Source organism: Streptomyces sp. NPDC097129 (assembly GCF_055668065.1).
Window position 1 is genome coordinate 394,889 of sequence record NZ_JBVOQE010000001.1, and the last position, 114,038, is coordinate 508,926.

The 114,038-nt window shown below is 72.6% G+C and carries 94 protein-coding genes (2 of these 94 running past the window's edge); 47 read left to right on the forward strand and 47 right to left on the reverse strand.

Features of this window, described 5'->3' with window-relative positions; translation table 11 throughout:
- Positions 1–1,324: the 3' portion of a DUF1996 domain-containing protein gene (locus tag AC0B9F_RS01795; RefSeq protein ID WP_471998231.1), read on the forward strand. It extends 248 nt beyond the left edge of the window; 1,324 of the gene's 1,572 nt are visible here — the last part of the coding sequence; its start codon lies off the left edge, out of view; its stop codon occupies positions 1,322–1,324.
- 75 nt (positions 1,325–1,399) lie between these two features.
- On the opposite strand, the gene AC0B9F_RS01800 is transcribed toward AC0B9F_RS01795, so the two are convergent.
- Complete coding sequence (locus AC0B9F_RS01800) at positions 1,400–1,807, reverse strand: hypothetical protein (protein WP_471998232.1); 408 nt, start codon at positions 1,805–1,807, stop codon at positions 1,400–1,402.
- 90 nt (positions 1,808–1,897) lie between these two features.
- Between AC0B9F_RS01800 and AC0B9F_RS01805 the strand changes: the two genes are divergently transcribed.
- From AC0B9F_RS01805 to AC0B9F_RS01825, 5 genes are all read left to right on the forward strand, one after another.
- The gene (locus AC0B9F_RS01805) at positions 1,898–2,416 is read left to right on the forward strand and encodes a tetratricopeptide repeat protein (protein WP_471998982.1); all 519 of its coding nucleotides are present in this window, start codon (positions 1,898–1,900) and stop codon (positions 2,414–2,416) included.
- Between the two features lie 50 nt (positions 2,417–2,466).
- Entirely contained in the window at positions 2,467–4,386 is a 1,920-nt protein-coding gene (locus AC0B9F_RS01810; RefSeq protein WP_471998233.1) for a hypothetical protein, read from the forward strand.
- A gap of 116 nt (positions 4,387–4,502) precedes the next feature.
- Positions 4,503–5,411 carry a metal-dependent hydrolase gene (locus tag AC0B9F_RS01815; protein WP_471998234.1) on the forward strand — a complete coding sequence of 303 codons (909 nt, stop codon included), beginning with the start codon at positions 4,503–4,505 and terminating at the stop codon, positions 5,409–5,411.
- Positions 5,411–6,448: a PDR/VanB family oxidoreductase gene (locus AC0B9F_RS01820; protein WP_471998235.1), complete on the forward strand. Its 1,038-nt coding sequence runs from the start codon at positions 5,411–5,413 to the stop codon at positions 6,446–6,448. Before AC0B9F_RS01815 ends, AC0B9F_RS01820 begins: the two co-directional genes overlap by 1 nt.
- A 56-nt stretch (positions 6,449–6,504) precedes the next feature.
- Positions 6,505–7,194, forward strand: a complete 690-nt coding sequence (locus AC0B9F_RS01825; protein WP_471998236.1) for a TetR/AcrR family transcriptional regulator — start codon at positions 6,505–6,507, stop codon at positions 7,192–7,194.
- Here the strand turns inward: AC0B9F_RS01825 and AC0B9F_RS01830 are convergent.
- A complete protein-coding gene (locus AC0B9F_RS01830; RefSeq protein ID WP_471998237.1) occupies positions 7,191–7,547 on the reverse strand; it encodes a 5-carboxymethyl-2-hydroxymuconate Delta-isomerase in 357 nt (118 codons plus the stop codon). The genes AC0B9F_RS01825 and AC0B9F_RS01830 overlap by 4 nt on opposite strands.
- 62 nt (positions 7,548–7,609) lie before the next feature.
- Entirely contained in the window at positions 7,610–13,012 is a 5,403-nt protein-coding gene (gene pulA / locus AC0B9F_RS01835; RefSeq protein WP_471998238.1) for a pullulanase-type alpha-1,6-glucosidase, read from the reverse strand.
- Positions 13,013–13,304: 292 nt separating this feature from the next.
- Here pulA and AC0B9F_RS01840 point away from each other — a divergent pair, with 292 nt between their 5' ends.
- Complete coding sequence (locus tag AC0B9F_RS01840; protein WP_471998239.1) at positions 13,305–14,699, forward strand: hypothetical protein; 1,395 nt, start codon at positions 13,305–13,307, stop codon at positions 14,697–14,699.
- Here AC0B9F_RS01840 and AC0B9F_RS01845 read toward each other — a convergent pair.
- From AC0B9F_RS01845 to AC0B9F_RS01870, 6 genes are all read right to left on the reverse strand, one after another.
- On the reverse strand, positions 14,677–16,122 hold the full coding sequence (locus tag AC0B9F_RS01845) for a hypothetical protein (RefSeq protein ID WP_471998240.1): 1,446 nt from the start codon (positions 16,120–16,122) through the stop codon (positions 14,677–14,679). The two genes, AC0B9F_RS01840 and AC0B9F_RS01845, sit on opposite strands and share 23 nt — an antisense overlap.
- 189 nt (positions 16,123–16,311) lie before the next feature.
- The gene (locus AC0B9F_RS01850; protein WP_471998241.1) at positions 16,312–17,682 is read right to left on the reverse strand and encodes an alpha-amylase; all 1,371 of its coding nucleotides are present in this window, start codon (positions 17,680–17,682) and stop codon (positions 16,312–16,314) included.
- A gap of 152 nt (positions 17,683–17,834) precedes the next feature.
- Entirely contained in the window at positions 17,835–19,535 is a 1,701-nt protein-coding gene (locus AC0B9F_RS01855; RefSeq protein WP_471998242.1) for a glycoside hydrolase family 13 protein, read from the reverse strand.
- Positions 19,536–19,688: 153 nt separating this feature from the next.
- Positions 19,689–20,597 (reverse strand): sugar ABC transporter permease, encoded by a 909-nt coding sequence (locus AC0B9F_RS01860; protein WP_471998243.1) that lies wholly within the window; start codon positions 20,595–20,597, stop codon positions 19,689–19,691.
- Positions 20,598–20,613: 16 nt separating this feature from the next.
- Positions 20,614–21,564, reverse strand: a complete 951-nt coding sequence (locus AC0B9F_RS01865; protein ID WP_471998244.1) for a carbohydrate ABC transporter permease — start codon at positions 21,562–21,564, stop codon at positions 20,614–20,616.
- A gap of 104 nt (positions 21,565–21,668) precedes the next feature.
- Positions 21,669–22,940, reverse strand: coding sequence for an extracellular solute-binding protein (locus tag AC0B9F_RS01870; RefSeq protein WP_471998245.1), 1,272 nt, complete (start codon positions 22,938–22,940; stop codon positions 21,669–21,671).
- Positions 22,941–23,307: 367 nt separating this feature from the next.
- Between AC0B9F_RS01870 and AC0B9F_RS01875 the strand changes: the two genes are divergently transcribed.
- Both AC0B9F_RS01875 and AC0B9F_RS01880 read left to right on the forward strand, forming a co-directional pair.
- Positions 23,308–24,342, forward strand: a complete 1,035-nt coding sequence (locus AC0B9F_RS01875) for a LacI family DNA-binding transcriptional regulator (RefSeq protein WP_471998246.1) — start codon at positions 23,308–23,310, stop codon at positions 24,340–24,342.
- A gap of 149 nt (positions 24,343–24,491) precedes the next feature.
- Complete coding sequence (locus tag AC0B9F_RS01880) at positions 24,492–25,355, forward strand: phosphatase PAP2 family protein (protein WP_471998247.1); 864 nt, start codon at positions 24,492–24,494, stop codon at positions 25,353–25,355.
- On the opposite strand, the gene AC0B9F_RS01885 is transcribed toward AC0B9F_RS01880, so the two are convergent.
- Positions 25,343–28,339, reverse strand: coding sequence for a bifunctional [glutamine synthetase] adenylyltransferase/[glutamine synthetase]-adenylyl-L-tyrosine phosphorylase (locus AC0B9F_RS01885; protein ID WP_471998248.1), 2,997 nt, complete (start codon positions 28,337–28,339; stop codon positions 25,343–25,345). The two genes, AC0B9F_RS01880 and AC0B9F_RS01885, sit on opposite strands and share 13 nt — an antisense overlap.
- Positions 28,340–29,111: 772 nt before the next feature.
- Between AC0B9F_RS01885 and AC0B9F_RS01890 the strand changes: the two genes are divergently transcribed.
- The 4 genes from AC0B9F_RS01890 to AC0B9F_RS01905 all read left to right on the forward strand — a co-directional run bounded on the left by AC0B9F_RS01890 (position 29,112) and on the right by AC0B9F_RS01905 (position 33,047).
- Entirely contained in the window at positions 29,112–29,603 is a 492-nt protein-coding gene (locus tag AC0B9F_RS01890) for a VOC family protein (protein ID WP_471998249.1), read from the forward strand.
- A 180-nt stretch (positions 29,604–29,783) separates the two neighbouring features.
- Complete coding sequence (locus AC0B9F_RS01895) at positions 29,784–30,671, forward strand: alkaline phosphatase family protein (RefSeq protein ID WP_471998250.1); 888 nt, start codon at positions 29,784–29,786, stop codon at positions 30,669–30,671.
- Between the two features lies 1 nt (position 30,672).
- Complete coding sequence (locus AC0B9F_RS01900; RefSeq protein WP_471998251.1) at positions 30,673–32,001, forward strand: MFS transporter; 1,329 nt, start codon at positions 30,673–30,675, stop codon at positions 31,999–32,001.
- The gene (locus AC0B9F_RS01905; RefSeq protein WP_471998252.1) at positions 31,998–33,047 is read left to right on the forward strand and encodes a TolB family protein; all 1,050 of its coding nucleotides are present in this window, start codon (positions 31,998–32,000) and stop codon (positions 33,045–33,047) included. Before AC0B9F_RS01900 ends, AC0B9F_RS01905 begins: the two co-directional genes overlap by 4 nt.
- Before the next feature lie 28 nt (positions 33,048–33,075).
- Here the strand turns inward: AC0B9F_RS01905 and glnA are convergent, their stop codons facing one another.
- Positions 33,076–34,437 (reverse strand): type I glutamate--ammonia ligase, encoded by a 1,362-nt coding sequence (glnA, locus tag AC0B9F_RS01910; protein WP_471998253.1) that lies wholly within the window; start codon positions 34,435–34,437, stop codon positions 33,076–33,078.
- A gap of 310 nt (positions 34,438–34,747) precedes the next feature.
- Between glnA and AC0B9F_RS01915 the strand changes: the two genes are divergently transcribed.
- Positions 34,748–35,935, forward strand: a complete 1,188-nt coding sequence (locus AC0B9F_RS01915) for a globin domain-containing protein (RefSeq protein WP_471998254.1) — start codon at positions 34,748–34,750, stop codon at positions 35,933–35,935.
- Positions 35,936–35,981: 46 nt separating this feature from the next.
- Here the strand turns inward: AC0B9F_RS01915 and AC0B9F_RS01920 are convergent, their stop codons facing one another.
- Complete coding sequence (locus AC0B9F_RS01920; protein WP_471998255.1) at positions 35,982–36,416, reverse strand: RrF2 family transcriptional regulator; 435 nt, start codon at positions 36,414–36,416, stop codon at positions 35,982–35,984.
- 209 nt (positions 36,417–36,625) lie between these two features.
- On the opposite strand from AC0B9F_RS01920, the gene AC0B9F_RS01925 reads away from it, so the two are divergent.
- The 4 genes from AC0B9F_RS01925 to AC0B9F_RS01940 all read left to right on the forward strand — a co-directional run bounded on the left by AC0B9F_RS01925 (position 36,626) and on the right by AC0B9F_RS01940 (position 42,392).
- Positions 36,626–37,366, forward strand: a complete 741-nt coding sequence (locus AC0B9F_RS01925; protein WP_471998256.1) for a DUF3105 domain-containing protein — start codon at positions 36,626–36,628, stop codon at positions 37,364–37,366.
- Positions 37,363–37,992, forward strand: coding sequence for a DUF305 domain-containing protein (locus tag AC0B9F_RS01930; protein WP_471998257.1), 630 nt, complete (start codon positions 37,363–37,365; stop codon positions 37,990–37,992). The genes AC0B9F_RS01925 and AC0B9F_RS01930 overlap by 4 nt, the downstream gene beginning before the upstream one ends.
- A gap of 112 nt (positions 37,993–38,104) precedes the next feature.
- On the forward strand, positions 38,105–40,045 hold the full coding sequence (locus tag AC0B9F_RS01935) for a S53 family peptidase (RefSeq protein ID WP_471998258.1): 1,941 nt from the start codon (positions 38,105–38,107) through the stop codon (positions 40,043–40,045).
- A gap of 592 nt (positions 40,046–40,637) precedes the next feature.
- On the forward strand, positions 40,638–42,392 hold the full coding sequence (locus AC0B9F_RS01940) for an NAD+ synthase (protein WP_471998259.1): 1,755 nt from the start codon (positions 40,638–40,640) through the stop codon (positions 42,390–42,392).
- A 40-nt stretch (positions 42,393–42,432) separates the two neighbouring features.
- Here AC0B9F_RS01940 and AC0B9F_RS01945 read toward each other — a convergent pair whose 3' ends face one another.
- From AC0B9F_RS01945 to AC0B9F_RS01960, 4 genes are all read right to left on the reverse strand, one after another.
- Positions 42,433–43,641, reverse strand: coding sequence for an MFS transporter (locus AC0B9F_RS01945; RefSeq protein WP_471998260.1), 1,209 nt, complete (start codon positions 43,639–43,641; stop codon positions 42,433–42,435).
- Positions 43,642–43,766: 125 nt separating this feature from the next.
- Positions 43,767–44,819, reverse strand: a complete 1,053-nt coding sequence (locus AC0B9F_RS01950; protein WP_471998261.1) for an endonuclease/exonuclease/phosphatase family protein — start codon at positions 44,817–44,819, stop codon at positions 43,767–43,769.
- Positions 44,820–44,997: 178 nt separating this feature from the next.
- Positions 44,998–45,618 carry a TetR/AcrR family transcriptional regulator gene (locus AC0B9F_RS01955; protein WP_471998262.1) on the reverse strand — a complete coding sequence of 207 codons (621 nt, stop codon included), beginning with the start codon at positions 45,616–45,618 and terminating at the stop codon, positions 44,998–45,000.
- Positions 45,619–45,678: 60 nt separating this feature from the next.
- On the reverse strand, positions 45,679–47,268 hold the full coding sequence (locus AC0B9F_RS01960) for an MFS transporter (protein ID WP_471998263.1): 1,590 nt from the start codon (positions 47,266–47,268) through the stop codon (positions 45,679–45,681).
- A 195-nt stretch (positions 47,269–47,463) separates the two neighbouring features.
- On the opposite strand from AC0B9F_RS01960, the gene panB reads away from it, so the two are divergent.
- The 3 genes from panB to AC0B9F_RS01975 all read left to right on the forward strand — a co-directional run bounded on the left by panB (position 47,464) and on the right by AC0B9F_RS01975 (position 50,422).
- Complete coding sequence (panB, locus tag AC0B9F_RS01965) at positions 47,464–48,339, forward strand: 3-methyl-2-oxobutanoate hydroxymethyltransferase (RefSeq protein WP_471998264.1); 876 nt, start codon at positions 47,464–47,466, stop codon at positions 48,337–48,339.
- A 233-nt stretch (positions 48,340–48,572) separates the two neighbouring features.
- Positions 48,573–49,598: an ATP-binding cassette domain-containing protein gene (locus AC0B9F_RS01970; protein ID WP_471998265.1), complete on the forward strand. Its 1,026-nt coding sequence runs from the start codon at positions 48,573–48,575 to the stop codon at positions 49,596–49,598.
- 14 nt (positions 49,599–49,612) lie between these two features.
- A complete protein-coding gene (locus AC0B9F_RS01975) occupies positions 49,613–50,422 on the forward strand; it encodes an ABC transporter permease (protein WP_471998983.1) in 810 nt (269 codons plus the stop codon).
- Positions 50,423–50,449: 27 nt separating this feature from the next.
- On the opposite strand, the gene AC0B9F_RS01980 is transcribed toward AC0B9F_RS01975, so the two are convergent.
- A complete protein-coding gene (locus AC0B9F_RS01980; RefSeq protein ID WP_471998266.1) occupies positions 50,450–53,905 on the reverse strand; it encodes an AfsR/SARP family transcriptional regulator in 3,456 nt (1,151 codons plus the stop codon).
- Between the two features lie 143 nt (positions 53,906–54,048).
- On the opposite strand from AC0B9F_RS01980, the gene AC0B9F_RS01985 reads away from it, so the two are divergent.
- Positions 54,049–54,816, forward strand: coding sequence for a site-2 protease family protein (locus tag AC0B9F_RS01985; RefSeq protein WP_471998267.1), 768 nt, complete (start codon positions 54,049–54,051; stop codon positions 54,814–54,816).
- Here AC0B9F_RS01985 and AC0B9F_RS01990 read toward each other — a convergent pair.
- Together AC0B9F_RS01990 and npdG are read right to left on the reverse strand one after the other, a co-directional pair.
- Positions 54,801–54,989, reverse strand: a complete 189-nt coding sequence (locus AC0B9F_RS01990) for a hypothetical protein (protein ID WP_471998268.1) — start codon at positions 54,987–54,989, stop codon at positions 54,801–54,803. The genes AC0B9F_RS01985 and AC0B9F_RS01990 overlap by 16 nt on opposite strands.
- A 177-nt stretch (positions 54,990–55,166) precedes the next feature.
- On the reverse strand, positions 55,167–55,871 hold the full coding sequence (npdG, locus tag AC0B9F_RS01995; RefSeq protein WP_471998269.1) for an NADPH-dependent F420 reductase: 705 nt from the start codon (positions 55,869–55,871) through the stop codon (positions 55,167–55,169).
- 129 nt (positions 55,872–56,000) lie between these two features.
- Here npdG and AC0B9F_RS02000 point away from each other — a divergent pair, with 129 nt between their 5' ends.
- Together AC0B9F_RS02000 and AC0B9F_RS02005 are read left to right on the forward strand one after the other, a co-directional pair.
- The gene (locus AC0B9F_RS02000) at positions 56,001–56,603 is read left to right on the forward strand and encodes a hypothetical protein (RefSeq protein ID WP_471998270.1); all 603 of its coding nucleotides are present in this window, start codon (positions 56,001–56,003) and stop codon (positions 56,601–56,603) included.
- 531 nt (positions 56,604–57,134) lie between these two features.
- Positions 57,135–58,430, forward strand: coding sequence for an MFS transporter (locus AC0B9F_RS02005; RefSeq protein WP_471998271.1), 1,296 nt, complete (start codon positions 57,135–57,137; stop codon positions 58,428–58,430).
- Here AC0B9F_RS02005 and AC0B9F_RS02010 read toward each other — a convergent pair whose 3' ends face one another.
- Positions 58,431–58,664, reverse strand: a complete 234-nt coding sequence (locus tag AC0B9F_RS02010; RefSeq protein ID WP_471998272.1) for a hypothetical protein — start codon at positions 58,662–58,664, stop codon at positions 58,431–58,433.
- Between the two features lie 59 nt (positions 58,665–58,723).
- On the opposite strand from AC0B9F_RS02010, the gene map reads away from it, so the two are divergent.
- On the forward strand, positions 58,724–59,581 hold the full coding sequence (gene map, locus AC0B9F_RS02015) for a type I methionyl aminopeptidase (RefSeq protein ID WP_471998273.1): 858 nt from the start codon (positions 58,724–58,726) through the stop codon (positions 59,579–59,581).
- A 174-nt stretch (positions 59,582–59,755) separates the two neighbouring features.
- On the opposite strand, the gene AC0B9F_RS02020 is transcribed toward map, so the two are convergent.
- Positions 59,756–59,962 carry a hypothetical protein gene (locus tag AC0B9F_RS02020; protein ID WP_471998274.1) on the reverse strand — a complete coding sequence of 69 codons (207 nt, stop codon included), beginning with the start codon at positions 59,960–59,962 and terminating at the stop codon, positions 59,756–59,758.
- 178 nt (positions 59,963–60,140) lie between these two features.
- Positions 60,141–60,785, reverse strand: coding sequence for a PhzF family phenazine biosynthesis protein (locus tag AC0B9F_RS02025; RefSeq protein ID WP_471998275.1), 645 nt, complete (start codon positions 60,783–60,785; stop codon positions 60,141–60,143).
- Between the two features lie 411 nt (positions 60,786–61,196).
- Between AC0B9F_RS02025 and efeO the strand changes: the two genes are divergently transcribed.
- Genes efeO through AC0B9F_RS02045 form a run of 4 tightly spaced genes read left to right on the forward strand, consistent with a single transcriptional unit; the run spans position 61,197 to position 65,487 of the window.
- Positions 61,197–62,339, forward strand: coding sequence for an iron uptake system protein EfeO (gene efeO / locus AC0B9F_RS02030; protein ID WP_471998276.1), 1,143 nt, complete (start codon positions 61,197–61,199; stop codon positions 62,337–62,339).
- A gap of 14 nt (positions 62,340–62,353) precedes the next feature.
- A complete protein-coding gene (gene efeB, locus AC0B9F_RS02035; RefSeq protein ID WP_471998277.1) occupies positions 62,354–63,622 on the forward strand; it encodes an iron uptake transporter deferrochelatase/peroxidase subunit in 1,269 nt (422 codons plus the stop codon).
- A gap of 4 nt (positions 63,623–63,626) precedes the next feature.
- Positions 63,627–64,508 carry an iron uptake transporter permease EfeU gene (gene efeU, locus AC0B9F_RS02040; protein ID WP_471998278.1) on the forward strand — a complete coding sequence of 294 codons (882 nt, stop codon included), beginning with the start codon at positions 63,627–63,629 and terminating at the stop codon, positions 64,506–64,508.
- Positions 64,459–65,487, forward strand: coding sequence for an SCO2278 family lipoprotein (locus AC0B9F_RS02045; RefSeq protein WP_471998279.1), 1,029 nt, complete (start codon positions 64,459–64,461; stop codon positions 65,485–65,487). The genes efeU and AC0B9F_RS02045 overlap by 50 nt, the downstream gene beginning before the upstream one ends.
- A 114-nt stretch (positions 65,488–65,601) precedes the next feature.
- Here the strand turns inward: AC0B9F_RS02045 and AC0B9F_RS02050 are convergent, their stop codons facing one another.
- A complete protein-coding gene (locus AC0B9F_RS02050) occupies positions 65,602–66,327 on the reverse strand; it encodes a bifunctional DNA primase/polymerase (protein WP_471998280.1) in 726 nt (241 codons plus the stop codon).
- 115 nt (positions 66,328–66,442) lie between these two features.
- Positions 66,443–67,051, reverse strand: coding sequence for a TetR/AcrR family transcriptional regulator (locus AC0B9F_RS02055; RefSeq protein WP_471998281.1), 609 nt, complete (start codon positions 67,049–67,051; stop codon positions 66,443–66,445).
- Positions 67,052–67,157: 106 nt separating this feature from the next.
- On the opposite strand from AC0B9F_RS02055, the gene AC0B9F_RS02060 reads away from it, so the two are divergent.
- Positions 67,158–67,325: a DUF6243 family protein gene (locus AC0B9F_RS02060; RefSeq protein ID WP_471998282.1), complete on the forward strand. Its 168-nt coding sequence runs from the start codon at positions 67,158–67,160 to the stop codon at positions 67,323–67,325.
- Here the strand turns inward: AC0B9F_RS02060 and AC0B9F_RS02065 are convergent, their stop codons facing one another.
- The 3 genes from AC0B9F_RS02065 to AC0B9F_RS02075 are packed head-to-tail and all read right to left on the reverse strand — an operon-like array spanning position 67,326 to position 70,837.
- Positions 67,326–68,321 (reverse strand): small ribosomal subunit Rsm22 family protein, encoded by a 996-nt coding sequence (locus AC0B9F_RS02065; protein WP_471998283.1) that lies wholly within the window; start codon positions 68,319–68,321, stop codon positions 67,326–67,328.
- 12 nt (positions 68,322–68,333) lie between these two features.
- The gene (locus AC0B9F_RS02070) at positions 68,334–69,527 is read right to left on the reverse strand and encodes a serine hydrolase domain-containing protein (RefSeq protein WP_471998284.1); all 1,194 of its coding nucleotides are present in this window, start codon (positions 69,525–69,527) and stop codon (positions 68,334–68,336) included.
- Positions 69,479–70,837, reverse strand: coding sequence for a multidrug effflux MFS transporter (locus tag AC0B9F_RS02075; protein WP_471998285.1), 1,359 nt, complete (start codon positions 70,835–70,837; stop codon positions 69,479–69,481). The genes AC0B9F_RS02070 and AC0B9F_RS02075 overlap by 49 nt, the downstream gene beginning before the upstream one ends.
- A 153-nt stretch (positions 70,838–70,990) precedes the next feature.
- On the opposite strand from AC0B9F_RS02075, the gene AC0B9F_RS02080 reads away from it, so the two are divergent.
- Positions 70,991–71,761: an SDR family oxidoreductase gene (locus tag AC0B9F_RS02080; protein ID WP_471998286.1), complete on the forward strand. Its 771-nt coding sequence runs from the start codon at positions 70,991–70,993 to the stop codon at positions 71,759–71,761.
- 400 nt (positions 71,762–72,161) lie between these two features.
- Here the strand turns inward: AC0B9F_RS02080 and AC0B9F_RS02085 are convergent, their stop codons facing one another.
- Positions 72,162–73,097, reverse strand: a complete 936-nt coding sequence (locus AC0B9F_RS02085; protein ID WP_471998287.1) for a LysR family transcriptional regulator — start codon at positions 73,095–73,097, stop codon at positions 72,162–72,164.
- A gap of 120 nt (positions 73,098–73,217) precedes the next feature.
- Between AC0B9F_RS02085 and AC0B9F_RS02090 the strand changes: the two genes are divergently transcribed.
- From AC0B9F_RS02090 to AC0B9F_RS02105, 4 genes are all read left to right on the forward strand, one after another.
- Positions 73,218–74,468 carry an MFS transporter gene (locus tag AC0B9F_RS02090; protein ID WP_471998288.1) on the forward strand — a complete coding sequence of 417 codons (1,251 nt, stop codon included), beginning with the start codon at positions 73,218–73,220 and terminating at the stop codon, positions 74,466–74,468.
- A gap of 110 nt (positions 74,469–74,578) precedes the next feature.
- Positions 74,579–75,127: a DoxX family membrane protein gene (locus AC0B9F_RS02095; RefSeq protein WP_471998289.1), complete on the forward strand. Its 549-nt coding sequence runs from the start codon at positions 74,579–74,581 to the stop codon at positions 75,125–75,127.
- Between the two features lie 26 nt (positions 75,128–75,153).
- On the forward strand, positions 75,154–75,489 hold the full coding sequence (locus AC0B9F_RS02100; protein WP_471998290.1) for a MazG-like family protein: 336 nt from the start codon (positions 75,154–75,156) through the stop codon (positions 75,487–75,489).
- Positions 75,490–75,617: 128 nt separating this feature from the next.
- Positions 75,618–76,916 carry a flavin-containing monooxygenase gene (locus AC0B9F_RS02105; RefSeq protein ID WP_471998291.1) on the forward strand — a complete coding sequence of 433 codons (1,299 nt, stop codon included), beginning with the start codon at positions 75,618–75,620 and terminating at the stop codon, positions 76,914–76,916.
- A gap of 48 nt (positions 76,917–76,964) precedes the next feature.
- Here AC0B9F_RS02105 and AC0B9F_RS02110 read toward each other — a convergent pair whose 3' ends face one another.
- From AC0B9F_RS02110 to AC0B9F_RS02160, 11 genes are all read right to left on the reverse strand, one after another.
- Complete coding sequence (locus AC0B9F_RS02110; protein ID WP_471998292.1) at positions 76,965–78,065, reverse strand: tryptophan dimethylallyltransferase family protein; 1,101 nt, start codon at positions 78,063–78,065, stop codon at positions 76,965–76,967.
- A gap of 222 nt (positions 78,066–78,287) precedes the next feature.
- Positions 78,288–79,625, reverse strand: coding sequence for a cytochrome P450 (locus AC0B9F_RS02115; RefSeq protein WP_471998293.1), 1,338 nt, complete (start codon positions 79,623–79,625; stop codon positions 78,288–78,290).
- Positions 79,626–79,665: 40 nt separating this feature from the next.
- On the reverse strand, positions 79,666–80,277 hold the full coding sequence (locus AC0B9F_RS02120; protein ID WP_471998294.1) for a GTP-binding protein: 612 nt from the start codon (positions 80,275–80,277) through the stop codon (positions 79,666–79,668).
- Positions 80,252–80,629, reverse strand: coding sequence for a DUF742 domain-containing protein (locus tag AC0B9F_RS02125; RefSeq protein ID WP_361634570.1), 378 nt, complete (start codon positions 80,627–80,629; stop codon positions 80,252–80,254). Before AC0B9F_RS02125 ends, AC0B9F_RS02120 begins: the two co-directional genes overlap by 26 nt.
- A complete protein-coding gene (locus AC0B9F_RS02130) occupies positions 80,626–81,027 on the reverse strand; it encodes a roadblock/LC7 domain-containing protein (RefSeq protein ID WP_471998295.1) in 402 nt (133 codons plus the stop codon). The genes AC0B9F_RS02125 and AC0B9F_RS02130 overlap by 4 nt, the downstream gene beginning before the upstream one ends.
- The gene (locus AC0B9F_RS02135) at positions 81,024–82,187 is read right to left on the reverse strand and encodes an ATP-binding protein (RefSeq protein WP_471998296.1); all 1,164 of its coding nucleotides are present in this window, start codon (positions 82,185–82,187) and stop codon (positions 81,024–81,026) included. The genes AC0B9F_RS02130 and AC0B9F_RS02135 overlap by 4 nt, the downstream gene beginning before the upstream one ends.
- A 178-nt stretch (positions 82,188–82,365) precedes the next feature.
- Entirely contained in the window at positions 82,366–83,898 is a 1,533-nt protein-coding gene (locus tag AC0B9F_RS02140) for a peptide MFS transporter (protein ID WP_471998297.1), read from the reverse strand.
- 541 nt (positions 83,899–84,439) lie between these two features.
- Positions 84,440–86,560 carry a multicopper oxidase family protein gene (locus tag AC0B9F_RS02145; protein WP_471998298.1) on the reverse strand — a complete coding sequence of 707 codons (2,121 nt, stop codon included), beginning with the start codon at positions 86,558–86,560 and terminating at the stop codon, positions 84,440–84,442.
- A 78-nt stretch (positions 86,561–86,638) separates the two neighbouring features.
- Complete coding sequence (locus AC0B9F_RS02150; protein WP_471998299.1) at positions 86,639–87,262, reverse strand: hypothetical protein; 624 nt, start codon at positions 87,260–87,262, stop codon at positions 86,639–86,641.
- 5 nt (positions 87,263–87,267) lie between these two features.
- Complete coding sequence (locus AC0B9F_RS02155; RefSeq protein ID WP_471998300.1) at positions 87,268–88,914, reverse strand: FAD-dependent monooxygenase; 1,647 nt, start codon at positions 88,912–88,914, stop codon at positions 87,268–87,270.
- 366 nt (positions 88,915–89,280) lie between these two features.
- A complete protein-coding gene (locus AC0B9F_RS02160) occupies positions 89,281–91,023 on the reverse strand; it encodes an MFS transporter (RefSeq protein ID WP_471998301.1) in 1,743 nt (580 codons plus the stop codon).
- Between the two features lie 135 nt (positions 91,024–91,158).
- On the opposite strand from AC0B9F_RS02160, the gene AC0B9F_RS02165 reads away from it, so the two are divergent.
- Positions 91,159–91,656 carry a MarR family winged helix-turn-helix transcriptional regulator gene (locus AC0B9F_RS02165; RefSeq protein ID WP_471998302.1) on the forward strand — a complete coding sequence of 166 codons (498 nt, stop codon included), beginning with the start codon at positions 91,159–91,161 and terminating at the stop codon, positions 91,654–91,656.
- 51 nt (positions 91,657–91,707) lie between these two features.
- Here AC0B9F_RS02165 and AC0B9F_RS02170 read toward each other — a convergent pair whose 3' ends face one another.
- From AC0B9F_RS02170 to AC0B9F_RS02180, 3 genes are read right to left on the reverse strand one after another with little or no spacing between them, the layout of a single operon-like run.
- Positions 91,708–92,769 carry a methyltransferase gene (locus tag AC0B9F_RS02170; RefSeq protein WP_471998303.1) on the reverse strand — a complete coding sequence of 354 codons (1,062 nt, stop codon included), beginning with the start codon at positions 92,767–92,769 and terminating at the stop codon, positions 91,708–91,710.
- Between the two features lie 33 nt (positions 92,770–92,802).
- Positions 92,803–93,852, reverse strand: a complete 1,050-nt coding sequence (locus AC0B9F_RS02175) for a methyltransferase (RefSeq protein WP_471998304.1) — start codon at positions 93,850–93,852, stop codon at positions 92,803–92,805.
- The gene (locus tag AC0B9F_RS02180) at positions 93,852–94,649 is read right to left on the reverse strand and encodes an SDR family NAD(P)-dependent oxidoreductase (RefSeq protein ID WP_471998305.1); all 798 of its coding nucleotides are present in this window, start codon (positions 94,647–94,649) and stop codon (positions 93,852–93,854) included. Before AC0B9F_RS02180 ends, AC0B9F_RS02175 begins: the two co-directional genes overlap by 1 nt.
- A 248-nt stretch (positions 94,650–94,897) precedes the next feature.
- Between AC0B9F_RS02180 and AC0B9F_RS02185 the strand changes: the two genes are divergently transcribed.
- The 5 genes from AC0B9F_RS02185 (at position 94,898) to asnB (ending at position 100,032) form a co-directional block, all read left to right on the forward strand.
- The gene (locus tag AC0B9F_RS02185) at positions 94,898–95,926 is read left to right on the forward strand and encodes a methyltransferase (RefSeq protein WP_471998306.1); all 1,029 of its coding nucleotides are present in this window, start codon (positions 94,898–94,900) and stop codon (positions 95,924–95,926) included.
- A gap of 260 nt (positions 95,927–96,186) precedes the next feature.
- Positions 96,187–97,389 carry a cytochrome P450 gene (locus tag AC0B9F_RS02190; RefSeq protein ID WP_471998307.1) on the forward strand — a complete coding sequence of 401 codons (1,203 nt, stop codon included), beginning with the start codon at positions 96,187–96,189 and terminating at the stop codon, positions 97,387–97,389.
- Between the two features lie 14 nt (positions 97,390–97,403).
- Positions 97,404–97,679: a ferredoxin gene (locus AC0B9F_RS02195; protein ID WP_471998308.1), complete on the forward strand. Its 276-nt coding sequence runs from the start codon at positions 97,404–97,406 to the stop codon at positions 97,677–97,679.
- Positions 97,669–98,151: a hypothetical protein gene (locus tag AC0B9F_RS02200; RefSeq protein WP_471998309.1), complete on the forward strand. Its 483-nt coding sequence runs from the start codon at positions 97,669–97,671 to the stop codon at positions 98,149–98,151. The genes AC0B9F_RS02195 and AC0B9F_RS02200 overlap by 11 nt, the downstream gene beginning before the upstream one ends.
- A 39-nt stretch (positions 98,152–98,190) precedes the next feature.
- Positions 98,191–100,032 carry an asparagine synthase (glutamine-hydrolyzing) gene (gene asnB, locus AC0B9F_RS02205; RefSeq protein WP_471998310.1) on the forward strand — a complete coding sequence of 614 codons (1,842 nt, stop codon included), beginning with the start codon at positions 98,191–98,193 and terminating at the stop codon, positions 100,030–100,032.
- 81 nt (positions 100,033–100,113) lie between these two features.
- Here the strand turns inward: asnB and AC0B9F_RS02210 are convergent, their stop codons facing one another.
- The 5 genes from AC0B9F_RS02210 to AC0B9F_RS02230 all read right to left on the reverse strand — a co-directional run bounded on the left by AC0B9F_RS02210 (position 100,114) and on the right by AC0B9F_RS02230 (position 105,521).
- Complete coding sequence (locus AC0B9F_RS02210) at positions 100,114–101,316, reverse strand: cytochrome P450 (RefSeq protein WP_471998311.1); 1,203 nt, start codon at positions 101,314–101,316, stop codon at positions 100,114–100,116.
- A gap of 115 nt (positions 101,317–101,431) precedes the next feature.
- A complete protein-coding gene (locus AC0B9F_RS02215; protein ID WP_471998312.1) occupies positions 101,432–102,280 on the reverse strand; it encodes an LLM class flavin-dependent oxidoreductase in 849 nt (282 codons plus the stop codon).
- Entirely contained in the window at positions 102,274–103,443 is a 1,170-nt protein-coding gene (locus tag AC0B9F_RS02220; RefSeq protein ID WP_471998313.1) for a nucleotide disphospho-sugar-binding domain-containing protein, read from the reverse strand. The genes AC0B9F_RS02215 and AC0B9F_RS02220 overlap by 7 nt, the downstream gene beginning before the upstream one ends.
- Positions 103,444–103,451: 8 nt before the next feature.
- Complete coding sequence (locus AC0B9F_RS02225; protein WP_471998314.1) at positions 103,452–104,486, reverse strand: LLM class flavin-dependent oxidoreductase; 1,035 nt, start codon at positions 104,484–104,486, stop codon at positions 103,452–103,454.
- Between the two features lie 6 nt (positions 104,487–104,492).
- Positions 104,493–105,521, reverse strand: coding sequence for a methyltransferase (locus AC0B9F_RS02230; RefSeq protein ID WP_471998315.1), 1,029 nt, complete (start codon positions 105,519–105,521; stop codon positions 104,493–104,495).
- A gap of 159 nt (positions 105,522–105,680) precedes the next feature.
- Here AC0B9F_RS02230 and AC0B9F_RS02235 point away from each other — a divergent pair, with 159 nt between their 5' ends.
- The 6 genes from AC0B9F_RS02235 to metF all read left to right on the forward strand — a co-directional run.
- Positions 105,681–106,367, forward strand: a complete 687-nt coding sequence (locus AC0B9F_RS02235; protein ID WP_471998316.1) for an SDR family NAD(P)-dependent oxidoreductase — start codon at positions 105,681–105,683, stop codon at positions 106,365–106,367.
- A gap of 914 nt (positions 106,368–107,281) precedes the next feature.
- Positions 107,282–107,626, forward strand: coding sequence for an antibiotic biosynthesis monooxygenase family protein (locus tag AC0B9F_RS02240; RefSeq protein ID WP_471998317.1), 345 nt, complete (start codon positions 107,282–107,284; stop codon positions 107,624–107,626).
- Between the two features lie 45 nt (positions 107,627–107,671).
- On the forward strand, positions 107,672–108,865 hold the full coding sequence (gene metK, locus AC0B9F_RS02245; RefSeq protein WP_471998318.1) for a methionine adenosyltransferase: 1,194 nt from the start codon (positions 107,672–107,674) through the stop codon (positions 108,863–108,865).
- A 34-nt stretch (positions 108,866–108,899) separates the two neighbouring features.
- Complete coding sequence (locus AC0B9F_RS02250; protein ID WP_471998319.1) at positions 108,900–109,871, forward strand: carbohydrate kinase family protein; 972 nt, start codon at positions 108,900–108,902, stop codon at positions 109,869–109,871.
- Positions 109,871–113,344: a methionine synthase gene (metH, locus tag AC0B9F_RS02255; RefSeq protein WP_471998320.1), complete on the forward strand. Its 3,474-nt coding sequence runs from the start codon at positions 109,871–109,873 to the stop codon at positions 113,342–113,344. The genes AC0B9F_RS02250 and metH overlap by 1 nt, the downstream gene beginning before the upstream one ends.
- Positions 113,345–113,347: 3 nt before the next feature.
- Positions 113,348–114,038 carry the 5' portion of a methylenetetrahydrofolate reductase [NAD(P)H] gene (gene metF / locus AC0B9F_RS02260; protein ID WP_471998321.1) on the forward strand. The gene runs 221 nt beyond the window's last position, so 691 of the gene's 912 nt are visible here — the first part of the coding sequence; the start codon lies at positions 113,348–113,350; the stop codon falls past the right edge of the window.

The following is a 114,038-nucleotide window of genomic DNA, read 5'->3' on the forward strand; positions in this document are numbered from 1 at the left end:
ACTGGCCAATCTGGACCGCCAGATCACCGACGCCTACCAGCGGCTGGCGACGACGCGCGACGCGCAGACGCGCGACGCGAGCTTTGTGCAGAACTCCATCCTCCAGCCGCTCAAGGACCGGCGGGCGGCGATCATCGACCGCATCCAGCTGGAGATCAACCGGGTCGGCGGCAACGCCCCCGACCGGCTGGACGGCCTCGCCTCCTGCACGGCCAGCCCAGCCGACCAGCCGCAGACGACCGGCGGCCAGAACAACGGCGGTCAGAACAACGGCGGCCAGACGGGCGGCGGCCAGACGGGCGGCGGCCAGCAGCAGGGCGGCCAGAACAACGGCTGGCAGGGCGGTCAGAACAACGGTGGCCAGAACAACGGCCAGCAGGGCGGCCAGAACAGCGGCGGCCAGGCCGGCAACGGCCCCTCCGCCGCCGACTTCGTCGACATCACCAAGGTGCCGCCGAACGTCGCCGCCAAGCCCCGCGCGATGCGCAACGCCTCGACCGGCTCCTTCACCACCCGGTGCGGGGTGAACGCCAACGGCAACCACAACACCGACAACGTGATCGTGGCCCCGGGCGTCAAGAACGGCGCGCACCATCTGCACGACTACGTCGGCAACCAGTCGAACGACGCCTTCGCCGACAACAACACCTTCGCCGCGGCCGAGACCACCTGCCAGAACCAGCAGGACAAGTCGTCGTACTACTGGCCGGTGCTGCGGGTGCAGAACGGCACGCAGGACTTCGACCAGAACAACGACGGCGGCGGCAAGGAGGGCAACGTCGGCAAGATCCTGCTCGCCAGGCAGGCCCAGATCAAGTTCGTCGGCAACCCCGCCGGCAAGGTCGTCGCGATGCCGCAGTTCCTGCGCATCATCACCGGCGACGCCAAGGCCTTCACCAACGGCCCCGGCAACGCCAACGCGCACTGGAGCTGCACCGGCTTCGAGAACAAGGTCCAGCTCACCGACAAGTACCCGATCTGTCCCCAGGGCAGCAGCGTGGTGCGCACGTTCGCCTTCCAGTCCTGCTGGGACGGCCAGAACATCGACAGCGCCAACCACCGCACCCACGTGGCCTTCGCCGACGCGAACGGCCGCTGCGGCAACGGCTTCAAGGCGATCCCGCAGCTGACCATGCGCCTGGTGTACGACGTGCCGGCGCCGGTGATCAGCAACGGGCAGGTGAAGAACGCCTACGCGGTCGACGGCTTCCCGGAGCAGCTGCACAAGGCGATCACGGACCACGACGACTTCATCAACGTGATGTCCGGCACCCTCAACAGCAAGGTCGCGAACTGCATCAACCGGGGCCAGAAGTGCCAGTGACCCCCTGAACCCCCCACATGCGAAAGCCGGCGGTGCCACTCCCCCACCGCCGGCTTTCGTATGCCACGAACGGACTCAGTGGCCCGGGTGCCCCCCGTGCTGGGCGCCCTGCTCGACGGTGCCGCCCAGCGTGGAGCGCAGCGCGCCGACCACGCCGTCGTCGCCGACGGCGACCCACTTGCGGCCGACGAGGTAGTGACCGCCGTAGTCCTTCGCCTCGTTGATCCACTCCCGCTGACCGCGGTCGGTGGCGAAGGTGGCGAGCACGAACTTCCCCTTGGCGGTGGTGCAGATGGCCTGGCGGATCTCGTCGGCGTCGGTCTGCATGTGCGGCCGGCACTTCGCCTCGGCCGCGAGGTGCTCCAGACTGCCGGTCGCCGTCGGCGGTACGGCGTCGTCCTGGCCGCCGCCGGCGCCGCAGCCCGCGACCGCCAGCGCGGCCAGGGCGGCGGTCACGGCGAGCATCGGTCGGGTCGGTCTCATGTGTGTCCTCCGGGTACGGCGGGTGCGGGACGCCTGTCGATACGGCTGCCACGCGCCCGGCGCTCAATCCGGTTCCGCACGTCCGTACCCCTGTGCGAGAGTGGGCCGGTGAACCAGGACTGGGAAGACCGGGTGGCCGCGGCCTGGGCCGCCTTCGACGGCTACCCGCAGGAGCAGGCGGTTCGGTTCCGTGCCGTGATCGACGCGCTCGTCGCCGAGCTGCCCGAGGACAGCCCACTGGGCCCCTTCGAGCGGGCCTGCGCCTTCGACTCGACCGGCCACTCCGACCGTGCCGTCCCGCTGTACCAGGAGGCGCTGGCGCGCGGCCTGGACGGATACCGGGGGCGGCGGGCGAAGATCCAGCTGTCCAGTTCCCTGCGCAACGTCGGCCGGCCGGAGGAGGGCGTCAAGCTGCTGACGCCCGAACTGGACGCCCCGTCCGACGAGTTGGACGACGCGGTACGGGCCGTGCTCGCCCTGTGCCTGTCGAGCCTGGGCCGCGACCGCGAGGGGCTGTCCCTGGTGCTGGGCGCGCTGGCCCCGCATCTGCCGCGCTACCAGCGGTCGATGGCCAACTACGCCCGCGCGCTGGTCGAGCCGGAGGCCTGACGCGCCCGGGCGGCGGGTGACCATCCACCGATTCGCTCGTTCTGCTGAACGTGCAGTCACAGGATGTCGCCCCGCGCCCCTCATCGTCCCCCGCCGGCCCGGTCGTCGACGTCGAGCAGGCCGAGGCCGCGCTCGTCGAGCACTACCCGCGGCTCGTGCGGCTCGCCTATCTGGTGCTGCCGCCGGGCCTCGGCCGCGGCCGGCGCGTCCTGACCGCCCACGCCCTCACCCAGCGGGCCCTGCCGCGGGGCAAGGAAGCCACCCCCGCCATCCCGGCCCAGTCAACGGGCCGCGACAGCGACCCGGGGTACGCCTTCCTGCGCCGGCAGGTGCTGCGCGCGGCGCTGGAGGCCGGGCTACCGCTCGGGCTTCGCGGCCGGCTGAAGCGGGCCCAGCTGCCGCCGCTGCTGCCACAGGTGTGGGGCCTGCGCCTGTTCCCGCGCTCGGGCGGCGCGGACGAACTCGCCCTGGACCAGCGGCTGTCGGCACTGACCGCCGCGGCGCGTGCCGTCTACGCGCTGCGCGGCCTGGAGCAGCTGCCCGACGACGAGGTGCGCCGCGTGCTCACGGCGGCCGGCGCCGACGACGTGGACGCGGCGCTGCGGGAGGCCGACGGCGTACCCGCGCAGTACGGGCTGCTGGCCTCGCCGGAGTTCGACCCGTGCTCGCTGCAGGCGCGGCCGACGGATCTGATGCGCCGGCGCCAGCACACCCGGGCCGCGCTCGCCGCCGCCGCGGCCCTCGCCGTGTGCGGCGCGCTGGTGGCGCTGCCCGGTGGCGGCTGGGGCGCGGACGGCGCGGCCGCCCCGGTGTACGCGCAGAACCCGGCCGCCGAGGCCGCCCTCGACCCGGGCCGGCTGGTGAAGGCCGTGCCGGGCGCGTGGAAGACGGCGTCGCGCACCGACTTCTCGGTGTGGCCGGCGCGCGGCGACCTGACCGGTGACACGTCCCTGCTGCGCCGCGCCCTGGCCGTGTGGGCCCGCCCCGGCGAGACGGTCCGCGTCTCGGCGACCCCCGGCACCCCCTCCGGCGGCCCGGCCGGCCCGCCGCAGCTGCTGTACGCGGGCACCGTCGACAACGCGCACGTGGTGATCCTGTACGACGGGCTGCGCATCGCCCGCTACGCCGAGCCGAAGGACGGCACCGAGGGCGCGGCGCTGGACTTCGCCCGCGCGGACGGCGCGAGCGGCGCGGAGACGGACGCGGTGGTGCTGGGCCGGGCCGACGGCAACGTCCGCTATCTCACCGCCCCCTGGGTGACGCAGACGGCCGAGCGGAACCTGATGAAGCCGGCCGCCGGAGCGACGGACCTGACCCTGACGGACGGGGTCACCTCGCCCATGGCCAGCCCGGCGACGAAGCCCGGCCCGTGCACGTCGTGGAACGCGCTGCAGGTCACCGACGACACCGGCACGCATGTGCTGACCGACCTCGGCGAGCTGATGCCCGCCCGCCTCACCGTGGGCCACCCCGGCAAGGAGCACGAGGTGAACGGTGCCGAGAGCCTGGGCGCGTGGGCGCCGTACGCCTGCTCGCTGGGCGCGGTGCGCTCGCAGGGCGTCAGGTCGGTGAACGCCTGGGGGTACGCCGAGCAGAAGCTGCCGGGCGGGGGCGGCACGGCGGACTGGGTGTGCACCCGGGCCGAGACCTGGCGCGGGGGCGGCGCGCGGGTGCTGGCGCAGTTCCACACGCCGGGCGGTACCTACGGGGCGGTGGCGGCGAAGGCCGAGGACGTGGCGGCGTGCGGGCCGCGCGATCCGCAGGTGCTCGCCGGGGTGCTGTGGAAGTCGCAGGGCGGGACCTGGTACCTGCTCGCCGCGGGCGGCAAGGACACCGCGTCGATCACCACCACGGGCGGTCTGAAGGCGAGCGCTCAGGGCCATGTCCTCGCGGTGCGCGCCCAGCAGGGGCTCCAGGCGGAGCTGAAGGGCACCCTGGACGACGGCCGGGAGATCGGCGGACTCCACTAGTCCACCAGCCCATGCGCCGCGCGGCAGCCGACGGCCCTGCGAGTTGCTGACAGCGGCGTCAACAAGCTGGTGCGCAAGGGGTTCCCCCTCGGCCTACCCATCAGTACATTGACGCCATGTCTAACAAGCAGGCCGCCCGGGCGCCCCAGCCGGTCCAGGAGGAGCGGATACCGCTCAAGGCCCGGAAGGTGTCCTTCTCCTGGGAGCACACGCCGCTGCACTGGGTGCCCGGGGATCCGTTCACCACGCACACCATCAACGTGCTGCATCTGCTGCTGCCGGCCGGGGAGCGCTGGTTCGTGCACGTCTACAAGCAGGTGCTGCCCTACATCCGGGACGAGCGGCTGCGCGAGGACGTCATCGGGTTCATCGGGCAGGAGGCGATGCACTCCCAGGCCCACGACGAGGTCCTGCCGCACCTGCGCGAACAGGGGCTCGACCCGACGCCGTACACCGCGCAGGTCGACTGGTTCTTCGAGAAGCTGCTCGGCGACCGGACGCTGCCGCCGGGCCGGGCGCGCCGCTGGTGGCTGATGGAGCGGGTCGCGCTGATCGCGGCGATCGAGCACTACACCGCCTTCCTCGGCGACTGGGTGCTGAACGCCGAGGAGCTGGACCGGCGCGGCGCCGACCCGACGATGCTGGACCTGCTGCGCTGGCACGGCGCCGAGGAGGTCGAGCACCGCTCGGTCGCCTTCGACCTGTTCCTGCACGTCGACGGCAGCTACCGGCGGCGGGCGCGCACCTGGGCGACCGCGTTCACGGCGCTGGTGTTCCTGTGGCAGCGCGGGGTGCGGTTCTTCATGGGGAACGACCCGACCCTGCTGGACGGCAAGCCCACGTTCCGGGAGTTCTACGTACGCGGCCGGCACGGTGTGCTGCCGTCGGCCGAGGACATGCTGAAGTCGATCCCGCGCTATCTGAGCCGGAGCTACCACCCCTCCCAGGAGGGCTGCACCGAGCAGGCCGTCGCCTACCTCGCCGCGTCCCCCGCAGCCCTCGCGGCAGAGAAGGGGACCGCCTGATGCCGAAGCCGCGCACCGTCGTGGTCGTCGCCGGGGCCGCGCTGCTCGCCCGGCGGGCGCTGCGCCGCCGCGTCCGGGCCTCGCCGCTGTGGCCGATGCCCGCGCTGGACACGCCGATCAGCGGCCGGCCGCGGACCCGGGCGCTGACGCTGCTGGTGACCGGGCACGAGGAAATCGCCGACGACGTCGTCCAACTCCGGCTGGAGGGACACGACCTGCCGCGCTGGGAGCCCGGCGCGCATCTGGACCTGGTGCTGCCGTCCGGTCTGGTGCGGCAGTACTCGCTGTGCGGCGACCCGGAGGACACCTCCTCGTACACGGTGGCCACGCGGCTGGTGACGGACGGGCGGGGCGGCTCGCGCGAGGTGCACGAGCAGGTCCGCGAGGGCATGGAGCTGGAGGTCCGCGGCCCGCGCAACCGGTTCCCGCTGACGAGGGCGCCGCGTCACGTCTTCGTCGCCGGCGGCATCGGCATCACCCCGATCCTGCCGATGCTGCGCGCGCTCACCGCGCAGGGCGCCGACTGGCGGCTGCTGTACGGCGGCCGCAGCCGGGCCTCGATGCCGTTCCTGGCGGAGATCGTCACACTCGGCGGTGACCGGGTTACCGTCGTCGCCGAGGACGAGGCCGGGCTGCCGGACCTCGACGCCTGGCTCGGGGACCTGCCCGAGGACACGGCCGTGTACTGCTGCGGGCCGCAGGGGCTGATGGCGGCGGTGGAGGAGCGGGTGCCGCACGTCCACCTGGAACGGTTCACGCCGAAGTCGGCGTCCGGCGGCGCCTTCGAGGTCGAACTGCGGCGCAGCGGACGGGTGGTGGCCGTCGCCGAGGACTCCACCGTGCTGGCCGCCGTGCGCGCCGAGCTCCCCGACACCGCGTACTCCTGCGAGCAGGGTTTCTGCGGCACCTGCCAGCAGCGGGTGCTGGAGGGCGAGGTGGACCACCGCGACGAGCTGCTGACGGACGCGGAGCGCGACGACTCGATGCTGATCTGTGTCTCCCGCGCTCGCGGCGACCGGCTGGTGCTCGATATGTGAACATCCCTTACCGATCGGGTCCGTGGGCGGCCGGATCCGATCGGTAAGGTGTTCGCATGACTACCGGGGCACGCCGCCGAATGGGCGTCGAGGAGCGACGGCAGCAGCTGATCGGCGTGGCCCTCGAGCTGTTCAGCCGCCGCTCGCCCGACGAGGTCTCGATCGACGAGATAGCGTCGGCCGCGGGCATCTCGCGCCCGCTCGTGTACCACTACTTCCCCGGCAAACTCAGCCTGTACGAGGCCGCGTTGCAGCGTGCCTCGGACGAACTGGCGGCCCGTTTCGTGGAGCCGCACGAGGGGCCGCTGGGCGCCCGGCTGCTGCGCGTGATGGCCCGCTTCTTCGACTTCGTCGACGACCACGGCCCCGGCTTCTCGGCCCTGATGCGCGGCGGCCCGGCCGTCGGCTCCTCCACCACCAACGCGCTCATCGACTCGGTACGGCAGGCCGCCTACGTCCAGATCCTGGCGCACCTGGGCGTCGAGGAGCCGCCCGCGCGCCTGGAGCTGGTGATCCGCTCCTGGATCTCGCTCGCCGAGTCCACCGCGCTGATCTGGCTGGACGGCCGGCGCATCCCGCGCGCGGAGCTGCAGACACAGCTCGTGCACGACTTCGCCGCGCTCCTCGCGGTGAGCGCGGCGTACGACGAGGAGATGGGGGCGCTGCTGCGCCGGGTCCTCAAGGACGAGCCGGGCGACGGGCCCTTCGCGGACCTGGTCACCCGGCTCATCTCACTCGCCGCCTAGGCGTCGTACTTGCGGTAGGACGCGTCGAGGTCGCGGATCTCGGCGGAGGCGTGCAGGGCGAGGCCCTCGGTGGGCTTCAGGTGCTGCCGCAGCAGCTCCAGCACCTGCTCGGCCAGCCGCGCCTTGGTCTCCTCGGTGCGGCCGGCCAGCAGCCCGATCGTGATGTGCACGATGGCGTGGCCCCCGGCGTCCGGGCCGACGACGGTGCCCTCGGTCCGGCGGAACTGCGTCTTGCACGCGGGCGGCTTCGCGGCCGCGATCTCGACCGTGGCCTCGTGCACGGCCCGGGCGAACCCGGTCCGGTCGAAGCCGTCGGCCAGACTCCCGGAGTAGTCGACGGTGATCTGCGGCATGAGCACTCCTGTTCTACGGCGGTCGCGGTCAGCCTAGGTGACGGCCGACCGCGACCGTCGGATCAGTCCAGCTGCCGGAAGACCGCGACCGTCCGCGCCGGAACCGTGAAGGTGCCGGTCGCCGCCTGGAAGGACGCGCCCTTGACGACCGGGTCGGACCCCGTCGCCTGCACCGGGTGCAGCCCGTACGCCGTCCCGGCGAGGCCGGCGATCCGCTGCTCCTGCCGCTCGGGCGTCGCGTTGAAGACGACGACCAGGTCACCGAGGCGCATGGTGATCACGCCGGGTGTCTCGTCCTTCCCGGACAGCGGGAAGGAGAGCCGGGACTGCACCCGCGCGGCGGTCGCGAGGGAGAAGTCCGGCTCGGTCGTCCGGATCTTCAGCAGGTCCCGGTACGCGGCGGACGCGCCGTCGATCTGCGGGCAGCCGACCCTGACCGTGCCCAGCAGCGGCTTGGCGTACGGCCACTTGGACGCGTTGTCGGCGGCCGGCGGCAGTCCGCGGCCGAAGCCGTTGCCGTCGGCGCAGTTCCAGTGGATGGCGTTGAACCAGTCGCCGCTGTCGAAGGAGTTGCGGTCCAGCGACTTCGAGCGCAGCAGGTCGGTGCCGGCCTGGGAGAGCGCCGGGCCCTGTGAGAGGGCGGCGGTGGCCATCGCCAGGACCTGCATGCGGGACCGGTCGGCGGCGTTCGTGGAGGCGGGCAGCTTGTAGGCGAGCGCGTCGAACAGCGCCTCGTTGTCGTGCGCGTCGACATAGGCGAGGGCGTCGCCGGGGTCGGCCGCGTATCCGGCGGGGGCGCCGTTGTAGTCGATCTCGGCGCCGGTGACCTCCTTGCCGCCCGAGTCCGTGAAGTGGTACCTCGCCAGGTTCCCGGACAGGCCGACCTTGATCAGGTCCTGGTCGTGCAGCAGGCGCGCCTTCTGCTCGGCCGGGGTGCCGTTGACGGTGGAGGAGTTCGGGTCGGTGTACAGCCCGCTCGCGAAGCCCTGGGCGCCGGGGTCGGCGTCGAAGGGGCTGCCGCCGCGCACGGCGTCACGGGCGCGGTCGGAGAAGGTGGCGATGCCGGTGCCGGCCATGTGGGCCTGCGTCGCCTGCACGAAGCGGGCGTCGTTGGCGACCTCGCCGAAGTTCCAGCCCTCGCCGTACAGGATGATCCGCTTGCCGTCGACGCCGTCCTTGTCCGGGGTGAGCGCGTCCAGCGCCTTGCGGACGGCGAGGATGTTGGCCTTGGGGTGGTGGCCCATGAGGTCGAAGCGGAACCCGTCGACCTTGTACTCCTTGGCCCAGGTGACGATGGAGTCGACGACCAGCTTGCCCATCATGGCGTTCTCGGGCGCGGTGTTCGCGCAGCAGGTGCTGGTGGCCACCGAGCCGTCGGCCAGGAGCCGCTGGTAGTAGCCGGGCACGACCTGGTCCAGCACCGAGGTGTCCGCCTGGCCGGCGGCCGCCGTGTGGTTGTAGACGACGTCCATGACGACGCGCAGCCCGTCCCGGTTGAGCGACTGGACCATCTCACGGAACTGCACCGTGCGGGCCGTGCCGTCCGGGTCGGTGGCGTAGGAGCCCTCGGGGACGGTGTAGTGGTACGGGTCGTAGCCCCAGTTGTAGGCGTCCTTCGCGGCGCTCTTCGTCACGCACTCCTGCTGCCGGTCGGAGTCGGCCGGCAGGGCGGCGAGGTCGCAGTCCGGGGTGGCCTGGTCGGCCTTCTTCTCGGGGATCGTCGCGATGTCGAACGCGGGCAGCAGGTGCACGTAGGAGGTGCCGGCCCGGGCCAGCTCCCGCAGGTGCTTCGAGCCGTCGCTGCCGGCGACCGTGAAGGCCCGGTAGGTGCCCCGGTCCTGGGCGGGGACCGTCGGGTCCTCCGCCGAGAAGTCCCGGATGTGCAGCTCCTGGATCTGCGCGTCCCGCAGCGGCACCGCCTTCGGCTTGGCCGTCGTGGACCAGCCCTTCGGCGCGAGGGACTTGTCTCCGAGGTCGACGACGAGGCTGCGCGCGGAGTCGGCGGTCAGGGCGACGGAGTACGGGTCGGTGACCCGGTTGGTGACGACCTCGCGGACGCTGGGCGCCCACACCTTCACGACGTACCGGTACGGCTTGTTCTTCCAGGAGGCCGGGCCGGTGACGGACCAGACGCCGGTCGCGGCGTCGCGGTGCATGGCCTTGAGCGAGCCGTCCAGCTCCAGCGACACGCTCTGCGCCGTCGGCGCCCACACGGCGAGCGTCGGCCTGCCGCCGCGGAACACCGGCCCGAGGCGGGCCTTGGTCGCGCCCGGGTACAGGTCGTCCAGGACGCCGGCGATCTGCACGCCGGTCGCGGCCAGTACGGCGCCGTTCGCGGCGCGCTGGGAGGCGACGAGCTGGCCGCGCAGCGCCTCGCGCACCCGGTCGCGGTCGCGCGGGTCGACGTGCCAGGCGGTGTAGTCCTTCAGCTGCGGGAACTTCGCCTTCTGGGCGTCGGTGAGCGTGGTCCTGCTCAGCCGGATCCAGCGCTCGTCGTCGCTGGTCAGCGTCCCGCCCCGGACGGTGATCGAGCCGTCGCGGGAGGAGAGCAGCTGGGTGGAGGCGGCGGCGTCGGAGCCGTTCCAGGCGACGGTGTCCCGGTCGATCCAGACCGCCTTGGAGGTGGCCGGGTCGAGTGCGGCGGAGGAGCCCTGCGGCTGCGGCAGCAGGTACTTCTCCTGCCCGGCCAGCAGCCACACCTCGTGACCACTGGCCTTCAGGTCCAGGGACTGGTCGGTGGGCAGGTCCTTGGCGTCGCCCTTGTGGAGGATGTAGCTGAGGCTGGTCGCGCCGGCGGCGAGCGGCACCTCGTAGACGGCGCCGTAGGCGTCGGTGCGCACCGGCTGCAGCGGCTTGGACCAGTCGGTGGGGTTCGCGGCGCCCGTCCACACGTGCAGGCCCCAGCCGTCGTAGTCGCCGTCGGCGCGGTGGTAGTGGACGACCGCCTTGGTGGTGTCCCGCGCCGGGTAGGCGGGCCGGTCCGTCAGGACGTCGGTCTTCCCCTGCTCGACCCACACCTCGCCGGTCCGGGTGACGTCGATGGTCCGGTCGGCGGAGACGTCCTTGTTGCCGTCCTTGTCGACGACAAGGAAACCGACGTTCTGGGCACCCGGCCTCAGCTTGACGTAGGCGAAGGCGCCGTAGGCGTCGCGGCCGGTGAAGGGGTGGCTGGCCGGCCAGTTCGTCGCCTCGCCGTCGGCGAGGTCGCCCCAGGCGTACAGGCCCCAGTCCGCGTAGTCGCCGTCGGCACGCTTGTAGTGCACGATCGCGTAGTCGCGGGAGGAGGCGGTGGGCGGCTGCGGTGCGGGCGGCGTGCCGGTGGTGCTGCTCGCCGTGGCGCTCGCGATGTGCCCGGCGGAGTCGGTCACGACGGCCTTGTAGCGCAGGGCGGTGCCGGCCGGGACGTCCTTGCCGAGGGTCTGGGTGACCTTGTAGGGCGCGTGGTCGGCGGAGCCGAGGATCTGCCACTTCGCGTCGCCGGCCTGGGCGGCGAAGACGACCCGGTCGAGCGCGCCGCCGGTCACGTCGGCGGTGAGGTCCACCGTCCCGGTGGCGCCGGGGGCCGGGGCGGTCAGGGTGAGGGACGGCTCGGTGGCGGGGGCGGCGAGCTTGCCGGCCGCCTTGTAGACGACGGCGGAACCGGCCGGGACGGTGAGGGTGAGCTTCTTGTCGGCGTCCGTCCGGAGGGTCCCGTCGGCGCCGTAGACGCCCCGGTACGCCATGCCGGCCGACCCGGCAGCGAAGGTCGCCGTCTGCTCGGAGCCCGCGTTGTTGAAGGCGACCAGGTACTCCTGGCCGGTGCGGGCGTCCGTGCGGGAGACGGCGTAGATGCCGGGCCCGTCGGCCGCGTACCGCTCCTGCTGCACGCCGTCGGTCAGCGCCGGGTTGGCCCTGCGCAGCGCGGCCAGGGCGCTGATCTGCCGGTAGAGCGGGGCGGAGGTGTCGTAGGCGTCGCTGGCGTGGGTGCGGTCGGTGCCGATCTCGTCGTCGTCGAGGTAGTCGGCGACCTTCGAGGCGAACATCGTCTGGCGGGCGTCCTTGTCGCCGCCGGAGCCGGTGAAGCCCTGCTCGTCGCCGTAGTAGACGACCGGGTTGCCGCGGGAGAGGAACATCAGCTCGTTGGCGAGCTTGTCCTTGGCGAGGAGTTCGGCGTCGCCGGCCTTGGGGTTGTCCTGCTTCAGGAACGACCCGATGCGGCCCATGTCGTGGTTGCCGAGGAAGGTGACCTGCTCGTAGGCGTTGGCCTTGTCCGTCGTGTACCGGTAGTCGTCGGCGAAGACCTTCGCGAGCTTCTGCGCGCTGCCGCCCTGCGAGGCGTAGGAGCGGGCCGCGTCCTGGAAGGGGAAGTCGAGGGTCGCGTCGAGCCGGCCCTGGGTGACGTACGGCGAGGTGACGGACGTGTCGGCGGAGTACACCTCGCCGAACATGAAGAAGTTCTCACGGCCGTGCCGGGCCGCGTACGCGTCCAGTGCCGTCGCCCACTGGGTCCAGAACTCCATGTTCACGTGCTTGACGGTGTCGATGCGGAAGCCGTCGACGGCGAAGTCCTTCACCCACCGTTCGTAGATCTTCTCCATGCCGTGGACGACTTCGGGACGCTCGGTCCACAGGTCGTCCAGGCCGGAGAAGTCGCCGTAGGTGGTGGACTCGCCGGCGTAGGTCGAGTCGCCCCGGTTGTGGTACATCGCCGGGTCGTTGAGCCAGGCGGGGACCTTGGCGCGGGCGGTCACCTTCGGGGTGCGCGGGAAGGAACCGTCGTCCACGGCGGGGAACGTCCGCTTGCCGTCCGCGTAGTCGGCGTCGTCGAAGGGGCGGCCGTCCTTGGTGAGGTACGGGAAGGCGCCCTTGGAGAGGTAGTCGTAGGACGCGGGCTCGTAGTCGACGAGGTCGGCGGTGTGGTTGGTGATGACGTCGAAGAAGACCTTCATGCCCTTGGCGTGGGCCCGGGCGATGAGCGTCCTGAGGTCGTCGTTGGTGCCGAAGTGCGGGTCGACCTGGGTGAAGTCGGTGATCCAGTAACCGTGGTAGCCCGCCGAGGCGTTGGCTCCGGTGCCCTGCACGGGCCGGTTCTTGAAGATGGGTGCCATCCAGATGGCGGTGGTGCCCAGGCCCTTGATGTAGTCCAGGCGCCGGGTCAGGCCCTTGAGGTCGCCGCCCTGGTAGAAGCCCTTGTCGGTGGGGTCGTAGCCGGTGGCCAGGCGCGAACCGGTCAGTCCGCCGCGGTCGTTGGCGGTGTCGCCGTTGGCGAAGCGGTCCGGCATGACGAAGTAGAACTGCTCGCGGGTGGCGTCGTGCCGGGCGGGCTGCGCGGCGAGCGCCGCGTCGGAGGGCGGCGGGGGCGGGGCGTCGGCGTGGGCGGCCAGCGGCTGCACCAGCGCGGCCGCGAGGGCGGCTGCGGTGACGGCTGCGGCTCGTCTGCTCCGTGCACTGCGGCGCGTCCCGCGCGCCGGCCATCTCGGTATCACAGGCGGAGACTCCTTGTGCTCACGGCTCGTTCGGGTCCGACCCCGGCGCTGTGACGCGGCTGCGCTGCCGGGCGCCCGGGGGACCGTATCGCTGCCGAAAGGCTTACAGCAAGAGGTCTGAAACATGCGGCAAGAACTTTCACAGCGCGCTCGACCGGAGTCTCGGCCGGCCCGGTCAGGGTGGCCGCGTGCCGTTGCGGGACGGGCCCGACGGGAGAAGAGTGGCTGGTGTGGCGCAGACCGTTCACCAAGCGTCTCTCCGGAGCCCACGAGCAGCCCCTCTGGATCCGCGATGACCAGAACCCCCCGGCGACACCCCCTCCCCCTGACCGGTGCGTCCGTCCTGCTCACCGCGTTCGCGGTGGCCGCGGGACCGGTGACGGCCCACCCGGCGACCGCGGCGACCGGCACCACCGGCGCGGGCCAGCTCGCGCCCTCGGCGCCTGCCGACTCCACGCCCCCTCCCCCGTCGCCCCCGAACGAGCCGGGGACCACGACACCGCCCGAGCCGCCGACACCGTCCACGCCTCCGCCGACGTCCCCCTCGAGCGGGACCTCGCAGCCCGGCGAGACGCCGGGCACCGGCACGCCGACCGGTCCGACGGGTCCTGGCGACGGGGACGGCTCGGGATCCGCCGCTCTGCGGCAACAGCAGAGCGAAGTCGACGACGTGACAGCGGATCTGGACGGCAAGAAGCAGGACGTGCCCGAGGAACTGGTGCCCACCGTCGAGCAGTTGAGCGCGGAGCTGCGCGCGGTGAGCGACACGCGGACTCCGCCTCAGGAGCGCGACGGGACGCTCACCAGCGCCCGGCACGCGGCCGCCGCGCTGGCGGTGATCGCCGATCCCGGCACCCCGCCGGAGGTGCGCAACCGGTTGACGGGGCTGGTGAAGGAGCTGACCTCCACCCTCGACTCGGCCACCCACGCGGCGACACCGCCCCACGCTCGGCGCCTGCTCACCTTGCTCGCGGCGAGGTCGGCCTCCACCCTGGCTCCCCTCGGCGACCGCACCACGGATCGGGGGCTGGCGAGCCACCTGGCCGGCGGCTCGAACGGCCTGCTCGGGGCGGCGAGGACGCTGAGCCCCAGAGCGACCGTCGCCCAGCGGCAGGCGATGCTGGCCGTGGGGGCCGCGTTGCAGGCCGCGAGCGACCAAGGCTCGTCCGACGACGAGCGCAAGGGGCTCGCGCAGAGCGCGCACGAGACCAGTTCGTCACTCGGCGGGTCCGACGACCAGGCGACGTCGGACAAGAAGCGGCGCATGGAGAAGAAGCTGAAGGAGGTCCTCTCCGCCCGGGGTCTGCCGGACGAACCGCTCGGGAAGGCGGCCGAGGCCTGCACCAACTCCATCTTCGAGGCCGTCCCGGACGCCACCCTCGCCAAGGATCTGCGGAGCCTGGTTCCGCACGCGTGGGACACGGCAGGCGTCCAGGACTTCTGGAAGTCCAGGGAAGCGGGACAGGACTCCCTTGTCGTGTACGCCCAACTGGCGCACGACAACAAGGTGGAGGACACCTCACTGGCCATCAAGCGGATGATCCCCCGGCTCGCCGGCACGGTACCGGCGGGCGACCTGTTCGATCTCGGGCTTCCGGCACTCGACTGCCTGCAGGCGGCCGTGCGGCTCGACGAGGACGCGGGCGTCGAATCGGGGACCTGGGTCAGCGCGGCCCAGCAGATATAGCGTGCAGCAGCTCCGCCACGGACAGCTCGGCCTCCGCGTAACGCGTCGAGATGCCGAATCTGTCCAGGTCCCTCTTCTCCTCCGGATAATCGATCCAGCCGCCCGTGAAGTGGAACGGTGAGACGGAGTACACGGGGGTTCCGGCCGGAGACCAGAACGCTGTCACATACAGCGGTCTGCGGGTGACGTTGACGAGGTTGTTGTTGTGGCGCACCCTGCCGTGGAAGGCGAGCGTGTCCGCGGGACAGCCGGGTGCCCGGCAGGTGTAGCGGGGGTGCTGCCACGACGGGTGCGGCTGCTTGAAGTGCTCGACGTCGATCCGGCCCCGGTCCTTCCTCATGTAGGTGATCTGCAGGTCGACGTGGAGCAGGTCGTAGGGCACGTCGCGGGGCATCTGGAACACGTGCTCCCGGATATCCTCCTGTCCGGCTTCCAGCACGTCCCCGGGCTCGTAGAACCGTCCGCTGCTCAGCCGGCGGTAGGACAGCCGGTCCACGTGCCGTTCCGCCTCCTCCTCCCGCGCGTCGATGCTCTCCTTCCATCCTTCCGCCGACGCGTCGCCCCGCGCGGAGTACGTGGCGGTTCTGCCGTAGACGGTGAAGTCGTTGATGACGAGGTAGACCGAGACGTCCCCGGTGTTCTTGACGGAGAGTTTCAGCGGTACCTGGACGAAAGGCAGGGAGCGGTCCGGCCGCGCCGCCCCGAACTCCGCCTTGAGCGAGAACCGCATGGGGGCCATCGCGGGCTGGTACAGGGTGGAGTAGGCGAGGCTGACGCCGGTGAGGAGCGCCGTCGCGAACACTCCCGCCGCGAATTTCCGGGGCTGCGGAAGCCCCCTCCAGGGCCTTTGCGGGAGCAGCACGCCGAGCGCCCACAGCGACCAGCACCACAGCGGTATGAAGGCCGGCAGATAGGGCGTGTACTCCTTCTCCTCCAGCCACAGCAGCATGAGCAGGCTGTCCGTGGCCAGCGCGATGACGGCGCCGAGCAGGACGATCGCCCCGGAGCTCTTGAACTCCCGTCGCCCCCAGTGGTCGGACACCAGGATCGCGCCGGCTCCCTGCACCACGCCCGCCAGGACGAACAGCGCCCCGGTGATGCGCTGGGCGAACGTCAGGGCGCCGGAGGCGTCCGGCCACCCGATCACCACGGTGAGGATCATGGACGCCAGCAGCCCGGCCGTCATCACGGCCATGACCGTGCGCCGCCTCCAGGCCCGGTCGGGCCAGGTGGCGCTGTCGCCTCCCCTCCAGCACACGGACGCGGGGTCCGCCACGTCCACGTCCGGGTAGCCGCGGCGTTCCAGCAGTTTCCGCAGCTCACGCAGTGACCAGGCGCTGCCCGCCGGGCTGCCGCCCACGGTGACCCGGCGCAGGCCGCGACCGTCCGGTGCCTCGACGACGACCCACGGACGGATGCTCATGGGGCCAGCCTCGGACCGGGGCCGGACACCCGCACACGGAATTACTCCGCCTGGCAGCGGCGCCCTCTCCGCCCCGGCGGCCCCTCGGTCTACCGCGTCCGGCACCGCCCCTGTCACCGGGCGCCCGGCGTCGCGGCGGGCCCCGGCGTCGCCGCGTACGACGCCGGGGTCCGGCCGTGGGGGCGGGCCTCAGCAGCTCGACTTGCCCGCGTAGACGGCGAGCGCGGTGTTGGCGCCGAGCGTGGCGGTGAGGGCGCCGGAGCCGTTCACCGTCACCGGGGTGTTGTTCTGGACGTTGCAGTAGGTCCCCGCCGGGAGGGATGTCTGGTAGGTGCGGGTGAGGGCCGAGGACTCGTGGTTGATGGCCACGAAGCCCTTGCTGCCGCGCCCGAAGGCGATCGCGTTGCCGCCGTCGTCCCACCAGTTCGTGACGGCCTGGCCGCGGGTGGCGTTGCGGAAGCCGACCATGGAGATGATCTCGGGCCACTTGTGCTGGCACTTCCAGCCGTCCTGCCAGCAGGCGTTGACCGTGCCGCCGTTCGGCGGGCCCGCGTCCGCGTCCGACCACTCGTAGCCGGAGTTGATGTCGGGGGCGCCGTACGGCCAGGCCAGCATGAAGACGTTGGCGAGGGTGTAGTTCGCGCCGTCCTTGTAGCTGAGGGTGGAGCCGTTGCGTTCGGTGTCGTGGTTGTCGACGAAGACGCCGGCGACGGAACTGTTCAGGTAGCCCCAGGCCTCCCCGTAGTTCTTCAGGTAGGCGAGCTTCTCGTTGGTGAAGACGCGCTTGAGGTCGTAGGCGTAGCGGAACTCCTGGACGTCGCCGTTGCCGGTGTACTCGGTCGGCTGGACGGCCTCGCCCGCGCCGTAGATGACCTCCTGCTTGAAGTAGACGGACGGGTTGGTCAGCCGGGACTTGATGTTGGCGAGGTCGGCGGCGTCGATGTGCTTGGCGGCGTCGATGCGGAAGCCGTCCGCGCCGAGGGAGAGCAGGTCGTTCATGTACCCGGCGATCGCGCCGCGGACGTAGGGCTCGCCGGTGTCCAGGTCGGCGAGGCCGACGAGTTCGCAGTGCTGGACGTTCCAGCGGTCCTGGTAGTTGCTGACCTGGGCGGTGCAGTCGTCGAAGTCGTACGACGAGTACAGGCCGGGGTAGTTGTACTTCGTGTACGACGAGCCGCCGGTGCCGGTGCCGCTGCCCGCCGACATGTGGTTGATGACGGTGTCGACGACGACCTTCACCCCGGCCGCGTGACAGGTGTTCACCATGTTCTGGAACGCGGCCCGGTCACCGAGCCGCCCGGCGATCCGGTACGACACCGGCTGGTACGACGTCCACCACTGCGGGCCCTGTATGTGTTCGGCGGGCGGGGAGACCTGGACGTAGCCGTAGCCGGCGGGGCCGAGGGTGCTGGTGCACTCCTTGGCCACCGAGTCGTACTTCCACTCGAAGAGGACGGCCGTGACGTCCTTGGTGCCGGGCGGGGAGGCGTGCGCGGCGGCCGGGGTCATGACAAGTGCCGCGGCGAGGGCGGCCGCCCCGGCGAGGATTCTGCGTGCCATGTGGGGTTCCTTCGTCCTTGAAGGCATGTGGGGAACCGCGAAAGCCCTTGCTGAAAGCTTCAGCAAACTTGCGGTGACGCAGATGTTAAAGGCCCGCCACCTGAAAGGGCAGCGGGCCGGACGAAGTTGTTGAAGATTCTTGCGAAGGGCCGTCAGGCGGTGGTGAACCAGACGGTGGTGTCGGCCGGCACCTTCGCCTCGCCGCCGGCCTCGCTCACCTCACCGCTGGCGAGCAGCACACGGCCGTACGCCGGAGTCGTCACGGACTCCCCCGTGGTGTTGGCGACGCAGACGAAGTCGCCGCGGCGGAAGGCGAGGACGCCCTCGGGAGCGCGCAGCCACTCCACGCTGTCACCGGCGCCCAGGTCCGGGTGGACACGGCGGGCGGCGAGCGCCCCTCGGTACAGCTCCAGGGTCGACTCCGGCGCACCGGTCTGCGCCTCGATGCTCAGCTCGCCCCAGTTCTCCGGCTGCGGCAGCCAGCTGCCGCCACTGCCGAAGCCGTACGACGAACCCGTGCGGGTCCACGGGATCGGCACCCGGCAGCCGTCACGGAAGCCGTCCTGGCCCGCGCCGCGGAAGTACGCCGGGTCCTGGCGCACCTCGTCGGGCAGGTCGACGACGTCCGGCAGGCCCAGCTCCTCGCCCTGGTAGACGTAGGCCGAGCCGGGCAGCGCCAGCATCAGCAGCGTCGCGGCACGGGCCCGGCGCAGGCCCAGCGCGCGGTCCCCGGCGGTGCGGATCTGGGTGCCGAGGCCGGGCGCGTTGGCGAAGCGGGTGGCGTGCCGGGTGACGTCGTGGTTGGACAGCACCCAGGTGGCGGGGGCGCCGACCGGGCGCATGGCGTCCAGGGTGCGGTCGATGACCGTCCGCAGCTCCCTGGCGTCCCATTCCGTCGCCAGGTACTGGAAGTTGAACGCCTGGTGCAGCTCGTCGGGGCGGACGTAGTGCGCGGTGCGCTCGACGGTCGGCGTCCACGCCTCGGCCACGAAAATGCGTTCTGGGGGTCCCCCCTGCTCGGAGAGCTCGGGGGAGTACTCGTCGAGGATCGTGCGCCACTGCCGGTAGATGGCGTGCACGCCGTCCTGGTCGAAGAACGGCATGACATCGTTGCCCAGCAGCTTCAGCTGGTCGTGGCTGCCGAGGTCGGGCAGGCCGTCGGCCTTGACCAGGCCGTGGGCGACGTCGATGCGGAAGCCGTCGACGCCCATGTCGAGCCAGAAGCGCAGGATGGAGCGGAACTCGTCGCCGACGGCCGGGTGGTCCCAGTTGAAGTCGGGCTGCTCGGGCGCGAAGAGGTGCAGATACCACTCGCCGGGCGTGCCGTCGGGCTCGGTGACGCGGGTCCAGGCCGGCCCGCCGAAGATGGACTCCCAGTCGTTGGGCGGCAGTTCGCCGTTCTCTCCCTGCCCGGGACGGAAGTGGTAGCGCTCGCGCAGCGGGGAGCCGGGGCCCTCGGCGACGGCGCGCTTGAACCACTCGTGCTGGTCGGAGGAGTGGTTGGGCACCAGGTCGACGATGATGCGCAGGCCCAGCCGGTGGGCGTCGCGGATCAGCGCGTCGGCGTCCAGGAGGTTGCCGAACATGGGGTCGACGGCCCGGTAGTCGGCGACGTCGTAACCGGCGTCGGCCTGCGGGGAGGCATAGAAGGGACTGAGCCAGACGGCGTCCACGCCCAGGTCACGCAGGTACGGCAGACGAGAGCGTACGCCCTCCAGGTCGCCCATACCGTCGCCGTTGCTGTCGGCGAAACTGCGCGGATACACCTGGTAGATCACCGCGTCCCGCCACCAGTCGCGGCGCTGGGCGACGGTGGCGAGGGCCGAGTTCGGTGCCGGGGAATGCTGGGTCATGACGTCCTTGATACCTGAGGAGAGTGAGGTCATCGGGCTTGTGGGTGCGGCGGCTGGAGGGTGAGGCGGCCGCGGTGACAGCGGGGTCGGAGGGCCACCGCGGCCGCCTGCCCGCGCGACCAGGCGCGCGGGAACCTACTGGCTGACGGTCCGTCAGCCCTTGGTGCCGCCGGCGGTGAGGCCGGTCACCAGGTTCTTCTGCACGAGGTAGAAGAACACGGACACGGGTATCGCGATCAGGACCGCGGTGGCGGCCATGAGGTTGCGCTGGGCGTCGTGCTCGCTGACGAAGCTCTGCAGACCGACGGCGAGGGTGTACTTGCTGTCGTCCAGCATGAAGGTGGTGGCGAAGGCGACCTCGCCGAAGGCGGTGATGAAGCTGTAGAAGCCGGCGACCGCCAGGCCCGGCCGGGCGAGCGGCAAGATCAGCCGCGCGAACGTGCCGAACGGGGTCAGGCCGTCGACGCGCCCCGCCTCGTCGATCTCGAAGGGGATCGTGTCGAAGTAGCCCTTGAGCAGCCAGGCGCAGTACGGCACCGCGGTCGTGCAGTAGATCAGGATCAGACCGAGGTAGTTGTCGATCAGCTGCAGCTCGGACAGGATCTGGTACATCGGCACCATCAGCACGGCCACCGGGAACATCTGGGTGACCAGCAGGACCCACATGAACTTGCGGTAGCCCGGGAAGCGCATGCGGGAGACGGCGTAGCCGGTGGTGGCGGCGACGAGCACACCGATCACCGTGGTGCCGAGGGAGACGATCAGGGAGCTCTTCAGCCAGTCGAAGAAGCCGGTGTGCTGGAGGACGAACGAGTAGTTGTCCAGCGTCATCTTCCCCCAGATGCGGCCGGGGTGCAGATAGTCGTCCTTGTCCGGGCCGAGGGAGAGGAACACCAGCCAGGCCACCGGGAAGAGGGCGACGAGGCTCGCGCCGGTCAGCAGGCCGTGGGAGGCGAGGGCGCCGAGGCGGGAGCGCCGGCCGCGGCCGCGCGTCCCGCGGGGGGCGCCCGCGGAGGTCTTCTCGGTCACCGCGGCGGAGGACTCGACTGTGGTCGTGGTCATGAGGGGAGCTCCTGCCTCAGATCGCGAGCTGCTGGTCGTTGCGGTTCAGCCAGCGGCGGTAGAAGGAGGTGAAGACGATCAGGATGGCCAGCAGCAGCATGCCGTAGCTGGCGGACTGGGCGAAGTCACGTGGCTGCTGCCCGAAGCCGAGGTAGTACGCCCAGGTGACGAGGATCTGGGCGTCGGGCGCGGAGGTCGGGCCGAAGAGCAGGAAGATCACGGCGAACTGGTTGAAGGTCCAGATGATGCCGAGCAGGACGACGGTGGAGCTGACCGAGCGCAGGCCGGGCAGGGTGACGTAGCGGAACCGCTGCCAGGGGCTCGCGCCGTCCATCTCGGCGGCCTCGTACAGCGAGGCGTCGATGGACTGCAGCCCGCCGAGCAGGGAGACCATCATGAACGGCACACCGCACCAGGTGTTGACCATGATCGCGGCGAACCGCTGCCAGAAGGTGTCCTCCAGCCAGGCCGGCGAGGGCAGGTGCAGGGCGTCGAGGAAGGTGTTGATGACGCCGCCGTCGGAGAGCATGATCCGCCAGCCGAAGACGGTGACGAAGGTGGGCACGGCCCACGGGATGATCAGCAGCAGCCGGTAGGCGGTGCGGCCGCGCAGCTTCTGGTTGAGCAGCAGCGCGAGGCCGAGGCCGAGGGAGTAGTGCAGCGCGACGCACAGCGCGGTCCAGGCGATCGTCCAGATGAAGTGCGACCAGAAGCGGTCGTACGCCGTCGGGCCGAAGAGGATGTCCTGGTAGTTGTCCAGCCCGATGAACTTGTAGGCGGCGTCGATGTGATTGACGCCGATCGTGCGGGCGGTGTTCAGGCTGTTGGCGTCGGTGAGCGTGAGATACAGGCCGTACACCAGCGGATAGACGACGAGGACGCCGAGCACGACGGCCACGGGGGTGACCATCGCGTAGGCGTACCAGTGCTTCTGGTAGCCGCGCTTGAGACGTTGGACGACTGTCATGGTTCTCGACACCTTCGAAGACGATCAGGGAGTACGGCGCGCAGGCCGGTGGCCGCCGGATCCCTCCCCCCGCTCAAGACGGGGGATCCGGCGGCCACGCGGGGTCACTTGCTGAAGTCCGGGACCAGCTTGGTGATCGCGGTCTCCGCGTTGCTCAGGCCCTGGTCCAGAGACTCCTTGCCGCCGGCGATCTTGGGCAGCTCGGTGTCGAGCGGACCCCACAGGGAGCTGTACTCCGGCAGGGCGGGGCGCGGCTGGGCGGCGGGCAGGACGGTCTGGTAACCGGCGATGCCCGGGTCGGCCTTGACCTCGGCGGTGTAGGCGTCGTCCCGCGTCGGCAGCGTCGAGTTCTTCAGCGCGATCTGCGTCTGCGACGCCGCGGAGGTCATGAAGCCGACGAACTTCAGCGCGGCCTTCTGGTGGGCGGCGTCGGAGCCCGCGTAGACGGACAGGTTGTGACCGCCGGTCGGGGCGCCGGCCTTGCCGGCCGAGCCGGCCGGGACGGTGGCGATGCCGAGGTTGCTCTTGTCCTTGAAGGCGGAGCCCTTGTAGAAGTTGGTGATCTCCCACGGGCCCTGGATGATCGCGGCGACCTTGCCGTTGACGAACGCGTCCTGGATGTGGGCGTAGGCGTCGGCGGTGGTGTCGGCCTTGTGCAGGCCCTTGCCGTCGAACAGGCTCAGCCAGGTGCCGTAGCCCTTCTTGGCGGCGGCCGAGTTCACGGTGATCTTCTTGCCGGCGGCGTCGACCGTGTCGGTGCCCTCGCCGTAGAGGTAGGGCTGGGCGTAGTAGGCCTGGGTGGAGCCCCAGTAACCGTCGACGCCGGTCTTGTCCTTGACGGTGGCGGCGTCCTTCTTCAGGTCGTCCCAGGTCTTGGGCGCCTCGGTGATGCCGGCCTTGGCGAACAGCTGCTTGTTGTAGACGAGTGCGAGGGTGTCGGTGACCAGCGGCACGCCGTAGGTCTTGCCCTCGTACTGGGCCTGCTGGATCAGGCTGGGCTGGAACTTGTCCTTCTGAGCCAGGGCCTCGGTGCCGTCCAGCGGCAGGAAGTAGCCCTTCTTGGCGAAGGCCGGGGTCCAGCCGACCTCGGAGCGCAGCACGTCGGGGGCACCCTTGGAGCCGGCGGCGGTGTCGAACTTGTTCTGGGCCTGGTCGAACTGGACGTTGACGTAGTTGACCTTGACGTCCTTGTTCGCGGCCTCGAACTGCTTGATCAGTGCCTGGTAGGTGGGGGCCTCGTTGGTGGCGTTGGAGGTGTCCCACCAGGTGATGGTGACCGGCCCGCCGGCCTTGTCGCCACTGTCGCTGCCGCCGCAGGCCGTCGCCGCCAGCGCGAGGGACGCCGCCAGCGCGGTGGCCGCTATGCCACGCCGCATGAGTTCTCCTTGAGGTGAAAGCCCGAGTGGTGCCGACTGCGCCGTTGCTCGCCGTCGGGCGACGTGAACGTAACAGCCATGTAAGCGTCACGAAAGACCTTGCAGCAAAAAAGTGCAAGACACCTCCGAAGTTACCCGGGCGTGATCGGGTCTCGACCGGCATGAGACCGCTGTGAGACTGTTGTTTACAGGGATTGGGCAGGGCGGGGGCAGACCGGAACCGCCGTGTGCAAGACTCTGCAAGTTCTTGCCACCGATTGCACGAGGGAGCGCGATGCCGCAGCAGCCCACCGCGGGACGTCCTACGGGCCGCCCCCGGCGCCCGGTCGGTGTGCAAGCGGGCATCCGGCCGGTACAGTCCAGTGGCGTGACCACACGGCTTGCCGACATCGCCGCGCAGGCGGGGGTGAGCGAAGCGACCGTCAGCCGCGTTCTCAACGGGAAGCCGGGCGTCGCCGCCACCACCCGCCAGTCCGTGCTGGCCGCGCTCGACGTCCTCGGCTACGAGCGGCCCGTGCGGCTGCGCCAGCGCAGCGCGGGCCTCGTGGGGCTGATCACCCCGGAGCTGGAGAACCCCATATTCCCGGCCCTGGCCCAGGTCATCGGCCAGGCGCTGACCCGCCAGGGCTACACGCCGGTGCTCGCCACCCAGACGCCGGGCGGCTCCACCGAGGACGAGCTGACGGAGATGCTCGTCGACCGCGGGGTGGCCGGCATCATCTACGTCTCCGGGCTGCACGCCGACACCACCGCCGACATGCAGCGCTACGAGCAGCTGCGCGCCCAGGGCGTGCCGTTCGTGCTCGTGGACGGCTTCTCGCCGAAGGTGCAGGCGCCGTTCATCTCCCCCGACGACCGCGCCGCGATGACGCTCGCGGTGACGCATCTGGCCTCGCTCGGCCACACCAGGATCGGTCTCGCCCTCGGCCCCAAGCGGTTCGTGCCGGTCCAGCGCAAGATCGAGGGGTTCGTGCGGGCCATGCAGGACTCGCTGGGCCTCGCCCCGGACGTGATCGAGGCGGAGCTGGTGCAGCACTCCCTGTACACGCTGGAGGGCGGCCAGGCGGCCACGACCGCGCTGATCGAGCGCGACTGCACGGCCGTGGTGTGCGCCAGCGACATGATGGCGCTGGGCGCCATACGGGCGGCCCGCCAGCGGGGCCTGGAGGTCCCGACGGACATCTCCGTCGTCGGCTTCGACGACTCGCCGCTGATCGCCTTCACCGACCCGCCGCTGACGACGGTCCGCAAGCCGGTCCCGGCGATGGGCCAGGCGGCCGTGCGCACGCTGCTGGAGGAGATCGGCGGGACGCCCGCGCCGCACAGCGAGTTCGTGTTCATGCCGGAACTGGTGGTGCGCGGCTCCACCGCCTCGGCTCCCGGCGACCGCAACCGCCCGTAGAGCCGCACGGCAGCCGCCCGTGAAGGCTCCCGCGATCCGCCCGTAAGGGTCGTGGGCGCCCAAGTCCTCCGCAAGTCGGAGAAGGTGCGCGGGGGACCCGACCGGAGGATGATCGGTCACAGAAGGTCTATCTGGCAGAATTCGTGCACATGGGTGAGACGACCGTGACGACCCCGGAAGGCCGCGAAGCGGCACTCCCGCAGCCCGTCACGGCCGCTTCGCGCGGCGGCCTCCTCGGCCGGCTGCGCACTCCGCGTGCCCCGCGGCTCTGGCTGGAGATCCTGCTGATCGCGGTCAGTTACTGGACCTATTCGCTGATCCGCAACGCCGTCCCCGAGCAGCGCGGCCAGGCGCTGCGCAACGCGGACTGGATCTGGCGGCTGGAGCACTCCCTCGGCATCGCCTTCGAGCAGTCCGTCAACCACGCCGTGAACTCGGTGACTTGGCTGATCGTCGGCATGAACTACTACTACGCCACGCTGCACTTCATCGTGACCCTCGGCGTGCTGGTCTGGCTGTACCGCAGGCATCCCGGGCGCTACGGCGCGGCCCGGCTGGCGCTGTTCGCCACGACGGGTGTGGCCCTGGTCGGTTACTACCTGTATCCGCTCGCGCCGCCCCGGTTGATGAACGGCACCCACTTCATCGACACCGTCATGGTCCATCAGACGTGGGGCTCGATGGCCTCCGGCGACCTGAAGCACATGTCGAACCAGTACGCGGCCATGCCGTCGATGCACATCGGCTGGTCCCTGTGGTGCGGCCTGACGATCTTCGCGCTGGCGAGGACGCCCTGGGCGCGCGTCCTGGGCCTGCTCTACCCGGCGGCGACCCTGCTGGTCATCGTGGCCACGGCCAACCACTTCTGGCTGGACGCGGTGGGCGGCGTCCTGTGCCTGGCGTTCGGCTTCACGGTGGCGCGCCTGTGGTACGGCTCCCTGCCCTACGCCCTCCCGCGGCACGTGGCCGTCAAGGCGGCGCGGGAACGGGCCCCGGCGCGTCAGGCGCCGTAGAACAGCTCCTCGACGACGCCACGGGCCCGGCGCGTGGTACGCCGGTAGGCGTCGAGCATGTCGCCGACGTGCCCGGGCCCGTAGCCGAGGTAGCGCCCGACGGCGGCCAGTTCGCGGCTCTCCGTGGGGAACGTGTCCCCGGCCCGCCCGCGCACCAGCATGACCGCGTTGCGCACCCGGGTGGCCAGCACCCACGCCTCGTCCAGGATCTCCGCGTCCTCGGCCGAGAGCAGTCCGGCGTCCAGGGCCGCGGCGAGGGCCTGCCGGGTCCGGGTGGTGCGCAGCCCCGGAACGTCCCGGGCGTGCCGCATCTGCAGCACCTGCACGGTCCACTCCACGTCCGACAGCCCGCCCGGCCCGAGCTTGGTGTGCAGCTTGGGGTCGGCGCCGCGCGGCAGCCGCTCGGACTCCATCCGGGCCTTGAGCCGCCGGATCTCCCGCACGGCGTCCTCGCCGAGCCCGTCCGCCGGGTAGCGCAGCGGATCGATCAGCTCGACGAAACGGCGCCCCAGATCCTCGTCCCCGGCGACCGGCTCGGCCCGCAGCAGCGCGTGCGACTCCCACACGAGCGACCAGCGGCGGTAGTACGCCTCGTACGAGTTCAGGGTGCGCACCAGCGGCCCGGACTTGCCCTCCGGGCGCAGGTCGGCGTCGATCAGCAGCGGCGGGTCGGAGCTGGGGAGCTGCAGCAGCCGCCGCATCTCGCCGACGACCTTGTTCGCCGCCGCGCCGGCCTCCCGCTCGTCGACGCCGTCCCGGGGCTCGTGCACGAACAGCACGTCGGCGTCGGAGCCGTACCCCAGCTCGTGGCCGCCGAAGCGGCCCATGCCGATGACGGCGAACCGCGTGGGCAGCGTGTCCCCCCACCCCTCGCGCACGACGGCGCGCAGGGTGCCGGCGAGGGTCGCGGCCGTCAGATCGGAGACGGCAGCGGCGACCCGGTCCACCAGGGCGCCCTGATCGGCCTCGGCGGACTGCGTCTCGGTGCCGTAGGAACCGACGATGTCGGCGGCGGCGGTCCGGAACAGCTCCCGGCGACGCACCCCGCGGGCCGCGGTGACGCCCTGCTCGGCGTTCTCGGCGCGTCCCACCGCCGCGAGGATCTCCTGCTCCAGATGACCGCGCGACCTGGGCGCGAGCCCGCCGCCGTCGCCGTCGCCGAGCAGCGCCACGGCCTCCGGCGCCCGCATCAGCAGATCCGGGGCGAGCCGCCCGGCGGACAGCACCCGCGCCAGATTCTCCGCGGCCGCGCCCTCGTCGCGCAGCAGCCGCAGATACCAGGGAGTCTTGCCCAGCGCGTCGGACACCTTGCGGAAGCCCAGCAGCCCCGCGTCCGGATCGGCCGAGTCCGCGAACCACCCCAGCAGCACCGGCAGCAGCGTCCGCTGGATGGCGGCCTTGCGGGTGACGCCGGAGGCCAGCGCCTCCAGATGCCGCAGCGCGGCGGCCGGATCGGCGTACCCCAGGGCGATCATCCGCTCCCGGGCCGCCTTCGCGCTCAGCCGCGCCTCCCCCGGCGCGAGCTGGGCGACCGCGTCGAGCAGCGGCCGGTAGAACAACTTCTCGTGCAGCCGTCGTACGACACCGGTGTGCCGTTTCCACTCCCGGGTCAGCTCGGTCACCGGGTCGGCACGCAGCCCCAGTGACCGCCCGATCCTCCGCAGATCGGCGTCGTCCTCGGGCACCAGATGCGTCCGGCGCAACCGGAACAACTGGATCCGGTGCTCCATGGACCGCAGGAACCGGTAGGCGTCGTCGAGCTGGACGGCGTCCGCACGGCCCACGTACCCGCCCGCCGCGAGCGCCTGCAACGCGTCCAGCGTCGTACCACTGCGCAGGGAGGCGTCGGCGCGGCCGTGCACGAGCTGGAGGAGCTGCACGGCGAACTCGACGTCGCGCAGCCCGCCGGGCCCGAGCTTCAGCTCCCTCTCCACCTCGGCCACCGGGATGTTCTCGACGACCCGCCGCCGCATCTTCTGCACGTCGGCGACGAAGTTCTCCCGCTCGGCGGCCTGCCAGACCAGCGGCTCCAGCGCCTCGATGTACGCCCGCCCCAGCTCGGCGTCACCGGCGACGGGCCGGGCCTTCAGCAGCGCCTGGAACTCCCAGGTCTTGGCCCAGCGCTGGTAGTAGGCGAGATGGCTGGCCAGGGTCCGCACCAGCGGCCCGTTGCGTCCCTCGGGCCGCAGATTGGCGTCGACGGGCCAGATGGAGCCCTCGACGGTGGTCTCCGAACAGATCCGCATCAGATGCGAGGCAAGCCGCGCGGCGGCCTTCAGGGCCTTGTCCTCCTCGGCCCCCTCGGCCGCCTCCGCGACGAAGATGACATCGACGTCGGAGACGTAGTTCAGCTCGTGGCCGCCGCACTTGCCCATCGCGATCACCGCGAGCCGGCAGGCGGCGGCGTCCTGCGGGGCGGCCGCCTTCGCCATGGCCAGCGCCGCGCGCAGCGTCGCGGTCGCCAGATCGGCCAGCTCGGCGGCGACCTCCGCGACGTCCGTCGTCCCGCACACGTCACGGGCGGCGATGGACAGCAGACAGCGGCGGTAGGCGACCCGCAGCGAGACGGGATCGACGGCCTCTTCCAGACCACGCTCGAACTCCACGAGCCCCGGGTGCAGGTCGGACGGCTCATAGGTGACCAGGGCCTGCCAGTCCCGCGGATGCCGGGCGAGGTGGTCGGCCAGCGCCGCGGACGCGCCCAGCACGCCCAGCAGCCTGTCCCGCAGCGGCTTGGCCGCTATCACCGTGTCGAGCAGTTCCCGGCGGGCGGTGCCATCGGACTGCGCCTCCAGCAGCCGGGCCAGGCCATGCAGGGCGAGATCGGGGTCGGCGGTGGCCCCGAGGGCCTCCAGCAGGACGGGGTCGCTGCGGACGTGGGCGAGGTCGGCGCCGTCCAGGAGACGTTCGGCGGCGGACGGATCGGTGAAGCCGTGCCGCAGCAGCCGCGAGAAGGTACTGCTCCTGCGCCCGGGCGCCGTCATCTCCGGCCTCCTTCACGTCGTACGTGGCCCGAGCCTAACCGCAGCCGCGGGGGCGAGCGTGACGGCGTGCTACGCACCCGGCGTTGAGGGCCCCAGCGGCAAACGCGACGCGCGGCGCGGCCGGCCGGGGTGGGTGCACTCACCGGCACCGGCAGGGCGCCCGGTACTGCGACTGGCCGGGGGTGGGTGCGCAGCCCGGCGCGACGGGGTGCCTCCCGCGCCCATCCGTGCCGCCCTGGGGGTGGTCCCCCTGCTCGAAGAGCTTGGGGGAGGCACGCATGCCCGCGGCGTGGCCGAAGGGGAAGGACGAGGGCGCGCCCTGCGGCTGCGCGGGCGGCTGGAGAGACGAGCCGCCCGCACCGTCGCCGCGCGGGTGGGCGGCGCCCCCAGCAGGGCGGCGCGCCGCTCAGCCGATGGCGACCCGCAGTCGCCGACGGCCGGGAGGGGACGGGGTGGGGGGTGTCCGCCCGCAGCGTCCGGCACCGGGCAACAGTAAGCGCGTCGGGGACGGGCGGCCGGACCGAGGACGGACACCCCCCACCCCGGCCCCGACTCAGAAACCGGCCGCAGGCGCTACCGCAACCGGCCACCGGACAGCAACGGGCCGCCGCAGGCACAAAAGGGGCGCGGGGAACTGCGCGACCAGCCACAACGCACCCGCAGACAAAACACGACCCAGCGCCGCAGGCAACCCGGCGAACGCCGGCGAATCCGGTGGCGCACCGCCCGGTTTTCCGCTTCGGTGGGGGAACCACCAGGAGGAGGAAAAGCGATGGACTTCACCCTCGAAGTGATCCCCCTGCCCGTGAGCGACATCGACCGGGCCCGCGACTTCTACCGGGACAAGGTCGGCTTCCACGTCGACATCGACACGGAAGTCATGCCGGGCATGCGCATCGTCCAGCTGACGCCCCCCGGCTCCGGCTGCTCCATCGCCCTCGGCGACAGCATCTGGGAGATGACGAAGGGCCCCCGCCCTGCCCCCGGCTCCTACCAGGGCCTCCAGCTCTGCGTGGCCGACATCAAGGCGGCCCACGCGGAACTGGTCGAGCGCGGCCTGGAGGTCACCGAGCCGGTCCAGTACGCGCCGGACGACGGGGCGACCTTCATGTACTTCACGGACCCCGACGGCAACGGCTGGGCCGTCCAGGAGTACCGCCGCCGCGCCGGGGAACCCCTGCACCGGGTACTGGCCCAGCAGGCGCAGCCCACACACGAGGCGCAACCCCCGACGCAGACCACGCAGACCACGCAGACCACGTAGACGACCCAGACCCCGCCGCACCCCCCGGCACCCACCCCACGGCCCCCAGCCCCCCAGCCCCCAGGGCCAGTAGTTCACCCGCTCTTCACCCCCCGGGTTGCCCCACGTGGGCCGCGGGCATATTGGCGTGTGCATGCTCTGTCCGCACCGCCAGCCCGCCCGTCCCCTCCGGAGGTTGATGTGTCCGGCAGTTCCGTGTACCGCCGCGCCCGTACCGCCCTGGCCTCGGCAACGGCCCTGGCCGCAGCCGCGGTCGGCCTGTGGACCGGGCTCGGCGGTGAGACCGCGCACGCCGCGGGCGCCGTGCCCACCCCGGACCACGTGGTCGTCGTGGTCTTCGAGAACCACGCCTACAGCCAGGTCATAGGCTCCTCCAGCGCCCCGTACATCAACTCGCTGAAGTCCGGCGGCGCCAACCTGACCCAGTCGTACGGCGAAACCCACCCGAGCCAGCCCAACTACTTCGCGCTGTTCTCCGGCTCCACCCAGGGCATCACCGACGACAGCTGCTACACCCCGGGGTTCTCCTCCGCCCCCAACCTCGCCTCCGAGCTGCTCGGCGCCGGCAAGACCTGGGCCAGCTACAACGAGACGCTGCCGAGCCAGGGCTCGACGACGTGCAGCAGCGGCACCTACGCCCGCAAGCACAACCCGTGGTTCGGCTTCAGCAACGTGCCGACCTCGTCGGCGAAGACGTTCGCCCAGTTCCCCACCGACTACTCCACGCTGCCCGACGTCTCCTTCGTCGTGCCGAACCTGTGCAGCGACATGCACGACTGCTCGGTGTCCACCGGTGACACCTGGCTGAAGAACAACCTCGGCGCGTACGCCACGTGGGCCAAGACCCACAACAGCCTGCTCGTCGTCACCTTCGACGAGGACAACAAGCTGTCCGGCAACCGCATCGCGACCGTCCTGTACGGCCAGCCCGTCACCCCGGGCTCGTCCTCGTCGGCCACGTACAACCACTACAACCTCCTCCGCACGCTGGAGGACATGAAGGGCCTCGCCTCCCACGCGGGCAACGCGGGCTCCGCCCAGGACATCACCGGCATCTGGGCGTCCTGAGGTGTACGTCGCGGACAGCCGCGCCGCAGCCCCGGCGCCGGCGTCCGCGGACGGTGCCGTCCGGCCTCCCGCCGGGCGGCGCCGTGCCGCGGTCGCCCCGACCGTCCTCGCGCTCGGCACGGTCAGCCTGATCACCGACGTGTCGTCGGAGATGGTGACGGCCGTGCTCCCGCTGTACCTGGTGGCCGGGCTCGGCCTGTCCCCGCTGGGCTTCGGGCTGCTGGACGGCGTCTACAACGGTTTCTCGGCACTCGTACGGCTGGCCGGCGGTCACCTCGCCGACCGCGGCGGGGGCCGGCACAAGTGGGTCGCCGGCCTGGGCTACGGCCTCTCGGCGGCCTGCAAGCCGCTCCTGCTGGTGGCGCACTCCCTGACCCCGATCGGCCTGGTCCTGGCGGCCGACCGCACCGGCAAGGGCCTGCGCACGGCCCCGCGCGACGCGCTGATCTCCCTGTCCAGTACGCCCGAGACGCGCGGCCGCGCCTTCGGGGTGCACCGGGCGATGGACACCGCGGGCGCCCTGCTCGGGCCGCTGGTGGCGTTCGGCATCCTGCGGGCCACCGTGGACGGCTACGACGCGGTGTTCACGGTGAGCTTCTGCGTGGCTGCCGTGGGCGTCCTGGTGCTGGTGCTGTTCGTACCGGCAGGCCGCCCGGCGCCGGCGGCGGCCGTCGGGACACCCGCCGCGCCGCCCGACCGCCCCACCCTGCGCAATGCCCTGCGCCTCCTGCGCCGCCGCGACCTGCGCCGTATCACGCTCTGCGCGCTCCTCCTGGGCCTGGCCACGGTCAGCGACTCCTTCGTCTACCTGCTGCTGCAGCGCCGGCTGGGCGTGCCCGACCGCTGGTTCGCGCTGCTGCCGCTGGGGACGGCGGCCGCGTTCCTGCTGCTGGCGGTACCGACGGGCCGGCTGGCGGACCGGGTGGGCCGCTGGCGGATGTTCCTGGCCGGTCACGGCGCGCTACTCACGGCGTATGTCCTGCTGCTGACGTCCTGGCACGGGAGCGCGCTGCCGTACGCGGTGCTGGTGCTGCACGGCGCCTTCTACGCGGCCACCGACGGGGTGCTGATGGCGGCGGCCTCGGACAGCGTGCCCGAGGCGCTGCGCTCCTCGGGGCTGGCGCTCGTGCAGACGGGACAGGCGCTCGCCCGGTTCGCCTGCTCGCTGGGGTTCGGCGCGCTGTGGACGGTGTGGGGCGACCGCTCGGCGCTGGCGGCGTCGACGGTGGCGCTGGCCGTGTGCGCCGCGTGCTCGTTCGCCCTGCGCCCGCAAGCCACCGCCGCCACCCCGGCCACCACCGCCACCCCGCACCCGAAAGGCACGGCATGACGGCCGACCCCGCTCCGCCCACCCCGTCCCGCGCGCGCACCCGCGTCCTCGTCCTGCTCGCCGCCGTCGCCGTCCTCGCGGGGGTCGCCGTCGCGTCGGTGCTGCACGCCTCCGCGCGGGCCGAGCGGCGCGAGCAGGCCCAGCCGGGCGGACCGAAGGTGACCGCCGGCCGTGTGTCGCTGACCGGCCGCGGCCGGATGGTCTTCCGCAACATGGCGTGGGGCCCGCACCGCGACGAACTGACCAGCGTCCCGGCCACCGGACCCGGCGGCCCGCGCACCGCCTCCGGCGTGAAGTGCCTGCGCTTCTACGCCGCCGCCGGCACCGGCGTGTGCCTGCAGGCGGTGCACGGCCCGGTGTCGGACACCTACCGCGCCGTACTCCTGGACGCCCGTCTGAGGGAGACGCACCACTACGACGTCCCCGGCATCCCCTCCCGCGCCCGGGTGTCGCCGAGCGGGCACTTCGCCGCCTGGACGGCGTTCGTGGGCGGCGACTCCTACGCGGGCACGAACTTCTCCACGCGCGCGGCGATCGTGGACACGCGCACGGGGAAGCTGATCCCGTCCCTGGAGTCGTTCCGGATCGTCAAGGACGGCCACGGCTACAGCGCGGCGGACGTGAACTTCTGGGGCGTGACGTTCGCCGCCGACGACCGCACCTTCTACGCGACCATGGCGACGAAGGGCCGGACGTACCTGGTCCGCGGCGACCTCGCGGCCCGTACCGTCACCACGGTGCGGACGAACGTCGAGTGCCCGTCCCTGTCCCCCGACGGCACCCGCATCGCCTTCAAGAAGCGGGTGCCGGGCCTGCCGAAGGACGCCCCGTGGCGCCTGTACGTCCTCGACCTGCGCACGCTGCGCGACACCCCGCTGTCCGAACCGCGCAGCGTCGACGACCAGGCGGTCTGGCGCGACGACCACACCCTCGTCTACGCCCTGCCCGGCGACTACGGCGCCGACCTGTACGAGATGCCGGCCGACGGCACGGGAAAGCCGCGGCGCATCAGCACCGCGGCCGTGTCTCCCGCATACCTTCCCTAGGCCGGCCCCGGGCCGTCCCAGGCCGTCCCTACAGCACCGGCAGGTTCTTCCGCAGCTCGAACGCCGTGACCTCCGAGCGGTACTCCTCCCACTCCGAGCGCTTGTTGCGCAGGAAGAAGTCGAAGACGTGCTCGCCGAGGGTTTCGGCGACGAGGTCGCTGTTCTCCATCAGGGTCAGGGCCTCGCCGAGGTTCTGCGGGAGGGGCTCGATGCCCATCGCGCGGCGTTCGGCGTTGGACAGGGCCCACACGTCGTCCTCGGCGCCCGGCGGGAGTTCGTAGCCCTCCTCGATGCCCTTGAGGCCGGCGGCCAGCAGGACGGCGTAGGCCAGGTAGGGGTTGGCGCCGGCGTCCAGGGAGCGGACCTCCACGCGGGCGGAGCCGGTCTTGCCGGGCTTGTACATCGGCACACGGACCAAGGCCGAGCGGTTGTTGTGGCCCCAGCAGATGTAGGAGGGGGCCTCGCCGCCGGCGCCCGCGGTGCGCTCGGAGCCGCCCCAGATGCGCTTGTAGGAGTTCACCCACTGGTTGGTGACGGCCGAGATCTCCGCCGCGTGCCGGAGCAGGCCCGCGATGAACGAGCGGCCGACCTTGGAGAGCTGGAACTCGGCGCCTGACTCGTAGAACGCGTTGCGGTCGCCCTCGAAGAGGGAGAGGTGGGTGTGCATGCCGGAGCCGGGGTGCTCGGAGAACGGCTTCGGCATGAAGGTGGCCTGCACGCCCTGCTCCAGCGCCACCTGCTTCATCACCAGGCGGAACGTCATCACGTTGTCGGCCGTGGACAGCGCGTCGGCGTAGCGCAGGTCGATCTCCTGCTGGCCGGGGGCGCCCTCGTGGTGGGAGAACTCCACGGAGATGCCCATCGACTCCAGCATGGTGATCGCCTGGCGGCGGAAGTCCATGCCGACGTTGGTCGGGGTGTGGTCGAAGTAGCCGGAGTTGTCGGCCGGGGTGGGGCGGCTGCCGTCGAGCGGCTTCTCCTTGAGCAGGAAGAACTCGATCTCGGGGTGCGTGTAGAAGGTGAACCCCAGGTCGGAGGCGCGGGCCAGGGCGCGCTTGAGGACGTAGCGCGGGTCGGCGAAGGAGGGCGAGCCGTCCGGCATGAGGATGTCGCAGAACATGCGCGCGGTGCCGGGGGCCTCGGCACGCCAGGGCAGCACCTGGAACGTGGACGGGTCCGGCTTGGCGATCATGTCGGACTCGTAGACCCGGGCGAAGCCCTCGATGGCGGAGCCGTCGAAGCCGATGCCCTCGTCGAAGGCCTGCTCCAGTTCGGCGGGGGCCACGGCGACGGACTTGAGGAAGCCCAGCACGTCCGTGAACCACAGGCGTACGAACCGGATGTCGCGCTCCTCCAACGTCCGGAGTACGAACTCCTGCTGCTTGTCCATCTTCCGCTTCCCCATCCTTGCTGGTCAGGCCGCCTGTCCCCGGTGAGGCGGGAGGCGGTCGGGCACCTGAGCAGCATCCCATCACACGACCGTTTCACGCGCGTTGCGGACCATGATCGACCGGACGACTGCGGGCGGAACGTCCCGTGCGGACGCGGGCGTACTGCTCTTGCGCCCATCTTGCCTGCTCGGGCCCGCATCCGTAATGGCCGGTCCGGGGCGCGACGTGAGCGATGACACGCCCAGTTAATTTGCATCTCAGATGCAACTTTTCATACCGTCCGGATCAGTCGAGCCAGGAGGAGCAGCGATGCTGTCCGAGCAGTCAGCAGCCACCGTCCGCGCCACGCTGCCCGCCGTCGCGGGCGCCCTCCCGGAGATCACCGAGCGCTTCTACGCCCGGCTCTTCGAGGCCCACCCGGGGCTGCTGCGGGACCTGTTCAACCGCGGCAACCAGGCCTCCGGCGCCCAGAAGCAGGCCCTCGCGGGTTCCATCGCGGCCTTCGCCGTGCACCTGCTGGACCACCCGGACCAGCGGCCCGACGCCGTGCTCGGCCGGATCGCCCACAAGCACGCCTCCCTCGGTGTGACCCCCGAGCAGTACGAGGTCGTGCGCGAGCACCTCTTCGCCGCCATCGCCGAGATCCTCGGCGAGGCCGTCACGCCCGAGGTGGCCGCCGCCTGGGACGAGGTCTACTGGCTGATGGCCAACGCGCTCATCGCGATCGAGAAGCGGCTGTACGAGGAGAGCACCGACCAGGGCCGGCGTCCGTGGGAGGTCGTCGAGCGCATCGAGGAGACGCCGGACGTCGTCACCTTCCGGCTGCGGCCGGCCGACGGCGGCCCGGTGCGCGACGTCCGCGCCGGCCAGTACGTCTCGGTCCAGGTCGAGCTGCCCGACGGCGCCCGTCAGATACGCCAGTACAGCCTCTCCGGCGCGCCGGGCGAGACCGTGCGCCAGTTCAGCGTCAAGCGCGTGACCGGCGCCGGCGTCACCCCCGCCGGCGAGGTCTCCAGCCACCTCCACGCGCACGTGCGCGTCGGCGACACCCTGGTGCTGTCGGAGCCGTACGGCGACCTCGTCCTCGACGACGCCCCCGGCGCGCCCGTGCTGCTGGCCTCCGCCGGGATCGGCGTCACCCCGATGATCGCGATGCTGGCCCAGCTCGCCGAGGACGCGCACGCCGCGCCGGTCACCGTCGTCCACGGCGACCGCTCCCCCGCCGACCACGCGCTGCGCACCGAGCAGGAGGCCTACGCCGGCAAGCTCGCCGACGCCACCGTGCACTTCTGGTACGAGCAGGACGTGCCCGCCGGCGCCCGCGGCGGCCTCGTCGACCTCGCCGACGTCCCGGTGCCGGCCGGCACGCGCGCGTACCTGTGCGGTCCGCTGCCGTTCATGCGCGCCGTGCGCGAGCAGCTGCTCGCCAAGGGTGTCGCCGCCGCCGACATCCACTACGAGGTGTTCGGTCCCGACCTGTGGCCGGCCCAGGGCTGAGCCAGGGCTCTGCGGCCCGTTCCGGCTTTCCCGGGGCGGCGGTCCCTCAGGGAGACTTGGCGATTCCCAGCAGCAGCGGTCCCGTCGGGTCGGTGACGATGTCCGCCACCGTGACCGGGTCCAGCGTGGCGTAGAACGCCTCCTGGGCCCGGCGCAGGGCGCCGCGCAGGCGGCAGCCGGAGTTCAGGGGGCAGGGTGTGAGCCCCTCGCAGTCGACGACGTCGCCGTCGCCCTCGAAGGTGCGCACCACCGCGCCGACGGAGGCCGTCCGGCCCTTCTCGGTGAGCGAGAGCCCGCCGCCGCGGCCCCGGCGGGCGTCCACCAGGCCCAGGTGCTGCAGCTCGGCGACGACCTTCGCGGCGTGCGTGTACGGCACGTCCATGTCCGCGGCCACCTGGCGGGTCGGCGGCGTGGACGTCCCCGCGACGGCGAGCCGCATCAGGACGCGCAGCGCGAGGTCGGTGGAGCGCAGGAGACGCATACCGCCAGCCTAGGTAATACGCATTGCGGACTCCAAATATCCAAATAATCGGCACCTGCGGGCGCGGGGTCGGTACAGGTGTGCGTGTGGGTCACCGGATGGCGCGGTTCTCGTGCGGCGGCCGGTGTCCGTCTACTGCGCGCCCCTCCTCCCCCACTACGATCAGCGGGCCCCACCGCCCCCGTCCCTTTCACCGAAGGACACACCCCATGGGTTCCGCGCACACCGACCACGACACCAGCGCCACCCGCAAGGCCCACGTCGCCGCCCTGCGCCAGGCCGAGCAGGGCCGCCTGCGGCGCCGCCGGGGTCTCGCCGTCGCCGCGAGCGCGGTCGTCGTGGCGGCGCTCGCCGCCGGTGCCGTGTTCGTGGTGCAGGCGCGGTCCGACGACGGCGGTGGCGGCAAGGCCGACGCGGCCGCCGGTGCCGGTGCCGCCTCCAGCCCCGGTGCCGACGGCAAGAACGGCGGCGTCGAGGCCAAGAGTGCGGCGGGCGGGCAGTTCGTCACCGGACCGGACGGCGTGCGGACCTGGAAGGGCGCGCTGAGCCGCAACCACGTCACCACGCCGGTGACCTATCCGATGCACCCGCCGGTCGGCGGCGACCACAACCCCGTGTGGGCCGACTGCAACGGCACCGTCTACACCGAGCCGGTCAAGGACGAGATGGCCGTGCACTCCCTCGAGCACGGCGCCGTCTGGGTGACGTACACCGGCAAGGCGGCGAAGTCGGACGTGGCCGCGCTCGCCGCGCGGGTCAAGGCGACGCCGTACACGCTGATGAGCCCGTACGCGCACCAGTCGGCGCCGATCGTGCTGTCGGCGTGGGGGCACCAGGTGAGCGTGCGCGGTGCCGACGACCCGGCCGTCAACAAGTTCCTCTCCACCTATGTGCAGGGCGCCCAGACGCCGGAGCCCGGCGCCCCGTGCACCAGCGGGACGATGAAGTGAGGCACATCGGGCTGATCGCCGGGGCCGCCGCGGCCGCGCTCGTCGCCGCCGGTGCGATCACGTACGCGGTCGCCGAGGAGGAGGGGTCCGCCCCGCGCTCGCCGGGGACCGAGTCCGCGGACGCCGGGTTCGCCCGGGACATGGCCGTCCATCATCAGCAGGCCGTGGAGATGTCGTTCATCGTGCGCGACCGCACGAACGACGAGGATGTACGACGCCTCGCCTACGACCTCGCGCAGACGCAGGCCAACCAGCGCGGCATGCTGCTCGGCTGGCTCGACCTGTGGGGGCTGCCGAAGGTCACGTCCGAGCCGCCGATGACCTGGATGGACATGGGAGGCATGGCCTCGGGCAAGACCGCGGACGGCGCGCTGATGCCGGGGATGGCGACCAACGCCGAGTTGAAGAAGCTTCAGGGGCTGAGCGGGAAGTCCGCCGAGGTCCTCTACCTCCAGCTGATGACGGACCATCACAAGGGCGGCATCCACATGGCCGAGGGATGCGTCCGGCGGTGCACGGTGGAGGCCGAGAAGCGGCTGGCCCGGGGCATGGTCGAGGGCCAGGAGTCCGAACTGCGGGTGATGGCCGACATGTTGAGGCAGCGGGGGTCCGCGCCTCGCGCGTAGCAAACTTTATTGGGTTCCTTTTGGCCTTCTTATTCCCCTGACATGAACAGTTCATCGACAGAGTGAGCACCGTCGAGTGATCCACTCGCCGACGAACCGCACAGGGGGTTCCATGAGATCCAACCGCGCCGCGCTGCGCGCCTCCGTGAGCCTGGCAGCCACCCTGCCCATGCTCGCGGGCGCCCTCGCGCTCGGCATACCCGCGGCCAGCGCCGCGGACAACCCGCACCGGGACGCGCTGGCAGGGACCAAGCCGGCGTGGGCCACGGCCAAGGCGGACAAGGGCGCGACGGCCGACTCCGCACAGGTGTCCGCGCGCGTCTACCTCGCCGGCCGGGACGCGGCCGGGCTGGCCGCCTACGCCCGGGCCGTCTCCGACCCGTCCTCCCCGCAGCACGGCAAGTACCTGTCCGAGCGCCAGACCCAGGCGCGCTTCGGCGCGACGGCGGCGCAGGTGTCCGCGGTCACGTCCTGGCTGACGTCCGCCGGGCTGAAGGTCACCTCCGTCACCGCGCACTACGTCGCCGTGAGCGGCGACGTCGCGGCCGCGGAGAAGGCGTTCGGTACGCAGCTGCACAACTTCGCCAAGGGCGGCGCCACTTACCGCGCTCCCGCCGCCACGGTCTCCGTGCCCGCCGATGTGCGGGACGCCGTCCTGACCGTCACCGGTCTCGACAACGCGCCGCACAAGGCGAGCCACAAGGACCAGCTGCCGCCGCCGGACGCCGTGTTCCGCAACGCCGGGCCGTTCTCGTCGTACTACGGCTCGAACATCGCCTCCACGCTGCCGGACGCCTACGGACAGAAGATCCCGTACGCGGTGCACGGATACACCGGCAAGCAGCTGCGTTCCGCGTACGGCGCGGGCAAGTACACCGGCAAGGGGGTGCGCGTCGCCATCACCGACGCCTACGCCTCGCCGACGCTCGCCTACGACGTGGCGACCTACGCCGGCAAGCACGGGGACGCCCGCTGGAGCACCGGGCAGCTGCGGCAGGCGCTGCCGAACAACTACACCCACACCAAGGAGTGCGGGGCCGCCGGCTGGTACGGCGAGGAAACCCTCGACGTCGAGGCCGTGCACGCGGTGGCGCCCGCCGCGCAGATCACGTACGTCGGAGCGGCGTCCTGCAACGACGACGACCTGCTGGACTCGCTCAGCAAGATCGTGGACGGGCACCTCGCCGACATCGTCTCCAACTCGTGGGGCGACATCGAGGCCAACCAGACGCCCGACCTCGCGGCCGCGTACGACCAGGTGTTCCAGTTCGGCGCCGTCGAGGGCATCGGGTTCTACTTCTCCTCCGGCGACAACGGGGACGAGGTCGCCAACACCGGCACCAAGCAGGTGGACACGCCGGCGAACTCGGCGTGGGTGACCGCGGTGGGCGGTACCTCGCTGGCCGTCGGCAAGGGTGACAAGTACCAGTTCGAGACCGGCTGGGGCACCGAGAAGGCCGTGCTGTCGGCCGACGGCAAGAGCTGGGTGGGCTTCCCCGGGGCGTACACCTCCGGTGCGGGTGGCGGCACCAGCAAGACCGTGGCTCAGCCGTACTACCAGAAGGGCGTCGTGCCGGACGCCCTCGCCCAGGCCAACGGCGCCGCCGGGAACCGGGTCGTGCCGGACATCTCCGCGATCGCCGACCCGAACACCGGGTTCCTGGTCGGGCAGACCCAGACCTTCCCGGACGGGTCGCAGCGCTACGACGAGTACCGCATCGGTGGTACGTCCCTGGCGGCGCCCGTGATCGCCGGTGTGCAGGCGCTGGCGCAGGAGGCTCGGGGCGGGCAGGCGCTCGGGTTCGCGAACCCGGAGATCTACGCCCGGTACGGGTCGAAGGCGTACCACGACGTGACGGACAACCCGACGGGGAGTGGACTGGCCGTGGCCCGCGTGGACTTCGTCAACGGAGTGGACGCGAGCGGGGGGCTGAGCACGTCGGTGCGCAGCCTGGGCAAGGACAGCTCGCTCTCGGCCGTCAAGGGGTACGACGACGTGACCGGGGTCGGGTCGCCGGGTGACGGGTACGTGGCGTCTTACCGGCGCCACTGAGTCGCGACATCGCGCGCCCGCCCTCCGTTTTTTGGGGGGCGGGCGCGGTTGTTTGTGTGCGGGGTTCGTTGGGGCTGGTCGCGGGTGCCTGCGGCGCGGGGTCGTGTGTCGGCTGCGGCTTTCGTTGTGGCTGGTCGCGGGTGCCTGCGGCGCGGAGTCTTGTTTCGGCTACGGCTTTCGTTGCGGCTGGGCGCGCAGTTCCCCGCGCCCCTTTGTGCCTGCGGCGGCCCGTTGCTGTCCGGTGGCCGGTTGCGGTAGCGCCTACGGCCGGTTTCTGAGTCGGGGCCGGGGTGGGGGGTGTCCGTCCTCGGTCCGGCCGCCCGCTTCCGACGCGCTTACTGTTGCCCGGTGCCGGCCGCTGCGGGCGGACACCCCCCACCCCGCCCCCTCCCCGCCGTCGGCGACTGCAGGCCGTCGCCGCTGCCGCCCGCGGGTGCGCGCGCAGCCGCGGGCGCCGTCCTGTGTAGCCCCGGCGGGCCGCTTGTCCGCTCAAGCCGCGGGCATGCGTGCCGCGGAGTTCAACTCCGGGCTCGTGGGCCGTGTGCCGCACGTCCGGGGGGCATTGTGTCGGGGTGACGATTAGACTGGTCGTGTGCCTCAACTTCGTCTCGCTCTGAATCAGATCGACTCGCGCGTCGGCGACCTCGCCGGGAACGCCGAGACGATCGTCCGCTGGGCCCGGCACTCCGCCGAGCAGGGGGCGCATCTCGCGGTGTTTCCGGAGATGGCGCTGACCGGCTATCCCGTCGAGGACCTGGCCCTCAGGTCCTCGTTCGTGGAGGCGTCCCGCGCCGCGCTGCGCACGCTCGCCGCGCGGCTCGTCGAGGAGGGGCTCGGAGAGCTTCCCGTGCTCGTCGGCTACCTCGACCGCTGCGAGACCGCCCAGCCGAAGTACGGCCAGCCGGCCGGCGCGCCGCAGAACGCCGCCGCGGTGCTCCACCGCGGGGACGTGGTGCTGAGTTTCGCCAAGCACCACCTGCCGAACTACGGCGTCTTCGACGAGTTCCGCTACTTCGTGCCCGGCGACTCCATGCCCGTGCTGCGGCTGCACGGCGTCGACATCGCCCTGGCCATCTGTGAGGACCTGTGGCAGGACGGGGGGCGCGTGCCGGCGGCGCGGTCCGCCGGGGCGGGGCTGCTGGTCTCCGTCAACGCCTCGCCGTACGAGCGCAACAAGGACGACACCCGGCTGGAGCTGGTCCGCAAGCGGGCGCAGGAGGCCGGGTGCACCACCGCCTATCTCGCCATGATCGGCGGCCAGGACGAGCTGGTGTTCGACGGTGACTCGATCGTCGTGGACCGTGACGGGGAGGTCGTCGCGCGGGCGCCGCAGTTCTCCGAAGGGTGCGTGGTGCTCGATCTGGAGCTGCCCGCCGCCGCTCCCGAGGCGCCCGACGGGGTCGTGGACGACGGGTTGCGTATCGACCGGGTGGTGCTGTCCGAGGAGCCGGTGGCCCCTTATGTGCCGGAGCACCGCGGCGCCTACGCCGAGCGGCTCGACGACGAGGAAGAGGTGTACTCCGCCCTCGTCGTGGGGCTGCGGGCGTATGTGCAGAAGAACGGCTTCCGGTCCGTGCTCATCGGGTTGTCCGGGGGGATCGACTCGGCGCTCGTCGCGGCCATCGCGTGCGACGCCGTGGGGGCCGAGAACGTCTATGGCGTGGCCATGCCGTCGAAGTACTCGTCCGAGCACTCCCGGGGGGACGCGGCGGAGCTGGCCCGGCGTACCGGGCTGAACTTCCGTACCGTGTCCATCGCGCCGATGTTCGACGCCTATATGGCGGCGGCCGAGCTGACCGGGCTCGCGGAGGAGAACCTGCAGTCCCGGCTGCGGGGGACGCTGCTCATGGCCCTGTCCAACCAGGAGGGCCACATCGTCCTCGCGCCGGGCAACAAGTCCGAGCTGGCGGTCGGGTATTCGACGTTGTACGGCGATTCCGTGGGGGCGTACGGGCCCATCAAGGACGTCTACAAGACGTGGATCTGGCGGCTGGCCGAGTGGCGCAACCGGGCCGCCGTTCAGCGGGGGCAGACGCCGCCCATCCCGGAGAACTCCATCACCAAGCCGCCGAGCGCCGAGCTGCGGCCGGGGCAGGTCGACACCGACTCGCTGCCGGACTACCCGGTGCTCGACGCCGTACTGGAGCTGTACGTCGACCGGGATCTCGGGGCGGACGCCATCGTCGCCGCCGGGTACGACCGCGAGCTGGTGACGCGGACGCTGCGGATGGTCGACACCGCCGAGTACAAGCGGCGGCAGTATCCGCCGGGGACGAAGATCTCGCCCAAGGGGTTCGGGAAGGACCGGCGGCTGCCCATCACCAACGGGTGGCGGGAGTCCGCCTGAGACGGGTCAGGGGGCGCGCTCCGGGGCGCCCCCTTCGTCGTCAGTGGTGCAGGGTGGGTGCCTCGTGCGGGACGTGCGTGGCGACCACGCGGCCGGTGTGCGGGGACCTGCGGTCGACCGCGTAGGCGACCGCCGCCACGCCGAGGCCGAGTACCGCCAGCAGGGCGCCGGCCAGCGCCGGGGACGTCGCACCGAAGCCGGCGGCGAGGGCCAGGCCGCCGATCCAGGCGCCGCCCGCGTTGGCCAGGTTGAACGCGGCCTGGTTGGCGGAGGAGGCCAGGGACGGGGCCGCCGACGCCTTCTCCATCACCATCAGCTGCAGCGGGGAGCCCGTGATGAACGCCGCCGTGCCCAGCAGGGCCACCGCGAGCGCGGCCGTGGCCTGCGTGTGCATCAGCAGCGGGAACAGCAGCAGGACCGCGGCCAGGGACGCCAGGCCGCCGAAGAGGGTGCCGCGCAGCGAGTGGTCCGCCAGGCGGCCGCCCAGCAGGTTGCCGATCGTCGCGCCCACGCCGAACAGGGCCAGCAGCAGGGTCACGCTCGCGTCGGCGTAACCGGCGGCGTCGGTGAGCATCGGCGTGATGTAGCTGTACGCCGCGAACAGCGCGCCGAAGCCGGCGACCGTCGTGCCGAGGGCCAGCCAGACCGGCACCGAACGCAGGGCGGCCAGTTCGCCGCGCAGGCCGCTCTGCGTGGCGTGGGTGTGGTCGTGCGGGATCAGGGCGGCCAGCGACGCGATCGCGGCCAGGCCGATCACGCTGACGCCGAGGAACGCGGCCCGCCAGCCGAGGTGCTGGCCGATCAGGGTGGCCACCGGGACGCCGGCGATGTTGGCGACCGTCAGGCCCAGGAACATCAGGGAGACCGAGCGGGCCTTGCGTTCCGGCGCCACCATGCCGGTCGCGACCACGGCTCCCACGCCGAAGAAGGCGCCGTGCGGCAGGCCGCTGAGGAAGCGGGCCGCGAGCAGGGTGGCGTTCGTGGGGGCGAGCGCGGACAGGGCGTTGCCCACGACGAACAGGACCATCAGGGCGATCAGCACCGTGCGGCGGGACATGCGGGCGGTGAGCGCCGCGAGCAGCGGCGCGCCGATGACGACGCCCAGGGCGTACGCCGAGACCAGGTGGCCGGCGGCGGGGATCGAGATGTGGAGGTCGCCCGCGACGTCGGGCAGCAGCCCCATCATCACGAACTCGGTCGTACCGATGCCGAAGGCGCCCACGGCGAGGGCGAGCAGGGCCAGGGGCATGAAGTACCTTTCGAGGCTTTGGGGACGTTCGGAAACTCTCTATGTTTCCGTTCGGAACAAAGTCTCTCAGGTGGAGTATTCCGCCAGGTGGCGCCCAGGTTACGGCTCCGCTGCGACCTGCGGTTTTACGAGCCCGCTGTGGTCACCTTCACACGCGCCGCGACCGGAAGGTGGTCGCTGGACGTGGCCGGCAGGGTCCAGGAGCTCTCCGGCTCGACGCCCTTGACCATGATCTGGTCGATCCGGGCCATCGGGAACGACGCCGGCCAGCTGAAGCCGAAGCCGTCCCCGGCCGCGCCCTGCGTGGAGCGCATCTGGGAGGTCACCGCGTTCAGGGCGCGGTCGTTCATGGTGCCGTTGAGGTCGCCGAGCAGGATCACCCGGGGCAGTGACTCGCCGGCGATGGCCTCGCCGAGGGCGTCGGCGCTCTTGTCGCGCTGGCGGGCCGTGAAGCCTGCGGCCGCCTTCACCCGCACCGACGGCAGATGGGCGACGTAGACCGCGACCGGGCCCTCGGGGGTGGCGACCGTGGCGCGCATCGCCCGCTTCCAGCCCAGCCGGATGTCCACCGCCTCGACGTGGGACATCGGGTACTTGCTCCACAGGCCCACCGTGCCCACGACCGCGTGGTGCGGATAGGTGGCCGCCAGCGCCTGTTCGTACGTGGGGACCGCGGACGCCTTGATCTCCTCCAGGGCGACCATGTCCGCGCCGGACGCGGCGACCTCGCGGGCGGTGCCCGAGGGGTCGGGGTTGTCGGCGTTGACGTTGTGCGTGGCCACCATCAGGTCGCCGCCGCTGCCGCTCTTGTCGCTGAGCAGCCCGCCGAACAGGTTCAGCCACACGATCGCGGGCAGCACCACCGCGATCAGGGCGGTGACCGAGCGGCGGACCAGGGCGCCCACGACCAGCAGCGGGATCAGCACGCCCAGCCAGGGCAGAAACGTCTCGGTCAGACTGCCCAGATTGCCGAAGGTGTTGGGGATGCGGGAGTGGATCAGCATCACGAGGGCCAGGGCCACCGCGACCGCCGCGAGGAGCAGGCCGCGCCGCCAGATGCCTCTGTCCCCGCGCCAGGACCGCAGCCAGCGGGCCACCACGCGCCGGAGCCGGACTCCCGGGCGCTGGTCTCCCGCGCCACCGTCGGCCGTCTCCGTCACGTATGCCTGCTGCGCCATACCGTCGCCTCACTACCTGCCGTGCACACCGTCGTCCCCCGCGCCCTTACGACCCTAGGGGATGATCGGCTCTGACCCTGCCGTCTCGCGACGGCCGTACGGGCACGAGGACGAACGGGGTGGCGCGTGGAGTTCCGGTTGCGCCCCCGGGCACGGCGGTTGTGACGAAACCTGCACATTACGGCTGGGAACTGACGGGGCGTAGTCCTTCCATGACCGTGTCGACGATTTCCTCGGCCAGCCCCTCGGGCAGGTCGGCCTCGGGGCGCAGCAGGGTGCGGATGAGGATGGGGCCGACGAACATGTCGTTGGCCAGTTGCAGGTCCACGTCGGCGCGGATCTCACCGGCCTCGCGGCCGCGGCGCAGCACCTCCAGGCCGAGGTCGCGCCGGGGCACGACGACATTGGCGTGGTAGGCCGCCCAGATCTTCGGGCTGGACTTCATCTGCACGTGCGCGTTGTGCAGGAGCGCCGAGGAGCGGGTGGCCAGGGCGCGCTGGCGCAGCGACTCCAGCAGGGCGATCAGGTCGTCCCGTGTGGACGTGCCTGGCAGCTCCGGGTCCGGTGGTTCGACGGCCCGGATGACGTCGACGAACAACTCCTCCTTGCCGCTCCAGCGGCGATAGATGGTGGCCTTGCCGACGCCCGCGGTGCGCGCGATGCGCTCGATGGACAGCTCGGCCAGCGGCACGCCCTCCTCCAGGAGTTTCATGGCCCCTTCGAGGATGGAGCGCTCCACGGCCTCGCTGCGGGGCCGGCCCCGGACCGGTGCCTCGCTGCGGCTGTCGGCAAGACTCACGTCGTCCCGTCCCTTCGTCCGTTCCTGGCCTGCGGGAATTGTCCCTGAGCCGGGTACGTCCTATTCCGCGGCCGCGACCAATTCCGGCTCTTCCTTGCCGCGCTGACCCTCCGTCGGGCGGCCCGGCAGGAACAGCGCCACGACGACCGCGCCGACGACGGCGACTGCGGCGCCGCACAGGGCGGTGGTGTGCATGGCGTGCAGGAAGGCGTCGTTGGCCGGGCCGACGAGGCCCTTGCCGCGCGGGCCGAGCCTGGCGGCGACACCGAGGGTGGCCTCGATGGACTCGCCCGCGACGTCGCGCAGGCCGGCGGGCAGCGCGCCGAGCTTGTCCTCGATGCCGTTGCGGTAGGCGGCGGAGAGCACCGAGCCGAGGACGGCGATGCCGAGGGCGCCGCCGACCTGGCGGAAGGTGTTGCTCAGCGCGGACGCGGAGCCGGCCTTCTCGCGCGGCAGGGCCTGCATGATGACGACGCTGACCGGGGTCATGATGTGCGCCATGCCGGTGCCCATCAGGAAGAAGATCACTTCCAGCAGCCAGATCGGGGTGTCGGCCTGGAGCGTCGCGAACGCCGCCAGCATCGCGGCGATCACCAGCATGCCGGCCGTGGTGGTGGCCCGGTTGCCGAAGCGGTCGACGACCAGCCGGGCCCGCGGCGCGAAGATCATCTGGGCTGCGGCCAGCGGCAGCATCAGCAGGCCGGTCTGCAGCGGGCTGTAGCCGCGCACGCTCTGGGTGTAGAAGACCGAGAAGAACGTCACGCCCATCAGCGCGAAGAAGACCAGGGCTATCGCGCCGATGGCGGCGGAGAAGACCTTGTTCTTGAAGTAGGTGACGTCGATGGACGGGTGGTCGCTGCGCTTTTCGAACACGACGAACGCGGCGAGGACGAGCACACCGGCCGCGATGGTCGCGAGGACCGTGGGGTCGGTGAAGTCGGCGAGCTGGCCACCCTTGATGATGCCGTAGACCAGCAGGACCAGGCCGACGACGGACAGGACGACGCCGACGGGGTCGACACGGCCGGGGTTCGGGTCGCGGGAGTCGGGCACCAGCCACAGCATCAGTGCCAGGGCGAGGAGCACGATGGGCACGTTGACCAGGAAGACCGAGCCCCACCAGAAGTGGTCGAGCAGGACGCCGCCGGTGATCGGGCCGATGGCGATGGCGAGGCCGACGCCGCCCGCCCAGATGCCGATGGCCTTGGGCTGCTCGTCGCGCTCGAAGACGTTCATCAGCACGGCGAGGGTGGCGGGCATGACGAAGGCGGCGCCGAGGCCCATCACCGCGCGGAACGCGATGAGCTGCGCCGGGGAGCCGGACTCGGCGGCCAGGGCGGAGCCGATGCCGAACACCGCGAGCCCGCCGAGCAGCACCTTCTTGCGGCCGAGGCGGTCGCCGAGCAGGCCGGCGGTGAACAGCAGGCCGGCGAAGACGAGGGTGTAGGCGTTGATCGCCCACTCCAGCTCGCTCTGCGTGGCGCCGAGGCCGGTCGGGGCCGGGGTGGAGATCGTCTTGATCGCGACGTTCAGGATCGAGTTGTCCAGGACGACGATCAGCAGGCTGAGCATCAGGACCCCGAGGATCGCCCAGCGACGCCGGTGCACGGCTTCGGGTATCCGGGGGGCGGAGACGGCGGGAGTGGTCATGGGAGCGAGCCTAGTCATTTTCGATACGAGACCGTGTCGTATCGAAAGTCTTTTTACCCCCTTCTTACGTCGCGAGTCCTTGCCCGGGCGGGCTCCATGGCGGGCCCCCCTAGCCGTGTCTGGCACGAGGTGCCACCATGGAGGCGGTCCGGGGACGCCGTCAGGGCGCCTCGAGATGACGTAAGGAGCCGTGCCATGACGCAGCTTCCGGCTGCCTCGAACACGCAGAGCGGTCCCTCCGACGGCAGCAAGGCGCTGTACGGGGGCAAGACCAACCGCCGCATCACCGTCCGGGACATCGCCGCCGCCAAGGAGCGGGGCGAGAAGTGGCCCATGCTGACCGCCTACGACGCGATGACCGCGTCCGTCTTCGACGAGGCCGGGATCCCGGTGCTGCTCGTCGGCGACTCGGCGGGCAACTGCCACCTGGGGTACGACACGACCGTACCCGTCACACTCGACCAGATGACCATGCTGTCCGCGGCCGTCGTCCGCGGCACCCGGCGTGCGCTGATCGTCGGGGACCTGCCGTTCGGCTCCTACCAGGAGGGGCCGGTGCAGGCGCTGCGCTCGGCGACCCGGCTGGTGAAGGAGGCCGGGGTCGGTGCCGTGAAGCTGGAGGGCGGCGAACGCTCCCACGAGCAGATCCGCCTGCTGGTGGAATCCGGCATCCCGGTGATGGCCCACATCGGGCTGACCCCGCAGTCGGTGAACGCCATGGGCTATCGCGTCCAGGGGCGCGGTGAGGAGGCGGCGCAGCAGCTGCTGCGGGACGCGAAGGCCGTGCAGGACGCGGGCGCCTTCGCCGTCGTCCTGGAGCTGGTGCCGGCCGAGCTGGCCGCCGAGGTGACCCGGGTGCTGCACATCCCGACGGTCGGCATCGGCGCGGGCGCGGAGACGGACGCGCAGGTGCTGGTGTGGACCGACATGCTCGGGCTGACCGGCGGGCGGGTCCCGAAGTTCGTCAAGCAGTACGCCGACCTGCGGTCCGTGATGGGCGACGCGGCGAAGGCGTTCGCCGATGACGTCGTCGGCGGCACGTTCCCGCTGGAGGAGCACTCCGTCCACTGACGGACACCGTCCGGCTGAGAACGGCGTCCACCGAAGCCAACACCGAACGGCCCCGCCGGTTCCCCCCGCCGGCGGGGCCGTGCGCTGCGCAGCTCGTGCGGCTGGGTCGGTGCGGTGACCGTGTGACGGCTCGGCGCCGTGGCCTGTGACATGTCGGCGGGATGTCGGCGCCGGCGGCGGGCTGTCGGCCGGCTGTCGGTGGTTTGTCGGTGGGGGCTGACACCGTCGTGGTCATGACGCGAATCGACAACAACCCCGGCGGCGCGGGCAGCGCCGTCACCGTGCGGGGGCTGGTCAAGCACTACGGCGAGACCAAGGCGCTGGACGGCGTCGACCTGGACGTGCGCGAGGGCACCGTGATGGGTGTGCTCGGTCCGAACGGCGCCGGGAAGACCACGCTCGTGCGCATCCTGTCCACCCTGCTGGCGCCGGACGCCGGGCAGGCCCTCGTGGCCGGCTACGACGTCGTACGGCAGCCCCGCCAGCTGCGGCGGGTGATCGGGCTGACCGGGCAGTACGCCTCGGTGGACGAGAAGCTGCCGGGCTGGGAGAACCTGTACATGATCGGCCGGCTGCTCGACCTGTCCCGCAAGGACGCCCGCGCCCGGGCGGACGAGCTGCTCGAACGGTTCTCCCTGACCGAGGCCGCCAAGCGGCCCGCGGGCACGTACTCCGGCGGCATGCGGCGGCGGCTCGACCTCGCCGCGTCCATGATCGGCCACCCGGTCGTGCTGTACCTGGACGAGCCGACCACCGGGCTCGACCCCCGCACCCGCAACGAGGTGTGGGACGAGGTCAAGCGGATGGTCGGCGACGGCGTCACCGTGCTGCTGACCACGCAGTACATGGAGGAGGCCGAGCAGCTCGCCTCCGAGCTGACCGTCGTGGACCGCGGCAAGGTCATCGCCGGCGGCGGCATCGAGGAGCTGAAGGCGAAGGTCGGCGGGCGCACGCTGCGGGTCCGCCCGCTGGACCCGCGGGAGCTCCAGCCGCTGGCCGGGATGCTCGACGAACTGGGCATCACCGGGCTCGCCACCACCACCGTGGACACCGAGACCGGCGCCCTGCTCGTGCCGATCCTCAGCGACGAGCAGCTGACCGCGGTGGTCGGCGCGGTCACCGCGCGCGGCATCACCCTGTCCTCCATCACCACCGAACTGCCCAGCCTCGACGAGGTGTTCCTGTCCCTCACCGGCCACCGCGCCGGCGCCCCGCAGGACACCACGCCCGCCGACGAACGCCAGGAGGTCGCCGTATGAGCGCCCAGACCGTGATGAGCGCCCAGACCGTCACCACGACCGACGTCCGTATCCCGCTGCGTGGGCACCTGCGGCACACCGGCGCCCTCATCCGCCGCAACCTGCTGTGGATCCGCCAGGACCCGGAGTCGATGTTCGACGCGCTGCTGATGCCCGTCGTCTTCACCCTGCTGTTCGTGTACGTCTTCGGCGGTTCCATCGGGCAGGCGCTCGGCGGCGGCCAGGACCAGTACGTGCAGTACGTCATCCCGGGCATGATCGCGATGATGAGCATGACCCTGTCCCAGGGCGTCGGCACCGGCTTCAGCCAGGACTTCAACAGCGGTGTCATGGACCGCTTCCGCACCCTGCCCATCGGGCGCGGCTCCGTGCTCTTCGCGAAGATCACCGTGGAGCTGGGGCGGATGCTGTTCGCCACGGCCGTGCTGATGATCGTCGCCGTGCTCGTCGGGTTCGACATCACCAACTGGCCGGGGCTGTTCGCGACGGTCGGGCTGTCCGCGCTGTTCGCGTCCTCGATCATGTGGGTGTTCCTCACGCTGGGCGTGATGCTGAAGAACGCGCAGTCCGTGCAGGCGATGGGCTTCCTGGTGCTGTTCCCGCTCCAGTTCGGCTCGTCGATCTTCGCGCCGACCCAGTCGATGCCGGGCTGGCTGCAGGCCTTCACCGACTACAACCCGCTGTCCACGCTCGCCGACTCCGCGCGCGGTCTGATGATCGGCGGCCCGGTCGCCCACGACCTGTGGGTGACGGTGGCCTGGTCGGTGGCGATCACCGCGGTGATGGCCCCGGTCGCCATCCACAAGTTCCGCACCAAGAGCTGACGCCGGGTGGCTGCGCGCCGGTGCACGTCATACGAGGGCGACGGCCTCCTCGGGGGAGAGGCCGGCGCCCTCGGCGTATGCGGCGGCGTACTGCTCGTCGTCGCCGAGTGCGGCGCGGACCGCGTCCTCGGCCAGGTCGTGGACGGCGCGTTCGGCGTAGCCGGAGACATGGCCGGGCGGCAGCAGCGCCTCGGCCGCGCCCAGGCAGCGGGCGCCGTCCCGGGCGCGGGCGCCGCCGTCCGCGCCGGCCAGGGCGGCGGCGGCCAGGACCAGGCACAGGGGGCGCATGTGCGGCACGATCGTGCGCGACAGCGGCTCGTTCGCCTGGGCCAGCGCCCGCCGGGTCAGGGTCAGCGCCTCGTCGTACCGGCCGTCCACCACCTCCAGCCAGGCCTCCTGGGTGAGGATGAACCCGTCGAAGACGAAGAAGGAGGCCGGGCCGAAGTCCTCCCGCAGCCGTCTGATCAGCTCACGGGCCTCCGTGGTGCGGCCGGTGATGCTCAGCCAGCCGGCGAGGAACAGCCGGGCGGCGGGCATGGCCTCGGTGACCATGCCCTCGGCCTGGTCGGCCACCTCGCGCAGCAGCGCCTCGCCGCGCTCCGGATCGCCCGCCTCCAGCAGCGCCGTGCCCAGCCGGGCGGTGAGCACGGCCTGCTGGGCGCGGGCGCCGAGCCGTTCGGCGACGGCGCCGGCGGCCTCGTAGTCCGCGGCGGCGGCCGTGTACTCGCCCTTGCGCTCGTGGGCCTCGCCGCGCGCCGACAGCGACTCGGCGACGCCCCAGTCGTCGCCGAGCCGGCGGAAGATCTCCAGCGCCTCGTCGGCGTCGGCGGCGGCGTCACCGGCCCAGTCGGTGCGGTTGGCCAGGAGGTTGGCGCGCATCTGGAGACAGAGGGCGAGTTCCCACTCGTAGTCGGGGCGGGAGCGGCAGGTCGCCACGGCCGCGTCGCCGATCGTGTGGATCCGCTCGACGTCGCCGCTGAGCACCACGGCGAAGAACCAGACGTAGCCCGGCGGACGGCAGGCCTGCGGCAGGCCCGGGGTGTACGTCCGGCTGACGATCCGCAGCTTCTCCTGCGCCTGCGGGGTCTGCCAGGCGTCCATCTCGGTGTCCATGCAGGCGAGGTGGATCAGGTGGACTCCGCGGCGGGCCTCGGCGAGCACCTCGCCGGTCATCGGGGGCGGCGCGTCGGTGCAGCGCTCCCACAGCGGGGCGGCGGGGCGCACCGGCTCGGTGAACGGGTCGGGGCCGAGGGCCATGACCTCGGCGGCCCAGTTGCGGGTCTCGATGCGCAGGTCGCGCATCTGCCAGTACCAGCACAGCGACAGCACCAGGCACATCGCCTCCTGCTCGTCGCGGGCGGCGACGGCGTGGCGCAGGGCGGTGCGCAGGTTCTCGTACTCCCGCTCGATGCGCTCGATCGCGGCGCGCTGCCCGTGGCCGCGCAGCTGCGGGTCGGTGGTGCGGGCGAGTTCGCGGTAGTACGTCAGATGGGCGCGCTCGGCGTCGGCGCGGGCGCCGTGGGCGTCGAGGCGTTCGGCGGCGTATTCGGCGACCGTCTCCAGCAGCCGGTAGCGCATGGAGCCGTCCTCGCCGGTCGGGGAGGCGACGACGAGGGACTTGTCGACGAGGGAGGCGAGCGCGTCGAAGGCGGCGGGGCCGCACACGGCCTCCGCGGCGGGCAGGTCGCAGCCGCCGGCGAAGACGGACAGCCGCCGCAGGACGTCCCGTTCGTCCTCGTCGAGCAGGTCCCAGGACCAGTCGACGACCGCGCGCAGGGTCTGCTGGCGGGGCAGGACCGTGCGGCTGCCGGAGGTGAGCAGCCGGAAGCGGTCGTCGAGGCGGTCGGCGATCTGGCGCGCGGTCAGCATGCGCAGCCGGGCCGCCGCGAGTTCGATGGCGAGCGGCAGGCCGTCGAGGCGGCGGCAGATCTCGGCGCAGGCCGCCGCGGTCTCCTCGTCGGCGTCGGTGCGGAAGCCGGGGCGGGCGGCGGCGCCGCGGTCGGCGAGCAGCCGCAGCGCGACCGGCTCGGGCAGCGGCTCCACGGGGCGCAGCACCTCGCCGGGTACGCCGAGGGGTTCGCGGCTGGTGGCCAGCACGGTCAGCTCCGGGCAGCGGGCCAGCAGCTCCTCGGTGAGGCGGGCGGCGGCGTCCACGACGTGTTCGCAGTTGTCGAGGATGAGCAGCATGCGGCGCCGGGCGCAGTGCTCGGCGAGGCGGACGACGGGGTCGTCGTGGCGTTCGGCCACGGCCCGCATCTCCTCGGCGCCGGCGCCGCGCAGCACGGTCTCGCGGGCGCCGACGGCGGTCAGGACGGCCTCGGGGACGGCGCCGGGGTCGTCCACGGGCGCGAGTTCGGCGAGCCACACGCCGTCGCGGGCCGCGTCCCGGGCGCTCTCGGCGGCCTCCTGCGACAGGCGCGTCTTGCCGGCCCCGCCGGGTCCGAGGAGGGTGACCAGCCGGGCGGTGCGCAGGTCCTGCCTGATCGCCTCGATGTCCGTCTCCCGCCCGACGAAAGAGGTCAGCCGGGCCCGGAGGTTGCCGGGGGGCTGCGGGGCGGCGGCGGTCGCGGGGCGGGTGCCCGGCGGGGGCGGGGCCGCGGGGGGCGTGTCCTGGGCGGCGGGGGCCGTGCCCTGGGCGGCGGGGGCCGTGCCCTGGGCAGCGGGGGCCGTCTCCCGGGCGGCGGGGGCCGGTGGGTAGGCACGGGGGCCGGGGGCGTGCGGGAGTGGGCCGGGCCCGCCGTCGTGCGCTTCCTCCGGGTTCAGCAGCCGCGCGTGCAGGGCGCGCAGTTCCGGGCCCGGGTCGGAGCCGAGGCGGTCGGCGAGGAGGGCGCGTATCCCGTCGTAGGCGGCGAGGGCCTGCGCGGTGCGGCCGGTGTCGCGCAGGGCGCGCAGCCGCAGCGCCTGCAGCGGCTCGTCCAGCGGGTGGGCGTCGCACAGCGCGGTCAGCTCGGGCAGCGCCCGGTCGGCCTCGCCCAGGGCGAGCGCGGCGGTCAGGCGGGCGCGCCGCACGTCCAGGCGGCGGGTCTCCCAGCGGGCCGCCTCGGCGGTGCGGTCGGGCAGGTCGGCGAGCGCGGGGCCCTGCCACAGGGCGAGGGCGTCGTCGAGTAGGGCGGCCGCCTTGGCGGGGTCGCCGTCGGCCAGGGCGCGCAGTCCGTCGCCGGCCAGCCGCTCGAAGCGGTGCAGGTCGACGTCGTCGGCGACGGCGGCGAGCCGGTAGCCGCCGTCGACGGAGGCCACGGCCTGTGCGCCGAGCGCCCGGCGCAGCCGCCCGACCAGCGCCTGCAGCGCCCCGGGCGCGTCGGCGGGCGGGTCGTCGCGGGCCCACACCTCCTCCACGAGCAGCGTCGCGGGCACGGTACGGCCGGCCCGCAGGGCGAGCACGGTCAGCAGGGCACGCAGCCGCGCCCCGCCGAGCGCGACGGCCGAGCCGTCGGGGCGGAGTGCCTGGGTGGTGCCGAGGATGCGGTAGCGCACGGGGTCCATTGTGTCGGGGGACGCACGGGCGCCGCCTCCGGGTTTCCCACGCGCGTGTGCCGGCAGGAACCCCGGGCTCCCCGCCGGACGTTCTTCCCGCACCACCTGTACCGTCGACCCGCGTGCCGCCGCCCACCCCAGTCAGGAGCTCCATGACGACCGCCGCCACCCGTCGCAGTGACCGCCGGATCAGCCCCGTCTTCCTCGGCATCGTGGCCGTGGCGGCGGTGGCGGGGTGGGCCGCCTGGACCGGGTTCGCCGAGCAGCCGGGTGTGGCGGTGTTCCTGTTCGTGACGGCGGCCTGGATCGTCTCCCTGTGCCTGCACGAGTACGCGCACGCGCGCACCGCGCTGCACAGCGGGGACGTCACGGTCGGCGCGAAGGGCTATCTCACGCTCAACCCGATGAGATACACGCACGCCCTGCTGAGCATCGTGCTGCCCGTCGCGTTCCTGATCATGGGCGGGATCGGGTTGCCGGGCGGCGCGGTCTTCATTGAGCGGGGCCGTATCCGGGGCCGCTGGCGGCACAGCCTGGTGTCGGCGGCCGGTCCGCTGACGAACGTGGTGTTCGCCGTGGTGTGCACGGCCCCGTTCTGGCTGGGCTCACCGGACGGGATGCCCGCCGACTTCCGGTACGCGCTGGCGTTCCTGGGGCTGCTGCAGGTGACGGCCGCGATCCTGAACTTCCTGCCGGTGCCGGGGCTGGACGGCTACGGCGTGCTCGAGCCGTGGCTGTCGCCGGCGGTGAAGCGGCAGGTGGAGCCGTACGCGCAGTTCGGGCTGCTGTTCGTGTTCGCGCTGCTGTGGGTGCCGTCGGTGAACTCCGTGTTCTTCGACGCGGTCCACGCGATCCTGCGCGGCCTGGGCGTGAGCGACTTCGACGCCTTCTGGGGCCGGGAGCTCTACCGGTTCTGGTGAGCCGCGCCGGCCGCCGTCCGGCCGCGCCGCAGGTAGTACCAGGCCATGTTGGACGACACACCCGCCAGCAGGATCCATACGACGCCCAGCCAGCTGCCCTGGACGAAGGACACGACGGCCGCGGCCACGGTGAGGACGCAGACGGCGAGGGCGTAGAGGGCGAGGCGGGGCATGGGGGTCGGCTCCTGTCGGGACGGTCGGGCGGTCGGTGCTCGGGCGGTCGGGCGGTCGGGTCTGTGCGGCGCCGGGGGTGCTCGCGGTGGCCGCGCGGGGGCGGCGGTCGCGGTGGCCGCGCGGGGCGGCAGGGGGACACTGCGGGCATCTCCGACGCCCCCAGTGTCCCCCATCGCTCACACGTCGGTGATACGCAGCCCCGCGTGCGCCTTGTACCGGCGGTTGACGGAGATCAGGTTCGCGACCAGCGACTCCACCTGGTGGGCATTACGCAGCCGGCCGGCGAAGACGCCGCGCATGCCGGGGATGCGGCCGGCGAGGGCCTGGACGATCTCCACGTCGGCGCGGGCCTCGCCGAGCACCATCACGTCGGTGTCGATCTGCTCGATCGCCGGGTCCTGGAGGAGCACGGCCGACAGGTGGTGGAAGGCGGCGGTGACCCGGGAGCCGGGCAGCAGGGCGGCGGCCTGCTCGGCGGCGCTGCCCTCCTCGGGCTTGAGCGCGTAGGCGCCCTTCTTGTCGAAGCCGAGCGGGTTGACGCAGTCCACGACGAGCTTGCCGGACAGCTCCTCGCGCAGGGACTCCAGCGTCTTGGCGTGGCCCTCCCACGGCACGGCGACGATGACGATGTCGCTGCGGCGGGCGGTCTCGGCGTTGTCGGCGCCCTCGATGCCGTGCCCGAGTTCCCCGGCGGCTGCCTGCGCGCGCTCGGCGGCCCGGGAGCCGATGATCACCTTCTGCCCGGCCCGGGCCAGGCGGTAGGCCAGCCCCTTGCCCTGCGGCCCGGTCCCGCCGAGCACGCCGACGACGAGCCCGGAGACGTCCGGGAGGTCCCAGGGGTCCTTGGCAGGGGCCTTCTGTGCGCTGTCGCTAGTGGTCATGAGCTGACCATACGTCGCCCCGCGCACGGCGGTGCGGGCGGGCAGCGGGCGCCGGGCCCGTCCCCGGGTCGGGGGAATCCGCGGCGAACTCCGGGTCCCGGGAGCCCGGTTGCGCAAGGATGCGGGCCCATGGACGCCGTACGGGTCGCGTTGTTGCGGGAAGTGCTCGCCGGGACCGAGTGGCTCGGGGCCACGCGGAGATTCGCGGGGGCGCTGCGGGGGTCGGTCGTGTCGCACGGGGGCGGGCTGCTGCTCGTGGGCACGCCGGAGTACGAGCCGTGGCATCTCGCCGCGCATCTCGTGGACGAGGCCGCCTGGTCGGGGATGCCGGAGCTGGCGCCCACGCTGGTCCGGCACGACGCCCGGCCCTCGGATCCGGCGCACCTGGCGGTCGGACCGGGCCGGATCGAGGCGGCCCGGCGGGGCGAGACGCTGCTCGTCGTGGCGCCCGGTGAGCCGGAGCCGCTGCTGCAGCGGGTGCACGACGCCCGGCGGGCCGGGGTGATGGTGCTGGCCCTCGGTGACGCTCGGGGCGAGCTGGCGGGGATGGCGCACGAAGCGCTGACGGTGCCGGAGGGGGCGGAACTGGACCTCGACACGGTCCAGCACCTGGTGAGCGCGGCGGCCGGGGAGACCGCGGTGCCGGGCGCCCCGAGAGGCCACCGCCGCTTCCGCGACCGCCTGTCCCGCCTGGCGGAGTCCCTGACGTCCCCACCACCGGCACCCTGGTGACACACCGCACCGGGCCGTGCCACACCGGGTCGTGCCCCGGCAGGCCGGACATCGGCCCGCGCCGCCGACAGGCCGGGCCGGACGGCGGTACGCGCCGCCGACAGCCCCATCCGGTCGGCGGTACGCGCCGCCAACGGGAACGGCCCGTGCCGCCGACGCGGGCCGGCCGCAGGGGCCCCACCACCAACGGCCGGTCGCACATCGGCACAAGCGGCGGGGCCGCTCCTGGAAGCCGAGGTGGAAGCCCCCGGCAGGCCCGGCCCGGCGGCAGTCCGCGCCGCCGCCGGAAGCCGTTCCGTGCCGCCGGAGCGGGCCAGCCGGAGTAGCCCGCACCAAGGCCCCGGCGGCACAGCAGCGCACATGCGGCGGGGCCGCTGCGGAAAACCGGGGGCCCCCGCCCGCCGGGGCCCCGCGTCCGGCGGTGCCGGTGACACATCGGCCGGGGCGGGCCGCGGTAGGCCCGTGGCAGGAGGGGTGCGCTGCTGGAAAAGCGATTGCTCGTGGCCGGGCGGCCGTCGAGCATGTTCCCTCGTGACCGCGCCCTCCCGTCTTCGTGCTCTGCTGCCCGACCTCGCGCCCTGGAAGGCCTCGGTCGACTTCCGGCGGCTGTGGATGTCGGGGCTGATCTCGGGCTTCGGGAGCTTCCTGACGTTCGTCGCGCTGCCCGTGCAGCTCAAGGAGCTGACCGGGTCCGCTGCGGCGGTGGGCGCCCTCGGGGCCGTGGAACTGGTGCCGCTGGTGGTGTGCGGGCTGTACGGCGGCGCGCTGGCCGACGCCTTCGACAAGCGGAAGCTGATCCTGTGGACGGAGGCCGGGCAGGGCCTGCTGTCGGCGCTGGTGCTGCTCGACGCGCTGCTGCCGCGTCCCGCCGTGTGGCCGCTGTACCTCGTCGCGGCCCTGTCCTCCGCGCTGGTGTCCGTGCAGCGCCCGGCGCTGGACTCGCTGTGGCCGCGGATCGTCGCGCACGGCGACCTGCCGGCGGCGGCCTCGCTGAACTCCCTGCGCTGGACCGTGGGCGGCGTCGCGGGCCCCGCCGTCGCCGGCCTGGTCGTCGCCTACGCGGGCCTCGGCTGGGCGTACGCCGCGGACCTCGCCACCTTCGCCGTGTCCGTGCTGTACGTCGTCCGCATCGCCCCCTCCCCCGCCTCCCACGAGGCCGCCCGGCCCTCCCTGCGCTCGATCGCCGAGGGCGCCCGCTACGCGTGGGGCCGCAAGGAGCTGCTCGGCACCTACGCGATCGACCTGGCGGCGATGTTCCTGGCGATGCCGCTGGCGGTGCTGCCGTTCCTCGCGGACGACCTGGGCGCGAAGTGGTCGCTGGGCCTGATGTACGCGGCGGTGCCGTTCGGATCGCTGCTGGTCAGCCTGACCGGCGGCTGGGCCTCGCGGGTGCGCCGGCACGGGCGTGCGGTCGTGCTGGCGGCCGCCGGGTGGGGCCTGGCGATCGCGGCCGCCGGGGTCGTCGGCAACGTATGGCTGGTGCTGCTGTTCCTGACCGTGGCGGGCGGCTGCGACATGGTCAGCGGGATCTTCCGCTCCGCCATGTGGAACCAGACGATCCCGGACGAGCTGCGCGGCCGGCTCGCCGGGATCGAGCTGCTGTCGTACTCGGTCGGGCCGACGGTCGGCCAGGTCCGAGCGGGCGGTCTCGCCGCGTGGTGGGGTGTGCGGGCGTCGGTCTGGTCGGGCGGGCTGCTGTGCGCGGGCGCGGTGGCGTTGCTGGCGCTGTGCCTGCCGCGGCTGATGGCGTACGACGCGCGGACGAACGAGCACGCGGTGCGGCTGCGCGAACGGCGCGCAGCCGCGGCGCGGACCGCCTCCGCGTGATCAGTCGTCCTCGGTGGTCCGGCCCGCGGAGGCGTCGTGCCAGCGGGGGTCGTTCTCCCACTCGAGGTTGCGCTCGCGCGCCGTCTCCATCGCGTGCTGCGCCTCCTGCCGGGAGGCGTACGGTCCGAACCGGTCCTTGCCCGGGCAGTCCGGGCCCTCCTCGACCTTCTTGTGCTCCAGGCAGTAGAACCACTCGCCCGGCTTGCCCGCCGTGCGCTTCTTGAACAGGGCCATGACCTCGCTCCTCTCGCCACCGACATGTTCCCCCATGCCCGCTGGTTAGACTCGCTGGCATGTCTGGCCAGTCGCTGCTCGTACCAGGGGAGCTGTCTCCCACCCGTTCCGTGCCCGGAAACATCCGTCGGCCCGAGTACGTCGGCAAGCCCGGGCCGACGCCGTACACCGGGCCGGAGGTGCAGACGCCGGAGACGATCGAGGCGATGCGCGTCGCGGGCCGGATCGCGGCGCAGGCGATGGCGGAGGCCGCGAAGCTGATCGCGCCGGGCGTGACCACGGACGAACTGGACCGGGTGGCGCACGCGTACATGTGCGACCACGGCGCCTATCCCTCCACGCTGGGCTACCGCGGGTTCCCGAAGTCCCTGTGCACCTCCGTCAACGAGGTGATCTGCCACGGCATCCCGGACTCCACGGTGCTGCGCGACGGCGACATCGTGAACCTGGACGTGACGGCGTACATCGGCGGCGTGCACGGCGACAACAACGCCACCTACCTGGTCGGCGACGTGGACGAGGAGTCACGGCTGCTCGTGGAGCGCACGCGGGAGGCGCTGAACCGGGCGATCAAGGCGGTCCGGCCGGGCCGGCAGATCAACGTGATCGGCCGGGTCATCGAGTCGTACGCCAAGCGTTTCGGGTACGGCGTGGTGCGGGACTTCACCGGGCACGGCATCAACTCGTCGTTCCACTCGGGCCTGATCGTCCCGCACTACGACAGCCCGCACGCGACGACCGTGATGCAGCCGGGGATGACGTTCACCATCGAGCCGATGCTGACGCTCGGCACGCACGAGTACGACATGTGGGACGACGGCTGGACGGTCGTGACGAAGGACCGCAAGCGGACGGCGCAGTTCGAGCACACGCTGGTGGTGACGGACACCGGCGCGGAGATCCTCACGCTGCCGTGACGCCGTCCCTTCCTCGTGGCCCGCTCTCCCTCGGAGGGCGGGCCTTTTGCGGTGGCGCGCCCCGGAACCGCCCGGGGGACGGGCGGCCAGGGGCGCACCCGTCCCCCGGAAAGCCGCCGCAGACTCGCAAGCCGTCACAGGCTCACGAGCCGCCGCAGGCTCGTCGCGGCAGGCTCAGAAGTCGCCGCGGCAGAAGGAGCCGCCCCAGGCGAGGTTGCCTTCCTCGGAGCTGATGGCGCCGTAGTGGGTGGCGCAGACGTCCGCGCCGTCGTCGCCACCGCCGTGGCGGGGCTCGAAGCCGGCCGCGGCGGCGGTGGCCGCTCCGGCGGCGGTCAGGGTGACGGTCAGCAGTGCGGCGGCCAGAACCGAGCGCATACGCATGGAACCCTCCTGTGGGGGTCGGGGACAGATCACGCCAGAGGTCCCCGGCCGGGACCGTCCGCACACGCCCCGCCACCCGAGCGCACGCGCTACCACCTGAACGGTCGCGCGCACCGAACCAGCCACCCGCCCCCGGCCCCGGGCCTTCGATCCCCGGCCACGGCCCCCGCCCCCCGGTTCAGCGTTCGAGGACGACCCTGCCGCCGATCTCCACCCAGCCGTGGGGCTGGGGGGCCGTGAGGATCTGGGAGCCCGCGCCCTGGGTGATGTTGAGGGCGCGGCCGAGGCGATCCGTGAGCAGCAGCGCCGCGGCACCGGTCGCCTCGTCCTCGGTGATGCCGTCGTCGCGGCCGGGAAAGGCGCGGGCGCGGACCCGGCCGGCGGGCTCGTCCTCCCAGGCCCACGCGTAGACCCACTCCCCCGGCGGCGGCACGGGCAGGGCGTCGACCTCGGCGGCACTGGCGTACTGGCGCAGGGTGCGCGGCGGCGCCCACTCGGCGCGGGCCTCGATCCAGCAGAACTCCCCGTCCTGCCGGGCGCCCACCACACCGGCGGGTGTGACGAGTTCGGGCACGTCGAGCAGCCAGGCGCATCCCACGCAGGGGTGGCCGGCGAACGGCAGCCGCAGGGTGGGTGTGTAGATGTCGATGACGCCGCGTTCGGGGTCGTCGACGAAGACGGTCTCGCTGAAGCCGAGCCGGCCCGCGAACGCCTGCCGTTCGGCCGGCGCGGGCATCCGGGAGCCGTCACGGACGACGCCGAGCTCGTTGCCGTAGCCGCCGTTCGGCGCGCAGAAGACGCGCAGTACGTCGTAGTCAGTCACCGGGGCATTCAAGCACCGGGGATCAGCCGGTCAGCGCGTGCGCCAGGCACCGGAGATCAGCCGCCGCCACCGTGTGCGCCAAGCACCGGGGATCAGCCGCCACCGTGTGCGCCCTCGGCGCACCGGTGCGCTGCCTGTGCCGCGATCGGCGAGCGCTCGCGGCCGGGTGTGCGCGAGGGGCCGCTGCCGCAGGTCCCGACCGGAAGGAGAGGGGCCGTTGACCTCTCCTTTACCATCCCTTGGCGTTCTTGTTGAGTCTTCGTGATCAAGTCGCACCCTTACGGCGTCCATGAGAGCTGAATCACTGCATGCGGGTACGCCGTGCAGGTAAGCCTCGGTTAAGTTAGGCGAGCCTCACCAATCCTGTGGGGCCTGACACGACGTTTTTCAGCCACCGCCCGGGAGCCCCGCATGCGAGCCGCCAGACTGACCGTCACCGCCGCCGTCGCCACCGCGGCGGCTCTGGCCGCCGTCACCGGATGCACGCAGAAGAGCCAGGCCGACGGCGGCGAGGGCGCGATCCAGGTGACCGCGACGGACGACAAGTGCGAGGTCTCCAAGAAGGAGGTCCCCGCCGGACACGTCGAGCTCGCCATCGAGAACAAGGGCACCAAGGTCACCGAGGTCTACGTGCTCTTCCCGGACGACCGGGTGGTCGCCGAGCGCGAGAACATCGGCCCCGGCACCAAGCAGAAGGTCACCGCCGAGGTGAAGGCCGGCTCGTACCAGATCGCCTGCAAGCCCGGCATGAAGGGCAAGGGCATCCGCCAGGCCCTGAAGGTCACCGGCGGCGCCACCGCCGCCCAGCGCGACCCGCGCCTGGACCAGGCCGTCGCCGCCTACCGCACCTACGCCCAGGAGCAGGCCGACGAGACGCTGCCCAAGGCCGAGGCGTTCGTCAAGGCCGTCCAGGCCGGGGACGTGGAGGCGGCGAAGAAGGCGTACGCGCCCTCCCGCCTCGGCTGGGAGCGCACCGAGCCGGTCGCCGAGTCCTTCGGCGACATCGACCCCAAGGTCGACGTCCGCGAGGACGGCCTCGAGGCGGGCCAGAAGTGGACCGGCTGGCACCGCCTGGAGAAGGCGCTGTGGCAGGACGGGAAGATCGGCGCCGAGGAGAAGACCCTCGCCGGCCGGCTGATCACCGACCTGAAGGACTGGCAGAAGCGGGTCGGCACCGCCGAGATCACCCCGACCTCCATGGCCAACGGCGCCAAGGAGCTCCTCGACGAGGTCGCCACCGGCAAGGTCACCGGCGAGGAGGAGCGCTACTCGCACACCGACCTGGTCGACTTCAAGGGCAACGTCGAGGGCGCGCAGAAGTCCTACGAGCTGCTCAAGCCGGTCGCGCAGGCGAGCGACAAGGCGCTCACCGCCGAACTGGACAAGCAGTTCGCCGCGCTGAACACGCTGCTGGACAAGTACCGCGCCGACAAGCAGTCGTACGACTTCACCTCCTACGACAAGGTCGGCGCCGGTGACCGCAAGCAGCTGTCGGACGCCGTGAACGCCCTGGCGGAGCCGCTGTCCAAGCTCGCCGCCGCCGTCGCGAAGTAACCGAAGGAGCAGCGATGACGGACGCACAGGACCCTGAGGCGACCGGCGCCAAGGCGCCCAGCAGGCGGGCGCTGATCGGCTGGGGAGGGGCCGGGCTGGCGCTCGGCGCCGCGGTGGCCGGCGGCGCGGTCGCGGTCACCCGCACCGGCGACGACATGGACCCGGCCGCCGCCGACACGGGCGGCGCCGTCGACTTCCACGGCGCCCACCAGGCCGGTATCGCCACGCCCGTGCAGGACCGGCTGCACTTCGCCGCGTTCGACGTCACCACGTCCGACCGTGCCGAGTTCGTGCAGATGCTGAAGGACTGGACCGAGGCGGCGCGGCGGATGACGGCCGGCAAGGCGATCGGCGACGGCGCCTACGGCGGGCTCGCCGAGGCACCGCCGGACGACACCGGCGAGGCGCTCGGCCTCAAGCCGTCCCGGCTCACCCTCACCATCGGCTTCGGCCCGTCGCTGTTCGGCAAGTTCGGTCTGCACGACAAGCGGCCCGAGGCCCTGGTCGACCTGCCGAAGTTCCCCGGCGACAACCTGGACAAGGCCCGCAGCGGCGGCGACCTGTGCATCCAGGCCTGCGCCGACGACCCGCAGGTCGCCGTGCACGCCATCCGCAACCTCGCCCGGATCGGCTTCGGCAAGGTCGCCATCCGCTGGTCCCAGCTCGGCTTCGGCAAGACGTCGTCGACGACACCGGGCGCGCAGACCCCGCGCAACCTCTTCGGCTTCAAGGACGGGACCCGCAACATCGCGGGAACCGAGAGCGATCGCCTGAAGAAGTTCGTGTGGGTCGGCGAGGGCGACGGCACGGACTGGATGACCGGCGGGTCGTATCTGGTCGCCCGGCGCATCCGGATGAACATCGAGACCTGGGACCGCACCTCGCTGCAGGAGCAGGAGGACGTCTTCGGCCGCGACAAGCGCGAGGGCGCCGCCGTCGGCAAGGCCAAGGAGCACGACGAGCCGTTCCTGAAGGCGATGAAGCCGACCGCGCACGTGCGGCTCGCGCACCCCGACTCCAACAACGGGGCGACGATCCTGCGCCGCGGCTACTCCTTCACCGACGGCACCGACGGCCTCGGCCGTCTGGAGGCCGGTCTGTTCTTCCTCGCCTATCAGCGGGACGTGCGCAAGGGATTCATCCCGGTCCAGCGGAACCTGTCCCGCATGGACGCGCTCAACGAGTACACCCAGCACGTGGGTTCGGCGGTCTTCGCGATTCCGCCGGGGGTCAAGGACTCCGGCGACTGGTGGGGCCGGACGCTGTTCACCAAGGAGGCGTAGTTCGATGTTCAGCAACTATCTGATCGGGCTGCGCGAGGGGCTGGAAGCCAGCCTCGTGGTCTGCATCCTCATCGCCTATCTCGTCAAGACCGGGCGGCGCGACGCGATCCGGCCCATCTGGATCGGCATCGGCATCGCGGTGGCCATCGCGCTCGGCTTCGGCTGCGTGCTGGAGTTCGGCTCGCAGGAGCTGACGTTCCAGGCGCAGGAGGCGCTCGGCGGCTCGCTGTCCGTCCTCGCGGTGGTCCTGGTGACGTGGATGGTGTTCTGGATGCGGCGCACCGCGCGGCATCTGAAGTCCGAACTGCACGGCAAGCTGGACGCCGCCCTGAAGATGGGCACCGGCGCGCTGGTCGCGACCGCGTTCCTCGCCGTCGGCCGGGAGGGCCTGGAGACCGCGCTGTTCGTGTGGGCGTCCGTGCACGCCGCCTCCGACGGCACCCCGCGGCCGCTGATCGGCGTCGCGCTGGGCCTGGCCACGGCCGTGTTCCTGGGCTGGCTGTTCTACCGGGGCGCGCTGAAGATCAACCTGGCCAAGTTCTTCACCTGGACCGGCGCCATGCTGGTCGTCGTGGCGGCCGGTGTGCTGGCGTACGGCTTCCACGATCTGCAGGAGGCCGACTGGCTGCCGGGGCTGAACCACCTGGCCTTCGACATCAGCGGCACCATCCCGCCGGACAGCTGGTACGGCACGCTGCTCAAGGGCGTGTTCAACTTCCAGCCCGACCCGACGGTCCTCCAGATCACGGTGTGGCTGCTGTACCTGATCCCGACGCTCGCCGTCTTCTTCGCCCCGGTAGGGTTCGCCTCCGGGAAGGGGAAGGTGAAGCAGCCCAATGACTCGGGAGACAAGGGTTCCCAGCCGTCGACGGCTTCGCAGGCGTGAGCGCGCCGCGCTGACGGCGGCCTCGCTGACCGCGCTGGCGCTGACCGCGAGCGGATGCGTGGTGGTGCACGGGGAGCGCGAGGTGCTCCCCGCCACCACCCAGGCCGAGGCCGCGAAGGCGCTGACGCAGTTCACGACCGCGTACAACAACGCCGACCAGGCCTACGACGCCTCCCTGGACGCCGGTCACACCACGGGGGCGTTCGGCGACATCGACGCCGCGCGGCTGAAGGCGCGGCACATCAACAGTCCGCGGGGCAACTCCGCGCACACGCCACTGGTGTTGTCGGACGTGACGTACACGATCCCGAAGAAGGCGGGCTGGCCGCGGTGGTTCGTGGCGGACGCGCGGGGCAACCGGGCGGGCGCGTCGCGGTGGCTGCTGGTGTTCCTGCGGCACGATCTGGACGAGCCGTGGCAGGTGGCGTTCCTGACGCTGGCGAAGCCGGGGAGCGTGCCGCGGTTCAAGAAGGACGCGGACGGGTTCGCTCAGGCCGTGGACGCCGGGTCGGCGGATCTGGTGGCCACGCCCGAGTCGTTGAGCCGGCGGTACACGACGTACCTGAAGAGCGGCGGTGACGTCTTCGCTGACGGGCCGCACACCAGTGAGTGGCGGGCGGCCCGTCAGCGGCAGGCGCGGCGGCCGGGGCTGGCGAACCAGTACATCGACACGCCGCTGACGCGGGGCGACTACGCGCCGCTCGCGCTGCGCACGGTGGACGGTGGGGCGTTGGTGTTCTTCACCACGCGGCACTATCAGAAGGAGACGGCCGCGCCGGGGGCGGCGGTGCCGGATCCCGGGCGGGATGTGCTGGCGTTGACGTCTGGGGAGATCAAGCAGTCGCTGACGATGGAGTTCGTGTCGGCGGAGGTCGCGGTGGATCCGCCCAAGTCCTCCGGTGGGGCGAAGTCCTCCGGTGGGGCCAAGGTGAGGGTGCTGGGGCGTACGCAGGGGATGACGTCGGCGCAGGGTAGTTAGAACGGGGTGGCGGCGGGTGGCCCTGCGGCCACACCTCAGGGGCGCGGGGAACCGCGCGAGAACCACCCACACACCCGCGCCCGACACACGACCTGGCGCCGCAGGCACCCGGCGTCAGTGGCGCAGGGGCCAGGGAGCCGGGTCCTGGCCGGTGTGGCGGGCGCAGGCGTCGGTGAGGGCTTCCAGGAGGGTGAGGGGGTCGGGGAGGGGGTGTTCGGGGCCGCGGAGCCAGTGGACCGACTCGCCGTCGTCCCCGGGGAGGCGGGCGGGGGGTACGAGGACGTAGGAGCCTCGGCAGTGCCAGCGCAGGCCGGGGTGTTCGGTCATGGTCTCGGGGTGGCAGTCCAGCTCGCACGGCCACCACTCGTCCTCGTCCTCGGGGGTGCCCCGGGTGAGGGTGAAGAACAGCATGCGGCCGTCGTCGCTCTGGGCCACCGGGCCGACGTCCACGCCCTCGGACTCCAGGCGCTCCAGGGCCTCGCGGCCGGCCTGGAGGGGGACGTCGAGGACGTCGTGGACCATGCCGGTCGCGGTGATGAAGTTGGCCTGCGGCTGGTGGCGGGCCCAGCGCTCGATCTGTGAGCGGTCGGTGGTGGACTGCGTCTGCCAGGCGAACGAGATCGGGTGGCGGGCCGGGGTGGGACAGCCCACGCGGTCGCAGGAGCAGCGGTAGCCGGGCGCCGGGTGCGCGGCGGGCGAGAGCGGCAGCCCGGCTCTGGCGGCGGCGAGCAGCAGGGCCTCACGGCCGCCGTCGTCGGCGGCCTGTTCCGGGCCGCGTCCGCGCAGCCACTGGGTGAGTTTGCCCCTCAGGCTCATCGGACCGCCGAACTCCGCGCTCATCTATCCCCTCGCCTCGCTGTGGTGCCGACAGCATGCCCTATGGTCGCACCATCCGGTGCATCGGGGGGCCGGTGCGGACATCCCGGGTACCGCGGACGAGACGTACCGCACACGCTCAGCGTGGGGCGAGGCCGTACAAGGCGTAGTCGACCAGGGCGTCGGTGTAGGCGTGCGAGATCGGGCCGGTGCGCTGCAGCCAGCGCTGGGCGAGCGGGGAGACGAAGAGTTCCAGGGCGATGCGCGGGTCGATGTCGGGGCGGACGTGGCCGGCGGACTGGGCGGTGCGCAGGCGGTCGACGTAGAGCTGGAGCTGCGGTTCGAGGAGTTCGGTGATGAACTGCCGGCCGACCTGTTCGTTGACGACGCCCTCGGCGGTCAGGGCGCGGGCGGGGGCCTCGAAACGGGGGTCGGTCAGTTCGTCGACGGTGGCGCGCAGTACGGCCTTGAGGTCGGCGGCGAGGTCGCCGGTGTCGGGGAGGGCGTAGGGCTCCTGGCCGGCCATCCGCTGGGTGAGGTCCACGAACGCCTCCAGCAGGACGTCCGCCTTCGACGTCCACCAGCGGTAGATGGTCTGCTTGCCGACACCGGCGCGGCCGGCGATGCCCTCGATGGTGGTCCTGGGGTAGCCGGCCTCGGCGACGAGCGCGAGTGCGGCGTCGTAGATCGCGCGCCGGGACTTCTCGCTGCGGCGGCTGGTGTCGGGGGTGGGCTTCCTGGTGGCCATGGGCGCAACTTACCAGGTTGACAAGACGGCGCGTCTCGCTGAGGCTGGAGGCGTCCGTTGCGAGACGGTCCGTATCGTCTCTTGTGTTGGCCGGAAGGAGTTCGTCATGGCGCGAGGTGGAGCGGGGAACATGCTGGGCGTCGGCGGTACGCGGAGGAACCTCGGGCGTACGGCGCTGCGCGGTGGCGGCCGTGCGGGCCGGACCGGTGGTGGTCCGGACCCGCAGGCGCAGAAACGGGAGCTGCTGCGCAAGCTCCAGGAGAGGCGGGGGTAGTCACTCCCCCGGCGGCGGCCAGGGATCGCCCCAGTCGGTGTCCCTGGCCGCCCTGTACAGCTCGCCGTGCCGCTTGGTGACCGTCGTGCGGCGCAGCTGTTCGTCGCTCTCGCACAGGTCCAGCAGCACCTGGCCCTTGCGGATCTGCGGGCGGCGCACGACACGGGCGGCCGCCGGGGTCACCGGGAAGCGGGTGGCGGCGACGTACGCGAACTTCTCGTCCTCGTAGGCCAGCGAGCCGCCCTTGACCTGGCGGTGCAGGGAGGAGCGGCTGACCCGCGCGGAGAAGTGGCACCAGTCGGTGCCGGGCACGATGGGGCAGCCGGCGCTGTGCGGGCAGGGCGCGGCGATGTGGAAGCCGCCGGCGATGAGGCGGTCGCGGGCCTCGATGACGCGGGCGTAGCCGTCGGGGGTGCCGGGCTCCACGATGACGACGGCCTGGGCGGCCGACGCCGCCGCGTCGAGGAGGGCGGCCCGGTCGGCGGCCGTCAGCTCGTTGAGGACGTAGGAGACGGTGACCAGGTCGGTGGGGTCCAGGGTCAGGGCGGCGCCGATGCGGGCGCGCTGCCAGCGGGCCTCGCGCAGGGCGGGGTGCGCGGCGGCCAGCTCCCTGCCCAGGGCGAGCGCGGGCTCGGCCCAGTCCAGCACGGTGACGCGGCGCTCGCCGGACCAGGTCGCGGCGGTGGCCCAGGTCGCGGCCCCGGTGCCGCCGCCGACGTCGGTGTGGCTGCCGGGCGTCCAGTCGGGGGCGGCCTCCGCGAACGCCTCCAGCGCCGCGCGCACCGCCTCGAACGTGGCCGGCATGCGGTAGGCGGCGTACGCGGCCACGTCCGCGCGGTCGCGCAGGATCGGCACGTCGGTCGGGGTGGCCCCGCGGTAGTGGGCGATCAGCCGCTCCACGGCCTGCGCGGCCTGCTTGGGCGGCAGCCCGTCGAGCAGACGCGCGAGGCCGGCGCGCAGGGTTTCGGCCGGGGAGGAGGAGACGGGGGCGTTCACCCCGGGATTCTCTCAAATCCCGGGGTGCCTCTTCGTCCTCCGTACCGCCCGTGCCAGGTGCGTGGCCGCCGCCGCTCTCGGGCGGCTGTCCGGGGTGCGTCTGCGGGGGTGGACCGTGGTGGCCAGCAGGACCAGGAACGTGTCCGTGGCCGGGTCCAGGACCAGGGACGTCCCCGTGAAGCCGGTGTGGCCCGCCGCGCCGCGGCCGGCCAGGGCGCCCATGAACCACGGCTGGTCGACGGCGAAGCCGAGGCCGGGCGGGGTCAGCAGCAGCTCCACGAAGTCCGGGCCGAGGATGCGGGCGGGCCCGTAGGAGCCGCCCGCGAGCAGGGTGCGGCAGAAGACGGCCAGGTCGTGGCCGGTGGAGAACAGACCCGCGTGGCCCGCCACCCCGCCCAGCGCCCAGGCGTTCTCGTCGTGCACGACCCCGCGCAGCAGGCCCCGGTCCGCCTTCGCCCAGGGCCGGCGCTGGTCCTCGGTGGCCGCGGCGCCGGGGCACGGGCCGAAGGCGGTCGCCGTCATGCCCAGCGGGCGGGTGATGCCGTCGCGGACGAGGACGTCGAGGGTGCGGCCGGTCAGCCGTTCCAGCAGGTGCTGCAGGAGCAGCATGTTCAGGTCCGAGTACACGTAGGAGCCGGGCCGGGTCGTCGGCGCCTGAGCTCGCAGCAGGCTCAGGCGTTCCGCGTCGCCCGCGCAGTCGTACAGCGGCAGCTCCGGGCGCAGGCCGGAGGTGTGCGTGAGCAGCTGGCGCACGGTGATGCCGTGCTCGGCGGCCGCCCGGAAGTCGGGCAGGTAGGCGCCGACCCTGGCGTCGATGCCGAGGGTGCCGCGCTCGATCTGCTGCACGGCCGCGACCGCGGTGAACAGTTTGGTCAGAGAGGCCAGGTCGAAGGGGGTGTCCACGGTCATCGGCACCCGGTCCGGCGCGGGCAGTTCGACGCCGCTGTCCGTCTCCGGGTCGTAGGCGGCGTACCGCAGCGCCCAGCCCGCAGCCTCCTGTACGGCGACGACCGGCCCGCGTCCGGCGACCACGACCGCGCCCGCCGCCCAGGGCCGCTCCCCTGCCGTGAGGGCGCGCACGTCGGTGACCAGGCGGCGCAGCTCCTCGGGGTCGAGGCAGGCCTTCTCCGGGGTGTCCCTGCGCAGTCTCGGCGCGCTCAGTTCCCTGCTCCCTCCGCGTCCGCACGTGTGTTCCAGGGACGGCACATTCCCACGAAACAGGCCATCGCCACCACCGCGCCCGCCAGTTGGACGACGGCCATGGGGACGGCCGTGTGCTCACCGGCGATCCCGACGAGCGGGGAGGCGACGGCGCCGACGAGGAAGGAGGACGTACCGAGCAGCGCGGACGCCGAGCCGGCCGAGTGCCGGGTGCGCAGCAGGGCGAGGGACTGGGTGTTGGGCAACGTGACGCCCATCGCGGACATCAGCACGAAAAGGGCGGCGGCGACCGGCGCGAGCCCCACGTCGCCGAACGCGCCCGTCGCCATCAGCAGCAGCGCGGCCGCGGCGAGGATGACGACGGTGAGGCCGGCGGCGAGGACCTTCTCCAGCGCGACCCGGCCGACCAGGACCTTGCCGTTGATCTGGCCGACGGCGACCAGGCCGACGGAGTTCAGCCCGAACAGCAGGCTGAAGGTCTGCGGTGAGGCGCCGTAGATCTCCTGGATGACGAACGGGGACGCCGCGATGTACGCGAACAGCGCGGCGAAGGCGAATCCGCCGGCCAGCATGTAGCCGGTGAAGGGCAGGTCGGACAGCAGCGCCCGCATCGAGCGCAGCGCCTCGGCGACGCCGCCGCCGTGGCGGTCCTGCGGCTCCAGGGTCTCCGGCAGCCGCGTGAGGACCAGCACGCCGAGCAGGGCGCCGACCACGGTGAGGACGACGAACACGCCCCGCCAGTCCGTCACCCGCAGGATCTGCCCGCCGATCAGCGGCGCGACGATCGGGGCGACGCCGGAGATCAGCATGAGGGTGGAGAAGAAGCGGGCCATGGCCACGCCGTCGTACAGGTCGCGCACCACGGCCCGGGCGATGACGATGCCGGCCGCGCCGGCGAGGCCCTGCGCCAGCCGGAAGGCGACCAGCGTCTCCACGTTCGGCGCCGACGCGCACAGGGCGGTGGCGACGACGTAGACGGCGAGGCCGGTGAGCAGGGGCCGGCGGCGGCCCCACCTGTCGCTCATGGGGCCGACGACGAGCTGGCCCAGCGCCATGCCGGCCAGGCAGGCGGTGAGGGTGAGCTGCACGGTCGCGGCGGGCGCGTGCAGGGAGCGGGTCACCGCGGGCAGCGACGGCAGGTACATGTCCATCGCGAGCGGCGGGGTGGCGGTCAGGCCGCCCAGGACGAGGGTGACGAGCCATCCGGTGCGGCGGTGCGCCGCGCGGGCGGCGGCCGCGGTGGCGGTGCGGGTGGCGGTGCCGGTGCCGGTGGCAGCCTCGGCGGGGGTCCCTGTGGCGGCCTCGGTGGCGGCCGGGCGGGCGGCCTCGGGTATGTGGGCCCCTCCCTCGGGCATGCGCTCTCCCTTTCGAACTCCCTCGGCGACGGATCGGCACCCATGCTCTCAGGCCTTCGTTGCGCCTGTCCGGGTGACGGCGCTCGGGGGCGTGGTGTTCGTATGGCGGAAGGCCGGTTCCGGAGTGTGGACCTTTGTCTACGCTTTTGGACCATGAACGCTGAACGAAACACCGAGCGGCGCGGCGTCGCCGTGGTGACCGGCGCCGGGTCCGGGATCGGGCGCGCGGTCGCCGTCGAGCTGATGCGCGGGGGGTGGGCGGTGGCCCTCGCCGGGCGCCGTGTGCCTCCGCTGGAGGAGACGGGCGCGCTGGCGCCGGACGGTGACTGGCTCGCCGTGCGGACGGACGTGACCGAGCCGGAGTCCGTGGCCGCCCTGTTCGCGGCGACCGTGGAGCGGTTCGGGCGGGTGGATCTGCTGTTCAACAACGCCGGCACGTTCGGGCCCGGCGGGGTGCCGGTGGAGGAACTGTCGTACGACGCCTGGCGGCACGTGGTGGACACGAACCTCAACGGGGCGTTCCTGTGCGCGCAGACCGCGTACCGGCAGATGAAGGAGCAGAGCCCGCAGGGCGGACGGATCATCAACAACGGGTCCATCTCGGCGCACGCGCCGCGGCCGCACTCGGCGCCGTACACCGCGACGAAGCATGCGCTGACGGGGCTGACGAAGGCGCTGTCGCTGGACGGGCGGCCGTACCGGATCGCGGTGGGGCAGATCGACATCGGCAACGCGGCGACGGACATGACGGCTCGTATGCAGACGGGTGTGCTGCAGGCCAACGGGGCGGTGGTCGCGGAGCCGGTGATGGACGTGGCCGATGTGGCGCGGACGGTGCGGCACATGGCGGAGTTGCCGCTTGAGGCGAACGTGCAGTTCGCGACGGTACTGGCCACGACGATGCCGTACGTCGGGCGGGGTTGAGGGGGCGTCGGGGCGTCAGGCTTGCGATGTGCACAAGCGGAATTTGAAGGTCCGTAGCATTGCGGCCGGTGGGGGGCTTATGCTCAACTTTCCTCCATCGGAGCTTCACACTTGGGGCACGATGGTTCCGCCGTAAGGCCGCAAGCCATGGCGAGGGGGGAGGCGGCAGCCGTCCCATTGCACCGGGGGGCGCGTCCTGCGGGACGCGCGGGGTGCGGTGGGGCGGCTGCCGTGTTTTTGGCACTTGCGGGGGCGGGTGGGGGTGCCTGCGGCGCTGGGTCGTCGTTTGTCTGCGGGTGCGTTGTGGCTGGGCGCGCAGTTCCCCGCGCCCCTTTGGTGCCTGCGGCGGCCCGTTGCGGTCCGGTGGCCGGTTGCTGTCGCGCCTGCGGTGCGTTGTGGGTCAGTGTGGGAGTGTCCACGGGGGTGTCCAGGTTTCCTGGGCGCTGTGGGGGCGGGGTGTGGTCTTCAGGTGGGTGTGGAGGGTGGTCAGGGCCGGGTGGGGGTTGTCGCGGTGCCAGAGGAGTGAGTGGGGGTAGACGGGGGTCGGGTCCGTGACCGGGATGCGGCGCAGGCCGTGGTCGGCGGGCCAGATGAGGCGGGTGTGCTCGCCCATGAAGGTGGCCAGCGCCGGGGTGTCGGCGACGGTGTCCAGGAGCGCGTCGGAACCGAAGTTGGGGCCGGTGGCCTCGATGGTGAGGCCGAACTCGGCGACGAGGTCCTCGTAGTAGGCGGCCCACTCCGAACCGGGGACGATGCCGGGCATCCAGATCCGGTGCCCGGCGAGCTCGGCGAGGGGGACCGACCGGGCGCCCGCCAGCGCGTGGGCGGGGCCGGTGAGCAGCTGGAGCGGTTCGTCGACCACCCGCACCGACTCGATGTCCTCGGGGAGGGGCCGGCCGGGCGCGGCGACGGCGCGGAAGGTCGCGTCGACCGTGCCGGAGCGAAGGGCGGCGACGGCCGTCTCGATGTCGAGCAGCATCACCACGTCGAGGTCGATCCCGGGGTGCGCGCGGTGGAAGCCGCGCATCAGGCCCGAGGCCGCGCCGCGCGAGTTGATCACGTCGACGCGCAGGGGGCGGTGGCCGGTGCGTACGGAGCTGACCGCGCGCTCGGCGACGCGCAGCAGCTCGCGCGCGTGGGGCAGGAACGCCTGCCCGTCGATGGTCGGCGCGGCGCCGCGCGGCGTGCGGGTGAACAGCCGCACGCCGAGGTCGCGCTCCAGCGCCGCGATGCGCTTGGAGACGGCCTGCTGGGTGATCGACAGGTCGGCGGCGGCCTTCTGGAACTGGCCCGCTTCCGCGACGGCGACGAAGGTGCGTACTGCTTCGAGGTCCACGCCGGGTCACCTTAGTGAACAACGGATGGTTGTGCGGGGTCGGCGGGGCGGTTGTTTGACCTCGGGTTGTGCTTCTCGCTTAGCTCTCGCTGGGCAACGACGGTTTGTCCGGGCGGGAGCATGGTGGGCAGGAGACGGTTGGGCCGGCAGTTCGGCTGGCTGTGGGCGGCCTACGCGGTGAGCGCCTACGGGTCCGGACTGGGATTCGGGGCGTTCCCGCTGATCGCCGTCATGGTGCTGCACGCCGGTCCGGCCGAGGTGTCCGCGCTGTCCGCGGTGGGCCCCGCCGTGGGCGCGCTGATCGCCGTGCCGCTCGCGCCGTGGGTGGAGTTCCGGCGCAAGCGCCCGGTCATGATCGCGATGGACCTGACCCGGTTCGCGGCCATGGCGACGATCCCGCTCGCCTACGCCTTCGGTGTGCTCGGTTTCGTCCAGCTGCTCGTGATCTCGGCGGTGGTCGCCGCGGCCAGGATCGCGTTCAACGCGGCGAGCGGCGCCTTCCTCAAGGCCCTCGTCCCGCCGGACGACCTGCTCGTGGCCAACGCGCGGTTCGAGTCCACGAACTGGAGCTCCATCGCGGTCGGGCCACCGCTCGGCGGGGCGGCGATCGGGCTGTTCGGGCCGGTCACCACCGTGGTGGCCGACGCGCTCAGCTATCTGTTCTCCGCCCTGGGCATCACCGCCATGCGGGCCGGGAAGGAAGCGCCGCGGCCGGCCGGGGCGGGCCCGGTCAGGGCGGGCGGGGTGCTCGACGGCTGGCGCCACATCATGGGTCACCCCGTGTTGCGGGCGCTCTATCTCAACAACATGCTCGTCGGTGGTCTGATCATGGCGACCGAGCCGCTGCTGGCCGTGCTGCTGCTGCGCCGGCTCGGTTTCCCGCCCTGGCAGTACGGCCTCGCCTTCGCCGCCCCCTGTCTCGGCGGGCTCATCGGCTCCCGGCTGGCCCGCCGGGTCGTGGCCCGCTACGGCCGGCACCGGGTCTTCCGTACCGTCGGCACCCTGCGGGCGGTCTGGCTGATCGGCCTGGCCTTCGTCCGCCCCGGCGTCGTGGGCCTGGTCACCGTGATCGCCGTCGAGCTGGCGATCATTGTCAACATGAGCCTGTACACCCCGGTGCTCGCCACCTACCGGCTCGAGCACACCCCCGCGCATCTCGTCGCCCGCACCCTGTCGGCCTGGTCGATCGGCCAGCAGGCCGCTATCGCCCTCTGCACCGCGCTCGGCGGGCTGCTCGCCGGCGTCACCGGCCCGCGCACCGCTCTCACGGTCGCCGGACTGCTCATCCTGGCCACCCCGCTGCTGCTCCCCCGGCACGAGGGGACGTCGCCCCGGGGCGAAGCCGCGCGTGCGCCCAGTCCCCTCGCCTGACCGCGCACACCGCTCGGCGGCGTACCCGAACGGACGCGCGCGGGGGTGGGAGGGGAGGGGCCGTGTCACCGTGGGAGAGGGGCCGTTTCTCGTGGGCTCAGGGAGTGACCGTGACGACGTTCGATCGACGTGATCTGGGGCTGTTGCTGCTTCGGCTGGGGACCGGCGGGGTGCTGGCCGCGCACGGGGCGCAGAAGCTGTTCGGCTGGTTCGGCGGGCACGGGCTGGAGGGCACCGGGCAGTTCATGGAGTCCGTCGGCTACCGGCCCGGCAAAGCCAGCGCGATGGCGGCCGGGCTGGCCGAGGCCGGTGGCGGGGTGCTGCTGGCGCTGGGTCTCGCCACGCCGGCCGCCGGGGCGTCCGCGGCCGGGGCGATGGCGGGCGCGGCCTCCGTGCACGCGCCCAACGGCTTCTTCAACCAGGGCGGGGGCTACGAGTACGCCGCCTCGCTGGGCCTGACCGCCGCCGGGCTCGCCGTCACGGGGCCCGGCCGGCTCTCCGTCGACGCGCTGCTCGGGCACAGCGTGAACCGGGGCTGGATGGTGCCGGCCGCCTTCGCGACCGCCGCTGCGGGCACCGCCGTCGTCATCGGCGCCCGGGTGCGGCAGCTGCGCCGGCAGCGGGAGGGCGAGCAGGAGGCCCTGTTCGAGGGCGAGTAGGGCGCCTCGCGTGGCAGTCTCCTCGTATGAGTGAGCGGGACGTGGAGTTGTGGGGCACCGTCGAGGAGCTGTGGACGTGGCTGGAGGAGCGGCGCGCTCATGACGGTCTCGACGGGCTGCTGCTGCGGGTGCTGAAGCTGTCCGAGGAGGTCGGCGAGGTCGCCCAGGCCGTGATCGGGGCGACCGGGCAGAATCCGCGCAAGGGGACCAGTCATACGTGGGACGACGTGCAGGGCGAGTTGTGCGACGTCGTCATCACCGCGCTGGTGGCGCTGCGGACGCTGACGCCCGAGGCGCGGGAGGTGTTCGCGGGGCATCTGGAGCGGGTGCGACGGCGTTCCCTCGCGGGTGAGCCGTCGTAGCGCTGAGCGGTCTCGGGGCGGAGCTGTCGTAGTGGCGTATACCACCCTGCCGCCGGTGTGACGCAAGTGTTCGATGGGCAGTCACTGGCCGTGCGAAGACGATCTGTGGTGACGGTGTGGGGGGACGCGTGAGCGTGTGTGTGATCGGTGCGGGTCTGTCCGGACTGGCGGCCGCACACGCGCTCGACGCCCGCGGCGTCGACTTCGTGTGTGTGGAGAAGGCGCCGGACGTGGGGGGGATCTGGCGGCAGCCGGGGGCGGCGGAGCGCGGCCCGGGTTATCACACCCTGCATCTGAACACCGCCAAGTCGCTCACCGGGTACGCCGGTTTCCCGATGCCCGGCGACTGTCCGCTCTACCCCCGGCACAGCCAGGTCGCGGACTATCTGCGCGCCTTCGCCGACTGGGCGGGACTGCGGGAGCGGATCGAGTTCGGCACCGCGGTGATGTCGGTACGGCCGCGGTCCGCAGGCGGCTGGCGGGTGGTCTGCCGGGGGGCGGACGGACGGATCAGTGACCGCACGTTCGCCCACGTCGTCGTCGCCTCGGGGCACAACAGCGATCCGGCGCTGCCCGATCCGCTGCCCCGGGGCGCGCAGACCTTTGCCGGAACGATCCTGCACTCGGTGGACTACCACGACGGCCGCTCCTTCGCCGGGCAGCGTGTCGTGGTGGTGGGGCTCGGCGCCTCCGCCGTGGACATCGCCGCCGATCTGTCCCGGCACGCCGAGCGCACCGTGCTGTCGGTGCGGCGGGGACTGCACATCGTGCCGAAGCAGTTGTTCGGGATGTCGGTCGATCTGATCGCCGAAGCGCCCTGGTTCACGGCGATGCCCCTTCCCGAGGCCCGCAGGTTCGTGGAGAACGCGCTGCTGGTGGCGCGGGGGAAGCTCGGCGACTACGGGCTGCCCGAACCGGACCATCCGATCTTCTCGTCCGCCGTGACCGTCTCCGACGAGATCCTCAGCCGCATCCGGCACGGCGCCGTCGTGCCGAGGCCCGCGATCCAGGCGCTGGACGAGGACCGGGTGGTCTTCACCGACGGCACCACCGAACGCGCCGACACGATCGTGTACTGCACCGGGTTCAGGATGTCGTTCCCCTTCCTGCCCGACGGGTGCCCGGTGAGCGCGGCAGGCGCGGTCGAGCTGTACCGGCGGGTGGTGGCGCCCGGGCATCCCGGGCTGCACTTCGTCGGACTGGTGCGGCCGCAGGGCGCCATCACCCGTCTGGTGGAGGCGCAGGCGCGCTGGGTGGCGGGGATCGTCGCCGGGGAGGTCGCGCTGCCGCCCGAGGACGTCATGCGCAAGGAGATCGACGCCTACCTGACCGGCATCGCCGAGCGGTACGGCGACACCGGGGACTCCTCGATCCAGGTCGACTTCGGGCCGTACCTGGCGGAACTGACGGCGTTGCAGCCGGTGTGAGCGGTGCGGCGGGGCTCCCGGAGCCGCCGGAAGCCCCGCCTCTCCCGGTCAGTGCACGGACTCGGCCCGCTCAGGTGCGAGCACCGGGGGCCGGACGGCGTACGCCTCCGAGGAGAGGTAGGCCGTCAGCCGTGGCGGCGCGCCGCGCTGGTGGGCCAGAGCCAGGTAGGCGATCAGCCCCGCGCCGTCCTCCGGGCGGCGGGCGGTGACGGCGGGCAGCGCGCGGATCAGCGGACCCGGGTCGATGCCGTGGCGCAGGAGTGCGGCCACGGCTCGATCGAGGGCCTCGCCGTCGTGGCGGACGTAGTCGCGCACCGGGACGTGCAGGGTGAACCCGCTGGGCAGTCTGCTGCCCGCCTCGGTGAAGGCGTGGCAGGTGAGGCCCGGACGGCGGTCCAGTCCCCGCTCCGCGGCGGGTCCGGCGACGGTGCGGAAGAAGTCCGCGACGTCCGCCGCGGGGACGGGCGGGTCCGTCCGGGACGCGGCGCCCGCCTCGACGGCCGACAGATGCCGGTGGCTGAGGTACACCTTCACCCGGGGGGTCTCCCAGTCGCCCAGGTCCAGGGCGAGGAAGGGATGGCCCTCGGCCGGGGGTAACGCGTCGAACGCCCGCTCGTGGCCGAGCCTGCGCATGGCCTCACGCACGGTGGGCGCCGCCCGTTCCGGTCCGCAGGCGGACGGGTTCAGGTACACCTTGACCTTGGGCACTCCCCCGGGCCGCAGTTCCAGCGCGATCCACAGCGCGAAGGGGCCCGCGGGGGACGGCGGCAGGAACAGGTCCGCCAAGCCGTCCAGGCGTTCGGTGGAGAAGTTCCAGCGCCGGGCCATCTCTCTGACGACGGCCAATGCCGCGTCACCACCGAGGTCCGGGCTGCCTGCGCCACAGCCCGGCTCCAGCAGGACGCGCAGCGAGGGCGCCGCGCCGGGGGTGAAGGACAGGGAGAACTCCACCGGTGTGTGGTCGTCCGACAGGAACGTCGGCGCCGGCGGCGGCAGGTCGAGCGGACGAACGGCGGCGGCGCCCAGCGCGGCGGTCAGGACCTCCGCGTAGGAGTCCGCGTCGGCGGGGCTCAGGGAGGTGAGCGCACACAGCCGTCTCAGCTGGCCGCCGACGTGAGCGCCGAGCGTCGACGCCCGCGTGGCGCTCACCGCTGCCCCCTAGGTCTGCCGGGGCGGGCAAGAAGATACCCGCCGACGGGGGCGGGTATCGGGGGATGGCACGTGGGGTGGGCCGGTATGGAACGGGCGTCGGTGGATATGTGGTCCACGGACACCTCCTTCACCTCGTCAGCAACACGGAATACCGCGTTCCTCACTACCCCTGTGGTGGGGACTTCACGCGACTGCGCGAAGGGAAGGGTGTTGCGCTGGTCACCTGAGCCAGTTGAGGAACTGACTCCACAGACCGGTGCGTTCGGACTTGCGGGCGCTCTGCGCGGGCTGGGCCGGGGCGGCGGTGTGCCGCGGCGCCGGGGCGGCGGCCGCGGGCGCCGGGGTGAAGCGGGCCGGCAGGGCGAGCAGGGCGCGGTGGAAGGGCCCGGAGCGCCAGGTCAGGCTGTCCTCGGGGATGGCGAGTTCGATGTCGGGCAGCCGGTTGAGCAGGTTCTCCACCGCGGTGACGGTGATCTGCCGGGCGGGCTCCTTGGACGGGCAGGCGTGCGGGCCGGCGCTCCAGGCGAGATGGGCCCGGTTGCTGCCGGCCTGCCGGGAGGCGGCCAGCGCGGGACCGGTGTTGGCCGCCGCGAAGCTGATCAGGACCGGCTCGCCCGCCTCCAGCCGGCGGCCGGCGAAGTCGACGTCGGCGGCCGGGTAGTGGGGCGCGTAGTTCGCCATGGGCGGGTTGTCCCACAGCGTGTCGTCGAGGGCCTCGTCGATCAGACCGCCCTCCTTGGCGTACCGGTCGTCGGTGAGCAGGCGGTGCAGGGTGTTGCCGATCAGGTTGCGCAGCGGCTCGGCTCCGGCGCCCAGCAGCAGGGCGAGCTGGTGCACCATCTCCTCGTCCGACAGCACGGCCTGATGCTGCATCAGCCAGGAGGTGACGTCGTCGCCCGGCTTGCTCCGCTTGAGTGCGACGAGTTCGCCGACGGCCTGGAAGAGCACCTCGACGGCCTTCTCGGCGTTGACGCCGTCGAACATGCCGGAGATGCCGAACAGGACCCGGTCGCCGATGTCGGCGGGGCAGCCGAAGAGTTCGTTGAAGACGAACAGCGGCAGCTGCTTGGCGTAGTCGCCGAGCAGGTCGACCGAGCCGCGGGCGGCGAACTGGTCGATGAGGTACGTGGAGATCCGCTCGGTGCTCCGGCTCAGGCGCCGCACGTCGACGCGGGCGAGGGAGTCGGTGACCGCCTGCCGCAGCCGCAGGTGCTCGGCGCCGTCGGCGAACATGCAGTTGGGCCGGTACGCCAGCAGCGGCACCACCGGGCTGTCCGCGGGGACCTTGCCTTCCTGGAAGGCCCGCCAGCGGCGCGCGTCCTTGCGGAACGTGCCGGAGTCCTGCAGGAGTTGCAGAGCGGCGGTGTAGTCGGTGACGAGGGTCGCCTCGACACCCGGGGCGAGTTCGACGGGCGCGGCCGGCCCGTAGTAGCGCAGATAGTCGTAGTACGCCTGCGGGTCGGCCGCGAACTCCGGGCCGTGCAGCGGCACCCGGGCGCCGGAGCCGTGGGCCGGGCACCCGGGCGGGGGCACCGGGGCGGGGGTGTGAGCGTCCATGTCAGTTCCTAGAGGGTGTGCCGGGGCCGCACGGCGGGGATCAGTGCGCGTGGGCCAGCAGGTGGCGGACGAGGGTGGTCAGGGCGGCGGCCGACGACTGCTCGTCGCGGGCGTCGCAGGTGACGACGGGGGTGTCCGCCAGCAGGTCCAGCGCCTCGCGCAGGGCCGCCTCGTCGCGCAGCGGGGAGCCGTCGAAGTGGTTGACGGCGATGGCGTAGTCGAGGCCGTACGTCTCGATCAGGTCGATCACCGGGAAGGAGTCCGCGAGCCGTTCGGGGTCGACGAGCACCAGTGCGCCGAGGGCGCCGCGGGCCATGTCCTCCCACATCTGCACGAAGCGCTGCTGGCCGGGGGTGCCGAACAGGTACAGCACGACGCGGTCGCTGATGGTGAGGCGGCCGAAGTCCATGGCGACGGTGGTGGTGGTCTTGCCCGTCACGCCCTTGAGGTCGTCGATCCCCTCCCCCGCCCGGGTCATGGTCTCCTCGGTGGACAGCGGCTCGATCTCGGAGATCGAGCCGATGAAGGTGGTCTTGCCCACCGCGAAGTGACCGACGACGAGGATCTTCACGGCGGTCTGCTCGGCGCCGCCGCGGACGTAGGCCTGCTCACCGAGCCGGGCGGGCTCAGCCGAACTTGGCGCGGAGACCATTCAGTACCTCCTCGAGGATCTCCCGGTCGGCGAGGGGGGCACGGGCCACGGGAGGGCGGGTGATGAGGTAGCCGCCCTCCGCCAGGGAGGCGAGGAGGATCCGCACCACGCCGAGCGGCAGCCGGGTGTGCCCCGCGATCTCGGCGACCGAGAGGTAGCCGGCGGAACAGATGTCCAGCAGCCGCTGTTCCTCGGGCGACAGCCGGGTGGGCCGCTGTCCCTCCTCGGGGGCCGCCGTGACGAGGGTGATCAGGGACAGCTGCTCGTCGTCGGGCAGTCCGCGTCCCTTGGTGATGACATAGGGACGCACTAACGGCGCGGTCTCGGGCTCCCAGTCCTCGTACCCGCTCATGAGCGTATGCCGAGGTCTTCGCGCGGCGGCGCGGCGAGCACCTTGCCGAGCTGGCCGACGAGCTGCTGCATACGGAAGGTGATGTCCTGCATGTCGACGTCCGGGGAGGCGGAGACGCCCAGGTAGGCGCCGTCGCCGGCGGAGATCAGGAAGACCCAGCCGCCGTCGAACTCCACCAGCGTCTGCCGCCAGGCGTGGCGGGGGTCCTCACAGAAGAAACCGAGCGAGCGGCTGAGGGACTGCACTCCGCTCATCGCGGCGGCGACCCGGTCGGCGTCGTCCTTGTCGAAGTCCTTCGTCCGGGCCATCAACAGACCGTCGGCCGAGATCAGGACCGCGTGCAGAGCCCCGGGAATCTCCAGGGCGCTGTCGAGCATCCATGACAGATCGTCGTTCACGAGACCTCATGTCCTTCGCTGCTTGCACCACGTGTGCTGCTCGTAGGGCCCGCCTCGTCGCGCGCGGCCCGGCCGGACTGCGTGCCCCGCTGGAACGCGCCCATGATCGCCGCGGTCTCGGCGCCGGAGCGGCCGGAGGTGCGGGCGTCGGGTGCGCTGCCGGGCACGATCGCCATCGGCCGCTTGCGGCGCCTGCGGGGCAGGCCGTCGGCGGCGGACGCGGTCAGCGCGGGCTCGGGCCCGGTGGAGTGGGGCATCGCGTGCGTGGGCATGGTGGGGGCCGGCGCCTTCTGCTCGGGCATGGCGGTGAGCAGCTCGTGGGGCAGCAGGACGACCGCGCGCACGCCTCCGTACGGGGAGGAGGAGTCCACGGACACCTCGAAGCCGAACCGTTCGCACAGCACGCCGATCACCGCGAAGCCGAACTGCGGCGGGTTGCCGAGCCCGGAGACGCCCTTGACGCGGCGGCTGGCCAGCAGTCCCTCGGCGCGGGCCCGCTCCTCGTCGTTCATGCCGACACCTGCGTCGTCGACGACGATGCAGATGCCCTTGGGCACGGTGCGGATGTTGATCTCGACGACGGTGTCGGGGCTGGAGTAGCTGGTGGCGTTGTCGAGCAGTTCCGCCAGGGCGAGCGCCACCGGTTCGACGGCGCGGCTGGTGATGCCGAAGTCGACCTGGGAGAGGATCTCCACGCGCCGGAAGTGGCGGATGCGGCCCTGGGCGCTGCGCACCACGTCGTAGACGGAGGCCACGTCGCGGTGGCGGCCGAGCCAGCCGTCGCAGAGGACGGCGATGGACTGGGCGCGGCGGCCGAACTGCGAGTTGGTGTGGTCGATCTCCAGCAGGTCCTGGAGGATGGCCGAGTCGCCGTACTTCTCCTGCAGCCGGGAGACGACGAGTTGCTGCTCGGCGGCGAGGCCCTGCAGGGTCCGCATCGCGGACTTCAGGACGGTCTTGGTCGCCTCCTCGGCCTCCTCCTGGGCGGCCTGCACCGACTGGGTGTAGTGGTTCTCCAGGTCGGAGTAGTGGCTGGTGAGCCCGTCGATCTCCTGCCGGAGCGCTCGGGCCGCCCTGCGCTGGCGGACGACGAGGGCGACGGTGGCGACGAGAAGGACGAGGAGCGTCCAGAGCACCGGGTTCGCTGTGTATTCCGTCATAAGACTCTCTTCAGGCGACTGACGGCCGGCTGATGATCCCGTCCAGGAGAGTGGACGCGCCCGCTCCGCAAGTGCGGTGATCGTATCACCGCACGAACAGGTGACCGACCGTCAATAAGGGTCGTACGACGAAAGGTTGGGCCGATGCCGCGTCTACGCGAGGAGAACTCCGGGTGGCTCAGACGCCGAGCCGCCTGGTCAGCGCGCGTCGCCCGAGCAGCAGGACCGCCCCCGTCACGAGGGCCACCGCGGCCAGGGCCAGGAAATAACCGGGGCCCGGGACACGGTCCCCGGAGAGCTTGAGGGCGTTGCCGCCGATGCCGCCGCCGAGGGCGCCGGAGAGCCAGAACAGGGCCACCATCCGGTTGACGAAGCCGGCCGGGGCGATGGCCGTGGAGGCGCTCATGCCGACCGGTCCGAAGGAGAGCTCCCCGGCGGCGAACAGCGCGAAGGCCAGCAGCAGCCACAGCGGCGACACCCGGGCGCCGCCCGAGGCCAGCGTCGCCGCGGACGCCATCACCAGGTAGGCGGCGGCCACGGCGCCCATGCCGACGGCGTACTTGACCGCGGTCGGCACGCGGTCGCCCGCCCGGGTCCACAGCCACGCGAACAGCGGCGCGAGCGTGAGGACGAACAGCGGGACCGCCGCCTGGAACCAGCTGGCGGGCACGGTACGCCCGAGCACCTCGCGGTCGGTGGCGTGCTTGGCGAACAGCGCGAAGGCGGAGCCGCCCTGCAGGAAGAGCGCCCAGAAAACCGCCGAGACCAGGAACAGCCAGACGTAGGTGCGCACCCGGACCCGCTCCGCGGCGGTCACCAGCGGGTCGCGCAGCAGCCGCCAGAAGCAGATCACCGGTGACGCCACGCACAACAGGCCGACCAGCACCATGAGATGGGGCATCCGGAAGGCGCCGAGGGCGGCGTCGGCGCCGTAGCCGAGGACGACCACGGCGGTGGCGGCGAGCGCGGTGCGCAGCACCCGGGTCCGTTCGGCGGGGGTCGCGGCGTGCTCCGGGGCGCCGCCGGTGTCGCCGAAGTGGCGGGCGCCGCGGACGTACTGCAGCAGTCCGGCGCCCATGCCGAGGGCGGCGGCGCCGAAGCCGAGGTGCCAGTTCACGCCCTCGCCGAGCGCGCCCACGACGATCGGCGCGATCAGGGCGCTGACCTGGACGCTCATATAGAAGACGGCGAAGCCGGCGTCCCGGCCGGCGCGGTCCTCGCGGTCGTAGAAGGCGCTGAGCAGGCCGGCCATGTTCGGCTTGAGCAGACCGGTGCCGCAGGCGATGAGCAGCAGGCCGGGGTAGACGGAGCCGGTGACGGGCACCGCCATCGTCGCGTGGCCGAGGGCGATCAGGACACCGCCGTGCAGGACGGCGCGGCGCGCGCCGAGGACACGGTCGCCGATCCAGCCGCCGGGCACGGAGGCCAGGAACACGGCGGCCATGTACGCGCCGTACAGCACCCCGGCGTCCCCCGCGGACAGCCCGAGACCGCCCGCGCCCCGGTCCTGCGTGGCGTACAGCACGAGGATCGCCGTCATGCCGTAGAAGCTGAACCGCTCCCATACGTCGGTGAGGAAGAGGGTGGTGAACCAGCGGGGGCGGCGGAGCGGGCCGGGGCGTGCGGCGGCGCGCGCGGGCGGCCCGGCGACCGTGTCCTCGGCGGGGCCGGGGCGGTGGTCGGCGGCGGGCGGTCGGGGCGGGGTGGGCATGGTTTCCTCCTGCGGACGTCCGGGGGCGCAGGGCGAGGTTCGCGGGAGGCGTTCGACGACCGGTCGAGCACCGCTCGTGGCGGGCGGCTCCCGGCGGGCAGGGGGGATCCCGGCGGGAAGGGGCCTGCCGGCCGCCGCGGGGTGAGGGGAACGGGCGGACCGCGGGAGGCGGACGGCCGGGGGATGCCGTCGTCGCTCGTCCCGGGAACCGGTCCGGCAGCGGGCGCCGCCCTCGCTCGGAGCCGCTCCCCTCACCCCTGGAGGGAACGCCCCGCCGCTCGCGTACCGCTCGGGGCCCGCTCACCCGGACGGCATGCCGTCGGTGCGGCAGGCGGTCGGGGCGGGGGGTCAGGCGCGCGTCTGCAGCCGCAGGGTCTCGGCGTGGAAGATCTCGTTGCTGCGGTGGGTGACGTCGAGCAGCAGCTCCTGCGGGCAGAGTGTCAACCGTTCCCCCGAAGTCCTCGCGCGCCGCCGGCCGCACACGCCCGTGCCCGCCCGCTGTCCAGCAGCGGGCGGGCCCGGTCCGGTCCGGTGACGGCGGTCAGTCCGGGTGATTGCCGGACTTGCCGCCGATCGTGTAGGGGGTGGTGACGTTCTCGTACGCGACGTGCATGACCATCCCGAGATTGGCGTGCGTGAAGTTGTGGCAGTGGTCCATCCAGATGCCCGGGTTGTCGGCCTTGAAGGCGATCTCCCACTCCTCGCCCGGGCGGACGAGGACGGTGTCCTGCCAGATGGGACTGCCGGTCAGCCGCTTGCCGTTGTGGCTGAGCAGCAGGACGTGATGCCCGTGCAGATGCATCGGGTGGTCCTCCTGGCCCCGGTTGAGGAAGCGGACGCGGATCAGTTCGCCCTCCTTGACCATGAGCATCGGGGTGTCCGGGAAGACCCGGCCGTTGATGGTCTGCCGGAGCGCGAACTTGCCGTTGTAGAAGCCCAGCCACTCGTCGAAGGTCAGGTTGAAGGTGCGGTCGAAGTGGCTGTCGGGGCCGAACGGCGTCGCGGCCGGCCTGCCGTAGCCGGTCTTGTCGAACTCGGGCCCGTCGAAGCGCGGTGCGATGCTGCCCTTGCCGTCGGGCGAGAAGGCGATGCCCTCCTTCTCGGCATCCTCGGAGGCCAGCCGGACGGGAGTGGCCGGCATCGTGAACTCGACGTCCATCCGTCCGGCGCCGGCGACCACCAGCCGCCGGCCGGTGAGCTCGCCGGGCTGGTTGATGTCCATGCCGTCGATCGCGCTCACCTTGAACGGCACGCCGGTCAGCGTGAACGTCCGGGTGTGGATGTCACTGTTGACCAGGCGCAGCCGGATCTTCTGCCCGGGCCGCGCCGCGCGGCGCTGCAGCACGTCGGAGGTGCCGAAGGCGGTCACGGCGCCCTTGGAGGTGTCCCATGTGTGGGCCGTGACGGTGACGTCCTGGTCGACCGGCCGGGCCGGCTTCGCCGGGTCGATGACCATCGCTCCGAACAGACCGCGGCGCACCTGCTCGGAGGACGCCTGGTGCGAGTGGTACCAGAAGGTGCCGCTCTCCTTCACCCGGAACCGGTAGGTGTACCGGCCGCCAGGCGGGACGGCGTCCTGGGTGACACCGGCCACGCCGTCCTCGCCGTTGGGCACGTCCAGGCCGTGCCAGTGGGTGGAGACCGGGGTGTCCTTGAGCCGGTTGACCAGTGTGATCTCGACGAGTTCGCCCTGTTTCATGTGCAGCGTCGGCCCGGGGATCCCCCCGTTGAACGTCCACGCCCGGACGGTGCGGCCGGAGGCCAGCGTGACGGTGGCCTCCTGCGCGGTGAGGGTGAACCGGCGGTCCGGCGTCCCGGCGGCGGGGCCCTTCAGGTCGTCCACGCTGACGGCGGCGCCGCCGGCCATCCCCCCGGCGCCGTGCTGGTGCATGCTGACGGCGTCCGCGGAGGCGCCCGCGCCGCCGTGGTGACCCTCGTGACCGGCGGCGAACGTCGTTCCGCCGCCGTAGTCCATGGTCCCCTTCATCATGGAGAACGTGTCGGGGAACTTGCTGCGCTGCGCGTCGACGGCGACCAGCGCGCCGAGCACGCCCAGCACCACCACGGCCGTGCCGACGCGCAGGACCAGCCTCTGCCCGCGCCGCCCCTGCGCTGCGGGACGGCGGCCGGTGAGCCGGTCGGACCGGCGGCGGGCGCGGGCGGCGAGCCACAGGGCGCCGACGAGCAGGACGAGACCGTACACCGAGTAGTCGAGCCACACCGGCCGGTCCGGCGGGAGGAACTTCTCGAAGAACCCGCCCAGTGAGCCGAAGGCGGCCAGCTGGGGCGGCAGCGTGATCCGCGGCGCGGCCGCCGACGTGCTCGTGCCGGTGCCGCCGCGGCGGGCCGCCGCCAGCACCCGCGGCAGGCTGAGCACCAGCGTGGCCAGCACCCCGGGCAGGAGCAGCAGCAGGGTGGTGACGGCGCGCCGGTCCGCGGCCAGCTCCCAGTGGATGCGCGCGATCAGGGTGAAGCAGACCAGCCGGCCGGCCGAGGCGGCCAGGGCGAGCACGGTGAGTAAGGCGGCCACGCGCGCCGAGCGGCGCAGCCGCCGGGTGTCCGGGCGGGTGGCCAGGCGGCGGACGGTGAGCGCGGCCAGCAACCAGAGCGGCAGCAGCACCAGTTGGAGGACGAAGTCCACGATGGAGATGGCGAGGTACATTCCCCTGCTCCGATCAGTGAGGCATGCCCGGGGCCGCTCACGGCCCTCGGGCATGCCTCTCGACGGGTGTGGTGGTGGTCAGGACCGGTCGACCGTCAGCGCGCTGGCTCCGCCGAGCACGTCGATGTCGTAGCGGTCCTCGGTGGTGTCGTAGGTGGGGCTCGCGAACGTGGCCCCGCCACCGGTGGCGCCCAGGTGCTGGGTGTCGAAGGTCAGCTGGGAGGCGCCGCCCTGGACGCTGATCCGCGCCGCGACGTCGTGGGGGCGGCGCAGGCTGACGTTGCTGACCCCGCCGGCCACCCGGATGCGCACCGTACCGCGGGGCCGGGGCAGGGAGATGGAGACGTGGCTCGCGCCGCTGCCGAGGTCGAGCCGGGTCAGGATGATCTGGGACAGGTCGGCGGTCAGCCGCCCGGTACCGCCGTCGACCTCGATGGCCCACGGCACGGTCGGGTTCAGGCTGAAGCTGCCGCTGTGCCGGCGGACCGAGAACGGGTGCAGCCGCCGCGGATAGCGGACGGTGACCACGCCCGCGGTGGCGTCGACCTCCGGCACCAGGCCGGAGAACCGTCCCTGGTAGAGGTGCTCGCTGTCCTTGGGCTCGGCGGCCAGGGTCAGCTCGGACGCGCCGCCGACGAACTTGAGCGTGCCGGTGGTGACCGGGCCCAGCGCGCCGCTGAACTCCTTCTCCTGCGTGGTCATGGTGATCAGTTCCTTCCGTTCTCGGCGCGGTCCAGGACGCGCGCCAGGATGTCTTCGAGCTGTTGCTGCGGGTCGGCGGCCGGGCCGGCCGACCGCCAGGCGACGAAACCGTCGGGGCGCACCAGGACCGCGCCGTCGGCGCCGACCCCGTAGCGCTCGGCCCAGTCGCCGGCCGGATCGGTGACGTACTCCCCGCCGATGCGGTGGACGTCGAGGTCGATGCCGAGCCGCTGGGCGGCCGGGCCGGCGGCGTGTTCCCAGCCGGTGCCCTGCGGGCCGGTGAGCAGCACGGGCGACTCACCGAACAGGTCGAGGGCGGACAGGTCCTTGCCGCGGCTGCGCAGCGTGACGTGCGGGGCCCGGGTGCCGGGCCGGCCGAGCGTGCGCGGGTCGAGGGCGGGCGGCAGCTGCGGGCCGCCGTCCTCGGGGACCAGCGCGCCGCTCTTGTAGAGCTGGCCGAGGATGGCCGCGGCGTAGCTGGGCCGGTCGTCGGACTCCTCGTCGTGCGAGCGCTCCTGGAGTTCGGCGAGGGCGTAGTCGATGGTGAAGCGGGCCACCGGGCGGCGCTCCGCCTCGTAGCTGTCGAGCAGGGCGGGGCCGGCCGTGCGGTGCAGCACCGCGGCGAGCTTCCAGGCGAGGTTGTCCGCGTCCTGGATGCCGGTGGCGGCGCCGAAGGCCCCGGTGGGCGGCATGGTGTGCGCGGCGTCGCCGACGAGGAACACCCGGTCCTGGCGGTACCGTTCGGCCAGCCCGGCGGAGATCTCGAAGCCGAGGATCTTCTGCCCGGTCTTCTCGACCTGCACCTCCAGCCCCTCGACCGTGAGGTCCGGAACGCCGACCGCGGCCCGGATCGCGGCTATGCAGCGCGCCTCGTCGAAGTCCTCCAGCCGCTCGCCCCGCTCGGGGTGGTACGGCGTGTAGAAGACCCAGCGGGAGCCGTCCAGCGGCATCAGCAGGGTGCCGGTGTCGGGCTGGTCGAAGTAGCCGAGGCCGAGGTCGCGCCCGCGCAGGGGCTCGGTCAGGTCGGCCTTGAAGACCACGCTGACGGTGTGGATGAGGGTGCCGGGGCCCTCGACGGGGATGCCGAGGGTCTGCCGGACGGTGCTGCCGACCCCGTCGGCGCCGATCAGATACTGCGCCCGGACGGCTGTCTCGGCGCCGGTGGCGGTGTCCCGGAGCGTGGCGACGACGCCGTCCGCGGTCTGCTCGAAGCCGGCCAGTTCGGTGGACCAGCGCAGATCGGCGCCGAGTTCGGCGGCGCGGCGGGCGACGAGGCGCTCCAGCCGGTCCTGGTCGATGGAGCACCAGGTGCACGGCGTGACCTCGGAGGTGAGCTCGGGCGCCTCGTCCTGCATGGGGGCGGAGAAGATCTCCGGCCCGGCCAGGGTCTCGGCGCGCACCATCAGCTTCTCGCTGAGCTCGGAGGTGAGCGAGCGGTCCGCGAAGATCTCCTCCTCCAGGCCGGCCGCCCGGAAGACCTCGACCGTGCGGGGGTTGATGACCCGGGCCCGCGGGTGGCCCAGGGCGCCCGGGTGGCGCTCGATCAGCAGCGGGCGGATGCCCCGGCGGGCCAGGAACAGCGCGGTCGACAGTCCGACCACGGCACCGCCGACGATGAGGACGGGGGTCTGCTCGGTGGGCGTGGGTGTCATGGATACCTCTCCGTTCAGGACGGTCGGTCAGGTCCAGCGATCAGGTCGTGCCTCGGGGATCAGGTGCAGTGATCAGGTGGTGTCTCGGGAAGCAGGTGCAGCGGTCAGGTGGTGCTTCGGGTGTCAGGTCCAGCGGTCAGGTGGTGCCTCGGGGGCCAGGTCCAGCGGTCAGGTGGTGCCTTGGTGGTACGGGGCGAGGTCGCCCTGGGTCGGGCGGCGCCCCGGCGGTACGGGGCCCGGTCCCCCGGGCCCCCGGTGGTGCGGGGCGCGCTCTCCCCCGGTCCGGGCGTGCCCCGGGTGGTGCTGCGGGGCGCGGTCTTCCCCTCTCCCTCGCGCCCCGCCGGTGCGGGGCGCGAGGGGGTGGGCTCAGGTGGTGTGGGGCTCGGCGACACCCGGGCCGGCGGCCGGCTGGGCGCTGGGGGCCTGCGTCTCGTCCCACTCCTCCTCGTGGTGCCTGGCCTGCCGGGGCAGCCGCAGGACGAGCAGCAGGACGAGGGCGGTCAGACCGAGCTGGGCCCAGATGGTGTGCTGGAGCGCGGTGGAGAAGACCTCCCGGCGGGCGTCCCGGGCGGCGGCGCCGACGGCGGCGCCGGCCTGCGGGTTGTCCAGCTTGTTCAGCGGGGCGCAGCTCGCGGGCTCGACGGTCGGGTCCTTGGCCTTGGTGCGCTCGGTGAAGCAGGTCTGGAAGGCGTCGGTGATCCGGTGCTGCTGGTCCTCGGAGACCCGGGCCTGGACCAGCGCCGTGTGCAGCTGCCCGCCGGCGTCCTTCGCGGCACTGTCGGCGGCGCCGCCGAGGAAGCCGAGGAAGATCGCGCCGATCACCGCGATGCCGAGGGCGCCACCGACCTGCTGCATGGCGTTGACGACACCGGACCCGGCGCCGGCGTGCTCCGGCGGGACGTCGGTCAGGATGAAGTCCAGGATCGGCGCGATGATCATGCCCATGCCGAGTCCGCCGACCAGCAGCGTCGGCAGCAGCGACCAGGAGCCGATCTCGTCGCCGCGCACCTGGATGGTGAGCGAGATGCCGGCCAGGCCCGCGGCGAGCAGCACCGCGCCGATGACCATGACCTTGCGGCCCAGCTTGGCGGTGAGGACGGTGGCGGAGAAGGCGGCGCCGAAGCTGACGCCGAAGGACCAGGGCACTCCGGTCAGACCGGCCCGCAGCGCCGAGAAGCCGAGGCCGTTCTGCAGGAAGAGGATGAAGATCAGGAAGTGGCCGATGGTCACCGCGAAGAACACCGTGTTGGCGATGATGCCGGCGGTGAAGGACCGGTTGCGGAACATGCTGGGCACGATCAGGCCGGGCCGGCCCCCGGAGGCCAGCCGCCGCTGGTGCGCCCAGAAGGCGGCCAGCACCGGCACCGAGGCGGCCATGGCGACGAAGCCCCAGACGGGCCAGTCGAGCTCACGGCCCTGGACCAGCGGGTAGAGCAGCAGCAGGAGACCGGCGGTGAGCAGCACCGTGCCCACCACGTCGAGCTTGATCGCCTCAGGTGACCGGGACTCGCGGATCACCGCGGAGGCGGCGATCAGCAGCAGGATGCCGACCGGCACGTTGATGAGGAAGACCATGCGCCAGCCCTGACCGAACAGGTCGGCGTCGATCAGCACCGCGCCGATGATCGGGCCGCCGACGGTGGCCAGACCGGCCACGCCGCCGAAGGCGCCGAGCGCCGCGCCACGCTCCTTGGGCGGGAAGGCCGCGGTGATGATGGACAGCACCTGCGGAACCATCAGCGCGGCCATCGCCCCCTGGAGCACCCGGGAGGCGACCAGCGCCCCCGGACTGCCCGCGAAGCCGCACAGCGCCGAGGCGACGGTGAAGCCGGCCACGCCGGTGAGGAACAGCTTCTTGCGGCCGAACATGTCGCCGAGCCGGCCGCCGAGGATCAGCAGGACGGCGAAGGAGAGCAGGTAGCCGGCGACCACCCACTGCACCGTGGAGTACCCGGTGCCGAGGTCGTTCTGGATCGACGGGATGGCGATGTTGACGATCGTGGAGTCCAGCAGGTCCATGAAGGCGGCGAACAGCACCACGATCAGCGCGATCTTGCGCTTCGGGTCGCCTTCGACGACGGGTGCCGCAGCCGTGGACGGGTTCGACACGGTGCACCTCTCTGTGATCTAGACTGACGGAAGAACAATCAGTAACTCGGATGCTTACGGAGCAGGAGTCTCGCTAGCTCATTATCTTAGCTGCTGAGCTAATGACAAAGCTAGGTAACCGGAAGGGCGGGATGTATGTCAAGCGCGGAACGTGCCGAACTGGCCGCGGCCGTGGACCAGGAGCTGCGCAATCTGGTGAGCCGGTCGGTGCTCTTCCACCAGGCGGTGGCCGACCGGCTCGGGCTGAGCGTGCTGGATCTGAACTGCCTCGGCGCCCTGGTGGCCCGCGGGCCCATGGCGGCCGGGCAGCTGGCCGAGGAGAACGGGGTGACCACCGGCGCCATCACCGGGGTGATCGACCGTCTGGAGGCGGCCGGTCACGTCCGCAGGGACCGCGACCCCAAGGACCGCCGGCGTGTCCTGGTCACGCCGATGCCCAACCTGGAGGCCAAGGTCTTCCCGCTGTTCGAGTCGCTCGGCTCGTCGCTCGCCCAGCTGTGCGAGCGGTTCACCGACGGCGAGCTGGAGACGGTCCTGGCCTTCGTCCGGTCCGCCGCCCCGATCACCCAGGAGGAGGCGGTGAAGCTGCGGGCCGGCGGCGGCAAGACCCGGCGGACGGCCGCCGCCAAGTGAGGCCCCCGCGCGGGCCGGTGGGCGGCCGCCCGCGCACCGGCCCGCGCCACGTCACCCGGGTATCCGGCCGACCACCAGGCGCAGCGGGGTACCGCTCGGCACCACGCCGGCGTACTGAAGCCCCGCGCGCTCGAACATCGCGCCGTACTCCTCGGCCGTGCGCTCCCAGCCGCCCATGACCAGCAGCATGTGCAGGTCCATCAGGGCGTCCCAGGGCGTGGGCGGCGGGTCGGCCACCAGCTGCTCCAGCAGGACCACCCGCCCGCCCGGGCGGCCCGCCTTGATGCAGTTGGTCAGCACCGTGTTGCAGGCGTCGTCGTCCCACATGTGCAGCACCTGGCGGATGACGTACACGTCCGCCTCGGGCACGCTCTGGAAGCAGTCGCCCGCGACCAGCTCGGTGCGGGCCGCCAGCGGGCCCTCGCGCAGCTCGGGCAGCGCCGCGGAGATCGCGTGCGGTCGGTCGAACAGCACGCCCCGGACGTGCGGGTTGCCCTCGAGCAGCGACTTCAGCAGGCTGCCGTGCCCGCCGCCGACGTCGCACAGCGTGTCCACGCCGGCCAGGTCCAGGGCCGCGACCACGCCCGGGTTCATCGCCCGGGACTGCGCCGCGTACCCCTTGAGGCAGGCCTCGCCGGCCGCGTTGTCGTCCTCGTGGAAGTACGTGAACAGGTCCTTGCCGTACGTCTCCTGGAAGGCGCACCCGCCCGAGCGGACGCTTTCGGCCAGCTTTCCCCACATCGCCCAGCCCCAGTGCGAGCCGGTGAGCATGATGTCCGTCAGCGAGCCGGGTGCGTCCGACCGCATCGCCCGGGACATGTCGGTGTGCTCGTAGCGGCCCGGGCCGGCCTGGCGGAAGATGCGGAAGCCCACCAGGGCCCGCATCAGCCGCTTCAGCGCGGGGACGTCCGCGCCCACCGCGGCCGCGATCTCCTCGGCCGAGGCCGGCTCGTCGCCGACCGCGTCCGCCAGCCGCAGCTGGGCGGCCGCCTGCACCACCGCGCTCGCCCACATGCCCCAGCCGAGCTCGGCCACCGCCTGGGCGGGCGGCGGTCCGATCACCGGCGCGCCCTCACAGGCCGCCACCCGGCCCGCTGTCTCGTCACCTGACATCCTCAAACCACCTTCGTCTCACACGGCCCCGGGTCAGGCCCGGACGGATTCGATCAGTGCGATGGGGGCCCGCTCGTGCCCCGCCAGCGGCACCCGGCGCGAGCTCTCGAAGCCCGCCGCCGCCAGCAGCTGCCGGTACTCCTCCTCGGTGCGGGCCCGGCCGCCGGTGAGCACCATGAACTCCACGTCGTTGGCGTGGACGTGGGAGGAGTGCTCGGTGTACTCCCAGTCCAGCAGCACCAGCCGGCTGCCGGGCGGGGCCGCCTTGGCGCAGTGGGCCAGCAGCTGGGCGGCGCCGTCGTCGTCGAGGTCGCACAGCACGTTCTTGAGCAGGTAGAGGCTGCCGCCGGCGGGCACCTCGTGCCGGAAGTCCCCGGCCACCACCTCCGCCCGGCCGGCCACGCCCGCCTGCTGAAGCGTCTCGCGGGCGAAGCCGACCGCCCACGGCAGGTCGAGCAGCACCCCGCGGGCGGTGGGCGCCTGGAGCAGCAGGCGTGCCAGCACCGTGCCGGGGCCGCCGCCGACGTCCACGATCTCCCGCTCCCCCGCCACCGGACAGCTGGCGACCAGCGCCTCGGCCGCCTCCACCGACAGCGAGGCGCAGGTCTCGGCGTAGCTGCGGGCCTCCTCGGGGTGGGCGGCGTAGTACTGCCAGTGGTCCACGCCCCACACCGTCTCGGTGGCCGGGCGGCCGGTGCGGACCACGTCGGCCACCAGCTCCCAGGGGCGGGTCATGCCGGGGGCGTTGACCGCGATGGAGAAGCCGCGCAGGGACGGCACGTCGGCGCGCAGCAGTTCGCCCGCCGCGGTCAGCTCCCAGCGGCGTACGGCGTCCGCGGGCCCGTCGGCCGGCGCGATCAGCCGGTGCAGCTCGCACACCCGCAGGAACCGCTCCAGGCTGGGCCGGTGCGCCCCGACGGCGTCGGCGATCTCGGCCGTGGTGCGCCGGCCCGCGGCGATCTCGTCGGCGATGCGCAGCTCGGCCATCCCGCGGGCCACGAGCCCGGCGGACCACTGGAAGGGGCGCAGTTCCTGCAGCGCGCCCAGCGGGCTGAACGCAGCTTTCGCTCCGGTGTCCGCCATCACTGCCCGCCGTCGACGTAGAGCACGTTGCCGGTGGTGTTGCCGTTGGCCGGGGAGCCGAGGAACAGCGTGGCGTTGACGACGTCCTCGACGGTGGAGAAGTGCAGGAACGGCATGGCCTTGTTCAGCGCCGCCCGCGCCCCGTGCGCGTCGAGGCCGGCGACCTGCTCGCGCAGCTGCTCGGGCAGCTTCTCCAGCAGGCCCTCCGTGACCACCGGGCCCGGAGCGACCACGTTGGACAGGATGCCGTGCTCGAACAGCTCGGTGCCCAGGGTGCGGCTCAGGCCGTGCAGGGCCGCCTTGCTGGCGACGTACCCCTCCGCGCCCTTCAGCCCGCGCTGCACGATGGCGGCCGACATGAACACGATCCGGCCGCCGCCGCGGGACTTCATCGACGGCAGCGCCGCCTGGACGGTGTGGAACGCGCCCTCCACCTCCGCCCGCAGCGACGGCAGCCACTGCTCGGCCGGGATCTCGTCGAAGCCGGGCGCGTGCGGGCTGGGACCGCCGGACGCCGAGGCGTTGACGACCAGTACGTCGATGCCGCCCCACTGCGCGCTCACCTCCGCCACCGCCCGCTCGACCGACGCGCGGTCGGTCAGGTCGAGGCGGACGGGGAGGGCCTGGCCGCCGGCCGCCTCGATCTCGGCGGCGACGGCCTCGGCGTTGGCCACGCGGCTGAGGTAGGTGAGCGCGACCTTGGCGCCCTCGCCGGCGAAGGCGCGGGCCAGCGGCCGGCCGATGCCGCCGCTGCCCCCGGTGAGCAGTACGACCTTGTCCTTCAGGCCGAGTTCCATGGCAAGACTCCCGTTCCGTTTCCGGCGGTCGGCCGGTCCGACGTCACATCAAGCCCGCCGTTGCGAACGCGCACACGCGGGCACCGCCCCCCAAGCCTGGAGATCGCGGCTGGAGTGTCGCTTGAGCGGGCTGCGCGAGCGCGGATCCATCCGGAATCCAGGGGGGCCCGAGGCCGGGTCCGGATAGTTCACCGGGCGTGCTCACCAGTCGGGCGCGGCCACGACTGAAACCGGAAGGGAATCGGCGCATGACCAAGACCCGTGAAGAGCAGAGCTCACTGGACCTGAACGGCATCATTCAGCTCGGGATGGCGTTCGGCAGCGCGAAGATCCTGCTCACCGCCAACGAGCTCGACCTCTTCACCGTGCTGCACGACAGCGGTCCGGCCACCGAGGAGGAGATCCGCACCAAGCTGGGGCTGCACGAGCGCGGCGCCCGTGAGTTCCTCAACGCCCTGGTCAAGCTGGGCCTGCTGAAGCGCGACAACGGCCGCTACGGCAACACCGAGGCGGCGACGACCCACCTGGTGAAGGGCCAGCGGACGTACGTCGGGCGCTTCCTCAGCCGCTCCAACAGCGTGCTGTACGGCGCCTGGGGAGGCTTCACCGAGTCGCTGAAGAGCGGTGAGTCGCAGATCGAGGGCCACGGCGACGACAACATGTTCAAGCACCTGTACCGCTCCGAGGAGCAGATGCGGGACTTCGTCGCGATGATGGACGCCCTCAACTGGGCCGTCGGCCCCGAGCTCGCCAAGGAGTTCGACTGGAGCGCGGTCAAGACCGTCACCGACGTCGGCGGCGCCCGCGGCAACCTGGCCGCCACCCTGATAGACGCCCACCCGCACCTGCACGCCACCGTCTTCGACCTGCCGGCCGTCGAGCCGGCCTACGAGGACCACATCGGCGGACTGGGCCTGAAGGACAAGATCGCCTTCCACGGCGGTGACTTCTTCGCCGACCCCGTCCCCGAGGCGGACGTCGTCATCATCGGCCACGTCCTGGAGGACTGGTCGCCGGAAAGGCGCCGGCTGCTCATCAAGAAGGCCTACGACGCCCTCAAGCCGGGCGGTTCGCTGCTGGTCTACGACCCCATGCTGGACGACGAGCTGAGCCCGCTGAACAACCTGCTGACCAGCCTGACCATGCTCGTCGTGACGCACGGCGGCTCCGAGTACCGGGTCGACGACTGCCGGTCCTGGATGGCCGAGGCCGGCTTCGCGGAGAGCTCCGCGAAGCTGCTGGGCACGAACGACATCCTCGTCGTCGGCCGCAAGTAACGCCGGCCGCGGGAACGCCGGGCGCAAGCAACGCCGGCCGCAAGGAATCACGACGCGTCACGGGCGGCACCTCCGCGCATCGCCGGAGGGGCTGCCCGCGCGCTCCGCGGCCGGGTGCCGCGACGGGGAGTGCCGCGGTGTGCCCTCCGGCGTCCGCGGCCGCGTCGTGGCCGCCCCGCGCCCGCACGGCGGAGCCGCATGTCCAGTACACCCCGCGCCCCGTGGGGCGCGCTGCACCGCACCATCCTGAAGGGATACCGATGTCCATCGATGAGGCACCGCCGGCGTTCCCCTTCCCGGCGCCGGACGCGTTCGAGCCGCCGGAGGAGTTCCGCCGGCTCCGTGAGCGGGCTCCGGTGGCCCGGGTGACGCTGCCCACCGGCGACCGGGCCTGGCTGCTGACCCGTTACGCGGACGTGCGCGCGGCCCTGGTCGACCCCCGGCTCAGCCGGGCCGCCGCCGAGGCGCCGGACGCGCCGAGGATAGGCAACACCACCCCCGGCCCGAAGACCATCCTGGGCATGGACGCCCCGGACCACTCACGGCTGCGCCGCCTGGTGATGCAGGCGTTCACCGCCCGCCGCGTCGAGGCGCTGCGCCCCCGGATCGAACAGCTCGCCGAGGAGCAGATCCGTCTGGTCCTGGTGGCGCCCCGCCCCGTCGACCTGATGTCCTGCTACGCGCTCAGCCTGCCCATCAAGGTCATCTTCGAGCTGCTGGGCGTGCCGTACGACGACGTCGACCGGCTGCACGCCTGGAGCGAGGTCATCTTCAGCCTCGGCGGGCACAGCCGCGAGGAAGTGGGCGAAGCCCGCGGCGCGATCATCGGCTACCTGAGGAAGCTGATCGAGCGGCGCCGTGCGGAGCCCACCGACGACCTGCTCAGCGTGCTGGTGCACGCCCGCGACGAGGGGCAGCAGCTCTCCGAGGAGGAGCTGCTGGACTTCGCGATGATCCTGATGACGGTCGGGCACCAGTCCACCGCCAACTCCCTGGGCACCGCGCTGTTCACGCTGCTGCACCACCCGGACCAGCTGGCGTTGCTGCGCAAGAAGCCGGAGCTGATCCCGGGCGCGGTCGAGGAGCTGCTGCGGTTCAACCCGTTCGTCTTCACCGGCACGCAACTGCGCGTGGCCACCGAGGACCTGACGATCGGTGAGACGCGGATCAGGGCGGGCGAGGCGGTGATCGCCTCGCTGGGCTCGGCCAACCACGACGAGGAGGTCTTCACCGAGGCCGACCGCTTCGACGTCGAGCGCACCCCCAACGTGCATCTGTCCTTCGGGTACGGCATCCACCACTGCCTGGGCGCCCAGCTCGCCCGGCTGGAGATGCAGATCGCGCTGCGCACGCTCATCGAACGGGTCCCGGACACGCTGCGGCTCGCGGTCCGGGCCGACTGGCTGACCTGGAAGACCGGCCTGACCGCCCGTGCGCTGGTCAATCTGCCGGTGACCTGGTGAGCGGGGGGCCGGCGATGAGCGAACTGTGGCAGATCACCGTCCACAAGGCCTGCCGCCGCAGCGGGATCTGCGCGGCGGCGGCCCCCCGGTACTTCTCCGTGGGCGACGACCACCGCACCCGGCCGGCGGCCGGACCGGTCGCCCCGGACCCGGAGCTGATCGATGTCGCACTGGCCTGCCCGGCCGAGGCGATCACCCTGACCGACCTGGTCACGGGCCGGCCCGTGACCGCGGGCTCGCCGGATGCGCCGCGCGAGGAGAAGAGAGCGAGATCAGGCCATGAGAACTGAGCGCAGCACCCGCCGTTCCCTGCTCAGACGCGCGGGCGTCCTCGGCACGGGGCTCGCCGTGGGCTCCGCGGCCCGGGCGCAGGCCGAGACGCAGGAGTCCCCCGTCCGCAAGGTGACGCCGGTCGGCAGCTGGTCGGTCCTGGTGACCATCGCCGGGGCGACCGACGTCGAGCGGGCACACTTCTCGTTCGGCGGCGACGGTCAGCTGATCATGCAGACCCACCGGAGCACGCACACCGGGATCGGGACCTGGCAGTGGACCGACGGGGGGTTCGTGTACGCGACGCGGAGCCTTCGGCCGGACGCCGACGGCGGCTTCATGAACGAGCTGCGGGTGCGGCACACGGCCCGCTTCAACCCCGACGGCACCTTCACCTCGACCGGCACCGGTCAGGCCATCGACGCCACCGGCAACGTCCTGATGGAGGTCCAGTCCACGGCGGTCGGCACCCGCTTCGGTATCGACGGCTGACCGGCCCCGGGCCGGGACAGAGCAAAGGAGAGTGCTGGCATGTGTGGCATCGCCGGCTGGGTGGACTTCGAACGTGATCTGCGTCAGGAGGCCGCCGCCGTCCAGCGGATGACGGCGACCATGACCCTGCGCGGGCCCGACGCCGGTGATGTGTGGATCGCTCCGCACGCCGCGCTGGGCCACCGCAGGCTCGCCATCATCGACCTGGAGGGCGGCCGCCAGCCCATGGTGGCCGAGGAGGACGGCCGGGTGCTGGCCGCGCTGACCTACGCGGGCGAGGTGTACAACTTCCGGGAGCTGCGGGAGGAACTCGTCCTCAAGGGGCACCGGTTCGCCACCCGCAGCGACACCGAGGTGGTGCTGCGGTCGTACCTGGAGTGGGGCGAGACCTTCGTCGAGCGGCTGAACGGCATGTTCGCCTTCGCGCTGTGGGACGCGCGCGCCGAGAAGCTGCTCCTGGTGCGCGACCGGGTGGGCATCAAGCCGCTGTACTACCAGCTGCTGCCGGGCGGCGGGGTGCTGTTCGGCTCGGAGCCGAAGGCGATCCTCGCCCACCCGCTGGCGAGCCGGACGGTCGACGCCGACGGGCTGCGCGAGCTGTTCGCGGGGGTCAAGGCCCCCGGCGCCGGGGTGATCAGGGACATGCCCGAGCTGGCGCCTGGGCATGTGCTCACGGTGACGCGCGACGGCCACCGGCTGCGCCGGTACTGGCGCCTGGAAGCCCATGAGCACGAGGACGACCTGCCCACCACGATCCGCACGGTGCGCGAACTGCTGGAGGACATCGTCACCCGGCAGATCGTCTCCGACGTGCCGCTGGGCACCATGCTCTCCGGCGGGCTGGACTCCTCCACGCTGACCGCGCTGGCCGCCATCGCCAAGCAGCAGGACGGCAGCGGCAAGGTCCGCTCGTTCGACGTCGACTTCGTCGGCTACCTGGACAACTTCGAGCCGGACCTGACGCACCCCACCGCGGACTCGCCGTATGTGCGGCAGGTGGTGGAGCACGTCGGCGCCGACCACCGGCACATCCTCCTCGGCAACGCGGAGATGATCGACGCGCCGACCCGCAGCGCGGTGGTGCACGCCCTGGACTGGCCGGTGCTGATCGCCGGCCCCGGTTCCATGGACATCTCCCTGTACCTGCTGTTCCGGGCGATCCGCGGCCAGTCGACGGTGGCGCTGACCGGTGAGTCGGCGGACGAGCTGTTCGGCGGCTATCCGTGGTTCCACCACCCCGAGTACGGCCAGCCCGGCACCCTGCCGTGGAGCCTGGCGCACAACCTCGGCATGCCGGCCCTGTTCGGCCCGGTGACCACCCGGATCGACGTACGCGGCTACCAGTCCGAGCAGTACCGGCAGGCCGCCGCCGCGGTGCCCCGGCTGCCCGGGGAGAGCGGACGGGACAAGCAGTTCAGGGAGTCGACGTACTTCTTCCTGACCCGCTTCATGCGCACACTGCTGGACCGCAAGGACCGGCTGAGCATGGCGGTCGGGCTGGAGGTGCGGGTGCCGTTCTGCGACCACCGCCTGCAGGACTACGTCTTCAACACCCCGTACGCGTTCAAGACGTTCGACGGCCAGTGGAAGAGCCTGCTGCGGGCGGCGGTGAAGGACCTCCTGCCCCAGGCGGTGCTCGACCGCCCGAAGACGGGTTACCCGATCTCCAACGACGAGGCCTACGACCGCTACGTCCAGGAGCGGTTCGCCAAGCTGGTGGCCGGCGGGGACGCGGCCGTGCTGCCGCTGCTGAACCCGACGGTCGTCGAGGACGTGCGCCGGGACGCGACGGCCGCGGCCGGGCTGACCCGGATCGAGATCGACATGGCGCTGCACCTCGACGAGTGGCTGTCGGCGTACCGGCTGGACCTGGCGGTCTGAGCGCCGCCCGCACGGAAAGCTCCCCCATACCGGCCTTGCCGGGATGGGGGAGCTTTCCGTTGGTGCGGTGTGCCGCTGACGTCACCAGGCCACGGGGAGCGCCGCCGGACGGCGGAACGCCATCCCCGCCACCCACTGCAGCTCCTCGGTCGGCACCGCCAGCCGCAGGCCGGGGAAGCGGTCGAGCAGGCCCTCCAGGGCCAGCTGCAGCTCCATCCGGCCGAGCTGCGCGCCCAGGCAGTGGTGCAGGCCGTGACCGAACGTCAGGTGCGGGTTGGCCTCGCGGGCCAGGTCGACCTCCTCCGGCCGGGCGAACACCTCCTCGTCCCGGTTGGCCGAGCTGATCGCCGGCAGCACCGCGTCGCCCTTGCGGATGCGCGCACCGCCCAGCTCCACGTCCTCGGTGGCGATGCGCATCGCCCCGGCGCCGCCGCCCGCCACGGAGTAGCGCAGCAGTTCCTCCACGGCGCCCGGCACCAGCGTGCGGTCGGCGAGCAGCCGTTGCCACAGCTCCGGCTTGCGCAGCAGCGTGATCAGCGCTCCGACCAGCTCGCCGGTGGTGGCGTGGTACCCGGCCACCAGCAGGGTGTGGCCGAAGGCCAGCAGCTCCTCCTCCGAGAGCCGGTCCCCGTCCTCCTCGCGGGCCTCGATCAGATGGGTGAGCAGATCGTCCGCCGGTTCCTTCGCCTTGGCCGCGATCAGCTCCCCGAGGTAGCCGTTCAGTCCGCGGCGGGCCTCCATCACCTCCTCCGGCGCGTGGGCCGACACGGAGAGCATCACGTCCGACCAGACCCGGAAGCGGTCCTGGTCGGCGAGCGGCACCCCGAGCAGTTCGCAGATGACGGTGATGGGCAGCGGCTGGGCCAGGTGGCCGATCAGGTCGGCGGGCGCCCCCTCGGCGGCCATCTCCTCCAGCAGCCGGCCGGTGATCTCCTGCACGTGCGGCCGCAGTTGCTCGATGTGCCGGGCGGTGAAGGCGCGGGCGACCAACTTGCGCAGCCGGGTGTGCTCGGGCGGGTCCATGGTGAACAGGGACTTGGAGCCCTTGGCGACCGGCAGCAGCCGGGGCGCGTCGGGCTCGGTCAGCGCCGCCTTGCTGAACCGCGGATCGGCCAGCACCTGGCGCACGTGCTCGTGGCGGGTCACGATCCAGGCCCGGTGCCCGGTCGGCAGCGTCACCGGGGCCACCGGCTCCGAGGCGCGCAGCTCGGCGTAGACGGGTGAGGGCTCCAGCGGGTCGGGGACGGGCAGGGGGAAGGTGCGCTCGGGACTGTCGGCGGTCATGCGTCCTCCTTCGGGGACTTCTCAGCACATCGGCATCACAGGGCGGTTCGGCGCACGGCGGCCCGCACGCGACGGACGCCGCTCCGCGAACGGAACGGCGTCCGGTGAGGTGGTCTCAGAGCACGGCTTCCGCGAGCCGGTCCAGCTGGTCGGGACCGGATCCGCAGGGCATGAAGACGATCTCGTCGCAGCCGGCGTCCTCGTACGCCGTGACCGCCGCCCGCAGGCGCCCGGGTGCGGTGAGCGCCATGGTGACGATCGACTCGGCGCGTCCGGAGAACGCGTAGTAGTCCAGCAGGTAGCGCTCGGCCAGGTGCTCGCCGTGCGGGCCCAGCGCGAAGTACAGCAGCGTCATCAGGTGCGGCCGGCCGGTGCGGCCGTGGCGCTGCCAGGCCGCGGTCACGCGCTCGGCGCCCGCCCGGTAGCCGCTCGGCGAGCTGCCGCCGGCGATCCAGCCCCGGCCGTACTGGGCCGTTCTGCGGAAGGCGGCCTCGGAGGTGCCGCCCAGGATCAGCGGCAGCTCCCCGTGGGGCGCCGGGCCGACGGCGCCCGGGCCGCCGGCGCCGCGCCAGAGCTGCCGCAGCTCCGGGAGCATGGAGTCCAGGAGTTTGCCCCGGGCCGCGGGCTCCACCCCGGACACGGCGAAGTCGTCGTCGCGGTTGCCGGCGGCGATCCCCAGCGTCAGCCGGCCGCCGCTGACCCGGTCCAGGGACGCCACCTGCTTGGCGAGGAGCGGGGTGTTGTTGCGGTAGGGCGCGGTCAGCACCGTGGTGGCCAGGGCGATGCGCCGGGTGACCGCGGCGGCCGCGGTCAGCGCCACCAGCGGGTCGTAGTTGTCGTACACCAGCCGGTCCAGCACGCCCAGGGTGGAGAAGCCGTGCGTCTCCGCCCGCGCGGCCCAGCCGGTGAGGTGTTCCCCTTGCGTGCCGGGGACGGTAGAGGGCAGTCCGACGCCGATCAGCACGGCCACCCTCCCCCCGCGAACTCGGCGAGCCGGCGGGCGACGTGGGCCGGGGCCGGCCTGCGGTCGTTGTCCGCCCGGATCTCCTCGGCGGCCTTGCGGTAGGAGGGCTGCTCCAGCAGCTCCCGCACCGCCTCCCTCAGGCCCTCCGGGTGGGCTTCGGCGCGGGTGAGCGCGAGTCCGGCGCCCGTCGCGGTGAACCGCTGGGCGTTGAAGGTGTGGTCGATCAGCTGCGGGACCACCAGCTGCGGCAGCCCCTGGGCCAGACCGGTCAGGATGGTGCCGGCCCCGCCGTGGGCGACCACCAGGTCGCAGTGCGGCAGGACGCAGTGCAGCGGGACCGACTCGAGCACCTTGGCCCGGCGGGGCAGCGTGCCGAGCAGGTGGCGCTGCGGCGCCGCGACCGCCACCACGATCCCGACGTCCAGCGCGTCGAGGGCGTCGACGACGTCGCCCGCGGCGAAAAGGGACTCCTCCAGCCGGCCGACCGTCGTCCCCCAGGTGACGCACACCCGGGGCCGCCGGCGCGTGGCGGGCGGCAGCGGCACGGGCACCTGGCCCGCGCCGTTGTAGGGCACGTAGCGCATCTGCAGTCGGTCGAGGGGGCCCGGCCGGGCTTCCTCGGGCACCTGCATCGCGGGCGGGCACAGGTCCACGGTCAGCGCCCCGAGGGTGTCGACGGCGTCGACGCCGAAGCGCGCGAACAGGGGGGCCAGCGCGAGCTGTTCGGCCTCCTGGGTGGCGCGGCGGTGCATCAGGTCGGCGCCCCACGGCAGCCGTACGGCCCGGGCGCCGGACGCCGCGGCCGCGAGCGGACCGGCGTAGGCGGTGGGCTCGTACACCACCACGTCCGGGCGCCAGGCCGTGGCGAACGCCACCAGGTCGTCCGCCATGGCCTCGGCGAGGTCGGCGAACAGCGACACCGCGCGCGGCCCCCGGCCCGGCGGCGCGGCCGGCCGGCCCGGGAGGTAGTCACGGATACGGCTCACCGCGTCCAGGTCCCGGCCGACCGGCGCGAAGGGCAGCCCGGCGGCGGTGACCGGTGCGGCCAGGGCGGGCGGCGCGGCCACCCGCACCTCGTGGCCCTCCGCCCGCAGGGCCCAGGCCAGCGGGACCATGGGGTAGAAGTGGGTCGGCCAGGCCCAGCTGGTGAACAGCACACGCATCGGACGGCTCACCTCTCCCCCGCGGACAGCCCGGCCCGGCGGTGCGCCTCGGCCACGGTTTCGAGGACGGCGATCCGCTGCTGCGTCGTGGCGGCGTACGGCGAGATCCCGAGGGTGGTCACCCCGGCCGCCGCGAACTCCGTCAGCCGCCGGGAGATCCGGGCGGGCGGCCCGAGCAGCGAGGTGGAGTCGATGAAGTCCAGCGGCACCGCCTCCGCCGCGCCCCGCTGGTCACCGGCCCGGAAACGGTCCTGCACCTGCTCGGCCGCCGACTCGTGGCCCATCTGCGCGGCGAGCCGGAAGTAGAAGTTGTTCTCCCGGTCGCCGAGGCTCATGAACCGGGCGACGTAGGGCCGGACCGGTTCGGCGGCCTGGCGGACGTCGTCGGCGACCGCGGCCGGCGCGGAGACGAAGGCGTCGAAGCCGTCCATCTCCTTGCCGGCCCGCCGGCGTCCGGTGCGCAGCGCGTCCAGGGCCCGCTTGGCGTGGTCGGGCGTGCAGAAGACGCCCACCCAGCCGTCGGCGATCTCCCCGGCCAGCTCCAGACTGCGGGGGCCGACCGCCGCCAGGTAGACGGGCAGGCCGGCGCGGACCGGGCCGGGGAGCCGGAAGGCGCCGGCGTCGCTGCCGGGCAGCGGGAGCGGATAGTGCCGTCCCGGATACGTCACCGGCTCCTGGGCGAGCGTGCGGCGCACGATCTCGACGTACTCCCGGGTGCGGGCGAGGGGCCTGGCGAAGGGGGCGCCGTGCCAGCCTTCGGTGACATGGCTGTTGGAGATGCCCAGTCCGAGCCGGAACCGCCCCCCGGACAGGCCGTCCAGGGTCGCCGCGGCCAGCGCCATGGCGACCGGGGTGCGCGCGGGGATCTGGATGACGGTGGACAGCAGGCCGATCCGGCTGGTGTGCGCGGCCACCCAGCCGAGCACCGAGATCGCGTCGGAGCGGAAGCCCTCGGGGGCGGCGACGACGTCGAAGCCGAGCCGTTCGGCCTCCTGCGCGGTGCGACCGCAGTCCTCGGGCACGAGGTTGATCCCGAGCCGCATGGCGGGTCATCCTTCCTTGTGGCCGATGACCAGCGAGTCGGTCTGACTGAGCACCTTCGCCTCGGTCCGGGCGAAGCCGGCCTCGGTCATCCAGCCGCGGCACTCCTCGACGGAGTACTCGGAGCCGCCGTGCGTGACCAGCAGCATGTCCAGGCTGATCAGCAGGTTCACCAGGTCCGCGGGCCGTTCGTCGACCATCCGGTCGTACACCAGCAGGGCGCCGCCCGGCTCGACGGCCTCGTACGCCTTGCGGATCAGGCCGAGGCGCTGCTCGGCGGACCAGTTGTGCAGCACATGCCCCATGATCAGCACCTGGCCGGAGGGCAGCGGGTCCTGGAAGAAGTCGCCGCCGGTGAAGCGGATCCGGTCCTGGGTGCCCAGGCGCTTCATGTGCTCGTCGAAGGCGGGCGCGACGTGGGGCAGGTCGAAGACGTGGCCGGTCAGGTGCGGGTGCTCGGCGATGATCAGCGCGGAGAGGTTTCCGCGGGCGCCGCCGATGTCCACGAAGGTGCGGTGGGCCGTGAAGTCGAAGGCCGCGGCCAGCTTCGGGGCGACCTGGCTGTTGAGGGAGTCCATCATGGCCAGGAACTGGTCGAGGTGCTCCCGGCTGTCCGCCATCTGCGCGACGATGTCGCCCTCCTTGCCCTTCACCTGCGGCTCACCGGTGCGCAGCGCGGCCGTCAGGTTGGTCCAGGCCGGGTAGAGCATGGAGTTGGCGCGCTCCAGGAAGCCTCCGGCGTAGGAGGGCTTGGCGCGGTCCAGGAAGCGGTCGGCGGCGGTGCTGTTGTGGTAGCGGTCGCCGTCCGTCTCCAGCAGGCCGAGCGTGACGAGCGCCGTGACGAAGTCGCGGGCGCCGCGCGGGTGCAGGCCGGCCGTGTCGCACAGCTCCGGCAGGGTGAGCGGCTTCTCGGCGAGCGTGGAGAAGACGTCCAGTTCCAGAGCGCTGAGCAGGATTTTTGCATCGCAGAAGGCAGTACCGAGCCGGATGAGACCCTCGGGGCTGGACACATCCGCAGCAGAAGTGTGAGTCGTCACCGACAAGTCCTTTCTCCTGATGACGGGACGCCCTGGATGGTTCAGCACCGGCCTCGAAGCCCGCTGGAGCGGGCCGCCGACCCCCTGGGCACCAGCGTGAATCGAGGGCCGGGCGGCATCCTCCGGGCGTCGGCAGTGGCCAGTGGAGGGAGAGACGCGATGACGGATCAGCGGGTGGCGCTCGTCACCGGTGCCAACCGGGGGCTGGGCCGGGCGGTGGCCGCGGAACTGCTCGGGCGGGGGCTGCGGGTGGTGGTGACCGCGCGGGACGAGGCGGCCGCGCGGGACGCGGCGCGGGAACTGGGTGCGGGCGCCGAGGGGTTCGGCCTCGACGTGAGCAGCGCGCCGAGCGTCGACCGGGCCCGGATCGCCGTCGGTCCCGTGGACGTCCTGGTCGGGAACGCGGGTGTGCTGCTGGAGGACGGTGCGGGCGATCCGCTGACGGTGCCGGTGGAGGTGGTGCGGCGGACCCTGGAGGTGAACCTGCTGGGCTCCTGGCGGGTGGCGCAGGCGTTCGTGCCCGGCATGGTCGAACGCGGATGGGGCCGGGTGGTGTTCGTCTCCAGCGGCACCGGCTCGTTCAGCAACGGCCTGTTCACCGGCAGCCCCGGCTACGCGGTCTCCAAGGCGGCGCTCAACGGGCTGACCCAGATGCTCGCCGCCCGCACCGAGGGCACGGGCGTACTGGTGAACGCCGTCAACCCGGGCCCCACCCGCACCCGGATGATGCCGAACGGCCGCCGCAGCGCCGAGGAGGCGGCGCTGGACGTCGTCGACGCGGCCCTGCTCCCGGACGACGGCCCCACCGGCACCTTCCGCCGCGGCGACCAGGTACTCGCCTGGTGACGGCCCGGCCGCCGGCCGAGGCGGCCACCGGCCCCGCCTACGGCGGACCGGGCGAGGCCGCCCTGCGGCGGACCGGGCGCGTGACGGCCGACCTGCGGAGGGGGCGGGCGGGCGACGGCCTTCCTGCGGCGGACCGGGCTGGTATCGGCCGGCCTGCGGCAGACCGGGCGAGGGGGCGGGCGGGCGACGGCCGGCCTGCGGCGGACCGGGCTGGTATCGGCCGGCCTGCGGCAGACCGGCCGACGACGGGCGGGGCTGCGACCGGCCGGTGACGGACCGGCAGGGTCCACCCAGCCGGCGACGGACCGGCCGGCCACCGGCCGCCAGGTGCCCCACGGGCCAGGACCGCCCACCGGCGACGAACCGGCCGACCACCGGCCGCCAGGTGACCCACCGGCCGCGACAGCCGAGTCGGCGACCAACCGGCCGGTGACGGATCGGCCGCGACGGGCCGGGGGGCGACCGACCAGGACCGCCCAACGGGCGAGGACCGGCCGAGCGGCCGCCAGGTGACCCGTCGGCCGCGACCAACCCGCCGACGGCCAACCGGCCCCGGCGGGCCGACCGTCCCGGTAACCGACCCAACAACACCCTCCCGACCGGCGACGGACCGGCCGGTGACGGACCGGCCGCGGGGCCGGGCGGCGACCGACCGCACAGCACCCGCCCGACCGGCGCCGAACCGGCCGGCGACGGATCGGCCGCGCCGGGCCGGGCGGTGACGCAGCGACCCGGACCGCCCAACCGGCGACGGACGAGCCGGCCACCGGCCGCCGAGCGACGGGCCGACCACCCGGCGACGGGCCGGCCGGTGAAGGGGCGGTCGGCGCGGCGCTGGCTCAGGGCTTGAGCCTTCCTCGATGGGGTGTTGGAACGGTTCCCCGGCCGAGTCACCGACCGTGAGGAGATACGCCATGGACCATGGCGCCGGTCCGCGCCCGCCCTTCCGGGTGCTGCTCAGGATGGAGATCCGCCCCGGCGCCGAGCCGGAGTTCGAACGCACCTGGCTGGAGATCGGCACCCGGATCGCCGCGGAGCCCGCCAACCTGGGCCAGGCGCTGGTCCGGGACGTCGAGGACGGCGGCGTCTACTGGGTCATCACCGACTGGACCGACGAGCGTGCCTTCCGCGCCTTCGAGCTCAGCGCCGCGCACGTCGACAACCGCCGCCAGCTGCAGCCGTTCCGGGCCGGCGGCGAGATGCGGCTCACCCAGGTCGTGCACCAGCTCCGGCCCGCCGCCCCGGCGCCGCCGCGCTGAGAGCCCGTCACCGACACCATCACCGACACCCAAGGAGCATCTCCCGTGACACGTCGTCTGTTCACCTCGGAGTCGGTCACCGAGGGCCACCCCGACAAGATCGCCGACCGGATCAGCGACAGCGTGCTGGACGCGCTGCTCGCCCAGGACCCCACCTCCCGGGTCGCCGTGGAGACCCTGATCACCACCGGTCAGGTGCACGTCGCGGGCGAGGTCACCACCAGGGCGTACGCCGACATCGCCACGCTGGTGCGCGAGGCCGTGCTGGAGATCGGCTACGACTCCTCGGCCAAGGGCTTCGACGGCGCCTCCTGCGGCGTCTCGGTCTCCCTCGGCGCCCAGTCCCCGGACATCGCGCAGGGCGTCGACACCGCCTACGAGGCCCGGCTGGGCGACGAGGTGGACGACCTGGACCGGCAGGGCGCCGGCGACCAGGGCCTGATGTTCGGGTACGCCTGCGACGACACCCCGGAGCTGATGCCCCTGCCGATCTCCCTGGCGCACCGGCTCGCCCACCGCCTCGCCGAGGTCCGGCACGACGGCACGCTGCCGTACCTGCGCCCGGACGGCAAGACGCAGGTCACCATCGAGTACGACGGCGACCGGGCCGTCCGCCTGGACACCGTGGTGGTGTCCTCGCAGCACGCCGCGGACATCGACCTGGACTCCCTGCTGACCCCCGACATCCGCGAGCTCGTGGTGGAGCCGATCGTGCGGGAGCTGCCGATCGGGACGGAGGGCTACCGCCTGCTGGTCAACCCGACCGGCCGGTTCGAGATCGGCGGCCCGATGGGTGACGCCGGCCTGACCGGCCGCAAGATCATCGTCGACACCTACGGTGGCATGGCCCGCCACGGCGGCGGCGCGTTCTCCGGCAAGGACCCCTCCAAGGTGGACCGTTCGGCGGCGTACGCGATGCGCTGGGTCGCCAAGAACATCGTCGCGGCCCGTCTGGCGCGCCGGGCCGAGGTGCAGGTGGCGTACGCCATCGGCAAGGCCGAGCCGGTGGGACTGTTCGTGGAGACCTTCGGCACGGAGACCGTCCCGCTGGAGCGGATCCAGCACGCGGTGCTGGAGGTCTTCGACCTGCGGCCGGCCGCCATCATCCGCGACCTGGACCTGCTGCGGCCCGTCTACGCGCAGACCGCGGCCTACGGCCACTTCGGCCGCGAGCTGCCGCAGTTCACCTGGGAGCGCACCGACCGCGCGCAGAAGCTGGCCGCCGCCGCGCGCGCCTGACCACCCGATCCCCGACGGACCCGAGGAGGCACCGGTGCGTATCGCTGTCACCGGCTCGATCGCCACCGACCACCTGATGACCTTTCCCGGCCGCATCGCCGACCAACTGCTCGCCGACCGCCTGGAGAACGTCTCCCTGTCCTTCCTCGCCGACCGCATGGAGGTGCGGCGCGGTGGCGTCGCGGCCAACATCGCGTTCGGGCTGGCCCGGCTCGGGCTCAGCCCGGTGCTGGTCGGCGCGGCCGGACTGGACTTCGCCGACTACCAGGTGTGGCTGAAGCAGCACGGCGTGGTCGTCGACCATGTACGGATCAGCGACACCCTGCACACGGCCCGCTTCGTGTGCACCACGGACCTGGACCAGAACCAGATCGCCACCTTCTACGCCGGGGCCATGGCCGAGGCGCGGGAGATCGACCTGGCCGCGGCGGGGCGGTTCGACCTGGTGGTGGTGGCCCCGGACGACCCCGCGGCGATGGTCCGGCACACCGGGCACTGCCGCCGCGCCGCGATGGACTTCGCGGCCGATCCCTCGCAGCAGCTCGCCCGGCTCGACGGGGACGAGGTGCGCTCGCTCGTCGCCGGCGCCCGGTTCCTGTTCACCAACGAGTACGAGGCCGGTCTGCTGACGGAACGCAGCGGCTGGACGGAGCAGGAGGTGCTGTCCCGGGTCGGCGCCTGGATCACCACCCTCGGCGCCGAGGGCGTCGTCGTGCGGCGGGCCGGCCGGCCGGCGCTGACCGTGCCGGCGGTGCCGGCGCGCGCGGTCGCCGACCCGACCGGCGTCGGCGACGGCTTCCGGGCCGGCTTCCTCGCCGGCGTCGCCCGCGGCTGGCCGCTCCAGCGGGCCGCGCGACTCGGCTGCGCTCTGGCCACCACCGTCCTGGAGTCGGTCGGCACGCAGGAGTACGCGCTGTCCCAGGACGCGCTGCTGGCCCGCGTCGCCGACGCCTACGGCCCCGACGCGGCCGGCGAGATCGCGCCGGGCCTGGCGGGGGTGGCGTGATGGGACAGTCACCCGGCACGCTGCGCGAGGCCCTGGCCACCCGGGTGGTGGTGGCCGACGGCGCCATGGGCACCATGCTCCAGGCGCAGGAGCCGACACCGGCGGACTTCCAGCAGGCGGAGGGCTGCAACGAGGTCCTGAACGTGACCCGCCCGGACATCGTGCGCTCGGTGCACGACGCCTACTTCGCGGTCGGCGTGGACTGCGTGGAGACGAACACCTTCGGCGCGAACCACGCGGCGCTCGGCGAGTACGGGATGTCCGAGCGGGTCTTCGAGCTGTCCGAGGCCGGGGCGCGCCTCGCGCGCGAGGTGGCCGACTCCCATACCGCACGCGACGGGCGTCCCCGGTGGGTACTGGGCTCGATCGGCCCCGGCACGAAACTGCCGACGCTCGGCCACACCACGTTCGACGTGATCCGCGAGGGCTACCGGCGCAACGCGGCGGGTCTGATCGCGGGTGGGGCGGACGCGCTGCTGGTGGAGACCAGTCAGGACCTGCTGCAGGCGAAGGCGGCGGTGCTCGGCTGCCGGGGGGCGCTGGCCGAGGCGGGGCTGGACCTGCCGGTCTTCGCGCAGGTGACGGTGGAGACCACCGGCACGATGCTGCTGGGGTCGGAGATCGGCGCCGCGCTGACCGCGCTGGAACCGCTGGGCGTGGACTTCGTCGGCCTGAACTGCGCCACGGGCCCGGCGGAGATGAGCGAGCATCTGCGCTACCTGGCCCGGCACGCCCGGGCCGGTCTGTCCTGCATGCCGAACGCCGGGCTGCCCGTGCTGGGCAAGGACGGCGCGCACTATCCGCTCTCCCCCGACGAACTGGCCGCGGCGCACGACACCTTCACCCGCGAGTACGGCGTGTCGCTGGTGGGAGGCTGCTGCGGCACCACGCCGGAGCATCTGCGGGCGGTGGTGGAACGGGTGCGGGGCCGCGAGCTGACTCAGCGCCGGCCCCGGCCCGAGCCGGCGGCCGCGTCGCTGTACCAGTCGGTGCCGTTCCGGCAGGACGCCTCCTATCTGGCGATCGGCGAGCGGACGAACGCCAACGGTTCGAAGAAGTTCCGCGAGGCGATGCTGGCCGGTGACTTGCAGGCGTGTGTGGAGATCGCCCGGGAGCAGATCCGCGACGGCTCGCACCTGCTCGACCTGTGCGTGGACTACGTCGGCCGCGACGGTGTGGCGGACATGCGGGAGATCGCCGGCCGGCTGGCCACCGCCTCCACGCTGCCGATCGTGCTGGACTCCACCGAACCGGAGGTGCTGCTGGCCGGTCTGGAGGTCCTCGGCGGCCGGGCGGTGCTGAACTCCGTCAACTACGAGGACGGGGACGGCCCGGACAGCCGCTTCGGGCGGATCGCCGCGCTGGCCCGCGAGCACGGCGCCGCGCTGGTCGCGCTGACGATCGACGAGGAGGGCCAGGCCCGCACGGCCGAGCGGAAGGTGGCGATCGCCGAGCGGCTGATCGCGCAGCTCGCCGGCGAGTACGGCATCGAGGAGGGGGCCGTCCTGGTGGACTGCCTGACCTTCACCCTCGCCACCGGGCAGGAGGAGTCGCGCCGCGACGGCGTGGAGACGATCGAGGCGATCCGGGAGCTGAAGCGCCGCCACCCCCAGGTGCAGACCACGCTGGGCCTGTCGAACATCTCCTTCGGTCTGAACCCCGCTGCGCGCGCCGTGCTGAACTCCGTGTTCCTGGACGAGTGCGTCAAGGCGGGGCTGGACTCGGCGATCGTGCACGCCTCCAAGATCCTGCCGGTCGCGCGGATCCCGGCGGAGCAGCGCGAGGCGGCGCTGGACCTGGTGTACGACCGGCGGCGGGAGGGCTACGACCCGCTGCAGCGGCTGCTGACCCTGTTCGAGGGCGTGAGTTCCGCGTCCGTGAGGGAGTCCCGGGCCGAGGAGCTGGCCGCGCTGCCGCTGGAGGAACGCCTCGAGCGGCGCATCATCGACGGCGAGCGGGCCGGTCTGGAGGCCGACCTCGACGAGGCCCTCGCCTCCCGTCCCGCCCTGGAGATCGTCAACGAGACGCTGCTGAACGGCATGAAGGTGGTCGGCGAGCTGTTCGGCTCCGGCCGGATGCAGCTGCCGTTCGTGCTCCAGTCCGCCGAGGTGATGAAGGCGGCGGTGGCCCATCTGGAGCCGCACATGGAGAAGTCCGACGCGGCGGGCAAGGGCACCATCGTGCTGGCCACCGTCAAGGGCGACGTCCATGACATCGGCAAGAACCTGGTGGACATCATCCTGTCCAACAACGGCTACCGCGTGGTCAACCTGGGCATCAAGCAACCGGTCTCCGCGATCCTGGAGGCCGCCGAGGAACACCGGGCCGATGTGATCGGCATGTCGGGTCTGCTGGTCAAGTCCACGGTGATCATGAAGGAGAACCTCCAGGAGCTCAACACCCGTGGCCTGGCCGCCCGTTACCCGGTGATCCTCGGCGGCGCCGCCCTGACCCGCGCCTACGTCGAGCAGGACCTGCACGAGATCTACCAGGGTGAGGTCCGCTACGCCCGCGACGCCTTCGAGGGCCTGCGGCTCATGGACGCCCTCAGCGCCGTCAGACGCGGGGTGCCCGGCGCCGCGCTGCCCGCGCTGCGCCCACGCCGGCACGCCCGGGCCGCGGCCGGCGAGCCGGAGCCCGACCTCGGCCAGGTGCGCTCCGACGTGGCGGTGGACAACCCCGTTCCGGTGCCGCCGTTCTGGGGCGAGCGGATCGTCAAGGGCATCCCCTTCGCGGACTACGCCTCCTGGGTGGACGAGGACGCGCTGTTCAAGGGCCAGTGGGGGCTGAAGCCGACCCGTTCGGGCGGTCCGTCGTACGAGGAACTCGTCGAGCGCGAAGGGCGGCCGAGGCTGCGGATGTGGCTGGACCGTCTGCAGACCGAGGGCTGGCTGGAGCCCGCCGTGGTCTACGGCTACTTCCCCGCCAACTCCAAGGGCGACGACCTGATCGTGTACGACCGCGACGGCTCCGAGGTGACCCGTTTCACCTTCCCGCGCCAGCGCCGCGGCCGGCGGCTGTGCCTGGCGGACTACTTCCGGCCTGAGGAGTCCGGCGAACGGGACGTGGTGGGCCTGCAGGTGGTGACGATGGGCAACCGGGTCTCCGAGGCGGCGGCCGAACTGTTCGCCGCGAACGCCTACCGGGACTATCTGGAGCTGCACGGCCTGTCGGTGCAACTGGCGGAGGCGCTGGCCGAGTTCTGGCACGCCCGGTTCCGCCACGAGCTGGGCTTCGGGGCCGAGGACCCGGCCGACGTGCGGGACATGTTCCAGTGCCGGTACCGGGGCGCGCGGTTCTCCCTCGGCTACGGGGCCTGCCCGGAACTCGCGGACCGGGCGAAGATCGCCGAGCTGCTGAGGCCGGAGCGGATCGGCGTGGTCCTGTCCGAGGAGTTCCAGCTGCACCCGGAGCAGTCCACCGACGCCCTCGTCGTGCACCACCCCGAAGCCCTCTACTTCAACGCGAGGTAGGCCATGCCCCAGCGACGGCCCGGTCTGCGCGAGGCGCTCGCGGCAGGCGAACGCACCTTCTCCTTCGAGTTCTTCCCACCGAAGACGGACGCCGGGGAGCGCAGGCTCTGGCAGACGATCCGCAGGGTCGAGGCGCTGGCCCCGACGTTCGTCTCGGTCACCTACGGGGCCGGCGGTTCCTCCCGCGACCGTACGGTGTCCATCACCGAGCGGATCCTCACCGACACCACCCTGCGGCCGGTGGCCCATCTGACCGCCGTCGGCCACTCGCGGACCGAACTGCGCCGCATCATCGGCCGCTACGCCGACGCCGGCGTCCGGGACGTGCTCGCACTGCGCGGTGACCCCCCGGGCGACCCGCGCGGCGCGTGGGTGGCGCACCCCGACGGCCTCACCCACGCGGGGGAGCTGGTCGCCCTGCTGAAGAGCGCCGGCGCGTTCACCGTCGGCGTCGCCGCCTTCCCCGAACGGCACCCGCGCTCACCCGACTGGGAGAGCGACATCCGGCACTTCGTCGCCAAGTGCCGGGCGGGCGCGGACTTCGCCATCACCCAGATGTTCTTCCGGGTGGAGGACTACCTGCGGCTGCGCGACCGGCTCGCCGCGGCCGGATGCGGCACCCCGGTGATTCCCGAGATCATGCCGGCGACCGGCTTCGACCAGATCCGCCGGTTCGCACAGCTGAGCAACGCCA

What these genes read in the sequence shown, in the direction of transcription:
- AC0B9F_RS01800 (WP_471998232.1), bottom strand. Translation starts at nt 1,807, where the DNA reads ATGAGACCGACCCGACCGATGCTCGCCGTGACCGCCGCCCTGGCCGCG.
- AC0B9F_RS01815 (WP_471998234.1), top strand. Translation starts at nt 4,503, where the DNA reads ATGTCTAACAAGCAGGCCGCCCGGGCGCCCCAGCCGGTCCAGGAGGAG.
- AC0B9F_RS01820 (WP_471998235.1), top strand. Translation starts at nt 5,411, where the DNA reads ATGCCGAAGCCGCGCACCGTCGTGGTCGTCGCCGGGGCCGCGCTGCTC.
- AC0B9F_RS01825 (WP_471998236.1), top strand. Translation starts at nt 6,505, where the DNA reads ATGACTACCGGGGCACGCCGCCGAATGGGCGTCGAGGAGCGACGGCAG.
- AC0B9F_RS01830 (WP_471998237.1), bottom strand. Translation starts at nt 7,547, where the DNA reads ATGCCGCAGATCACCGTCGACTACTCCGGGAGTCTGGCCGACGGCTTC.
- AC0B9F_RS01840 (WP_471998239.1), top strand. Translation starts at nt 13,305, where the DNA reads ATGACCAGAACCCCCCGGCGACACCCCCTCCCCCTGACCGGTGCGTCC.
- AC0B9F_RS01845 (WP_471998240.1), bottom strand. Translation starts at nt 16,122, where the DNA reads ATGAGCATCCGTCCGTGGGTCGTCGTCGAGGCACCGGACGGTCGCGGC.
- AC0B9F_RS01850 (WP_471998241.1), bottom strand. Translation starts at nt 17,682, where the DNA reads ATGGCACGCAGAATCCTCGCCGGGGCGGCCGCCCTCGCCGCGGCACTT.
- AC0B9F_RS01855 (WP_471998242.1), bottom strand. Translation starts at nt 19,535, where the DNA reads ATGACCCAGCATTCCCCGGCACCGAACTCGGCCCTCGCCACCGTCGCC.
- AC0B9F_RS01860 (WP_471998243.1), bottom strand. Translation starts at nt 20,597, where the DNA reads ATGACCACGACCACAGTCGAGTCCTCCGCCGCGGTGACCGAGAAGACC.
- AC0B9F_RS01865 (WP_471998244.1), bottom strand. Translation starts at nt 21,564, where the DNA reads ATGACAGTCGTCCAACGTCTCAAGCGCGGCTACCAGAAGCACTGGTAC.
- AC0B9F_RS01870 (WP_471998245.1), bottom strand. Translation starts at nt 22,940, where the DNA reads ATGCGGCGTGGCATAGCGGCCACCGCGCTGGCGGCGTCCCTCGCGCTG.
- AC0B9F_RS01880 (WP_471998247.1), top strand. Translation starts at nt 24,492, where the DNA reads ATGGGTGAGACGACCGTGACGACCCCGGAAGGCCGCGAAGCGGCACTC.
- AC0B9F_RS01885 (WP_471998248.1), bottom strand. Translation starts at nt 28,339, where the DNA reads ATGACGGCGCCCGGGCGCAGGAGCAGTACCTTCTCGCGGCTGCTGCGG.
- AC0B9F_RS01890 (WP_471998249.1), top strand. Translation starts at nt 29,112, where the DNA reads ATGGACTTCACCCTCGAAGTGATCCCCCTGCCCGTGAGCGACATCGAC.
- AC0B9F_RS01905 (WP_471998252.1), top strand. Translation starts at nt 31,998, where the DNA reads ATGACGGCCGACCCCGCTCCGCCCACCCCGTCCCGCGCGCGCACCCGC.
- glnA (WP_471998253.1), bottom strand. Translation starts at nt 34,437, where the DNA reads ATGGACAAGCAGCAGGAGTTCGTACTCCGGACGTTGGAGGAGCGCGAC.
- AC0B9F_RS01915 (WP_471998254.1), top strand. Translation starts at nt 34,748, where the DNA reads ATGCTGTCCGAGCAGTCAGCAGCCACCGTCCGCGCCACGCTGCCCGCC.
- AC0B9F_RS01920 (WP_471998255.1), bottom strand. Translation starts at nt 36,416, where the DNA reads ATGCGTCTCCTGCGCTCCACCGACCTCGCGCTGCGCGTCCTGATGCGG.
- AC0B9F_RS01925 (WP_471998256.1), top strand. Translation starts at nt 36,626, where the DNA reads ATGGGTTCCGCGCACACCGACCACGACACCAGCGCCACCCGCAAGGCC.
- AC0B9F_RS01935 (WP_471998258.1), top strand. Translation starts at nt 38,105, where the DNA reads ATGAGATCCAACCGCGCCGCGCTGCGCGCCTCCGTGAGCCTGGCAGCC.
- AC0B9F_RS01945 (WP_471998260.1), bottom strand. Translation starts at nt 43,641, where the DNA reads ATGCCCCTGGCCCTGCTCGCCCTCGCCGTGGGCGCCTTCGGCATCGGT.
- AC0B9F_RS01950 (WP_471998261.1), bottom strand. Translation starts at nt 44,819, where the DNA reads ATGGCGCAGCAGGCATACGTGACGGAGACGGCCGACGGTGGCGCGGGA.
- AC0B9F_RS01960 (WP_471998263.1), bottom strand. Translation starts at nt 47,268, where the DNA reads ATGACCACTCCCGCCGTCTCCGCCCCCCGGATACCCGAAGCCGTGCAC.
- panB (WP_471998264.1), top strand. Translation starts at nt 47,464, where the DNA reads ATGACGCAGCTTCCGGCTGCCTCGAACACGCAGAGCGGTCCCTCCGAC.
- AC0B9F_RS01970 (WP_471998265.1), top strand. Translation starts at nt 48,573, where the DNA reads ATGACGCGAATCGACAACAACCCCGGCGGCGCGGGCAGCGCCGTCACC.
- AC0B9F_RS01975 (WP_471998983.1), top strand. Translation starts at nt 49,613, where the DNA reads ATGAGCGCCCAGACCGTCACCACGACCGACGTCCGTATCCCGCTGCGT.
- AC0B9F_RS01980 (WP_471998266.1), bottom strand. Translation starts at nt 53,905, where the DNA reads ATGGACCCCGTGCGCTACCGCATCCTCGGCACCACCCAGGCACTCCGC.
- AC0B9F_RS01985 (WP_471998267.1), top strand. Translation starts at nt 54,049, where the DNA reads ATGACGACCGCCGCCACCCGTCGCAGTGACCGCCGGATCAGCCCCGTC.
- AC0B9F_RS01990 (WP_471998268.1), bottom strand. Translation starts at nt 54,989, where the DNA reads ATGCCCCGCCTCGCCCTCTACGCCCTCGCCGTCTGCGTCCTCACCGTG.
- npdG (WP_471998269.1), bottom strand. Translation starts at nt 55,871, where the DNA reads ATGACCACTAGCGACAGCGCACAGAAGGCCCCTGCCAAGGACCCCTGG.
- AC0B9F_RS02000 (WP_471998270.1), top strand. Translation starts at nt 56,001, where the DNA reads ATGGACGCCGTACGGGTCGCGTTGTTGCGGGAAGTGCTCGCCGGGACC.
- AC0B9F_RS02010 (WP_471998272.1), bottom strand. Translation starts at nt 58,664, where the DNA reads ATGGCCCTGTTCAAGAAGCGCACGGCGGGCAAGCCGGGCGAGTGGTTC.
- map (WP_471998273.1), top strand. Translation starts at nt 58,724, where the DNA reads ATGTCTGGCCAGTCGCTGCTCGTACCAGGGGAGCTGTCTCCCACCCGT.
- AC0B9F_RS02020 (WP_471998274.1), bottom strand. Translation starts at nt 59,962, where the DNA reads ATGCGTATGCGCTCGGTTCTGGCCGCCGCACTGCTGACCGTCACCCTG.
- efeO (WP_471998276.1), top strand. Translation starts at nt 61,197, where the DNA reads ATGCGAGCCGCCAGACTGACCGTCACCGCCGCCGTCGCCACCGCGGCG.
- efeB (WP_471998277.1), top strand. Translation starts at nt 62,354, where the DNA reads ATGACGGACGCACAGGACCCTGAGGCGACCGGCGCCAAGGCGCCCAGC.
- efeU (WP_471998278.1), top strand. Translation starts at nt 63,627, where the DNA reads ATGTTCAGCAACTATCTGATCGGGCTGCGCGAGGGGCTGGAAGCCAGC.
- AC0B9F_RS02045 (WP_471998279.1), top strand. Translation starts at nt 64,459, where the DNA reads ATGACTCGGGAGACAAGGGTTCCCAGCCGTCGACGGCTTCGCAGGCGT.
- AC0B9F_RS02050 (WP_471998280.1), bottom strand. Translation starts at nt 66,327, where the DNA reads ATGAGCGCGGAGTTCGGCGGTCCGATGAGCCTGAGGGGCAAACTCACC.
- AC0B9F_RS02055 (WP_471998281.1), bottom strand. Translation starts at nt 67,051, where the DNA reads ATGGCCACCAGGAAGCCCACCCCCGACACCAGCCGCCGCAGCGAGAAG.
- AC0B9F_RS02060 (WP_471998282.1), top strand. Translation starts at nt 67,158, where the DNA reads ATGGCGCGAGGTGGAGCGGGGAACATGCTGGGCGTCGGCGGTACGCGG.
- AC0B9F_RS02075 (WP_471998285.1), bottom strand. Translation starts at nt 70,837, where the DNA reads ATGCCCGAGGGAGGGGCCCACATACCCGAGGCCGCCCGCCCGGCCGCC.
- AC0B9F_RS02080 (WP_471998286.1), top strand. Translation starts at nt 70,991, where the DNA reads ATGAACGCTGAACGAAACACCGAGCGGCGCGGCGTCGCCGTGGTGACC.
- AC0B9F_RS02090 (WP_471998288.1), top strand. Translation starts at nt 73,218, where the DNA reads ATGGTGGGCAGGAGACGGTTGGGCCGGCAGTTCGGCTGGCTGTGGGCG.
- AC0B9F_RS02100 (WP_471998290.1), top strand. Translation starts at nt 75,154, where the DNA reads ATGAGTGAGCGGGACGTGGAGTTGTGGGGCACCGTCGAGGAGCTGTGG.
- AC0B9F_RS02115 (WP_471998293.1), bottom strand. Translation starts at nt 79,625, where the DNA reads ATGGACGCTCACACCCCCGCCCCGGTGCCCCCGCCCGGGTGCCCGGCC.
- AC0B9F_RS02120 (WP_471998294.1), bottom strand. Translation starts at nt 80,277, where the DNA reads ATGGTCTCCGCGCCAAGTTCGGCTGAGCCCGCCCGGCTCGGTGAGCAG.
- AC0B9F_RS02125 (WP_361634570.1), bottom strand. Translation starts at nt 80,629, where the DNA reads ATGAGCGGGTACGAGGACTGGGAGCCCGAGACCGCGCCGTTAGTGCGT.
- AC0B9F_RS02135 (WP_471998296.1), bottom strand. Translation starts at nt 82,187, where the DNA reads ATGACGGAATACACAGCGAACCCGGTGCTCTGGACGCTCCTCGTCCTT.
- AC0B9F_RS02140 (WP_471998297.1), bottom strand. Translation starts at nt 83,898, where the DNA reads ATGCCCACCCCGCCCCGACCGCCCGCCGCCGACCACCGCCCCGGCCCC.
- AC0B9F_RS02145 (WP_471998298.1), bottom strand. Translation starts at nt 86,560, where the DNA reads ATGTACCTCGCCATCTCCATCGTGGACTTCGTCCTCCAACTGGTGCTG.
- AC0B9F_RS02150 (WP_471998299.1), bottom strand. Translation starts at nt 87,262, where the DNA reads ATGACCACGCAGGAGAAGGAGTTCAGCGGCGCGCTGGGCCCGGTCACC.
- AC0B9F_RS02155 (WP_471998300.1), bottom strand. Translation starts at nt 88,914, where the DNA reads ATGACACCCACGCCCACCGAGCAGACCCCCGTCCTCATCGTCGGCGGT.
- AC0B9F_RS02165 (WP_471998302.1), top strand. Translation starts at nt 91,159, where the DNA reads ATGTCAAGCGCGGAACGTGCCGAACTGGCCGCGGCCGTGGACCAGGAG.
- AC0B9F_RS02170 (WP_471998303.1), bottom strand. Translation starts at nt 92,769, where the DNA reads ATGTCAGGTGACGAGACAGCGGGCCGGGTGGCGGCCTGTGAGGGCGCG.
- AC0B9F_RS02175 (WP_471998304.1), bottom strand. Translation starts at nt 93,852, where the DNA reads ATGGCGGACACCGGAGCGAAAGCTGCGTTCAGCCCGCTGGGCGCGCTG.
- AC0B9F_RS02180 (WP_471998305.1), bottom strand. Translation starts at nt 94,649, where the DNA reads ATGGAACTCGGCCTGAAGGACAAGGTCGTACTGCTCACCGGGGGCAGC.
- AC0B9F_RS02185 (WP_471998306.1), top strand. Translation starts at nt 94,898, where the DNA reads ATGACCAAGACCCGTGAAGAGCAGAGCTCACTGGACCTGAACGGCATC.
- AC0B9F_RS02190 (WP_471998307.1), top strand. Translation starts at nt 96,187, where the DNA reads ATGTCCATCGATGAGGCACCGCCGGCGTTCCCCTTCCCGGCGCCGGAC.
- AC0B9F_RS02195 (WP_471998308.1), top strand. Translation starts at nt 97,404, where the DNA reads ATGAGCGAACTGTGGCAGATCACCGTCCACAAGGCCTGCCGCCGCAGC.
- AC0B9F_RS02200 (WP_471998309.1), top strand. Translation starts at nt 97,669, where the DNA reads ATGAGAACTGAGCGCAGCACCCGCCGTTCCCTGCTCAGACGCGCGGGC.
- asnB (WP_471998310.1), top strand. Translation starts at nt 98,191, where the DNA reads ATGTGTGGCATCGCCGGCTGGGTGGACTTCGAACGTGATCTGCGTCAG.
- AC0B9F_RS02210 (WP_471998311.1), bottom strand. Translation starts at nt 101,316, where the DNA reads ATGACCGCCGACAGTCCCGAGCGCACCTTCCCCCTGCCCGTCCCCGAC.
- AC0B9F_RS02220 (WP_471998313.1), bottom strand. Translation starts at nt 103,443, where the DNA reads ATGCGTGTGCTGTTCACCAGCTGGGCCTGGCCGACCCACTTCTACCCC.
- AC0B9F_RS02225 (WP_471998314.1), bottom strand. Translation starts at nt 104,486, where the DNA reads ATGCGGCTCGGGATCAACCTCGTGCCCGAGGACTGCGGTCGCACCGCG.
- AC0B9F_RS02235 (WP_471998316.1), top strand. Translation starts at nt 105,681, where the DNA reads ATGACGGATCAGCGGGTGGCGCTCGTCACCGGTGCCAACCGGGGGCTG.
- AC0B9F_RS02240 (WP_471998317.1), top strand. Translation starts at nt 107,282, where the DNA reads ATGGACCATGGCGCCGGTCCGCGCCCGCCCTTCCGGGTGCTGCTCAGG.
- metH (WP_471998320.1), top strand. Translation starts at nt 109,871, where the DNA reads ATGGGACAGTCACCCGGCACGCTGCGCGAGGCCCTGGCCACCCGGGTG.